The following is a 115,343-nucleotide window of genomic DNA, read 5'->3' as shown; positions in this document are numbered from 1 at the left end:
AATAGGCTGTTTTATTTTTAAACAATTTTGTGAAATGGGAAGGGTGTTCAAAGCCGAGATCGAAAGCTATTTCACTTATAGAATGACCGGTACTCCATAATAAGTGTTTTGCTTTATCGATCAGCTTTAAATGCATGTGTGTCTGGGTAGATTTTCCCGTATATTTTACCAATAAATCTGAGAGGTAGTTTGTTGACAGTCCTAACCTGTCGGCGAAATATTTCCCATCTGGCAGCCCCGGCTGGAACAATGAATCTTTCTTGAAATATTCTGTAAGTAGCCGGTCAAATCTTTCCAATAAATCGTTTGATGGTTTTATTCGGGTCATAAACTGGCGGCCGTAAAACCTCGCGGCGTAAGATAGTATAAGCTCCAAGTTCGCCAATATAAGATGGTGGGAATGATCGTCTAGGGTACCGGAGATCTCGGATGCTATGTTCTGGAGACTTACTTCAATCACTTTTGTTTCTGAATCAGAAACATGCAGCCCCTCATTAAAATCATATCCGAAAAAGGAATATTCGGTCAATTCCCTGCCTTTCGCCGTTGCGTTCAAAAGGTCCGGATGTATAAAAAGCCCCCATCCTTCTACTTTGTTACCAGGGTCAGAAAAAAGAATCTGATCAGGGGCTGTAAATAGGAGGGTGCCGTCAGCAAAATCTATGTTAGTGCGCCCGTATTTAAAATTGCCATCTACTTTTTTCAATGTTATACTGTAGAGGCCTAGCCTATAACCCACATCAGGTTTCCTGTGCGTTCGGTCAACAAGTCCCATATCAATAATAGTTATAAGCGGATGAAGGGGTTTCGTATACCTAAAGAAATTATGCAGCTCCGCAACTGAGTTAATATCAAAATATTCCATGCCTATGTTATGCTTCCATTTATAAAGATAAAAATAATGCACCAAAACTCCGGAGTTAATTGGTGCATTACTTACTAGATCATGATTCCTCCGCCTACTTCGATGCGCTGGGCATTGACAAACCTACTGTCATCCGAAAGCATTGAGGAAACAAAAAGCCCGATGTCATCCGCGTCTCCAAGACGGCCAAGTGCCGCTGCTGCTGCAATTTGTTTTCGTTGTTCCTCGTTGCCCTTTCCACCACCAAACTCTGTGTCGATTGCTCCTGGTGCAACGCTGTTCACACGGATTTTGCGACTGGCAAATTCTTTAGCGAAATATCTGGTCAGACCCTCTAAAGCTGCTTTCAAAGCACTATATACTGCCGAGCCAGGGAATGCGAAACGTGCAAGGCCTGATGAGATATTTATGATCTGTCCACCATCAATAATCACTGGTATCAGATTTTTGGTTAAAAAGAATACACCTTTGAGGTTGACATTTACCAGCTGGTCAAAAATTTCTTCTGTTGTATCCTGGATTAGAGACCTCTGCCCGATACCTGCATTGTTTACCAGGTAATCGAAATTTTCACGGTTCCATTCTTCACGTAACACCGCTGATACCTTTTGTACAAAACCATCGAAGGATGCAAAATCACCTGTATCTAGATGTAGTGCAATTGCCTTACCTCCTTTTCCATTAATATCATCTATAACCTCCTGTGCATTATGGGCCTGGGTATTATATGTTAATATAACTCCAAGTCCCCGTTTTGCTGCATTCAAAGCAATACTTCTACCGATTCCGCGGCTTCCCCCGGTTACCAATAAAATTTTTTTTGGTTGTTCATTCTCTGTAGTCATGTTATTATTATTTTAGTACATACAAAGATCTAACAACCCTGGCGGTATTATTTGCATTTTTTACGGAAATACTTATACATCTCACTTATTGATATCCGATGCTAAATTTTGGCACTGATCCTTTGATCATTTTAGCATATAAAATTATACTGAACCATTCGAATGTACGAAGGAAAGGGACGTGGAATACGTTTAGCCCTCAGGATCAAAAAAAATATCTCCCACCCTAGCATAGTCATATGTTAATGTAATTTCAGGATCATGGTTACAGAAGTATCCGTAGGCGATGATAATTTATTTGGAGTGCTATCATGGCCTCAGTTCCTCTTTGTGTTTCAATGCCCACTGAAGTATGGTAAAGGTTAAAGAGAAAGTATGATGAGATCTATGCCATTTCACTGAATTTTTATAGTTAATTCGCTGCAGGATAGGTAAGAAATGCCATCCCTGCAAGATTTAACTTACGCTTCAAGCATGAACTGAGAAGCGGTTGTCGAAAGGGCTAGCAGTAAATACTGCGGGACACTGATTTGATTTGTGCCCCACAGTAATCATTCAAATATTGACTTAACCCTTTCCATTGCCTCGAAAAAAATTTCTCCAATTGCGGCGCTAATTGCAAAAGCGCGGAATCAATTCATTTAAATCGACGGTCGTGGCTTTGCCATTTGTAAAGGTTTTACTTCTTAATTGATTATTTGAATAAGATCTGCTGTCACTTCATCTGGTTTAGTGAGCATCGGACAATGACCAGAATCCACTGTAAATACATTTTTGATCCCTGCTGTAGCCACCATTTTCTTTTGCAGATCAATTGTGATCGCATGGTCCTGTTTTGTAAAGATGTAATATTTTGGAATTTGGGCGAAATCAGGATTTTTTAAAAATACCTTATCTGCTTGTGGGGCTATTGGTTCAGGTCTATTGTTATCGATCAACAGCTTTTTAACCTGCTCATTGCCGTCCTGTGCAAAAACACCCATGATTTTATCATTAGCGATACTGGCCAAAACTCCATCGGCAGAAAGGGTCAGGGCGGGGCCGAACTGTGAGTTAGGATCCATCGAAGTCAAATCGAATATAGATTGCTTATCCGCGGGAACAAACCCTGCCAGGTATACCAGTTTTTCGATATGACTTGGTATTTCATCGGCGACTGCGGTTATGATCGCTCCACCAAGGCTATGGCCAACCAGCACTACTGGTCCGTTGATTGCCTTTATCGTTGAAATTACTTTGTCACGGTAAGTGTTAATACTGATGGATGCCGGTGGAGTTTGATCCTGACCATGACCCGGCAATTCAACGATAACTACTTTATGACCAGATGCCTCTAAACGGGCTTTTACAAACTGCCATGCATAAGGTGCCTGAAATGCTCCATGTACAAACACAAAGGTTTTAGGTTGAGGTAATGTTGTATCACCATCTTTTTTACAGCCGGTAAACGCTAAAAGGCACATAATACCGGCTAAAAATGAATAAACAAGCGGTCTGGCTATGTTTTTTCTTAATACTGTTTTCATATCTATCTTTATTATTTGATGCAAATCTGGGCAGTATTAAAAATCTATTTTTTCACTTAAGTTAATTTTCTGTAAGGATCATTTCTATATCTTGCACAAAAAACAGATAAGCACCGCATGCTGTCTTTGAAATTTATAGCCGCTCCTTTTCCTTGCTGACTAAGAATAGCTTCAGATTTACTAAGTTAGTTTTACATATTTCAATGAAATTTTATCTGACCATATTTTTGTTTTTAACCGTAGCAAGATGCGCTATTGCTCAACCTTTTTATTTTAAAAACTATCAAGTTGAAAATGGCTTATCGAACAACTCAGTTATTTGCAGTCTGCAGGATAAGAATGGTTTTCTGTGGCTAGGGACAAAAGATGGGCTTAATCGGTTCAACGGATATCAGTTCAAAATATTTAGGAACAATCCGAACGATATAAATAGTTTAGGAGGAAACTTTATCCACTCTCTGCATGAGGACCGAAATGGAAAGATCTGGGTCGGGACAGATAGGGGCTTATATATTTATGATCCAGTTGACGAAACCTTTAGAAAGCTGGCTGAGGCACCTATGGAAGAAATTAGGGAGATTAAGTCAGATCAGAACGACAATATTTGGTTTATCGCAGGCCTCACATTATATAGATATAATGTCCCAACTCGTCAATGCCAGGTATATTCCCATGAAAAATATTTTCATACCACCTCGATATGTATCGTTGGAAAGCAGATATGGATCGCAAATAGTTTAGGTGAGATTATTAATTATGAACTGATAGATAAGCCTAATGGGAGGAAATCAGTCTTCAGGATATCCAGGCCTGTAGCCTCCAAATTTATTGAGCGTATTTTTGCCGCCGGCAAAGATCAATTATTGGTAAGTACGGTAAAACAGGGCTTAAAACTTTTCAATACTAAAACGGGAAACTATCGGGATCTTTCTATAAAAAATGAAGATTCTTCTCCAGTATTTGCAAGGGATATTATCAATTATAAAAATGATGAATACTGGATTGCCGCCGAATCAGGGATTTTTATTTACCAGTTGGGCAAAGGCAGTTACGTTCATCTTAAAAAAAAATATGGCGATCCATTTTCCCTTTCTGATAACGCTATCTATACTTTATGCAAAGATAAAGAAGATGGGATATGGGTTGGAACCTACTTTGGAGGAGTTAACCGATATGCAACAGAATATGCTGCTTTCGAGAAATATTTCCCTAAGCCGGGAAGCAACGCAATCAGTGGAAACGCAGTTCGGGAAATCCAACAGGACAATAAAGGTAACCTTTGGATCGGCACTGAAGACGGAGGGCTTAATCGGTTAAATCCAAAAGGCACTTTTACCAGCTTTGGTGCCTCAAACAAACCAAGTGGGCTATCCAGCAGTAATATCCATGGACTGCTGGTTACCGGAGATACACTTTGGGTGGGGACTTTCGAAAACGGACTGGACCTCTTTCGTATATCGACGGGTAAAATTATCCGGCACTTTGATGCCGGAGAGAAATCATCTGGATTAAAAAGTAATTTTATTTACAGGATATTCCGCGCTAGTAATGGTCATATTTGGTTGGCAACCGGCCGGGGAATCCATATTTATGATTTGAAAACGCATAGTTTTCGCCCATTTAGTGGATTTCCAGATCTTTTTTACACTGAAATTTATGAAGATTCTTCGCACAATATGTGGGCTGGAACCTACAATAATGGAGTCTATAAATATAGTGCAACTACACGATCATCCGGAAGAATTTATGACCGGAAGATACGGAGAGAGGTACTGCTGGATGGAAGGATTAACTCTGTTTATGAAGATCGAGATCATGATCTATGGTTTGGTACAGAAAAAGGGCTTTACAGATTTCAAAAAAACAGGCAGCATTTAAGGAAATACGGTGTGGTAACTGGACTACCGAGCGATGTTATTTATGGAGTATTGCCCGATAAATATTACCGTTTATGGATCAGTACTTCAAAAGGCCTGGTTTGCCTTAATCCTAGTTCGGAAAACTTCGAGGTATTCACAACAGCAAACGGATTGTTAAGCGATCAGTTTAATTACCGCTCTTTTTTCAAAGATTTTTCCGGACGCCTTTATTTTGGAAGTGTAAAGGGGCTGATCAGCTTTTTCCCTTTCGTCGTTACCAAAAGGTATACTTCGCCAAACTATCTGACAGGCTTTCAAATTGATAATAAGGAGATCACACTCCATACTCCCGGTTCGCCTCTCAGAAAATCCATTTTATTAACCGATACCATTCATTTGAATTATTCGCAATCCTCATTTAGCATCGATTTTGCATCTCTGAGTTATACTTCTCCGCAAACAACGCACTACCGTTACCGGCTGGAGGGACTGGATAACCGATGGACTTTATTAAAAAGTAATAGAAGGGTTTATTTTACCAGGGTGGCACCAGGAAGTTACCAATTCAGTTTTAAATCTGCTAATTATACTGGAGCCTGGAGTCCTGAATCAAAAAATCTTACTATTATTATTTCTCCGCCTTTTTGGGCTGATAAATGGGCTTATAGTATTTATATTGCTATAGGTATCCTAATTGTCCTATTTTGGTTTCGAAGTTACAAAAGGAAGGTTGATAACCGCCATAAGCGAAAAATTGAGCTACTAAAATCAAAGCAGGAGAAAGAGGTTTACGAATCCAAAATCTCGTTCTTTACAAATGTAGCCCACGAGATACGTACCCCGCTCAGTCTCATAATCGCTCCTATGGAAAGGGTAATCAAAGAAGCAAAGAATGTCCCCTCGATACATTTCAACCTGACAATTATGGAAAAAAATGCAAACCGTCTTTTAGAGCTTACCAATCAATTGCTGGATTTTCGTAAAACAGAGATTAAGGGATATGACCTGAATTTTGTTTGTACAGATATAAATGTTCTGCTCGAAAGTATCTTTGTACGTTTCTTGGATGTGGCTGAGCAACGGGATATAGATTACCAAATTATTTTACCTTCACAAATTCTAGAGGCTTACATTGACAGGGAAGTTTTTGTGAAAATTATCAGTAATCTGATTGATAATGCAATCAAGTATTCCACAAGTAAAGTTTCAATCCATCTTCTTACTCCAGAAAAAAATGCAGAAGTATTTGGCGTGCAGGTAAAAAATGATGGACAATTAATTCCCCAGGAAAAGGCCGAAGAAATATTTGAAACATTTTATAGGCTCAATTCATCTCAAAAATCTATTGGCACCGGTCTTGGGCTTCCGCTTTCCCGGTCCTTGGCGATACTTCACAGGGGTAGCCTGTCATTACTGCCATCTGAAAAGAAAATCAATACTTTTCAACTTCTACTACCCATTCATCAAGAAATTGAATTTAACGTTAAAACAATAAACCATGAATAAACCGACTATACTTTTGGTTGACGATAATGAGGATATGCTATTGTTCATCCAAAACGACTTAAAGGCAGACTATAATATTTATACTGCTACAAATGGGAGGGAAGCATTAGGGATTGTCAAATTTAACGGTATTGAATTGATTATAAGTGATGTAATGATGCCTGAAATGGACGGATTTGGCTTCTGTAGGTTGGTAAAATCAGATGTTAATTTCAATCACATCCCCATTATACTGCTTACGGCCAAAAATACATTGAAGGCTAAAATCACCGGCCTGGAGCTTGGGGCAGATGCTTATATAGAAAAGCCCTTTTCACCAGAACACCTGCAAGTCCAGATCGCAAACCTGCTCTCTAACCGAAGTAAAATCAAACTGCATTTTGAAACAGCACCAGCAGGACTTGCCTCAGGAAAGCTTAGTGCAGAAGATGAAAAATTTTTATACAGGATCAATCTTACGATATCGGCCAACCTTGGCAATTTAGACCTTGATGTCGATCTTCTGGCTGAACTGCTGAATATGAGCCGCTCTTCACTTTACCGAAGGATTAACACTCTTTCCGCAATTACCCCTAACGAACTGATTAATACTATAAGATTAAAAAAGGCAGCAGAATTTCTTGAACAGGGAAACCTGAAAATTTATGAAATAGCTGAAAAGGTGGGCTTTTCGTCCCAGGCACATTTTGGGCAGAATTTTTTAAAACATTTTGGGAAAACACCTTCACAATATATTAGAGAAAAACCGGCTGATAAGGAATAGGCTAGATCGTTCCTTCTGACTTGCAAGTAATTTAAACAACAAACTTATTGATTTTGTCCCAATTTCGCTAAGTATTGTCCCAACCTGTCTTCCGGATATCCAAAGTTCGGGCATGCCAGCTATTTTAGTACCTCAAACCAAATAGAATGTTGCAACCCGCTTGCATCACGGCACTTTATGAGAAAGTTATTCCACTCCGTAATTTATTATTATAGCGTCAATCGTTTTCCCTAAAAATCTCTGAAAACCTGACACATAAGGCCTAATAATTCGTGCTTTAAATCTTAAATTAATTTTTACCTAACCAGATAATTAAAACCATTATGAAAACAAATGGAAACAATCCGATCAAGGCATTGATCCTCCTATCGGCAATGCTACCTTTCGCCCTTAGCTCGGCGTGTAAAAAATCAGACCGATTAGCTGCCTTCCCGGACCAGGTTAAGCTGCAAAAACCAGAGTCTTTCAGTAGCGTGGCAGCAGCCAATGCAACTACTTATTACCTTGCTGAAAACAGCAATAGCGCTGACTTTCAGTCGCTTATTAACGGAGCGGTTGCGGGTGATCTGATCATCTTAAGAACTGGTAGTCATTACGTAACAACTGGGATCAAGTTGCCTTCAGGGAAAAATTATATTGTCATCAGGGGGGAGGCTGGCGCGGTAATAAGAAAGGCACCAAACACATCACCGGTTGCTGCAATAACCATTACAGGTAATCATAATACTATTGATCAGGTTGAACTGGATGGTGGAAACTTACCCGAAGGTGGTATTTTGATTTATGGGCAAAGTAATACCATATCTAATAGTAAGATACATAATTGTGGAAATTCAACCTCGAAAGGTGCTGGAATTACACTTCATAATCTTGGTAGTCCTGTATGTGCATTGAATTCAGTTATTGGATGCTCCGTTTATTATAACTATATGGTAGGTGTATCCCAGCATGGTCATTCGGATGCTACCATAAGAAATAATAGGATATATGAGAATGGCGCTGAAGGCCTCACTATCGATATATTGAGTCATAACGGTTATGTATATCAAAACACAATTGATAAGAACAATAAATACAACCGTGGAGTTGGTGGGATTGGTATCGACGATTCTAATGGTAACCGGGTTGATGATAATACTGTTTCAAATACCTACTACAGAAGTGGCATTACCTTTCAGAATAACATTGGCGGTTGTGACGGGACTATTGTTTCCAACAACCATCTTACAAGTAATGCTGCATACGGCATTCTGCAAAGGTTTACCGATTATTCCAATACAAATACAGCAATTACGGGCAATATTTATTCTGGAAATGCATCAGGGAATACTTTTATCCAAAATTAATAAAGAATGAAAATCCGTTTTTGATCCCGGCGTTTGAGATCAAAAACGGTCATAAAATTCTTTTCTGCCTGTGATATGCTGCCTAGCATATCACAGGCAGTTGAATCTATAAACTAACAAACCTTTAATAAAATTTTATGATTGAAAATTTACCCCATCCAAAAAAGGGCTTAAGCCTGTTGGATGCCCTTACTGGTGATAATTTCAGCAAGGGCTTACCACTTTTTTTATTATTGTTAATTCTTTTACTGGGCCAGGGCAAATCCTATGCCCAGAACAACGCTGTGACCGGGGTTATCACCGATGACAAAAATGAGCCATTAGTAGGAGCAGTCGTAAAATTGAAGGGAACAAATACAGCCACTTCAACTAACGCAGCAGGAAGGTATACTATCAATGCAACCGCTGATGGCATTTTGGTTTTTTCTTATCTTGGACTTGAAGGACAGTCTTTGCCGGTTAATAAACGCAGCATTATAAATGTTCAGCTCAAAGATGCCAGTGCTGCTCTAAATGATGTAGTCGTCGTGGGATATGGTACGGTACGTAAGAGTGACCTAACAGGATCGGTTTCCAAATTACAAGTTAAGGATCTGGAAGAATATCCAGTCACTTCAATTGATCAGGCCATTCAGGGCAAAGTATCAGGCGTACAGATTGTACAAAGTTCAGGAAGTCCAGGTGCAGGCCTGAGCTTTGTTGTACGCGGTGGAAACTCACTGGGCTCGAATCAACCCCTCATAATTTTAGATGGATATCCGATCGATCTTGGTAGTGGCAATGTTTCTCTTGGGGCCAATGGGGAAGTAGCCAACCAGCCTGGACAAAATCCTTTGGCAACATTGAGCCCTAATGATGTTGAATCCATTGAAATCCTTAAAGATGCTTCATCCACCGCGATTTATGGATCCCGTGGAGCAAACGGAGTCGTTATTATCACAACAAAACGGGGCAAAAAAAATGCGGAGCAGGTTAGTTTCAGCTACCGTACTGATGCATCCACAGTAAGGAAAAAACTAAATGTACTAGGTACAAATGACTTTATCACGTTTGCAAATGAAGGTGCAAAGAATGATGGTCTGGATTCGATATACAAAGCTCCGGCGATCGCCCGTCTGCAAGGAATTGACAACAACTGGCAGGATCAGATTTTTCATACGGGGGTAACAAACAATTACCAACTTTCTGTTTCCGGAGGAGATGATAAGAATAAATATTACCTGGTAGGTGATTATACAGATATTAACGGTCCGGTTCACAATTCGGCACTTACCAGAGGAAATATCCGTTTAAATTATGACCGGACGGTCAATAAGGCTTTATCAGTTAAATTTAACATAACTGCCACCAAATCAACTGCAAAATTGGGCTTAAATTCTGCCCAGTCGGGCCTGCAGTCCGCAAACGTCATTAGTAGCGCACTCTTGGTCCGCCCATTTGTCAATGCAGTAGATGAAGCGGGGGAAATTGATCAGGCAGTGGCAGACAACCCGATTACCGTACTGAGGCTCCAAAAGGATATTACTGCCAATGACCTGGTGTCGGGAAACTTTACTGCTGATCTTAAACTGACAAAAGATTTGATATTAAAAGGAAATTTTGGAGCATATACAACAAATACACTTCGACAAACCTATAGTCCAAAGGGGACCTATATTGGAGACCAATTAGGTGGTTATGCATTCCGCGGGGAAAATACCAGATTTAATTATCTCAGTGAGCTTACCCTGAATTATCAAAAAGTAATCAAAAAGAATTCTATCAGTGCTGTAGCAGGTTACACCTATCAAAAGTGGGATCAAAAAGGACTTGGTACATCTGCTTCTGGTTTTCCCAATGACAACCTGACCTATGAAAGCTTTCAAAGCGCTAAATCACCGGGCACAACTACAACTACCCATCAACAATGGGCCCTAGCTTCCTTTTTAGGCCGGATCAATTATGCCTATGACGATAAGTACCTGCTAACGCTTACAGGAAGGGCCGATGGTTCCACGAAGCTCGCTGTTGGGCATAAATGGACTTTTTTCCCCTCAGCTGCCCTTGCCTGGAAGGTAAATAAAGAAGAGTTTTTCAAAAACATCACCTTCATCAGTTCCCTTAAACTAAGGGCCAGTTATGGTGTCTCAGGTAATCAGAATATTGCCGTTGGTGCGACGCAGACTACATTGGGTGTTGATGCATACGTCATCAATGGCCAGATTGTGAAAGGGTACGTTCAGAATAATATTGCAAACCCGGTACTTGGATGGGAAACAACAAAACAGGTCAATATAGGAGCTGACATCGCGTTTTTAAAAGACAGGCTACAGCTGGAGATAAATGCCTACCAAAAGCGTACGGATGATCTGCTGATCAATCTGCCTATCCCTGCAAATACGGGCTTCACCAATTACCTATCGAATGCAGGTAGCGTCGAAAACAGAGGCCTTGAATTTGATCTGACTGCCCAGATTTTGAAGTCGAAGCTAAAATGGAACGTAACAGGGAACATCTCTTTTAACCGGAACAAACTTGTTAGCCTTGGCCCACTGGGAGATAACGGCAAAATTTTTGGACCAAATTATCTGAGTGCTGGCAGTTTACTCAATCAGCCTATACATGTAGCGCAGTTGAATCAGCCGGTTGGCTCCTTTTTCGGATACCGTATAAACGGAATTTATCAGGATGCTGCTGAGGTCGCTGCAGGGCCAGAGGCTTCAGTTGCTAAACCAGGAGATTTTAAATACGTCGATATCAATGGTGATAATGCAATAACTGCCGATGACCGTCAGATCATTGGAAATCCAAATCCAGATTATATATACGGTCTAACCAATACTTTTAGCTATAAAAGATTTACCCTATCAATTTTTGTGCAGGGCAGTGTGGGAAATGATCTGATTAATCTCAACCGCTTCCGGCTGGACGCATTGACAGGTGCTACGACTAACGTAAGTCAGGCAGCATTTGATGGAAGATGGACAGGGCCTGGAACAAGCAATTACTATCCCAGGGCGAAATCCGGTGGTGGATATTTCAGTTCCCGTTTTTCAGACTTTATTATCGAAGATGGCACATACTTTAGGGTGAAGAATATAAATATCGGCTACAATGTGCCAGTGAAACACTTGAAATGGGTGAAGGATATAAAAATATTTCTGACAGCTACTAACTTATTTACCATAACTGACTACTCGGGTTATGATCCCGAAGTTAATGCAGATTACGGCACTGGCCTGACGCAAGGCGTGGACAACGGGTCTTATCCTCAATACAGAACATTTACAGCAGGTATAAATTTAAAATTCTAGGTTATGAAAAAAATTAATCTTCTATACATATTATTGATTTCTGCTTTTGCTTCCTGCAAAGTAGATGAAACCATTTACGATCAGGCAACCCCGGACAATGCAATTAAAAGGCCATCCGATATTACCAACCTGATGACCGGTGTATACAGTCATTTGAACACTCCCCCGGTGTTTGGCCGGGATATTTTATGGTCCCTGCATCCATATGCAGATGACATTTCTTCTACTGTAACGTTTGAACAGGGTATCTGGGGAAGAAAAATCACGATCAATTCTGGTACGCCATTCGTAAATACCATTTATGTTAATTTTTACCTCACCATCAGAGATGCAAACGGTGTGCTTGATGCGGTGGAAAAAATCACTTTGGATCCTGTTTTTAAAGCCAGGACAAGAGGTGATGCGCTGTTCGTAAGAGCATTTTCATATTTCAATCTCGTTCAGCTGTATGGCGGGGTTCCTTTGACTATTGCTTCTGTTAACGCGGGCTCAGACTTTTATCAACCCAGAAATACAGTCGATCAGGTTTACACTCAGATATTTTCTGATCTTCAGGAAGCAGTAAACAGCTTACCCACCCGAACAGACCAACCTGCTACTGAATTTTACCGGGCAACAAAAGGGGCAGCACAGGGATATTTGGCCAAAGCTTACCTTACCTATGCAAATTATCTTGACTTGCATAACCGATCTCAAGAATCGGCATCTTTTTATGAGAAGGCTAAACTTACTGCCGATGCTGTAATCAATTCCGGACAATATACGCTTGTAAGTGATTATGGTGCACTTTACGATGTGAATAAAGAAAAAGCCAATTACGTAGAAGTAATGTTTGCTATTCCGCATACACGTGATGGCTCAGACATATCTCTGTTCGGCGAAGGTACTTATCTGCCTGGCACATTTTTACCCTCTACCTATCCCAATTCGACAGGTACGAACACAAAATCGGGGAATGGGTTTATGAGGATACAGCCATGGTTTTTTGAGCGTTATACCAAAGGTGATTTTGTTAATGATTACCGGGTTGAAAGAACTTTTCTCTCCAAATGGAACGATGCAGCAAATAAGCGCCATGTATCCTATCCGCTAGCTTTTGTAGCCGCAGATATACGGGAAACGTCTTCATACTTATTTAAATATGTGGATGGCGCCGGGCTTTCAACAAATGGGCATGAAAATGACTTTTATCTGCTCCGCTATTCTGAAATTTATCTGATCAAAGCAGAAGCTGAAAATGAGCTTAATGGTCCATCAGCCGACGCATTAACTGCTTTCAACGCGATAAGAGCACGTGCAAGGCTTGCTAACGGGGTTGCCAGGACAACGCCTGCAAATGTGACTAATGGGGTGTCTAAGGAAGATTTCAGGATGAAAATCTTTGATGAGCGTGGACTTGAATTTGTCGGGGAATTTAACCGCTTTTTTGACTTGATCAGAATGAGATATAAAGACAATAAACGTTCTATGTACGAATACCAGTTCGGTACATTTTTACCTTCTCTTGTACCGGGTCTACCGAAGAACTCCGCCGGGATATGGCAGGGTGGTGGGGTGACAGAAGCGACAAACATTATACCTTTTGATGCTAAGTATCTTTTGCTACCAATGCCTGCAAATCAGATTGCTGTGAACACAAAACTAACGCAGAACCCCGGATGGTAACAACTGGTTTTTATTTGTTCCAATTTTTACTTCAGGTATATTGAACGGAATGTGATAATACGATCGGTCAGGATAAAAGATGAACCTGGCCGATCTAACCTCGTCTAGAATTGATTTGGTAGATATCAGTAACATTTTTGATGAAACAGCCCTTATGTTGACCTATCCGTATTAATTTTTGAATATTTAAAGTAAACCATTAAACGACACCAATGAACAAAATATTACTTTGTTTTATTTTTGCACTTGTCCTTGTTAAAGCAAAAGCCCAAACTAACTATACGAAAGAATCCGACATTCTTTATTACTTAAAAGATACAAGTGCAGTAGATCTTTATAAAGATTCAAAATGCCGTCTGGATATCTATTACCCCAATTCTGTCAAAGATTTCCCTTTGGTTGTTTGGTTTCATGGCGGCTCTCTTACCGGTGGTTCAAAGGAAATTCCTAAAGCGTTGTTGGACAAAGGCTTTGCTGTAGTCTCTGTGGATTACCGACTGTCACCTCATGTCAAGGCACCTGCCTATATTGAAGATGCAGCGGCAGCGCTAGCCTGGGTATTCAAGAATATCGAAAGATATGGCGGAAATCCTGATAAAATTATTCTCAGTGGCCATTCTGCAGGGGCTTATCTTGGTCTTATGATTACACTGGATAAATCCTATTTAGGGAAATATGGCATAGACCCAGACCGTATCGCTGAACTTGTGCCATTAAGTCCGCAGGCAATTACACATTTTACCGTCAGAGCTGAAAAGGGAATAAGTAATTTACAACCCACAATTGAGAAGTACGCACCGCTTTTTTTTGTTAGGGCGAACGCACCTAGAATGCTCTTGATTACCGGAGATAGGGAAATCGAATTATTGGGGCGCTATGAAGAAAATGCTTACTTACAGCGTATGTTCAAGTTGTCCGGTCACAAGAAGTGCCGCCTTCTGGAGCTTCAGGGATTTAATCATGGAACAATGGTCGAGCCTGGCTTGGCACTGCTTATCGAAGAGGTAAATAAAATGAAACAATCAAAAAAGTAGACCCGTAATGCAGTATTGCTTTTAATAGAATAATTGAGACGTATACTATATAATTACTGCATCTGATCAATCGTTTTTCCCATATGGGGCCGTGCATAATTTTCCCATATGGTTTTACGCAAAAATATAGTCAACAAAAAGAAAAAGGCATGGCAAACCTTTAAGATTATTAACTATCAACATTTTTTTATGAACAAAAAATTAAGCTTACAAAAGTGGCGTAGTGCCGCTTCTAAAAGATTCCCAATTAACAGATTAAGAAATTTTTATTTACTGGTATTCACTACAATTCTTATCCTTTTTGCAGAAGTGGCAAATCAAACGACTAATGCACAACAGATTTCGATAATATCTACAGGCAAAGAAGGAATTTGGTCAAAAGAAAAGGCCAATAATTGGTATAAAAAACAGCCATGGCTCGTGGGAGCGAACTTTATTCCAAGTAATGCTATCAATCAATTGGAAATGTGGCAGGCAGATACATTTGATCCTATTTTGATCGACAAAGAATTGGGTTTAGCGCAAGGATTAGGTATGAATACCATGCGCGTGTTCCTTCACGATTTGGCATTTCAGGAAGATCCGGATGGATTTTTGAAACGCCTGGATACTTTTCTTTCAATTGCAAAAAATCATCATATCAGGCCGTTAGTTGTTTTTTTTGATTCCTGCTGGGACCCATTCCCTAAATCGGGAAAGCAGCATGCGCCAAAGCCTTTCACACACAATTCAGGTTGGGTTCAAAGCCCTGGTCAGCAGGCCTTGAAAGATTCGAACCAATACAGCCGTTTGCAGAACTATATCCAGACAGTCGTGTCTAAGTTTAGAAAAGATGAGAGGATCCTGGGCTGGGATGTCTGGAATGAACCGGATAATATGACCGGACCGTCGTATGAAAAGGTTGAGATTGCAAATAAAGTTGATCTTATTGTTCCCCTTCTAAGAGAAACTTTCTCATGGGTACGCGCTGTTCACCCAATTCAACCTGTTACCTCTGGTATTTGGGTCGGCAACTGGTCGTCAGATGAAACTTTAAAACCAATCGAGAAATTACAGCTTGAGCAATCGGATGTAATCTCTTTTCACAACTATGACTCAGCCGCGGAATTCGAAAAACGGATTGTATTTCTTCAGCGCTACGGAAGGCCTATTATCTGTACCGAATATATGGCACGGCCAAACGGAAGTACTTTTCAGACTTTTTTGCCCGTAGCGAAAAAATACGGGGTCGGTATGATGAACTGGGGATTTGTTAATGGAAAGTCGCAGACTATTTACCCCTGGGACAGCTGGACAAAAGTTTATACCTCAGCACCAGAGTTGTGGTTTCATGATATTTTTAACACCGATGGCACACCTTATAAAAAAGAAGAAACAATGTTTATCCGCTCTATCCTCAAAACTCAGGACAGCAAGCATTTATAAATCGTCAAAAGTCATAAATGCCGCTAATTCTTTTTTTGAATCTAGCGGCATTTTTTTTTATTTAAGAGTGTTTTGCGAAAAAAATCGATTAAGCAGAAAACAAAGATAATAATAGAATCCGCTGATCATTTCAACTAAGAGGAAATGTCCTTCAAAACAATTTATCGTTTTTTTTGCATTTATGTATGAATCAAACCAAGCGTATTTATTTAACTTTCACCTAAAGAACAGGATTTTTATCTTAAACCAAGAGCAATGACCCCAGAAATACTTATCAAACAGATCAATTTTATCAAAGAAATTGACAAATTAAAATACATTCAGCGCAGGACCAAGCTGTTCAACAGTAATCGTTGTGAAAATGATGCTGAGCATAGCTGGCACCTGGCAATGATGACACTGGTTCTGGCGGGACATTCGGACAGGCCTATTGATATCCTTAAGGTATTGAAGATGGTATTAATCCATGATCTTGTTGAGATTGATGCAGGTGATACTTTTATTTACGATGCGGCAAAAAACCATACTAATACCGAGGAGGAACATTTGGCTGCATTACGGATTTTTGATCTATTGCCAAAGGAGCAGTCAGATGAATTTATTGCAATTTGGGAAGAATTCGAGGATGGTAATACCGATGAAGCAAAATTTGCAAAAGCTATGGATAGGTTTGAGCCGTTGCTGCAGAATGCTTCTAACAATGGAGGGACCTGGAGAGAGTTTGATGTGCCATACCACAAAGTGTATCAAAAGAAAGAAGCAATAAAAGAGGGGGCTATTTCTATCTGGGCATATGCTGAGGCCCTGCTCAACGAAAGTGTCAAAACGGGAATCCTTAAAAAATAGATTTTCCCTGATTTCGATCGTAGTGGAATATATTACCATGAGGCATTTGCAAAATCTTGAAATTCTGGTTGTACAAGCATCCACTTATTCGAGCGCTATCCTGACGGCCATTTCAGCATGTATTTTAGTGGTTTCGAATAGTTCAACATTTAGGTCTGTTGGTTTTATCAGTAGTTCAATCTCTGTACAGCCCGCAATTATACCTTCCGCTCCCTTTGAAATTAGATTTTCGATGATTTCCAAATAGCGTTGTTTGGAACTTTCGGAAATAATGCCTTTAATCAGCTCCCCATATATTATATCATGAACATCGCGCCTTTCATCCTCATCAGGAATAATCGTATCTATACCATATTTACTTTGAAAACGTTCCTTTAAAAAGTTGTCTTCCATTGAAAATCTAGTAGCTAATAACCCCAGTTTCTTTAGCTTTTTATTTTGAATTGCAGTAGCTGTTGCATCCACTATATGTAATAAGGGTATATCAATGTTTTGTTGGATTTCCCCGGCAACTTTATGCATAGTATTGGTGCATAGCAATATAAAATCAGCCCCTCCACGTTCAACGCGCTGAGCGGCACTGATCATTTTTTTTGCCAAAAGATCCCATTCGCCAGTATGCTGTAAACTTGCGATTTCAGCAAAGTCTACTGAATACATCAGGCATTGACATGAATGGATTCCACCAAGAGTTTGCTGTACTTTCCGGTTGATTACCTGATAATATAGATCCGAACTTTCCCAGGACATTCCGCCGATCAATCCAATAGTTTTCATAGACTTTTAAAGAAATTATAAACTTGAAGTTGGTATAGTCATGCGTGAAAAAATCTGCGCATCCCCAAATATCACCTGTAATCCTCAAACAGCTTTTAACTTAAGTTAATATGAACTATATTGTTACATTTATAGGGATTTATTGCTTGGAATGATCGTTACGACTGTTTGTGGTCTCAAATAGGCAAGTTGGTCTGCAAATACGCTGTTTAAGAAAGCAGAATTATTATTCATATGGTCTTATCGAAAATAACCCCGCGATTTTAAAAATATATGAAACTGAAATTAATTTTTTTCAGCCCAGTCATAAATGGTATGGATTATCGGATGACGGTGCCACTTGAAAATGCATGACACCAAAGCCAACTTTTGATCAATATTTACCATTGAATGTGCTACTGCTTTAAAACACGTTCAATGGTATAGTTATTTAATCCCCAAAGTCGGTCGAACTAGAAACATCTTTCCAATAATCCATCTGGCTACTGAGATCGGCCAGCTTTTTTTTCGCCCGGTTGAAGGAATCGCTCCCTAAAAATAAATTTACAGCAGGATTCTCATGGTTTACCAATTCAAGAAATACGTCGGCAATCTTATCGGGATCACCAAGTTGGGCACCATCCATACTGCTCATCTTTTGGTGATACTCACGCAGAAAGGCATAGTCTTCAATCTGATTTTTGTTATAAGCTATAGAATCAGCCTTTGCAAAATTTGTTCTGAACCAACCTGGTAGCACGTTTGTTACATTTATGCCCAGTGGTTTAAGATCGTTAGCTAGCGCCTCTGTGAGACCGCTAACAGCAAATTTTGCTGCACAGTACATCGACCAACCTAAGCCTGGCGCAAAACCTGCAATTGAGGAAATATTTATTATATGGCCTGAGCGTTGTTTACGAAGATAGGGAAGTGCCTGTTGGACTACCCGTACCACTGCAAAAAAGTTAACCTCGAAATTTTCGTAAATTTCTTCCTGAGTGAGTTCTTCTAGTGCGCCGCCAAGCCCGTAACCAGCATTATTCACTAAAACATCAATTCCTCCAAATTTATCAACTGTTGTTTTTAGTGATTCGGCAATTGAGCGTTCACTTTTTAGATCAACTTCCAATGGTAGGAAAAGATCGCCGAAGTTTTCAAGTTCATCAAATCCGGAAACGGATCTCGAAGTTGCAGCTACCCTATGTCCCTTTGATAACAGCTTTTTTGCAATTGCAAGTCCCATCCCTTTTGATGCCCCTGTTATATACCAATTTTTTGTATCGTTCATGATTTTTATGTTTAGACAAAGTTAGCTCAGGGTGCTTTATTTAGTTTGTTGTTATCAAACCGATTTTTGTCAAATTCAAACCTGGCGGTAAGTTGAAGGGGTCACTTTCGTCCGTTTTTTGAAAAACTTATTAAAATGGGCCTGATCTTCAAATCCTAGGACATAGCTGATTTCTGCAATGTTCCAGTCAGTATATTTTAGAAGTGCTTTAGCTTCAGCGGTTATACGTTCGGATATAAGTTGAGTTGTGGTACGGCCAGTTGTATTCCTGATTGCCCGGTTAAGATGGTTGACGTGTACCGATAGCCTGTCTGCAATAACTTTTGGCGAGCGGAACTCAAAGCGTTGGGAATTATTTTCAATCGGAAACTGGCGCTCCAGAAGCTCTAAAAATACAGAGGTTATCCTCTGTCCTGGCTTTGGATGTGCAGCAACTCCTTCAGATGGCTGTAACTTAATTGCAAAAAAGATTATCTCACTAATATAAGTTTTTATCAGTTCAAATTTATATTGATAATCTGTATCCAGCTCTTTAAGAATTTTTTCAAAAAGTTCTTCTATCTCTAAATTCTGATTTTCGGTCAAACTGAAAATGGGATATTTCATGGTAGAGAACAATGGTAGTTCATTTAGGTTAATGCGTAGGCTCTCCCTGAAAAATCCTTCTCTGAATACGCAGAAATACCCTTTTGTTCCCTCACGCATAGGATCATAAGTATAAGGCACGGTTGGATTAAAAAACAGTAGCGTATTGCCTTCTGTCCTAACACTGATGTCCCCATAATGAAATACGCTATTTCCCTGAAGCAACATGATCTTAAAAAAATCTCTTCGGATAAAGGTAGGCGAGGTTTGTGACGCTTTTAGTTGTTCCCTGATCCGGAAAACATTGAACTGACCGCTATACTTTGTCGAATTATCTGAGAGACCTGCAAACTTGTGTCTGTAAAATTCTTCGATCGATTCTATGGTTTTTGCCATATTGAGAAGTTTCTATGATTTCTTTAGCCGGTTCCAAAGTTCCGAAAAACATTAAATGGATTATTCAATTGAGCAGATTTTTTTCTTGTTTTGGCATGAACTCAAAATTAGTTGACTATAATCTACACTCGATCATTTACTTTGAGAAACCCGGGTTATCTTACCTGGAAAGCACGTGTCGATAATTAATTTCAAATGCGGCACCCCTCCGGATGCCGTTCATTTGATTAATCAAAAACTACCTATCAAACTAATTTTTTATGGAATATCACATTTTAGAGTTTTTTATACTCAGCTAGCGGATGTAACCGGTTCCGCTTCACTTGTGATAACTGAATAAACTTCAACAATATTTTGAAGCTTTAATTTTAATGTATTAAGATCGGTAAGTTTGATAAGCAACTCAACAACAATTTGAACAGTTCCATCCGCTTCTGGAGCGGTTAAACATAAACTTATTATTCTAATGAGCTTTTTCTCAATAACCCCCGATAGGTTATGTAATAATCCTGGGCGGGAATCAGCCCGTATATTCAATGTAATCCGTTCTGTCATATTCTGTTTTCCGGGATAGCGGTATGTATAGGTTTGGGCTTTCCCCAAACCTATTAATCAGTAATTGTATTCGTTTCATTTAAAGGAGTAATCAGTCTTTGGCTTTTAAAGCAGAATCAATTCTTTCTGTAAGATCCTCCAGATGATATTTCGTCTGCCCCTGGGCCTTTGTCGCTGCATTTTGAATGGCACTTCGAATAGCTTTTAACTCACCTTTTACCTCGGAACTCACGTCGGTTGACGAACCGGCTGCAGCGCCCGGACCATTAATAAGGGTGATTAACTGATTAACGTAATTTTTCTGAAGATTACGTCTGTAAATATCGATTTCTGTCCCAGTTTTCAGTTCAGAAAAAATAGAACGGCTCAGGTCGCCGAATAAGTCTGTAATTTTGTATGCATCCTTTCCCTCCAACGCTTCGGCAGTGATCAATTTTTTTAAAGTTGCATTGTCCAACAGCTTGGAAAGAACTGGAGATTGCAGCAAGGTAATCACATATACCGGATCGATACCTGTGACCGCAAGAATTTTCTTATCCAGTATCCAGGATGGGGTATTAAATAACTCCCTATCCAGAAAGGCCATAGCCTCCTTTTGTTTCGCCATAGGATTGCGCTGGTAGACTGGCCCAGTCTGTTCAACTGTTTTCGGTGTTTCCATCACTCCTCCAATATTCCTGGATACATGGCCCATAAATTTTACCATTTGACCAACCAACTGGCTATACATAGATTTTAGGTTACCATACCCTTCGTTATCGGCCCGTGTCCATTCAGGTAACTTGGTAAGTACCCTTTTGAGGTTTTTGATGCCATATTCACTGGATATCATGGCATTGTCCCCCAGGTCTTCACTTTGGGAGCGTGGATCATCAAGGTTCGCCTCACTTCCAAACCATAAACGGTTGTTTTTGAGCTTCTCAATCGTCAACTTATTTAATATGGGTACTTCAGCTGCAGCATTTTTATTGTCAAAAAATCTGTAGCCCCATTCAACAGCCCAGAAATCATAATCACCAATTCGCGGATAGATCCCTCTTGGACTTATATTATCTTCGGGTTGAGCAACATAATTGAAGCGCGCATAGTCCATAATGGATGGTGTATGGCCATTTGATTCAACAAAAGCCTTATCCCTTAGTTTTTCTGAAGGTACAGTTGAACTCGAACCAAAGTTGTGCCTAAGACCTAAAGTATGTCCTACTTCATGAGAAGATACAAACCTGATCAATTGCCCCATCAGTTCATCACTAAATTCCATTTTTCTTGCACGGGGATCTGTTGCAGCAGCTTGGATCATGTACCAGTCATGCACAAGTTTCATTACATTGTGATACCAGTTGATATGACTTTCTATGATTTCGCCACTGCGTGGATCAGCAACACTGGGACCTGTAGCATTTGGTAATTCAGATGGCTTATAAACAATTGCCGAATGCTGTGCATCTTCCAAACTCCAGGTAGAATCCTGCTTATTTGTAGGTGCAACTTTGGCAATAATTGCATTTTTAAATCCCGCCTTTTCAAAAGCTTTCTGCCAGTCGTTTACTCCTGCGATAAGGTATGGAACCCATTTTTTTGGTGTCGCAGGATCAATATAATATATAATAGGTTTTTTGGGTTCTACCAATATTCCCCTTTTGTAGGCGGCAAGGTCTTCGGTTTTAGGCTCGAGTCTCCAGCGTCTTATCATTTCCACCTCCTTTATGCCCTGTGGATTACCATCGAAATCAGTGTAGCCTACGGTGAAATAGCCTATTCTTGAGTCATAGTATCTTGCCTTCATCGGCACTCTGGGTAGCATAACCATTGAAACATTTAGTTCTATGGTAGCTGAACTTGAGGGTGAACTCATATCAATGTCTCCTGCAGTGCCGGGTTTCGGTGGAGCAGGGGTGAGCATGTATGTTTTTACAACATTGATTTCTACATTTGTTGGAAAACTTTTGATCCCGACTATATAGCTCTTGTCCGGCTGCGGTGCTGAAAAACGGAACCCTGCTTTACCTACAGCGGATCCAAAATAAAAAATATCGTTATCACTGTTGATATAGTCAGTCATGTCAATTACGCTGCCCTTCTTATCAGCCGAGTAAGCAGCAATTGGAAATGCCGAAGCAATTGGCTGAATATTGGAGCGCTGTAGATTTTGGTACATCGCGGTTGTGCTGTCTGTTCCATATGTTTTATATGAAACTTTGCGCATGAAAATTTTGTTTGACGGGCCTTTTTCAAAACGGATTACTGTACTCCCAAGCTGGTCTCCTGCATAACCAATTGTTGATCCGCCTTTTGAAATTCGGCTCACTACCAAAATATCCCTACCTAAAGTACTGTCGGCAATTTCAAAGAAATATTTGTCTTCAAGCCGATGGGTGGTGATCATTCCCTTGCGCGTAACCGCTTTCCCGGTGATGACCTGCTCGAAAGGTTTAGGTTGACCTTTGTTAACGACCATAGGTATGTTTGCTGCTTTCTTTACCGTATCTACGGGTAAGGTTTTCGGTGCTCCGGGTTTTGTTTGACCTTTGGCAACGAAGATTGATGTTATACCCAAAAAGGTAAACATTAAGAATTTTTTCATGAATGTTGATATTACTTTTTGTATTTTGTTTATAGATTTCCAGTGGAGCTGGTCAGCTTGTAGACACTCATTTCCTGGTCAAATTTGAGTTACAGAGCTGCTCTTCCCATTTTTTGCACCGAAATTTTTAATTGAACCGGAAAATTACGAAATGTAACCGTTTCCCGTAATTGGAGGGAAACGGTTAAAATAATGGCTATGCTATGCTGATTATATTTTCTTTAATAATCAAGTCGATCGCCAATTTACATTACTTCATCAACGCAGAGATTTTTTCTGTAAGGTCTTCTCCCCGAAGATTTCGGGCAACAATTATACCTTGAGGATTGATCAGCAGGTTTTGAGGCACTGAATTAATTCCAAACATGAGTGCTACCTCATTTTTGTAATATTTCAGGTCACTCACATGGATCCATGGCATTCCATCTTTTTCAATAGCCTGTTTCCATGATTCCTTATTTGCATCAAGAGATACACTCACAATTTCAAAGTCCTTGTTTTTAAGACTGTTATAGGCCTTTACCACATTTGGGTTTTCTGCCCTGCAGGGTGCACACCAACTTGCCCAGAAATCGACCAGCACATATTTCCCCCTCAATGAAGATAATGTAAAGGGCTTCCCGTTTAAATCGTTCTGAGTAAAATCGGCAACTTTTACACCGGCCTGACGTCTTCTTCCAATCTCCATCTTTTTAGCTACCTGATCTCCTAAGGCTGAAGTTTTTAATTCAGATGAAAATTTTTCAAAAAGGGGGTCAACCTTGGCTGATTCAAAACTTCCGCTCAGAATATCCTGGTTAAATATATAAAGCCCCATAAATGAATTGAGGTGTGACGCTACGAATTTCCAATTTCTTCTCTTAATTTCATCTACCATCCAATTAACGCTGTCGGTTGCTTTTTTCCAAGCCTCATCTTTGGGTTTTTTGTAAAATTTATTGTTTAAACTGATAATAGCATCGGTCAGTGGAGTTATCGATGTCATTAATTCGCTGTTTTCTTTTTCACTTATCGATCCGCTTACTTTCGCGTTTTTGATTGAATCGTTCCCAATAACAGAGATTTTGGCGTTTTCTACGAAAAAGGCCAACTGGTCGGTATTATACCTTTTCTCTTCGGACTTTAAGCGTTTAAGGGTGAGAATGATTTGTTTAGGCGCATCAACACTCCCCTTGAAAAAGAATTTTCCTCCTTTAACTTCCGCTGAATCAGTATTTACCCATCTGCCACCATTTATGGAAGAAAGAAAAACTTTCGAGGACTCTTTCAAGCCAGTGAGTTTTCCTGATATGGTATAATTTTTTTGTGCTGCTACCACAAATGGCAATAACATAAAAATTGAAATGATTGTTCTTTTCATTGTTTTTTATTCTAATAAGTTTTCAGCTTATGAAAGGCTTGCTATTTTGAGGTGAGCAGTTCTGCTAATTTCTTTTCAAGTTCCTCACCCCGAAGATTCTTGGCAACAATCTTTCCTTCTGGTGAAATTAGGAAATTAGCTGGAATAGCGGTTACCCCGTACGCTAATGCTGCCTGGCTATTTGCCCCCTTAAGTTCTGAAGTCTGTGTCCAAGGTAAACCATCGTCTTTCACGGCTTGCAGCCAGGCTTTTTTCATATCCGAGTCATCAATCGATACCCCAAGAATGTTAAAATTTTTGCTTTTGTATTTATTATATGCTTTAAGCAGATTTGGGTTTTCAGCTCTACATGGCTTGCACCATGATGCCCAAAAATCTACGAGTACATACTGTCCTCTGAAATCAGATAACCTGACTGGTTTTCCGTTAGGATCGTTCTGTGTAAAATCCGTTGCAGTGACCCCTACGTTGGTTTTTTTACCCACCTCAATCATGGCCTGCACTTTTTTCCCTGGCGCTGATTCGCGCAGACCGGGAGTGAATTTTGCGAATTTGGCTTGCGCGGTATCAGGATTGAAATCCTGTGCAAGCTCAAGGTTAATGAAAGTGACCAATGATACCACAGAATTAGGGTTTTTAGAGATAAATACCCTGCTCACGCTGTCATATCCGGCCTGTGAGGCAAGCATTGGTGCTCGCAGTGATCTGCGTAAAACCGAATCTTTCTTTTGAACCTCGCTCCAACTGCTGTAAACTTTCATAACAGAATCCGCAGTATTCTTGAAAGGTTTTTGCATTGCAAGCAACTGCTTGCGTTCATCGTTTGTTTTAGAACCTGTCACCGAGGCATCCGTAAGAGAATTCTTTGTTGTGATCGTAATGTTGGAATTTTCGAGATAAAATTCAATGCCATCATTTGGTTTTTGAGAAATACCGTTTACGATTGGCTTAAGATAAACATAGGCTCCCAACGGATTATTTACCTTACCCTTGAAAACAAACTGTCCGTTTTTAACAGACACCGAATCTAAAACTTTTTTCCCCTGGTTGCTGTAACTTAGGTATGCCATTGCCGGACCTGTTTTTTCAGTTATCTTACCAACTACGGTGAATTGGCTCTGTGCCTTCGCGCTGATAGTTAGAAGGCAGATGCATGTTACGATAAAATTTATTTTTCTCATTTCTGTTTATGTTGATATTGTAGTTTCTGGCTGTAACTGTTCTTATGTTACAGCCAGTTTAGTTGTTGTTGTACCTGTTTTGCTGATTAAGGGACAAGAGCGATACCACTAACGAACACAACCGGTAGATTCGAATATCTGGCAGCGGCCAATACGGTGAATCGCAGATATCTTGCTGTAGTTATTCCTAAATCAAGTGTCTGCTCATTGTTAACAAGATTGCCTGCGAAAATGCCTTTGTTAATCCAGGTTGTACCGTTCATACTTGTCTCAATCTGTATCGAAGTGGGATGTCCACCAGAGGTTGGATAGGGGAGTATGGTAGGATAGAAATACCTAACGCCAGTAAAGGTGTAATCATCGTTAAAATTGATCGTTACAAATTGGGGCATCTGCTGGGTGGTACTGCTGAGCCAATAGGTGGTCTTGTCATTTTCGTCCCTCACCTGAGCTGCTCCAACAGCTGTGCTGTTCTGCGAAGAAAAGGCAGCAATTGTCCAAGTGTCCCTCGGGATAAATTGTGCTTTTTGCGTTTTAAATACGTAGTAGATAACCCTTGTCGTGGCTGGTCCTTCTGTTTTACCGTCTACTGACTGGATCACAACTGGCAAAACATAGGTGGTTCGCCCTTTTAATTTTGTCTGCTGACCAACGTTGAGCTGTGCGGCCTCTGAAACCGAGGAACCGGCCCGTATCACCGTGTTCGCTTTATAGAACAGATAAGAGGTAGCAGGTAATAGTACCGCATTGCCATATTTTGCTCGGAAATCTGCTATTTTAGTAGTATCTACCCCAAAACTGATCTGGTGATCGCTGGAGGAAGTACTACCAGATAATGCAGCCTTAATGTCGAATACCATCGCCACGTTATCAATTATGGGTAATGATATTTCCACAGAGTCCTTTGCTGATGGGAAATCAAAAGAAACACTTGCATTAGGTAAAGAAACTGTTCCATCTTCTTTGCTGCAAGCCGCCAAAAACATTATTAGCGAGCAGATTATTAATATATTTAATTTACGCATGTCCTTATTTTTTTATGGATTTTGTGGCATATCTGGATTAAAACTGAGCACCTGAAAAGGAATCTGCAGTGTATAGCGGTTGCTATGTGGGGGTAAAGTCACTATCGCAGTATTCTGCGCATTATAACGGGTTACTGTTCCCATCCTGTTTTCCTTGTCCAACCGGCGCATATCAAACCAGCGCAATCCGTTAAACGGCATTTCATGACGCCTTTCTAGAAAAACTTGTTCAAGGACGGTGTTCTGGTCACTGGAGCTGTAATCTGTATAGTTCGAAAATCTGTTTTTCCGGATATCGTTCAACTGGCTTAGTGCTTCAGTAAGGTCGCCACTGCGTGCAGCACACTCTGCGATGGTTAATTTCATCTCCTGTACCGAGGTGCCCGGGTTAACAAATTGAAGTGTAGGAGATACAAAAAGGGGTGTATATGTAGTGGCTCCCCTTGTTGTAAATGCATATCCATCCGCACTGTTATACAGCTTGCGGACCCGAAGATCATTACTGACAAATGAACGCAAAAAATCTATTGTAGGAGTGGTCTGTGCCAGATAAATCCTCCCGTAAATGACATCGGGATGTACACTTAGGAAATTGGTTGCAGGAAGTGCTCCATTAAAATTTATCATTACCGCCTTGGTATTGGAAAGGGCAAGCTCTGCATATTTGCGGGCCTCAGGATAATTTCTCATGTAAAAGTATGTCCTTGCCAGCACACTATATCCGGCTGCTTTAGAACCGCGTAGCCGGTTTGCCGAGTTGTCACCTGGAAGGTCTGTAATTGCTGCGTTAATGTCATCTATAATGTGCTGATAAACCTCAGCAATCGAGCTTCTGGATGGAGCTTTCTGACTTACATCATTCGAAGTCACAAAAGGAACGCCTGGATCCTGTTGGGCCGTAGTGGCATCGTAAGGCTTACCATATTCATTGATCAGATAAAAATACTCCATCGCCCTGCCTAATAATGCCTCTGATTTTAAGCTCCTTTTCTTTGCAGCTGTTCCTCCTGTGGCATTGTCGATACCAACCAGAACAGTATTATAAAGGTTGATCCTTCCATAATGATCGCCCCAAATTGGAGGAGAGGTGTTAATGTCTGTCGAAAACTGAAGTGACCACGTGTATATAAGCTCAGAGGGATCAATTGCCGGGGTCTTAACGGTTACAAAATCATAATTGTCACCCAAGTAGTTTAAATAATTGTATGCGGATGGTGCCACTGCTCCCGAATAGAACTTATCGTCATTTAAAAACTGTTCATAATTGTCAACAGTGGAAAGTAGGGTCTTTCCCTTTGGGGTGATGTCGAGGTATTTATCACATCCTGTAAATACCAGACAGCATGCCAGTATACAGATAAAATTTATCTTTTGATTCTTCATTTCGTTACTGTTTAAAAGTTGGTTAATAAAGCTAAAGAGAATGTTGGGGTGATGTAGGACTTTTCATAACTTCCCGCACCAAGGCTGTAGTTATATCTGTTAAGGCCTACTGTATAGAGATTGGAAGCCTGCGCTTTTAATTCCAGGTGCCTTAAACCAACCTTTTTAACGAATTTCGACTGGTCAAAATTGTAGGATACTACTAGATCACCCAGGGTGATATAATCTCCATGTACAACGTATTTATCTGCGAAATTGTAGGCATCGCGTGCATTTTGGTTATTGAAAAAACCTGCTAGTCCCATTACATCGGTTTTTAATTCATCTCCGGGCATTCTCCAGTAGCTTCCCGCTCCTTCCAGCGGTCTGTTCTGACTGGGATTAGGTCTGGGAACTCGTACCTTGAAACCTCCATAATAATTTATGGTTGCCTGAAAATAAAAGCTGCCAACATCAACCCTGTTGGTCAGTCCAGCAAATATAGTCGGGATAGAAGACCCTGAATATCCAAGTACTCCGGAAGTGTCACTTCTTAAGGCGATCCCCGTTGGCGTATTGTCTCCAATGGTCTGAGTGTTATAAATCTTGCCGCCGTTACCTGATAAAAGAGGGTACCCCTTATCATCCAGGCCTACATAGTTGTAAGAGAACATGGCACCAACAGGATAGTTTTTTACATATCCAAGGGCGGCAAGTGTAGAGGGTCTGGAGTCTGATGCGCGATAGACGTCCAGTACTTTGCTGGTATTCCTGGAAATCGCAAAGGCAGTATTCCAATTCAACTTAGGGGTAGAAATCCAGTCTGCGTTCAGATTAAGTTCCAGGCCCTGGTTATTAATTGTAGCCTGATTGATAAGGGTAGGACTGACCCCTATAGTTGGATCAATCACGGCGTTACCTAATAGGTCGGTGCTTCTTTTGGTGTAATAATCTACCGATCCCCTAACGTTTTTGAAAATTGTATAGTCCAGTCCGATGTTAAGGTTTTTGGTCTGTTCCCAACGCAGGCTACTATTTGCATATGAAAGTAGTGTAAGTGCCTGACTTGTAGGGGTAACGTAATTGCTTAATACGCTCCGTGCAATTACCTCTGGCAGTGATGATTTCGCAACGTTACCATTGAAACCATAGGATGCACGTAGTTTAAGTGTATTGACCCAGTCTACATTTTCCATAAAACTTTCCTTATTAATATTCCATCCGGCACCTACAGACCATAGTGGTTTGTATTTATATTTCGGATTTGTTCCAAACAGGTTGGACTGATCTATGCGCGCACTTGCGGTAAGCGTATAAGTATTTTTAAAGGAATAAGTAAAGGTTGAATAACCTGATAAAAAGCGGTCTTCGGTATATTGCTGGTTAAAAAAGTTGTTGAAGTAACCCTGTCCCTGTATAGGGGAACCCAATTGAAAACTGCCCACTATAGCTCCAGTACTGATGGCGGAAAAATCAACTGGCTGAAGCAGTAAGGACTGATCATTGTATCCGAAATAAGATGCCGTATTTCCTTTGCTGACCAGGCTTCTTACCTCTCCACCAGCAATGACGCTAAAGGAGTGATCCTTTGCGAATGTTCTGTTGAAGTTCAGTTGCGTGCGAGCGGTATAACTTGTAGTTGTTGTTCCCTCCTGATTGAGATAACCACCGACCGGTATATTATATTTTAGGGTACCGTCAGGGTTTTTTACAGCATAACTATTGATATAGCTGATTGTTTCAGATGAGCGTTCAGAAGCACTGTGTTTAAAATCCGAGCGCGAGTTCTCATACACCCCGCCAAAGGTCAGGTCGAAACCACCTCCAATATTGTAATTAAAATCAGCTTTGAAGCGGTTATTTACAGTGTGGGTTTTATCTGAGATCTCGTTTACATCAAGCAGCGGATAGTATAAATTATCGGCAAGGCCCTGCGCCATTAGCGAACGGTTAAAATAAGGAGATATGCCTCCCCCGAGAATGTAGGTCGGATTTCCGTTTACATCGCGGTAGTGCTCGTAAGGTTCAAATGAAGATGCGCCAGGGACCGGAGCACTATTCATCCGCTGCTCCTGGTAATCGGTTGAAATATCCAGGGATAAGCGTTTAGTAAACTTTAGAAGACTTCTAGCGGTTATGGAAAACCTGTTGTCATCATTGTTTATGGAAGTCGCACGGTTACCTGTATAATTTGAGCTGATGTAATAAAGTGCATTAGCACTGCCCCCTGAAACATTAAGGTTATAGGTTTTTGTGAATGCGCTCCTTTGGAAAACATCGCTGTATTCATCTAGGTTATCATATCCTGCCAGCCCTGCGAAAGAATTTGCAGCCTGTGACGGCGTGATGATGTTTGCTGCAGCCTGGGCAAGTATATAGTATACTGGTGACCGGCGTGTCGTTCCCTCGCCGCCTCTTGCCAATCCAGCCCAGGTATTTGTATTTACACTTGAAGCAAAAACTGATCTTTTGTAGTCTACTGCGATAGCGGAAGCATCATCCGCCCACCTGTACCGGCTGTAATTTTCTTTTGGGGTTAGAGCCGTAGTTGCCCTGAATGTAAATTGAGCCTTACCTGCAAGCGGGGTTTTTCTTTCAACAACGATTACCCCGTTTGATGCCCTTACGCCGTAGACTGTGGCAGCTGCCGCATCTTTTAGGATCGTTACAGATTTAATTTCGTTAGGGTCTATAAGATCAAGGGTCAGTTCTGTCGGGTAGCCGTCCACAACGATAAGTGGAGTTTGGTTTGCCGACATCGTGGAAATACCACGGATATTGAACAAAGGTCTGCTGGAAGCGTTTCCCCCGGGAACAGTACTATTGAATAATACACTATTGTTGATCATAAGCCCCGGCAATTTATTGACTAGTCCATCGAGGAAGTTTGTACTAATCCTGGATTCATACATTTTGCTGCTCAACTGCGACACCGCACCCGTGCTCTGCTCAGGTTTGATACGCTGGTATCCCGTATTTACTGATACGGCCACCTCGTCTAAGTTTCTGCTGGTCATACTTAATGCGATTGTGCCCATGTCTTTTGCCGCGCGGACCTCTTTGTTTTGATAGCCGATAAAGCTGACAATAATTATTGCGTTCTCTTCTACATTGGGGAAAATAAAAAAGCCATTTGGAGCGGTTCTGATACCCTGTCCAGTACCCTTTATAATAACCGTTGCCCCAGAAAGCGGTTTGCCGGATGCTGAATCTATCACCTTTCCCGTAATTGTTATGGGAGAATTAGGTGTTGGAATGCTTGTCCTAAGTATCGGTTTCGTCCTTGGGGTAACGACAACTGATTTATCCCCTATGCTGAAGTCTAGAGGCTGATTAGAGAAAATTTCTTTAAGAACAATGTTCAGTTCTACGTTCTGGACATCAATTGTTACGGGTTTTGCACTTTTAAGCAAAGAAGTGGTATACAGAAAATCATAACCCGTTTGCGTACTGATCTTGTTAAAGACCTGGCCGAGTGTTATGTTTTTTTCTTTGAGTGTAACCTTTTGAGCAAGGGTAGTGGCGCTGACCTGTAAAATAATTGCTGTCAGAAGAAGTGCGGTTAACTTCATAGTCATTAGCATTTTTTTCATACAGCCTCTCGGCTGCACAAAACTTTTAGGGTAAAGTTTGTACATTTGTTTAGGATGGGTTTATACGTCGCGCCTATTCATTTTCAGATGGTTCAGGCGTTCCGCGTTCCTTAAATAGTTAGTTTGATTATTTGGAGATCCATGTTTAGGTCATTCCGGCTCGACCCCGGAATGGCTTTTTTTGGAGTATTGGTTTGTAGAGTTATTTCGTCACGCTAATCCTCCTTCCTTTGATTTCAAAATGAACAGCCCCTGTTTGTTCAAGCATTTTCAATGCTTGACTGATATTTTTATAGCGTGAGATTTTTCCGTTGAAACCCTCTGAAGACATCGGTCCCTGAAAAGAAACTTCAATATCATACCACCTAGAGAGCTTACGCATGATGCTTTCAATATTCTCATCATTGAAACGGAAGTAACCGTTTTTCCATGCAATTGATTCTTCAGTGTCAGCCTGGCCTATAGATATACCTTTACTGCTAAATTCAGCCTCTTCACCTGGTTTGATCGTTTTTGATTGATTTGCACCGCTTATACGCACCGACCCTTCAATTAATGTTGTCCTTACATTCTTTTCATCAGAATAGGCGTTGATATTGAAATGCGTTCCCAGCACCTCTACTACCTGACCTGAAGAAACAACCCGGAATGGCTTCGCTGCGTTATGGGCCACTTCAAAATAAACCTCGCCGGTAATTTCAACTTTCCGCTCCAAACCAGTGAAGCTGGTCGGATATTTAATACTTGAGCCGGCGTTCAGCCATGCGTTTGTCCCATCAGACAACGTTAAATGGTATTGACCGCCCAAAGGAGTATTTACTACATTGTAGCCCATAGATTGTGGGGATAATTGCCTGGATGGAATTTTTTGATAAGATATGTTCCCGTCAGAAGTTTTTACCACACTGACATCGGGAAGTTGTGCAAGACTTCCATTTTTTGCATCTGAAAGCGTGATTTTCCGTCCATCAGCCAGGGTCAGGATAGCGTTATTACCACCAGGGGCAATATCATTGGAAACGGTTTCAGAAACCCGCGCTTTAGGATTTTTCGTAATAAGATAAAGACCGCTTATCCCAAGAAGGATCGCGATTGACGCTACAGCTACAATTCTTGGCCACCGGTAACTTCGTTGGGGATGTATGTTCCCCTTTTTGGTAATGGACTGGTATAACCGGCGCTCCATTTCCTCTATAGATTCTTCCGTTTCCAGCTCCAGCGAATTTTCTAAACTGTTGTACCAGTGATTAAACTCTGACTGTTCAGCTTTTGATATAGTGCCATTCCGCCACTTTTCTGCAAGAAAATAGATTCTCTCTGTTGGATTTTGGTATTGCATATTGGCCCGTTTTAATATAAAGCCAAATAGAAGTTAAATAACCCTACCTTTTTTTAAAGAAATTATTAAATTATTGTAAATAAAATTGCTGACTGAGCTATTATCGTGAGGTATCACTTTTTTAATGTAGGTAAAATCAATAGAATGTATACAAAAAGAGGCCCAAAACGGGACTTCAATAATTTCAGTGCATGGGTTATATGTTTTTCTACTGCTTTTTCAGAGATATTCAGATTCTCGGCTATTTTTTTATTGGTAAAATCAGTTTCTCTACTCATCCTAAAAATCAACTGACATTTTGGAGGCAGTGAACTTATGGTGGTTTCTAACTGCCGCTGGAGGGTTTCGAGATCAAACGCTACATGAACCGGCTCCTGATATTTTGGATTTTCATGCGCAAAGGCATTGTTACGCAGCTGCTCCCGCGATCTTTTTGCCAACCGGTTGATTACCTCAAACTTGACAGCTACAGCAAAATAATTTTCAAATCCCACTTTTAACTCAAACCTCTCCCTACGTTTCCAAAGATTCAAGAATATTTCCTGAACAGCTTCTTCGGCATCATCGATGTCACCCAGTCGCTTTCCCGCAATAACCAACAACTTATCCCAATACTTTTGATAGATTGCCTTGAACGCACCCTCATCACCAGTCTGTAATAAGGCTGCAAGTTCCATATCGGTTTGAGTGGTATAAGTGATCATGTTGGGTTAACAAATATAATGATTTAAATTAACAGTATGTGCCTTTGTGGCAAGACATACCGCTCCATTTCTGCCTAAGGCAATGTCCCTAAACTGATCCTGGGGCTGTGATTCAAACATCAATTACAGTTCATTGTATCGTACAGATATCTAATACTTTTTTTTGCTATAAAAGTAGGGGTAGGGTAAATCGGCTTTTGATTGGCTATAGTTAGTAGCCCTAGTGATTTTGAAACTCCTATAAATGTTGGGATGTTTTTGAGGAGTAGTTTCCATTTAGTATTTAAGCATAGTCTGTATAGGCTCAACCTGTAATTACTGGCTTCTGCATTCCTGAAGGATTTAGTTTAGCTGGCTGCGGAATTAACCTTAAAAGTCTTTTAATTAAAATATTGGATGAAAATAAAACGTTCAGCTTTTCAGCCAAAGGAATGTTCGAATGGAATGAATGCACATTTTGATGTACTGAAAAAACATCTGATCAGCTTTGCAAATATGAATGCCAAGGATCTTGATGAAACCGAGCCATTCTGGAAGTCCAAAACAGTTGCCAAAGGTCATTGTTTTGATATGAAATTCATAGCTTGGAGCGATCTGGGATTTATTGTAAAAGGGATTTTTCGGGTGTATCTGGTTGACCCGGAAACAGGTGCGGAAAAAAACCTATATTTTTTTTCGGAAAATCAATTTCTGTTGTCCCTGCGTAATCACATCCGTCAGACGAGCTGCGATTATTATATCCAGGCGATGGAAGGGGCGGAGATTATATACATCGCACATGAGGATCTCGACTCCCTTTATCAGACACGCCCGAAATGGACAATTTTGGGGAAAACACTCGCCGAGCTTTTTTTTACCTATTCCCAGACCAGAACTGAAGAACTACTGTTTATAAAACATGAAAAACGTTTTGTAAGGCTTTTGGAAGAACATCCGAACATCATCAACCGCATCCGAGCCTATCACATATCTTCATATTTGGGTATAACCAACCCATCATTGAGCAGGATGCGCAAAAGGATTAACCGATGAGGACCTACCAGAACCGTTTGTTGTAATCTCAGATTTTTGTCCCTGTTGATCTGTGTATGATTATGCCTTTTCTTGGTAGGTAAAGGGTGTGCCCAAATTTTGCGGTTCTCAATGCTTTTAACTTAAGTGAAAAACATGTTCGTGGTAATGCGCGAACTTTGATAATGTGATAATTCATACGAGCTAATAGCGTAGTTTTTTACGGAACCTTTAATTGACCTACACAATGAAAAATATTGCCAATGATTTTTATAGCGCTCCCCCGGAGCATGTCTCTCTTCAAAAACTTTTGGATGATGATTGTTTGCGGCGTGCAGATGGATTGTTATGCCAGGAAACTGAAAACTACATAAATAAAAATGGTGGTTTCATGGAGGAAAAGGAACTTATTGTGTTCTTTTTGGATATTAGAAACTTTACCTGTCTGCTACAGGAAGGAAATGAATATCAGGCAGTGAACCTGCTCAATAAGCTCTTTGACCTCTTTGGAAGGGTGATCACAGGTTTTGGAGGCAGATTGCTTGAACGTTCAGGAGATAACCTCTATGCAGTTTTTGGTCTGCAGACCGATATTTCGAATGCCGCAAATGCGGCACACGAATCCGCTATTATGCTCTTCGATCTACTCTCCCATGTGAACAGAGAATATTACAACGTACGTTTTGGAAAAGATCTACAGGTAGGTGTAGGAATTCATGCAGGGCGTGTTATTGTCAATCATAGTGATCAGGGTTCAGGGCTTTTGGCAATGGGGCTTGCAGTCAATCTCGCTGCGCGGCTGCAGCTGGAAACCAAAATTGTTGATAATGACCTTATCCTCTCGGATGACTTTTACCGATTACTTGCTCCGGAAAAGTTAAAGGATAGTTGGGAGCGTTTGGATCACGTCCAGTTTAAGGGAATCGATCAGCCACAGAACATTTGGCTCGCCGGTAAGCCATATTCGGGCGTACCCAGAAAAAAAAATGGATCAGATGATTTTCTGTACTGGCTATCTATCGCGGGTTAGCTACACCAATAAATCCTTCCACCGGCTCCCTTAATGTCAAAAAAATAGCAGGAACAGGTGTTTCTTGCTATTTCCTTTTAGTCCTTCATTTATTTTTGTACTAAAAGGTTCTTTCACTTTATAAGGATTAAATCTCGTCCGATCCATTTCTTTAGGTTAGATTAACTTAAGTTAAAAAGTATCATGATTGTATTTCCGAAATTTACCTTACAAAAATGATAAATATGGAATATTATGATGCCATAGTGATCGGGTCGGGACAGGCCGGATCACCTTTAAGCAGAAAGCTTGCCAATGCCGGTAAAAAGACAGCTCTTATTGAAAGACGCTTCGTTGGGGGAACCTGCGTAAATGACGGTTGTACGCCGACGAAGGCAATGATAGGATCGGCAAAGGCTGCTTTTCTCGCTAAAAATTCAAGCAAACTAGGTGTATATGTTGAGAGTGCACGTGTCGATATGAAGGCGGTGCGGCAGCGAAAGGAAGAACTTGTTCTGAGCTGGAGAAACGGAAGCCAGAAAGCAATGGAGAAAACGGAAAATCTTGATCTTATCTTTGGCGAGGCGATCTTTACAGGACCTAAATCCATCAAGGTTAAACGCAATGACGGTAGCGAAATAGAAATTCATGCAGATCTGATTTTCATCAATACAGGTACCACACCATTTATTCCCCAAATAGAAGGCCTCGGAGAAGTTGGGTACTTTACGTCAACCACGTTATTGGATACTGAAATAGTACCTGAGCATTTACTTGTACTTGGAGGTAATTATGTAGGGCTGGAATTTGCACAGATGTTCCATCGCTTTGGTAGTAAAGTCTCGGTCTTAGAACGGGGCAAGAGATTCCTAGCCCGGGAAGATGAGGATATCTCTGAAGAACTGACCCGGATATTAACTGATGAGGGGCTTGATCTTTATTCTGATGCCCAGGCGGTAAAATTTGAGAATCATAATGGAGGGATCAAGGCAACGGTTATCATAGAAGGGACACAACAGGAAATCTACTGTTCTCATGTTCTGGTGGCAACTGGAAGAAAGCCTTCTACCGCGGGACTTGCTCCTGAACTGGCTGGAATTCAGCTGGACAGTAAGGGTTTTGTAATGGTAAATGAAAAACTGGAGACAAATGTGAAAGGAATTTATGCCCTTGGTGATGTCAACGGTGGACCTGCATTCACCCATATCGCCTACAATGATTTTGTGCTGGTCTACCAGAACCTTTTCGAGGGGACGGACCAAAATACCCTGGAGCGTCCATTACCATATTGTATGTACACAGATCCTCAGCTCGGACGGATCGGACTGACTGAAAAAGAGGCTTTGGATCGGGGCTATGATATAAAAGTGGCAAAAATGCCTATGGCACATGTTGCGCGGGCGGTAGAAACCGGCCAGTCTCTTGGTGTAATGAAAGCGGTTGTAGATGCCAACAGCAAGTTGATCCTTGGTGCAGCAATATTGGGAGAGGAGGGCGGCGAAATTATGACCGTAATTCAAATGGCAATGGCGGGAGGTATAACTTATGATAAACTCAAATATTTTATTTTCGCCCACCCAACTTTTTCCGAATCATTAAATAATTTATTTATGAAATTAGAGGATTAAGTTCAGAACACATATATCCTTTATTGCGGGATCAATAAGCATCTAAATGCTTTAAACTGATCATGAAGGTTTAGCTTTTTATGTTGGCTAAACCTTATAAACTGTTTAGCTCTACCCGATAATTTCCCAGATTTATTTACTGATAATAATCTTCACAATGGGTTTACATTTTTAACCTGAAATCCCTTTAATTATGAAAAAAACTTTTTGCTTTTTTACGATGATCATAAGCCTTACTGCATGCGGCTCAGCTGGAGCACAGGCAGTAACTGCCAGACCTGTTACAGTTCTAGAGATCAACAGAAAAATGATTGACTCCCTGGATAATAAAATTATTGAAACGATAGCCCTTAGGGAAAAACTAGTTAAGGAGATTGGAGAATACAAAGCCAAGAATAACATCCCGGCGCTACAGACTTCCCGCTTCCAGGAAGTACTGAGAAATGCAGTCAAAGGCGGGATGAAGCAGGGTTTATCTGAGGAATTTGTTGCCGAGCTCATGAATGCTATCCACCGTGAAAGTCTTAGGATCGAAAGCAAAGCCGCAAATAATTCAAATTAATTTTTAAATCAAAAAGCTGACAAGAAATGCCAGCTTTTTTTAATTTTTTTCAGCGCCCATAAGTATAGATGCCACTTTTCGCCCAATATGTATTACTGAATTTGCCCGACTGTTTTTTTAGACATATATCATTCTAAACAGAACTAAAATGTACAACTGGAAGATCAAAAATGAAGATGGCAAATTGTTTTTCATTAATATGACTTGTGAATAACACTTGCGACAAATAAATGCTTTGAAGAAAAAAGCCTATAAATCTTTTTACTACTGATTTGAGACTTATAGGCTTGGTCCGTTAAAATTAAACTACCGGCTTAGCACCACCATCAATAGCATAATTCTGACCGGTAATGTATGATGCTGCGGGCGATACCAAAAAAGCCACCAAGTTCGCAACCTCTTCGGTATCTCCCATTCTATTTAATGGGATTCCACCAATTTGGGCAATAAGCTGCTTTGTTATTTCCTCAACACTGGTTCCTGATTTTTCAGCTAAGTCCTTTAAAAATGCTTCCATCGATCCGGTACTTATTACCCCGGGCGAAACGGTGACTACCCGTACACCTTTTGCAGCTACTTCAGTAGAGAGTGCCTTGCTGTAATTGTTAAGTGCGGCTTTGGCGGCAGCATAAGGCATGGTGGTCTGCCAAAGTGGTAGCACCCCTACACCCGATGAGATATGAATAATTACACCGCTGTTTTGTTCCAGCATCTTTGGAAGAAAGGCCCTGTCGAACCTGATGGAGGTAAAAAGATTCATTTCAAGTGCATTGCTCCAATCCTGATCACTTAATACACTAAAACCTCCGGCTGGAGCTTTGTTTGCACCAGCGTTATTGATCAGGATATCAACCTTTCCAAACTTTGTGGTAATTTCTTCTGCCACACTGGCTACGCTTTCAGGCAAAGAAACATCTGCTGCTATAAAATAGTGTTCGGAATCTAAGTCGTCTGGTAGATTTCTTGCGGTTACGATCACTTTTGCCCCATTGCTCGACAATCTGTCGGCGATTGCTTTACCAATTCCTTTGGTGCCACCGGTTACCAGGGCGATTTTGCCCTGCAATTCCTGTTTTTGATTTTCTTTACTCATGTTTTTAAATAATAATTTTGAATTGATTGTTTCAGAATTTAAGCTGATGTGTTGGGTTATTTCTGAAGTGATTGTTTCAGAATGTTATAAAAAAAAGATTATTTCGTGATTTGTTTGATAAAATATTGAGCCATTTTTTTGATTTTAACCGGATCTCTATGAATCAAATAAGATTCGTACCAGCCCGTCCATACGCTGATAAAGAAATCTGCAAGTAGTTCTGGACTCTCATCATTGGATATATCCCCTACAGCCATCGCTTTGGCTATGGTATGGCTTATAAACCTATAATTATTATCGTTATCGTCTTTAATCATATTTTTGATCCTTGGATCGTCTGTTGCGCCCTCAAATGCGGTTTTAATCGCAAGACAGCCATTTTTTTCGATGATAACAATTTTTACAGAATCTTCAATGTATTTTGTGAGGATGGATAGTGCTGAAGCTTTACTTTTTTCCCTCTGGATTAAATCTTTTTCTCTTGTTTCGGTATAAAGCGCAATACACTTAACAAATAATTCTTTTTTATCACCAATCGTATTATACAAGCTACTGCTGTTTATCTTCATCGCATCGGTCAGATCACGGAGCGAGGTACCATTGTACCCCTTTTCCCAAAAAACCTCCATTGCTTTTTTTACGGCGTCCTTCTCATTAAACTCAACATTTCTTGCCATAGCTACATTGTTATCCCCAAACGTAGCACTAATTTGAAACAATTGTTTCAGATTAGTGTCATCATTGAATTTTTTTTAAAAAAAAAGTTACCCAAAAGCATCATAACAAATGACTTAGTGGCCTACATTATATCTTGCTATTAGAAATTTGAAACGTGATGATCAGTTTATCGCATTCTGATTGAAATTGGGAAAATACCTGAAGCCCCTGATGAACGGTTAATTTATGCAATAGAACAGGATTAATCCTGAAAATGTTGTTATTGGCAATTTCAATCAATTATCATGGGTTTATTATTATCTGTACCAATAAAAAAATGAATTTGCCTGAGGTTAATTTTTATCTTGAAGCAACGATCTGATTATTTCCGTGCGGTTCGACAATCCAAATTCAATTAAAGTATTTAAGACAATCCAAATTTCCTGGGCATGGCCGGTTAATCGATAGTAAGTTATATCCTGAGTTGGTGTATATTCGATACTTTTTTCGATCAGTTTATGGTTTTCCAAGATGGTAAGCTCAGAAGTTAGTACTTTTGGGGAGATGCCATCAGATACCTCAAGAAGATCTTTAAAGCGTAGCTTTTCATAATAATGCAAGTTTAAAAGTATAGCGAAACGCCATTTTCCACTTAATAAATCTAGGGTATCTCTTAATGCCAAAAATCTTTGTTTCAAAATTTTTTCATTTTCTATACACGGTTTTATCTTCTTTTCCATGATACTTTCCTCCAGGTTAGTAATTACAAAGTTATTGAATCAGGCAAGTAACTTTGATTAAAAACAATATTAAAATGAAAAAAATCTTAGTTACAGGTGCTACAGGGAAGCAAGGGAGTGCCACAGCCTATGAATTGCTAAAAAATAATTTTGAGGTGTATGCACTTACCAGAAATCCTCATTCTCCAGAAGCCCTCAATTTAGAAAAAGCCGGCGCATTTTTGGTGAAAGGCGATCTAGAAGATATTGAAGGATTAAGAGAAATATTTAAAAAGGTCGACGGACTTTATCTGGTCCTTCCCCCAGTATGGGTTTCCAGCAGAGAAACAGATGAGAAAGAAGCGGATGCCGGAATACAGGCAATAAATTTAGCAAAGGAACAAGGTGTTGAATTTGTCCTTTATTCATCTGTTCTTGGATCGGACAAACAGGAATTATTTAGGCCAAGATTTAAATTTACAATCGAAAAATATTTGTGGGAAAGCGGGTTGCAGGGAGCTGTGATAAGACCTGCCTCTTTTATGGAAAACCTTTTATTGCCAAGTTTTGGATTAGCAGAAGGTAACTTTATCAACCCGTTATCAGAAGAAAAAGCAGTGCCATGGGTTGCCACTAGTGATATTGGGGCTTTTGCACGGATAATATTTCAAAACTACAAGGAATTCGATGGCAAAACAGTTGATTTTGGCGGCGAGTCATTGACTCCCAAACAGGTTTTAAACTTATTGGAAGAGAAGTTGAGCCAGCGAATCAATTTCGTACAAGTACCATTAGAAGTACTTTATCAACAAAGTGAAACATTTGCGAAATTGGTTGAAATGATCGACAAAGAAGGTTATGATCCAATTGATCATAAATTTATATCTTCTTGGATACCAAAGCTAACAGGTTTTGCGCAGTGGATGGATGAAACAGGGATCAAAAAAATAAAAGAGCTGGGGAGTGAGGGCAATTAATGATAAATGAGTTGAGATTATCATTATTTAAACATGACCGGAACAGGTTTCCGGTCACGTTTATGTTTAAAAAGTTCATTTGTATTTGGATATTTGTTAAACTTTTCGACTTCATAATCTTTGTCAAAGATATCCTAGATTGGAATGAGGAACGTTGATAATTTGTTTATCAAAAGGATCTACTTTAACATTTATCCAATACAGCTTCTTCAAATTTATTTTATGACCTGTAAAAGTATAGCTGTTACTTTATCCGGCATGGATAGGAAAGGACAATGTCCCGAGTTCAGCGTGTAAACATTTTTGATACCTGCTGCTGCTGCCACTTTCTTTTGAAGATCCAGCGTTGCAACCCGGTCCAGAGTGGTATGCACATAATACTTAGGTATTACTGAGGTTGCCTGGCTGTTTTTAAGAACTATTTTCTCCAATTGCGGAATAGTCGGCTCCGGCCTGTTGTTCGCGATCAGTAATCTTCTTACTTCTTCAGTACCATCCTGACAAAAAAGCGAGAAAACCTTATCATCAGGTATGCTGCCAGTTATGCCATCTGCAGAAGGAACAATAGCAGCAGATAACTGTGAATTGGTATCCATGGAAGTAATATCGTATAACGACTGGCCGTTGGTGGGAATTGCCGCCGCTATGTATACCATTTTTTCTATGCGTTCAGGAACGCTGTCTGCAACTGCTGTAATCGCTGAACCACCTGCACTGTGAGCGACAAGAATAACCTTTCCATTCACACCTGATATAGCTGAAACTATTCTATCACGGTAAGATTTCAATGTGATGGTTGCCGGTGGCGTCTGATCTTTTCCATGTCCGGGCAAGTCTACCACAATTACTTTCTGACCTGAGGCTTCTAACTGCGCTTTTACAAACTGCCATGCATAGCCTCCTTGAAAAGCTCCGTGTACCAATACGAATGTTTTCGGCTGTTGGGATGGTGTAAGGTCATCTTTAGAACATCCGGTGAACAATAATACCATGCTAAAAGCAAGGGTCAATAAAGCCATCATAGGACGGGCAATTTTTCTTTTTTGTTGAGTTGTCATAATATGTGTTTTTTATATTCGACAAACATCGGCTGTTTTAAATTTCCGGTTTTTAACTTAAGTTAACACCATTGAAATAAAATTAAAAAAAATGTAACGATCGATAACAAGAGGCTAATTGGCGGGCATAAAACCGTCCTGCAGTCTGCAAATGAAGGTAAAAGGTAACCAAAAGGAAATTTGAAATTTAAGGGTAATCTCCTTGGGGTGAACATTTGATAACTTAGGCTGATAGAAAACCGTAAAGCATCTTGTTAAATTCTTCAGGTTTTTCCATCATTGCTGCATGACCGCATTCCTTGAAAAATACAAGGGTAGAGGAGGGCAATAAAAGTGAAAATTCTTTGGCAACCGATGGAGGGGTAACCCTGTCGTTTTCACCCCAGATCAACAAGACAGGTTTTTGGATAAGCGGTAGGAGATCAGAAACACTATTTCTCTGGGTAGCTTTTGCTGCTTTTATGATTCCTAAGCATTTGCGGTTATCTGAAAGCAAATTGAACACTGCCTCAATTAGCTCCGATGTGGCATTTTCTCTCTTGTAGAATACATTTTCTATGTGCGCCCTGATGTAATTACGGTCACTCCGCCTGGGAAAACTTCCAATCATGAGATTTTCATAAAGACCCGAACTACCGGTTAGGATGAGCTTGTCAACCCTATTTGGGTAACGATGGGCGTACAATATTGCGAGATGGCCACCCAGACTATTTCCCACAAGGAAAACCTTATCCGGTGCAAGGGATTCAATTTCCCCGTTCAAGCTTTCAACGAGATGTTCAAGGAGGTCATCTTCATGGTGATCGTATAAAGGCAATAGGGGTACGTAAATATTGTAATCGTTTTTAAAGAACTCAACCGAACTCTGCCAGTTACTTAGGCTACCGAACAGCCCGTGAAGAAAAATGATGCTCTGTTTCATATGTAAACAAAGCTAGATCATAGCCTATGCTTCTTTTGTGATCTCAATCACAAAAGTTTTGGGACTTGTTGAGTAAAAAAAGCCTTGCCCTGCTGATCGCTTCCCGGCTCACGTAAAGATAACGGGCAATATTTGTCAATGATATTTTTTTTATGATCAACGGACGGTTTTCCAAAAGGTATTTATAACGTTTGACCGGACTTTTAAGTGATAGCAGGTATTGGTGTTCAAATGTTTTTTCTGCAAGATCCTGATAGATGTCTAGATTAACTGATGCAATGCTCATATGGAGATCATATAATGGCTGAAGTTTTTTTATGCTAAACCTTCGAATCTCCGAATCTTCTATGGCGGTAATTCGGATAGCTGAAGGTGATTTGCTGTAAAAACTCTCACAGTTTGCTATAAAATCATCTTCAAATGCAAAACGGATAATTTTCTCGTTACCATCTTCATCATCTATCGTGAATTTAAACTGTCCTGAACAGACAAAAGCCGCATACCTGGCAACCCTGCCATGATGTAAAAAACTTTCCCCTTTTTTGATAACCTTTTTTTTGGTCATACTATCCAGAAGTTCCCATTCATGATCAGAAACTATAGGATATTTAACCGTTAATCTATTGTACCAGTTTGATAAAGATTGTTTCATTCTTAGTGTTTGAGGATTGATTTGAAATATGCCCAGCTGTACTTTTTGGGGTTAAATCTTTACGGCGTGTCCAGAAGTAAATGGCCACTATGACCGTCATTGCAGGCACGACTGCACCGAATTCATCTGAGTACCATGCGGTTACTTTAGTGTTCACAGTGATCGGGGTAAAAAACGCCTGAATAAATAAGTTGTGGCTGGCATGCAAAAGGACTGCTGGCCAAAAACTACCTGACTTCAGTGTAAACCAGGTGTAAATGTAGCTGGCGGCAACGACCGATACAGTAAAGCAAGTTAAACCGTACCAGGCAGGCGTTCCATTATTATAGTGGCCAAAGATCAGCAAAGGATAATGCCATGCCGCCCATATCAGGCCTGTGATCAGTGAAGTTGCCCCAAAGCTGAAGCGCCTGCTCAGCTGAGGAACCAAAAAACCACGCCAGCCGATCTCCTCACCCAATGCGGTTGCAATACTGCTGAAAATTCCGATCACCCCTTGTGCAACTAGGTATAAAAGAAGAAAAAGATAGGAAGGCAGCCTTTCCCAGCCAAGTTCATGTGCGAGGCCCGAAATGTAAGCCTTATTATAAAAACCGCCCCAGCCTGTACACCAGATAATCAGATAGGCCACAGATGAATAACCCAATGGTAAAAGGTAGGCGGCAGTAAGATATTTGGCGGGCTTCCAGCTCCAGGCCAGATCTGAAATCCTAAAATTGAAAACTCTGCAGGTAACCCAGGCCGAGAGCGCAGGGCACCACATAATACCATAACCGTAAATACGGGCAGCAACACGGCCTCCATCGGGCGCTCTAAGGGTTAATATCCATATGAACGAGCTGAAAAGCAGCGTAAAGATTAGAAAGACAGTTACAGGATTGTAGAATAGCCTCCTAAAGAAATTAGGTAAATATTTTATCATATATTAAATAAGGTAATTTCGCTAATGTCCCCGCTAACAGATGATTCTTTTTACATCCATTTTTTCATCATTTGCAAAACGCATGATATCCTTAACGGCCATATTATCCCCTAAGTATTGATTATAATAAGTATATTTTATGTAACCATCTTCCCCGATAAGGAATTCTCCACCCAGCACATTTGGCCTTCCTTCAGGACAGAACTGTTCCTTAAATCGTCTTTTTCCCTCTGCTGCTTTTGCAAATGCGCCCTTATACATTGAAAACAGGATCTTTACGCTACTCACCTCGATATCGTACAGTGTATAAAGATCATATTCCGGGTTTGCGATGATCTGGCCGTAAAATGATTCGTTATAAGTATAACGCTTCAGGTTCTCAATGCTGCTCTCATATATGGCAAGCATCACCAGTCCCTTATCCCTGAAAAAATCTTCCATTTCCTGTAGTTCAAGAAAGCGAAGGTTTGTGAACGGGCAGGCCACATGCCTGTAAAATGTAAGCAGGATTTTTTTTCCTTTCAATGCGCTGACACTGATATTGTTTCCCAAAATGTCTGTGGCCTGAAAATCAGGAGCCGGTTGGTTTTCGAATAATGGCATGGTAATCTTAGTTATTGCCGGTTTGCATTTGGCTAACGGCTGGATCAATAGTTTGCTAATTTGAAACAAAGTTCGAACGTTATAACCATATAATTTTTAACTTAAGTTAATCTGAGTTTTTTTGTTCACAGGATTGTGATTGTTTTAGATTTGTAACCTTTTTTTATCTTACTGCGCCTGAGCATGGATTGACGAATGTATTGTTAAAATAATTTTATAATTTTAACTTAAGTTAAATTTCCAGCATTTTTCAAATGCGAACTTTGATCTGATTTACTGTTATTGGGTAATAATGGTATACATCAATTGAACATATAAACATATGCCATGATCGAAAAAAATGAAATCCTCACGCAATATCTACGGAATTTTGCCGAATTAACAGATAAGGACATAGCAGAAAGCCTGCCGCTTTGGAAACCCAGAAAGATCACCAAAGGGGATTTTTTCAATATGCAAAGCATGGTCTGTAACGACCTTGGACTGGTAGTGAAAGGAATCTTCCGAATATATTACAGGGATCCAAATTCGGATGAAGAAAAAAATCTTTTCTTTTTTTCGGAAAACCAGTTCGTAGTTTCCTTCAGAAGTTTTATTTCACAGAATCCCTGCTGGTATTTTATTGAAGCAATGGAAGATTCAGAGGTCATATTTATATCCTATCAGGATTTAAACGGTCTTTATGAAACCAATCCCAACTGGGGCAAGTTCGGTAGACTCTTAGCTGAGACTTTCTTTGCCTATGCCCAATCACGGACGGAAGAATTTATGTTTTTCTCAAATGAAAAAAGATTCCAGAGGTTGTTAGAAGAGCATCCAAATATTGTTGAAAGGATTCCAGCTTATCATATCTCCTCATTTCTTGGTATAACAAACCCCTCACTGAGCCGAATAAGAAAAAGATTAAAAGATTCTCAGGTTTAAGTTCAATGATGAATGTCATGGTACTTTCTTTTGTCCGTACGGATAATCAGAAGCAGTAAATTTGCCGATTTATTTAACCTTGTTACAATGCTAGCGTATCTGACCGGCTGGGTATATAACAAGTATTCAAGGGAACCGTTCAACAGATGGTTCCCTTAATTTTTGATACATCGGATAATTCCGGCCCTTGCCGGAAAATTTTTAGATAATGCTATTGGCTTTCTTTTGCTTGATATATTGATAAATTGAACCTGCTACAAACAGAATCAGTATAACCAGCAATGTTTTACCGACCAAAGGATCACCAGGTCCTTTAGCTAAAGGAGCACTCAAAGGAACACGGGTAAGTGTTTCATTGACCGTAGGGATCATTGACAGAAAAAAACTAAAGGAAAGGAAAAAGTTTTCGAAATAACGCCCCCTTTTGCTTTCCGGCCTTTTTTTATGAAGGTAAAATGCCGCCGCCACTAGGACCAATACCAATAGGGATAAAATATGGCCCGGATTAAAACCGCCATGTTTACTCAGTCCCAACGCAGTTAAAGATGTAACAACCGTCCCGAAAAAATAAATATTTCCACTTTTTTTCGCAAGGCCGATTTTTCCATACTTTCCATATGATATTAAAGCTGCGATAATGGCAATGATACCGATTGCGGTATGAAAAATGCCTAAATTTGATAATCCCATTTTTTTAAATTTTGTTTCGGCAAAAATGGATGATAGTAAAATACTTTTTTTTCACTTAAGTTAAATTGATCATATATTTTGGAACAGCCTCTCCATAAAACTGTTAAGGCACTTGTTTTAGCAAATTAATCACCTTTTCTTCCGATCGGCCTAACAATTTTTATCGGTCAAAGCAGTGTAATTAAACCTGAATGATAATGTTGCAGTAAGCCCATTGAATGCGTGGATTCGTTTCCGCTGAATGTTTGATGCTATCAATATACAACTTAAAAAAAGTATTAATTTAAATTAGCTCAGTTTTTTTTCTGTAATTAACTTAAGTGAAAAAAACACGCTGTTACAAAATGGACTTTTGACCCAACAAAAGTTAAAATCATGAAAAGAACAGCAAAAGCTTTATGGCAAGGAGACCTTAAATCAGGTCATGGCCATTTAACCACCCAGAGCGGTGTACTAAACGAAACACCATATTCATTCAATACCCGTTTTGCTGACGGTATAGGTTCCAATCCCGAAGAATTACTAGCAGCGGCACATGCCGGCTGTTTCACCATGGCTATCGTCTATGCGTTGTCTCAGCAGGGACATGTACCCGGTGAGATGCATACCACAGCGGCAGTAACACTGGATATGATCCAAGGGGGCATAAGTCACATTGATCTTGAACTAAATGCGACAGCAATCCAAGGTCTCTCATCAGAGGAGTTTGAAAAGCAGGCATTTAGTGCAAAGGAGAACTGCGTGATTTCCAAAGCCCTTGCAGGCATAACTATCGGTCTTACCGTAAATTATCAAATCTAGTTATCAGATTTTGCGACGGTCCAGTACCGTCGCTTTTAAATTAATCTATCATGCAGTCAATAACAGAACAGATCAAATGTCTGATCATAGGATCAGGCCCCGCAGGCTACACAGCGGCAATATATACAGCGCGCGCAGGCATGGAGCCGGTAATGTATACAGGAATGAACCCGGGAGGACAACTTACCCAAACAACGGAGGTTGAAAATTTTCCCGGATATCCTGAAGGGATAACAGGTCCCAAAATGATGGATGACTTCCATAAACAGGCTCTCCGCTTCGGAACAGATATACGTTTCGGACATGTCAGTGCAGTCGACTTCAATTCCTATCCATATGAGGTGACTATCGATGATGAAAAAAAAATAAATGCCGAGACCATTATCATTTCAACGGGTGCATCCGCTAAATGGCTCGGGCTCGAATCGGAGGCCAGATATAATGGATTTGGAGTTTCGGGCTGTGCGGTCTGCGATGGCTTTTTCTTCAAAGGACAGGATGTAGCCCTTGTTGGTGCAGGTGATACAGCTGCAGAAGAAGCAACCTATCTTTCTAAACTGGTCAATAAGGTATACATGCTGGTCCGCAGGGATGAATTCCGTGCCTCAAAGCCTATGATCGAGCGCGTATTAAATACGCCTAATATCGAGGTGATATTCAATACCGAGACATTGGAGGTTCTTGGTGACGGCCTTAACGTTACCGGTATCAAAACATTAAACAATAAGACTGGGCAAGAGATGGATATCCCAGTGTCTGGATTATTCGTAGCCATTGGCCATCAGCCCAATACCGGAATTTTCAAAGGATCTTTGGAAATGGATGAAACAGGTTATATCAAAACTGTACCTGGATCGACCGCTACAGCTTTAGAAGGTGTGTTCTGTTGCGGGGATGCCCAGGATCCAAGATATAGGCAGGCCGTGACTGCTGCAGGAACCGGCTGCATGGCTGCCCTGGATGCAGAACGCTTCTTGGCATCCCGGGATTCATCTTTAATTCACCTGGCAGCCGCTTTCACAGCTTAGCCAAACCGTTCACTAAATATATCACTTCCGCGAAAGCTTTCAGGCAATGAAAGCTTTTTCGCATTTTTTAATATTTACCATGGAAACAATTACAGACTCACTTGTCGAATATGGAACACGGCGCATCATAATCACCATTACAGCGGTCGTATGTGCAATGCTCGAACTTATCGATACCACTATTGTAAATGTAGCGCTTAATGACCTGCGCGGAAATCTGGGTGCAACTGTCAATGAAATTGGCTGGGTAATTACCGCCTATTCACTTGCCAACGTAATCATAGTACCCATGACCAGTTGGCTTTCCCAGCAGTTTGGAAGACGTAACTATTTTGCCTTTTCAATTTTAATATTTACCATTTGTTCATTTCTTTGTGGCAACGCAACCAGTATATGGGAGCTTGTTGTTTTCCGGTTTATACAGGGCCTAGGTGGCGGAGCCTTACTGGTAACTTCCCAGACTATCATTGCAGAAAGCTGGCCAAGGGAAAAAAGGGCAATTGCGCAGGGGATATATACATTGGGCCTGATTATCGGTCCCACGATAGGCCCGACCCTTGGCGGATACCTTGTGGATAATTATTCCTGGCCACTGATTTTTTATATCAATGTACCGATCGGTATTGTAGCTGCGTTATTAACACTTCGATACATCAAAAGCCCGCGCTACGAGGAAAAGAGGCCTGCAAGCCAGGTTGACTGGTTAGGTATTATTTTACTTACTGCTGGGGTTGCATCACTTCAGTATGTGCTGGAGAAAGGACAGGAAGATGATTGGTTCAGCAGCAAAGTGATAATCGTGCTTACCGTTGTGGCGGTTTTCGGTATTATTTTATTTGTGTGGCGCCAGCTGGAATATAAATATCCGATTGTTGAACTTCGGGTACTGAGGGATACGAATCTGCGTGTTGGCTCAATACTTACTTTCCTTATCGGCTTTGGTCTTTTCGGTACAACATTCGTACTTCCACTATATACCCAGGGATTGTTGGGGTGGAGTGCATTTCAGTCAGGCCTGCTCTTGCTGCCGGGTACCTTGTTCGTTGCTGTAATTGTCTATCTGGTCTCGCAGTTGATCCAACGTGGAGTGCAGGCCAAATATCTCATCGTGCTGGGAATGGCTGTCTTTTTTATTTACGGTTATTGGTCTTACCACCTGCTGACCCTTCAGACCGGCGCGTCCAATCTTTATTGGGTACTGTTCGTACGTGGCCTGGGTTTGGGATTATTGTATGTGCCCGTTACTGCAATGTCAATATCGACTTTAGAGGGTAAAGAGATAGGACAGGGGGCAGCCCTAACCGGTATGTTGCGTCAGCTCGGAGGTGCTTTTGGTGTAGCATTGATAACTACTTTTGTTTCCCGTCAGTCCCAGCAGCACCGCGTTGCACTGATCAGTCACCTTTCCTCAACAGATCCCGCAGTGCAGGAACGGGTCAGCCTGTTAACCTTGCGTTTTCAGGCACAGGGAATGGACGTATGGCGTGCGCGTCAGGCTGCCTATACCGTGCTTGAAGGAACTGTCCAAAAACAATCAACTCTGCTTTCCTACATGGATGTTTTTTTATGGATAGCAGTGCTCTTTTTAATCTGTATCCCTTTTGTATTGATATTCGTTAAAAAGTCGGCCCGGAAAATTTCACTTGCAGATGCCGGAGCTCATTGATCCTTATTTTCTGCCGCACAATTTTGCGGCAGAACTACTTTGTTGATCAGGATCCTCTGCTACTGTGCATTATGCAGCTCTTCTTTATTGCGTAAGTAGATTTAATTTTGGCAGAATGGCCCTTGAAGAGAGTTTATTAATGGAAATCCCGTGAAAGTAAATTTTTTACGGGATTTGTTTTTTGCAAAATGTGAGCTGATCGATAAAATCAATCTATTTTGTAATTTGAGTCTGTAGGAGCAATTATACGATATGGGCTAAACCTATTTTGACTCCCGTACTAGTACTTCAGCTTCGGGGTTGTCGGCAGATTTGTTGTATAGAAAATTAAGGAAGTGCCGATTTTCATATTAATTTATATCTTTTAAAAAAACATTTTGACGAATCGGAATGGAATCCATTTTGTAGCTTTTCGGTTCTTTAAATCATGATATAAAAACGATGATCATCAGGATGGATTAGAAAATTTGTTGCAGTGTCAATTTATTCCTTTTGACCGTAAAGAACACTATGGGTTCGTATGGGCAAAAAAAAGCCAGAACAATAAAGTTCTGGCTACCTATCTAACCATGGGATGATCAGAAAGGCAAAAGAGAAATCCTGAACTCAGCGTATGGGGTGGATTTACCGGTTGTTTTAATCAATGCATCATTATAGCTACTGCCTTTTGCTATTGTTCTTGCAGAGACAACATTGTTGATTCCACCGTTTAACCCTAGGATAAGGTACTTGCCAAAAAGGTATTCAAACCCCGGTCCGCTTTTGATCTCAATGGTGTTATAGCTGAAGCGCTCTGGCAATGCCGGATCGCCGGAGTTGTAAAATGAGGCATAGGTATTTGCTGTGCTGCCTATATAAACCCAAGCGTTACGCGATAATGCCTGTTTTAAAGATGCACCCTGAGGGAAATCTACGATGAGTTGAAGTCCACTACTGTTCAGCCTACGGAAATAATTGACCGTTGGCAATACCGGTACAGGAGCAGACTGGTCAATCAATACCAGAGCCCCTACAGAAAGGTAGGTGTCCGGGGTACGTTTCAATGGAAAGGAAACGCTACCGTTAAAGTTAAATCTTCTTAATGTTTTCAAATTATCAGATAATCCGGTAAACACAGCAGAATAGATCACCGGGGTATGAAAAATAGCATCCGTTCTTGAAAAATTCAGCGAAAGCCCAAGCGTGCTTTTGGAAATATTGCCAAGAGTTACCTGCGGAGAGGTTAAGCGGTTTTCTGCTTCCTTAACATCGAAAAACTGTTCGGTATGATAAATAGTCGCACCGATCACGTTACCATTCCAGCTGGCTATAGGCAGCGAGAAAAAAGAGCTGATCCGTGCATTGCGGGTTTTTCCGCTAGATAAATCTTTGTCATTCATCTTGGATTCAAAGCCTCCCGTACCAAACAAGTCTGCAGACACAGAAACCTGACGGAGAGAAGGATAGCGGATCGCCTGTTCATGGGATTCGCTGGTTAACGTGTCCGCCGGATGCAAACTCGACATGCTGAACATGCTTTGGGCGTAAGTGCCCGCACTCCAGAAGAGTAAAACGAACAGCAGGATATTAATTTTCATAAATTTTGGTGGCGGTTTTATTATTGGATAAGAGAATTTTTAATCGGGGCATTATCCTGCAACTGGGCCGGATTTAATGGTTTTATTAAGTCTGATCGCAGCTAAGATGAAGTAAAATGCCCCGAAAGCAGCATAACCTACCAACGATGCAATACCCTGATCGGGTTTGTGCGCAGTTGCGATAAAAACCCCACCGGCAAGCATCGATTGACCTCCGCTCAAAATCATTGGCCACTGGCCACCTAGTTCTTTGCGTCTGCGCAATCCCAAAATTAATTGGATTAGCCCCGCCAATATTGCCCAGGCGCCGAAAACCATAATCGCCTGAGGGATGCCCTGCTGAAGGGCCAGTATCACTGCAATAGTGGTCAGGGTACTGATAGCTGCATTTACATATTGAGGTGTTTTATTTGAGTTTGCTGGATTTGCCTGGATATCAAAATACGTTGCGATAACGTCCCATGCCGGGTAGATGATAAAAAGGACCGTTGCAATGCTTGCATTTGTTTTTGCTAAGGCCGTTACCAGGATTACCCACAGGATGGAAAATCCTGCACGGGAAAAGTATAATTTCCTTAATGATCTTGCGGTTTCAACAGCCTGGCTGGAAACGCTCAAATTGGATTGATTTGTCATGAGTTGATCTTTTAATATTTTCTTTTGTTCAAAGGTGAACTTAATTTTTTGACCGGATTTTCACTTAAGTTAAAATCCGGTCAGAAAATGGAGTATTACTTACTTGACTTTTTACCGTCCGGTTCAAAATCAAGGGATACCGAATTCATGCAGAAACGTTTGTATGTAGGCGCCGGCCCATCATTAAAGATGTGACCAAGATGCGAGTCACAACGCCCACATAATACTTCTATTCTCTGCATCTGGTTGGAGCTGTCATTCTGATAGCGCACAGCAGTTTTTCTGCTGGGTTCGTAAAAGCTGGGCCAGCCACAGCTACTGGCAAACTTTGCGTCCGATCTGAACAGCAGGTTTCCGCAAACCGCACAATAATAAGTGCCCCTGGTCGAACTTTTCCAGTATTTACCTGTAAAGGGACGCTCCGTATCTTTTTCGCGTGCCACAGCATAAAGGTCAGCGGAAAGTGCTTTTTTCCATTCCGCATTGCTGACATTCAGTTTTGCTGTATCTGTATTTGAATACCATGGGTTGTTTCCGTGGCCACTTGAAGATTTTTCATTCTGTGCAAAACTGCTTAGGCTGGCAAGCATCAGAATGCTGCAATAGATTAGGATTTTTTTCATTTTTTTAGTTTTTCTTTAAAGATGTGTTTGAACTTTTCCAACTCGGGCTGGATCACGTAACGGCAATAGCCCTGTCCGGGATTATTTTTATAGTAATTCTGGTGATAAGTCTCAGCGTCGTAAAATATCCTGAACGGGGTTACCTCTGTTACTATTTTTTGCTGGTATATTTTCTGCTCTGTCAGCTGGCGGATATAGTAGTTTGCTTTTTGTGCCTGCGCCTGATTGTGAACGAAGATAGCCGATCGGTACTGCGTACCTACGTCGTTCCCCTGGCGGTTGAGCTGGGTTGGGTCATGGGACATAAAAAAGGCTTCAAGCAACTCATCGTAAGTGATAACAGAAGTATCAAAAATTACATTGAAAGCTTCAGCATGGCCCGTTGTTCCTGTGCACACCTGTTCATAGCTCGGGCGCGGAGTTCTTCCTCCAGTATAACCTGATGTAACTTTGAGCACACCCCTAAGGGCAGAGAATTTAGCTTCTCCGCACCAAAAGCAGCCCGAAGCGAAGGTTGCCGTGTCCAGGCGAACTGTTCCCATCTGGTTAATCTTACCCTCTGCTTTTGTGTAACCGATATTCAAAACCAGACTTAAGACAAAAAAAACAACAGATATGCCGATAAAAAGCCTGAACATTGATTTGCTGGATCGGGACCGTCTTGCGTTTACCGCATTGACCCCTTTAAGGTAAATTGGATTGTTTTTCATTTTAATGAATTTAAATATTGATCCGATCTCTTTTTGCTATTTTCCAGACACTTCTCCAGCAAACTCCATCAGGCCTTTTCCATCTACATAACCGGTATGGCTGGCCAGTACCTTTCCGTTTTTATCTAGGATAAGAAGTGTCGGAAGTCCTTCAACCTGCCATTTTTTTGCAAGGTCGATCCCTTCGCCTTTCTCCACATCTACGCTATAGCTGACAAAATTTTTGTTGAAATATTCAGCTGCTCTAGGATCCTTGAAAGTTGTTTTGCGGAGCTCTTTACATGGAGCGCACCAAGTTGCAAAGGCATCAATAAATATCATTTTTTGACCTGACTTTGCAGCGGCGAGTACCTGTTTATAGCTTTTTGTGCTAAACTTGATCTCTGGCCCTGAAGCCTGTTGTGCATTTGAATTAACAGCGCCTAATGTTGCCAAAAGCATTACCAAAAGTGCCAATAAGCGGATTTTAAAAGATTGATTTTTCATGTTATGATTATTTAATTTTGAACTGATTTGTTTCCGGCAGCGATAATTCCCTTATCAAGGAAGTCAGTATAGGCTTTGATGTCAAGATCAAATGCCCTTGGGGCAGCAGCCTGTTTTCCGTCGGGACCGAGTACCACGTAAAATGGCTGCGCATTGGTGTTGAATCGGGTTTCCTGTAAATCACTCCATTTTTGTCCGATGGTCTTTATGGCCTTGGCGGAAACCTTCGAAGTATATTTCTCTGAATCCTCGAGTGATGTGCGGTCATCTACATAAAGAGAGATCAGCACGTAATCATTTTTCAGGCGCCTAAGTACGTCAGCATCTGACCACACGGAAGCTTCCATTTTTCTGCAGTTTGTACAGCTCCAGCCGGTGAAATCCAATAGTACCGGCTTATTTACTTTTTTTGCATAGGCGAGACCCTCTTCATAGTCATAAAATGCATCGATATTGTCAGGTGCATGGAACAGACCGGCATATTTACGGTTTTTTGATTGCGTTGCGGAAGCAGGGGATCCGCCCGTAGATAGCGTAAACTGTTGTGTGCTCTGCGGAGGAAGCCAGCCACTGATACCTTTAAGTGGTGCGCCCAGAAGTCCAGGTACAAGGTATAGTGTAAAGCCCAGTGCAAACATCCCCAGAACCAGCCTTGGGATAGATAGGGAACTTACTTCGCTATCATGGTTTAACCTGATTTTTCCAAAGAGATAAAAGGCAAGTACCCCGAAAATAATGATCCATATCACCAGGAACATATCACGGCTCAGCAGATCCCAATGGTAGGCAAGATCAACATTAGTGAGGTATTTGAATGCCAGTGCCAACTCTAAAAGGCCTAAGCACACCTTAACCGAATTCAGCCAACCTCCTGATTTGGGAAGTCCTTTAAGCCACGAAGGGAATATTGCGAACATTGTGAACGGTAAAGCCAGCGCGAACGAAAAACCGAACATGCCTACTGCAGGTCCCAGATAACTTCCTTTGCTCACAGCCTCTACAAGCAACGTCCCGATCAAGGGGCCTGTGCATGAAAACGAAACCAGGGCCAGGGTAAAGGCCATAAAAAACAGCCCGATCCAGCCGCCGCCCTCTGATTTCTGATCGATTTTGTTGACCAGGAATGATGGGAGTGTGATTTCAAATGCCCCCAGGAATGAAAAGGCAAAGACCAACAGTATTACAAAGAACAAGAGATTGAACGCAGCACTACTTGCTGCCTCGTTCAATGCAGATGCTCCAAAAATCCCGGTGATCAGCAGGCCGAGCCCTACGTATATGGCGATAATGGATAATCCGTATATAACTGCAGAGCGGATACCTTTGGATTTGGAACCCGACATTTTTGTGAAAAAAGAAACTGTTAATGGAACCATAGGGTAGATGCATGGCAGGAAAAATGCTGCGAGCCCTCCTAGAAAACCTGCTAAGAATATTCCCAAAAGAGAATTGTCATGAACGTTTTTAGCATTGACAGGCAATTCTTTTAGTTTTTCGGGAGTGGTATTGCCCGTGCTTATTGTTTTGGCCTGTGCTGTTTGCAAAGTACCACCGTTTAATGGCACATCAAAATCGACATCACTTGGGGGAAGGCACTTCTGACCACTGCAGACCATGAAGGTGAGAGAGCCCGTCAGTTTTGCAGCAGGATCTTTTGTCTCGACAATCTGGGTGAAGACAACCTCTTTTTCATGATAAGTGATGGTCATTTCAAAGGATTTGTCAAATCCGCTTTTTGCAGCGGGCTTTTCGGTCACTTTATCAACCAGGCGAATCCCAGGAGTATTTTCGAATTTGAAAGAGGTAGGTATCGGTCCACCGCTTTTAAGGAACTGGGAATATACATGCCATCCTGAATCGATGGTGGCAGCAAAAGAAACAGCGAACCTGTTCTCGCCGATGCGGCTGGATGCAAACTTCCAGTGCACCGGTTTTTCAATTTGTGCGAACGCCTGCATTGTGAACAGGCATAGAAATAGGATAATAATTTTTTTCATTGTGTGTCGTATTTGTGGACGGGATCATCCGCCGCTACAAAGGTGGTCTGCGCAAAACTTTCAATTTTTAACTTAAGTTAACATTGAGAAAAAAAAGGAAAAAAAAAGCCGCTTCATGTGAGCGGCTCTTTCATCAAAGGAAAACTGGGTCTATTTGTTCAGGTAGGCCAGAACCTGTTTAGAATGTTCATCACCTTTCATGAAATCCCTAAAACTGTAAACTACTGTTCCGTCAAGGCCAACGATAAAGGTTTCGCGTCCGCTAACTTTCATATTGTTGCCGAAGTCCTGCTCTTTAACCTTAAAAGAGTTCAATACTTTGTTGTCCGGATCGCTTAATAGGGTAAATGGCAAGTGCTCTTTATCCGCAAAGGCTTTATGGCTTGCCACAGTACCGTTATTAATACCGATCACTAATGCATTTGCATCGCTGTATTTTGCATAAGCATCGCGGAATGCACAAGCCTCTTTTGTACATACCGGGCTCTCATCCTTAGGGTAGAAGAAGATAACAAGCTTCTTTTTGCCTTTGTATTTACTTAATTTGAACGCTTTTCCGTTCTGGTCCATCAGGGTGAAGTCCGGTACTTTTTCTCCCTGTTTCAATGTGGTCATTTCTGTTGGGGCATCTTGCGCCATTGCTGTGTTGCCAAGACCTACGCAAGTGCTTGCTGCGATCAGGCCGATCAATAAATTTTTCTTGAAGATTGCTTTCATAACGATTTTGAAAATTAATAATTAACTTATTTTCCAAATATCAGGGTATTCCAATAACGCGATTTTCACTTAAGTTAAAATTTATGTTTTTTTTCGAGCTGTAGCTGTTTCGGATAATACTAAAGGCTTTATTGTTTATAGTTTTTTTTACATAGACAATATTGTTGATCAGATTATGATTTGAAATGTATAATTTTGTGTATGATGCCAACCGCCCTTAAAAGTTCAAATGGACAGTTTAGGATTGCTGCTATCGGAGAAAACAGATGTACGCTTCAATCTTATCACCGGAGGGACTTTTACAAGATCGGCCTTGTGATCAGTGGTGAGCCTTGCCAGTTACGTTACGGTCCGATTGATTCCATTAGTATAGATAGGCCAGTCATAATCTTTCTAAACCCCATGGTGCCCTGTACTTGGTCGGTGCCTGAACTCACAATACCCAATAAGGGTTATTTCTGCGTGTTTGATGATGGTTTTATCACATCAGATTCGCGGTTGCGCGTTTTAGCAGGCCGCATATTTACTGAACAGGAATCGCCGGCGTATTTTCTAGAACAGGCGGAACTACAATTTTTAACCGGGTTGTTTGCTGATATGCATAAGGACAGTGAAACCGACTATTATGAAAAGGAAGATCTTTACAGGAGTCATTTGAGCCTGATCTTTCATAAGGCTATCCAGATGAGAGCGCCTAATATTTCTATAGATAGCGGCCATTCAAGAATTGTCACAGCTTTTAACGGTTTACTGAGACGGCAGTTCCCAGTAGATATGCCATTGCAGCCCATCAAATTAAAGAAGGCCTCAGACTATGCGGATAAATTAGCTGTGCATGTGAATCATTTGAATATGGCTGTTCAAAGTGCGACAGGAAAATCTACAACAAGACATATCAGCGAACTGATTTTTTCGGAAGCAAAATCGCTGTTAAGTTTCACTAGCTACAGCATTGCTGAGATTGCCTTTTGTCTTGGTTTCGAGTACCAGAGTTACTTTAATCGTTTCTTTAAAAAGTATTCTGGGGTAACGCCATCCAATTTTCGAAAAAACTTTGAAAAGTATAAATAGTGGTTTGAAAAGTCTTCAATTTAAGAAGTGATCTGAGGTAATTTTGTATTTATAAAATGAACTTATGAAAACTTCAACAAAATTTAGATCAACTTACCTATTGGGCGGCGATCTCGAGGTCAATCGTATGGGCTATGGTGCGATGCGCCTTACGGGACCGCACTTGTACGGCATGCCGGAAAGTCCTCAAAACGCAATTGGTGTTCTTCAAAGAGCTATAGAACTGGGTGTGAATTTTATTGATACCGCTGATTCTTATGGCCCTTTCGTTTCAGAACAATTGATCGCCGAGGCACTGCATCCTTATAGGAAAATCTTAACAATTGGGACCAAAGCTGGTTTGGTAAGACTTGGGCCATCTGTAGACTTTAACAACGATGCCAGTCCGCAACACCTGCACGAAGCGCTTGATGGGAGTTTGCGCCGTTTGAAATTGGAGCAGATAGACCTTTATCAACTTCACCGTATAGATCCAAAAGTTCCTGCGGAGATCAGCTTTGAATTTTTGGCTGCAGCACAGAAACAGGGTAAGATCAGGCATCTCGGTCTGTCTGAAGTTACAGTTGAGGAAATCAAGCATGCCCAACAGTTTTTTAAAGTAGTTTCCGTACAGAACCGCTATAGCGTGCTTGACCGCAAGTGGGAAAATGTTCTGGAATATTGTAGGTCTGAGGGTATAGCCTTCATACCCTGGTTTCCGATTGGTGGAGGAACGAACATCATTCCAGAAAAATTACAGCATATTGCAGATCGCAAAGGGGTTTCCATGCACCAGCTGGCTTTATCCTGGTTGCTTCATCATTCCGATAATATCCTGCTTATTCCTGGTACCTCAAGCATTGGCCATCTTGAAGAAAATGTTGGAGCTGCTGAAATTGAGTTGGATCAAAACGACCTACAGGTTCTTGATAACCTTTCTGTTTAATGGATAGTTTTGATTGTAATAATATTACTTAAATTGTAATGCCTTTATCCTAAAGGTAGATTTTTCGCGACCGCTCGGCTCACTATGCTCAGCGGTCGTTTGTTTTCAACAGGTTTACCGCAGTGGGCAATAGGCTAGCTGCGCGCCATTTAAAGCCGTCGATTTTGGCGATAATTTAATACCCAGTGGTGCCAGAACTATTTTTAACTCAACACAAGTCCTTCTTTTAATGCAAGATTGTACTTCTGTTTATTAAAACTGTATAAATATGGGGAACGATGGGCTCCGATATACCGCTTTTCATCAAGCTTTCTTAAAATGTTTAGGGCAATAAGCTTTTTAGGAAAATTACTGATATCCAGTTTTTTTCCGAGCAGGGTTTCATAAAGTGCATGGATCTCGCTCAATGTAAATTTTTCGGGCAGCATATTGATTCCGATGGGATAGTGAAAAAGATGAAGACGCATTGAATGCAATGCCTCCCTTACAATCTCGTCATGATCATATTCTAAAGCAGGAATGTCATCGATATCAAACCATGCGCATTCCTCCGTGCTTATATCAATTTGCAATTCAGACCTGGAAAAATCTGTAATTGCGTAATAGCCAATGGAAACTGTTGGATTGAAGAGCCAGTTTCCCTCCCAAGATTGTTGGCCGGTAATTTCCTGCCATTTTGCTTTGTCAAATTTATCGAATTGTATGCGGTCGGGCCCTCCAAAAGTTTTAAACTGGTGCAGGTATAGGTTTTCGATACCTGTGCGCTCCTTCACAGTTCGGTCCGCCGCTTCTATCAGCTTCTCTGACCTTTTGATATAACCGCCCGGTAATGCCCAGTTATTGATATTCCTGGGTTTTATAAGCAACAATTTGAGCTGTTGGTTGTAATATCCAAAAATAGCACAATCGATGGTGACATGTGGAATATATTGTTGGTGCCCGTTAAGTATGAAATCCCTAAACTCTTCTTCTGTTTTCATATTCAAAAATAATGTTTTTGCCAGACCAAACGAATGGAAAGTAAGTATTTAGTAAAATTCACTAAATGATAAAATATTCTTCCTATCTTCATTTTGTGAAATTTACTAAATGTAGGGCTATTGGCACCTGGTATTATGATTTATTTTTTTCGATTTCACCTTTATATAAAATGAGAAGGAGCAACTGCGGGCTTCAACAAGAGATTGCTTAAAATTCAAAACTATAACCAAATTAAAAAGACATGAAAAAATTTAAACTAGCCCTTGTGCTATTCTTCGGACTGTTTACTTCTCTGGGACTTAAGGCCCAAACAAAAGATTATTATGCAGGGAAATGGGATTTTATTATTTACAAAACACCTTATGGCGATGTTAAAAGAACCTTCGTTCTGGAAAGAAAAGAGGGAAAGTTAATTGGCGTAGTCCAGGATTCCACCGGCCAGGTGTTGACAAAAATAACAAATGTGACCGAGAAGGAAAAAACAGTGTCCATTGATTTTACCAGTCAGGGTTATGATGTAACGCTCACTATAGATCCTGTTGATAACGATCATTCCAAGGGTAATTTGGCAGGATTCGAGGCAAAAGGAGTACGAAGAAAAGAAGGCAGGTAGTCCCTGTTTTTATGGTTATCGATACCATCCGGTCGACAATATAATCATTCTTCAAAACGCAGACCAGCAAGAGGCGGCCTGTTTGCAGCCTCTTGTTTATTTTTTAATTTCAACTTGGGGGCGTAACTATTTTAGGCATTAAATCCACTGTCAGAAGTGATAAATGTTCCTGTAATATATTTGCTCTCCTCACCGGCGAGGAACGCTACCAATGCGCCTATGTTTTCTGCAGTTCCATATTCGCCCAATGCCATCCGTGAACGGAAGAAATCTGCTATCTCCGTATCACTAGGGTTCATATCTGTGTTGGTTGGACCGGGCTGTACCAGAGTTACTGAGATCCCTTTAGGGCCAAGGTCACGAGCCAAAGCTCTGGTAAGACCTTGCAGTGCGGTTTTGCTCATCGTGTACAACATATTATTGGGCATTATAGCATTGTCACCCATACAACTTCCGATAGTAATAATTCTTCCACCCTCCCCCAGATATTTGATGGCTTCCAATACCGCGACATATACGGCCTTTACATTCACATCCATAGTTTCATCGTAATCGCTGATTGTAAGTTCACTGATGTCTTTTGCATAAGATACCCCCGCGTTACTTACCAAGATGTCCAGCCCCCCAAATTCGGTTGCAGTTTTTGTTACGGCAGCGATTACTTCATCAGCTTGACGGCTATCAGCCTTGATGGCTAGCGCACGTCCACCTGATGCCTGTATATCAGAAACTATTGCGCTGGCTTTATCTAAAGAGCTTTCGCTGGTATACGTGAAGGCAACGCTGGCTCCTTCTGCAGCTAACCGCCTTACTATCGCCGCGCCTATACCACGGCTTCCGCCGGTTATAAGCGCAATTTTATTTTCTAATTTTTTCATGTGCATAAGTTATTGCTCAAAATTTTCACAAACTTAATCGCTAACCGCTACTTTTGGGTTTCACACATAAATTGTTAGTTACTAATTAAAAAGTAAGTATGAGAAAAGAAACATCAACCAATGCCCTAAATGAGCAGATAATAAATGATAGTTGCGGTATGGCGAACTTATTAAGTGTGATGGGAGGTCGGTGGAAGCCGGCGATTTTGTGTCGCTTGATCCACGGAACTATGCGATACAATGAGTTAAAAAAAACTATTGAAGGGATCTCTGAGCGTATGCTTGTCTCTCAGCTGCGGGAACTCGAACGTGATGGCATTATAACCCGAACCGTTCATCCGGAGGTCCCTCCAAAGGTTGAATACAAGATGACGGATATTGGTCTTTCTATGAGGGACGTGCTTGATGCCATGTCCAAATGGGGAAACACATATCGGATGGGGGCAGGGCAGAAACCTTGTAAAAATGGAGTTACTGCTTGATTTAATTTAGTGTATTCAGTTGAGGTTGCACATTCCGGTTCTTCTTCCAAAAAAAACACTAAAAAAATTACCTGATTTAATAATTTGAGACCCTAAAACATTATAAACTTAACCGAACAACCTTTTACTTCTTCTCCCTTGAAACGTTAATGAGAAAAGAAGAAATAATTTATTTGGAACGATAGGTTTTTTATTTATACCTTTGTGCCATGCCAAGGAACAAAGAGTTTGTTTATGAAGAAAAGCTAAAGGCAGCACGTGACCTGTTTTGGAAAAAGGGCTATCAGGCTACGACTATGAATGATCTGGTGGATACATTAGGTATAAACAGGAGTAGTATCTATGATAGCTTTGGTAATAAGCATAGTCTTTTTTTAAAATGTTTGCATGATTACATCGAGGAAAAAGAAAAAAGTTACCATGCTTCTGCCAGTAGGGGGAAATCGCCTCTCGATTCAGCAATAACCATTATCAAGGATGTTGTCAAAACTATTTTGATCGATACCAAAACCTGCTTGGCCATTAATTCAACGTTTGAACTTTCCCGCATCGATGACGAAGTGAACCAAATGCTCAGACAGCAAGCCAATAATTCTTTAAAGCTTTTTGAAGATTTATTCATAGCCGCACAGCAAAAAGGAGAATTAAATGCAGAAAAAGATCCCAAGATGCTCGCTTACTTTGTAGTAGTTAATTTTGCGTCGCTTTGGAATAATGATCTACTTTTTAATGATAAAAAGCGCTTGTATCAATTGACTGACTTTTTGATAGATGTTATAAAGGCTTAAATTTTTTTTTGTCTTATTTTGGAACGAGGGGTTGGTTATTTTTTGTAACTAATTTAAGAGTTTTCAATGTCACACCTTGGAACCGTTTACTAATGTTTAAAATATGAATGTGATATATAGATTAATTGAAAGATTTCATTATGAGATTTCTTCCATCCAATTACTCGCTTATAAAATTACTGACAGCAAAGCAAATTTTTTTAAAAAATAACAGAACGATAGGTAAAAAATAATTAGTTCATTTTGAATATTTTAAAAATTTATAATCTGAAATTCATTTATACCATACAACGTAAAAGGCATTCCGAACACACAGATTTTTGATATAGAGATGGTGCGCCGATCCGGAATATCGATCACACCCATTTTTTATGTCCATCATTTCAAAACGATAATACAAACAACAAATAATTAAGATATGGGAGTAAAAGATTCGAAACGCCTGGCGTACATTGGCTGCCTTGGCCTGGTTGGTATAATTTCAACCGAGTTTGGAATTATTGGTGTTCTGCCTCAGATAGCAGAATTTTATCACCTGACAATAGATGAGGCAGGTTATCTGTTGAGCGCATTTGCTTTGGTAATCGCATTGACAGGTCCTTTCATGATGTTGTATACATCCTCGATGAATGCGAAGAAAGTAATGATGGTTGCGACTGTCCTCTTTCTGATATCCAATGTGGTGTCATTTTTTGAACCGCCTTTTAACATTTTGCTGATTCTTAGGATAATACCAGCCTTTTTGCAGCCTGTTTTCATTTCTTTATCAATGGCGGCGGCAGCAAAGGATGCTGATGCGAAGACGCAAATCCGGAATACTGGGATTATAGTAGGGGGTATCCCAATAGCCCAGGTTACTACAATTCCCTTAGCAACGCTCAGCGCAAGTTGGTTAGGTTGGAATTCAGCGTATATTATTCAGGCAGTCCTGAATTTAGTCGTTTTGGGCCTCCTTTATTACCTGATGCCTTCAAATCCGGTCGCGAAAAGTATATCTGTAAGGCAACAGGTTGGGATATTGAAGAAAAAAGACTTCTTGTGGAGTGTGTCCTTCAATTTTTTCCTTATAGCAGCTTGGTTTAGTTCGTACAGTTATTTTGCCAAATACCTGCAATCGATATATTCTTTTGGTGAAGCTGAAACCGGTTCCCTGCTTTTCTTATTCGGAATAATGGGAATTATTGCAAATACCGTGGCAAGTAGATTTCTCACAAAAAGCATGTTAAAGACTGTGTTCCTGGTTGCATTGGGAACACTGGTTTTCCCTTTGATTATGGCTCTGGGTCCCGTAAACAAAATCTATGGCATTCTTGGTGTTGTGATTTGGGGCTTACTATACGGCCCCTGTTTTATCACGGCTATCACCCTCATGCAATCCGCTGCAACTGAAGCTAAGTCATTTTCCAACACATTACAGACGTCATTTGGCAATCTGGGTATCTCAGTGGGGACCTTTGCATCAGGCATCGCAATGTCAAAGTACGGTGTAATATCAAGCCCATGGGTTGGAGCTTTATTTGGGATCCTAGCGCTGGTAAGCCTATTCTTCAGGGTTAGAATAGACAAAAAATTATATCGAAAAACTCTGGCAATCAAAGCTGATTAGCATCGCAATAGCTGATAACAAAATCTTAAACAATTCAATAACAATAATTAATTCAAAATGAAAAATCTAGTAAAACAAAGCATTTTTATGTTCGTCTTCTTATTTGCATCAATTCCAGTTTTTGCACAAGAAGAGTTTCCAGTCCCCGCGGGCTTCAAAAGCGAATACCAGACGGTGGACGGAGTAAAATTACACTATGTCAAGGGAGGTAAAGGCTCTTTAGTCTACCTCGTTCATGGCTTTGGTCAGTCTTGGTATGAATGGCATCAGCTTATGTCCGAACTTGCAAAAAAACATACTGTGATAGCACCCGATCTTCCAGGGTTGGGGCAATCACAAGTTCCTTCTTCATTCAAAGGTCTTGATGTCGCTGCACTTCTTAACAAACTTGCCGATAGTCATAGGATGGGTAAAAAGTTTGATCTTGTTGCCCACGACATCGGCATTTGGAACACCTTTCCGATGCTTGTTCAGCATCAAGAAAATATACGAAGTGTAATTTATATGGAAGCGCCGATCCCTGATGAAAGTATGTATACTTTTCCTGCATTCACCCCTCATGGAGAGGCACTGGTTTGGCACTTTAGTTTTTTTGCGGCTGAAAACCGTTTGGCGGAAACATTAATTGCTGGTAAAGAGTATACCTTCTTTGAGCATTTTATTAAACAACATGCATCCAACAAAGATGCCTTTACACCAGAACTTTTAGGCATGTATGCAAAGTCATATTCGAAGCCTGAAAGTTTGAATGCGGCCTTCGAGTATTACCGGGTGTTAACGCAGAATATAATGGATAATAAAGAATTATCAAAAAAGAAGATTACAATTCCTGCATTGGCTATCGGAGGAGGAGGGAATGGCGGGCTTGGGGAATTCCAGCAAAACCAGATGCGTAAATATGCAACGAATGTTACCGGAAAGATCATTAAGTCTAGTGGACATTGGATACCGGAAGAAGCTCCTAATGAACTAAATAGCTTAGTGATAGAGTTTCTTGACAAACAGGGAAAATAAAAACCTTAAGGCCAAGGATCTGTAGCTATACTATCATGCCGTACTTTTAGACTGAAAAAAATGTTATTCAAATTGGCGGTTCTGCAGGAATGGTCGCTGGAGCTGCTTGGAGCTTATTGGCAAGTTTTTGGGTAGTTGGCACATAACTACTCAAAAACATGAGCCTTTTTAGGGTTTCATAACTACATATGGATAATAGGAATATGCCGTATTATTGACATCCAATAAATAAGGCTAAATGATTTAAGCTTTATTCAGGCCTTTTCTCGGTACAGAAGCCAATACCCTTTTATAGATTGATAACTATAAGATTCACTTATTCCGAAATTGTCTTACATATCAAAAGGCGCATAATCCTAGGATATGTACTTGATGATAAAAAATTCGATTTTTAATCTCAATTGAGTCAACCTATATTGACTTAATTAATGCGGTTTATTTTGTTCATGGGGATTATCAGAATTTGTTTTATCAAAATGAATTAAAAATGAAAACCTTAAAAATCGCATTCACAACAATGCTTTTAAGCAGTGTGTTTTTTGGAAAAGCACAAACTGTAGTTACAAATGAGCAGCCAGGATATTATTTTACAAAAGTTGGCAACGCTCAAGTTATAACACTTTTAGACGGCATGTATGCCCTTAATGTAAATGAACATTTGCATGGAGTGAGTCTTGCGAGTATAAAGAAAACGTTGTATGCAAATCACTTGGATTCAACTGTAGAATTAACATTTTCTGCATTTTTAGTTCACGTGAATAACGAGCTTATACTGGTGGATGCCGGTAGTGGTTCCTTCATGGGGCAGGACTTAGGTAAAATAACAAAAAACCTTAAGTTGGTAGGCTTCGACCCAAAGGATATTACGGCCGTATTGATTACTCATGGTCATGCCGACCACATTGGAGGCATTGTTAACGGAAATGAGCGGACATTTCCCAATGCAACAGTTTATATTAGCAAACCAGAATCTGTTTATTGGTTAAATCCGGAAAATAAGAAAAAATCGGGTAAAGGAGATGAACCTTATTTTGCAATTGCCGAATCAGCATTAAAGCCATATATAGATGCGGGAAAGGTGAAAACATTCAATACTGGGGAACAGCTTTTGGCAGGTATTTCGTCCGTAGATATCCATGGACATACACCAGGCCAAAGTGCATATCTGCTCAGCAATGCTGGTAAACAAGTATTATTCATGGCGATTTGGTCCATATCGCATCCATACAATTTGCAAATCCTAAAGCAACTGTTGATTATGATATTGACCAATCAACTGCCTCATTGACTAGGAGGAAAGAGTTCAAAGAAATTGTAAATAAAGGATATTTAATCGCTGCTCCACATATGTCTTTTCCTGGTTTAGGATACATTGTTGCTGATGGCGGTGCATACCGTTGGCTACCTTTGAATTTTAGTACTTTGGTTGGACAAAATTAAACTTTTGTAAACGTTAATGACAATATTGATCTCGACCAGGCAAAAATAATATTTGCATTTATTTGAAAATAATATTTTTTTATCTTATCACCACCAAAGTGGGAAAAAACAAATTTCAATGAAATGCGCAAATTGTTTCTATGGCCCTGTTAATGACTGCTTGATCGGTAAGGGAGAATTGATCAGTCTATTTGACGGCTGCAAAAAAAAAATGATTGTCGGGCGGACTGCAATATTAAATAGCATTTTCATAATGGGAAATCAATGGGCAGGGCCTTGTATCAATTTTATATGGATAATGATGATTTCGATAAAAAGGATGCAACACTAGATGCTGCATCCTTTTTATTTTAATACTTTTAATCTAGCATTAAAAAATAGCTAGGCATACGTTGTATCCCACCCAAAAAAATAGGTAATTCAACATTGCCAATAGTTGTTTTGCGTTTCGATTCCAATCTTATGGTCCAATACCTTGTGCGCATAACTCTGTATCATGAGAATTAACCGACGGCTCCTACATGGTATACATAAGCCTTGTTTACTAGGATGTGGAAACCTATAAATTTACTTGCAAAATTTCTCGGACAGCATATCGATTCCGATGGGATAGAAAAAAAGATGCAGACGCATTGAATCCAATGCTCCCTTTACAATCTCATCATCGTTCTATTCTAAAGCAGGAATGATAACAATTATTTAGCATTCTGGATATATTCGATTGCTTTTCGAGCAAGTATGGCCGACTCATTATCATTTTTCTCTTTTCGCACCTTCGCGATTTCCTCAAGTACCTTAATCAATCTAGGTGCCATGCCATATTTTTTGTAAGCCACCGCCAGGTCACAGATAGCATTGATACCCTGAACAACATTACTGCTATTGTTCAGTCGGCCAATTATTTTGGGCATTGTCTTCACCGCGTTATCAAACTTAGCCTGTACGGATGCTTCTTTGAAAGCATTTATGATAAAAGGCCATTCTGCATCGGTACTATTGCTAGCATAAACGCCAATAATAGCATTAGTAATAGGACCCTGAGCTTTCGACTGTAAAGATTTTGCAATTTTAAATGCTTCTTCTGGAGAGATATTGTTCAGTGCGGTAAGGGCAGCTGCTCGCAAACTGAGGGACGGGCTGGTTAACGCAGCTATATATAATTGCCTGAAATCTTGCGAGTTCGTTTTACCAAGATAGGTTATTGCAGCTGTCCGCACTGGATATTTGTCGTCATGAATTGCCAGCTCAGTCATAATAGGAAGTATCGATCCCTTTATTTCTTTATCATCAGCTATGGTAGAGTTAATTGCTTTTAAGCGAAGGCCATAATATTGATCTTTTAACGCACTTAATATAATCTGTTTATACTCTAGTGTGTTTGGCTGCTCTATAGCCACCTTATAAGACTCAAACCGGTCCATGTAGAGCGGAGCGTTTTGATACTGGAACAAATACTCCACCGGAGTTTTATGATCTGTTTTTTCTGCAAGCAATATTTTATCAGCATCAACATTGACCAGGCTCGGCCTGGCGGGTAATTTGAAAATTAGTGTATCTTTTGATTGGTTCAGCCAAACCTGATGCCTTTGCGTTGTATCCGCAACATATATATCTACAGCGATCGGCAACTTAAAGATTTGGCCTTTCTGATTTTGTGCTATAAAAACTTTTTCAATCTTTGTTTGATCATCCCAGCTGTAAGTGATATCCAATATTGGGTGACCCGATCCATAATACCACTGATTGAAAAACCAATTGAGGTCCTTACCGGAAATCTCTTCAAAAGCCAGACGCAAATCTTGAACTTCTGCACTTTTAAATTTCCGGCCTTTGAGATAGTGCCCGAGCCCTTTAAAAAAGGCTTCTTCACCCAAATAATTACGCAACATATTCAAAACAAGCCCACCCTTGTCATAAATGTTAGATCCGTTAATTCCCTCCTCATCAGAATAATAAAACGGCACAAGGTTTTGAAGGTCGGCTGTTTTGTTGTTTAGATATGCCTGTAGCTCATCATAACGCTTGGCATCGCCGTCATCTTTACCATACTTCTTCTCATTCCAGTACTTTTCACCAAATACCGCAAAAGATTCATTAAGGGTTTCATTGCTCCAGCTTTCGCAGGTAACAAGGTCACCAAACCACTGATGGAAAAGCTCGTGTGCAATGGTCGTGCCACCTGACCCATTTGGGTCATCTACCAGCTCCCAAGGACTTTTTTGCACATATTCGCCATGAAGTGTTGCCGAGGAATTTTCCATAGCACCAAGCGGGTAATCTCTTACGACCACTTGGGAATACTTTTCCCATGGGAAATCCACACCTAAAGCTTTGGAGAAAAATTCCATCATTTCAGGAGTTTGACCAAATATAGCTTTTGCATAAGGGAAATACTTTGGCTCCAGATAGTAATTAACTTCTTTATCGCGCCATTTATCCTTATATATTTTAAATTCGCCAATAGCCATCATGAACAGATACGGGGAATGTGGCAGTTTTTGTTTCCAGGTATCTGTCCTCGTACCATCGCTGTTATTCTTTTGAGCTATTAATAAGCCATTGGACAAGGTGGTGTACTTCGAAAGTACTGTCATGCTGAGTTGCTGAGTCGTTTTTTGATTCGGAACATCAATGGTAGGAAACCAGCAAGATGAGGCTTCTGCTTCGCCCTGTGTCCATATTTGCACAGGTTTATCAGCCTCGGTACCCATCGGATTTACAAAGTATAAACCTTTGCCATCTAATTTATGCCCAGGCTTATCATGTAACAGGTTTGGTTTGGAGGTGTAATCGATATAAACAACATACTGCTCCCCGCCACGATATTTTTTATCCAGTTTAATATTAAGCTTAAGGCTATCATCGTAAATATACTTTAGGGGTAATAGTTTACTCCCTTTAACGATTGCGATTTTATGAATATCCATTCCTTTGGCATCAAGACTCAGGGAATCTGTTGCATAAAAATGCGGCTTTAAAGTAACCCATTCCTTACCATGGAGATATGCTTTTTTATAATCAAATTTTACATCGAGTTTGGTATCAATAAGGTCATTGATCCGTTCTGGTGTTTCGCGATAGCCGTAGCCCTTTTTAACTCCTGAAGAAGGTTGAGCGTAACTGGCCTTCACAGTTAAAGCAATAAACAAAACGGAGTGGACAAAAAAAAGAATTATTTTCATTTGTGGTTTAAAATTCAATAGGGGCGCAATATATCTTGTTTTACTAGAATTATTTTAACACAGGAGGCTTCGTGTTCAAATATTACATAAACTTGGCATTTAATCCTGGCACCGGTCAACCTCTTACCTTTGCCAAAAGATCATGTGGATAACCTAATGAAATACTGCTTAATTCCTCTAACTTATCCTTGTGCTCTTGAGGCAGTTTGAGGCCTGAAGCTTTCAGGCTTTCTTCCAGGTGATCCAGTTTACGGGCGCCAACTAGTGGGAAATGATTTTTAGATAACACCCACGCAAAAGCAACCTGGCCCGGCGTGGCGTGAAGCTCTTCCGCAACAACTGAAAGATAGTCAATAATACTTTTCGTCTCTCCGTCCTCGTCAAATATCCCAGTTGCATCCTTCATTAAGCGACCGGTCTGTCCCTCCCTGTATTTTCCTGTTAATACCCCTCCAGCGAGCGGAGAGTACAGCATGGTCCCGAGGCCGTGAACGGAAGCCATAGGAATAAATTCTCTTTCCGCAGTACGCTGTAAGAGATTATATTCAATCTGGATGGCTGTAAGCGGAATAGTTGCAGCAATAGCAGACGCTTTCCAGGCAGGGAAGTTTGTTAATCCTGTATACAGTATTTTTCCGCTGCTCAATAGATCTTCAAGTCCTCTTGCAATTTCTTCCCAAGGAGTTATGCCATCGTCATAATGAGGCATATAAATATCAATATAATCAGTCCGCAGTCTTTTGAGGCTGGCCTCTATTCCCTGTCTCATAGCTTTGCGATGATTGCCGAAATTGCTGATTTTAGGAGCAGGATTGCTGCTTTGTGTATATTTTGAACAAATAATAAAATCACTTCGTTGACCTTCCGTGAATTTTCCTATAATTTCCTCAGATTCCCCCAATTGATACCTGTCTGAGGTGTCAATGAAGTTTCCACCTGCATCAGCGTAGGCCTTCAATATCTGCATTGCATCTTCTCTTGCGGCTCCGTAACCATTACGGATTCCTAAACTGGCTCCGCCAAGTAATATTTCACTGACGTGTAAACCTGTGTGTGCGCCGAACAATTTATATCTCATATATTTTTTTTTATTTTTACGGTTCAAAATTACCGTTAGTGACTTTTTTAAACAAGTACGGCTAAATTTGTCCCTATAAAACTGTTGTAGTCATGACAAATAATTATAAGAGAAAAATTCCCATTTCAGTAGATTGTGGCATACATCTTTTCATGGAGGTAATGAATGGTAAATGGAAGATAAGCCTTGTCTGGAGCATACATAATGGTATTAAACGTCCTGCTGAAATCCACAAAAAAATATCTGGTGCTTCTAGAAGGGTGCTCGATGCACAATTAAATCAACTTGTTGATCATGGATTGGTCTCAAAGAAAATCTATGATCAGCGACCGTTAAAAGTGGAATATTCCTTGACGGATATGGGGAAAACGCTTATTCCCGTTATAGAATCTACCGCAAGATGGGGAGAGGAACATAGGGATGCTCTAGAAACGAAGATACTACAATATGAGAGTTAACCTCTGTTTGTTCTGCCGGTATGTAATTTGTTTAAATAAATATGGTGAAAAGACAAATAAATTGGAGTTGAATTACAGATTAAACTAGTGAAGGCGGTTCAGTCATTTATCCGCCTTCCATTTCAATTCCGATATTATTTATGTTAAAAAATAAGTTCCTGAAAATAGTTGCTTATGTAATTTTATCGCTTTTAACTCCTGCACTAGGAAGTTCTTCCCACAGCAAAGATCACAGTGTAGTGAATCATTGTGCTTTTAATGACCTAAAAAATCATTAATATCAAGCATGTGAAAAAGTAATCTAATTCAAAACTTATCATCAAATTATTTACCTAGGCAATATCACCTGATTTGTTAATTGTCATTAAACGAACTTCAATGGCCTGCTCGCGTGCTTTCCGAAAGATTAGCTAGGTATTTAATCAATTGGATTTCGAATTGAGGATTACTCGGCCTCAAAAAATCATCAGCTACGATATTTCCATCATTGTCTATGATTACATACCGGGGAATCGATTGAAGATTTATCAATCGTGTCAAAGGGGACTTTCGGAAATCAGCCATTCTGTATTGAAAAGGTTTTTTAAAAATTAGATTTTTTTTTGCCGCCTCTATCCACTTTCCAACATGGTCATTTTCATCTATACTTACAGCCATAAATCTTATCGGCTTCCCTTGTAGCTCCTGCTCGACTTTTCTCATGTAAGGGATTTCTGCAATACAGGGAATACACCAGCTAGCCCAAAAGTCAATCACTGTCAGGCTAGCTTTTTTGTTTATGATGATGGACTTAAAATCAAACTTTTTTCCAGAAAAATCAGCCAGCTTAACTGCTGGTAAATTTTTAATGCTCTTTAATTCATGATTAGCAACCTTTTCATCGCTATCAATAATAAAACTGTATTTTCCATTAGCAAGTGATTTGAGTTTTGCTCTGGCAATTGTAAAGTTTTTAAAGGTTTCCTTTAAAATATTTGAAGCCTGATAAAGCGTGTCAAGTGCGGGAGATTCATTCTTAATACGACCAAGAGCCTGATTTAAATTATCCAGATCCGCTGGTAACTGCTTAAAAGTTTGTGCCATTAACCAGATTAGATATTTCCTGTAAAAGTCTGTTTGCTTAAGCTCAACATCCGCTTCAACAATCCATGTCCAGATATTACTTTTAATAAATTGCTGATTTCGGCGAATCGAGTTATAACGAATAACACTGCTGTTTATTTGAAGGTTATTAACGGTATTGATGGAATTGATTTCATCTATGTGATTGTATAAATCAGTATAAAGTGTATCTGTTGCACTTGAAATTACCAATTGTTTATCTGAAAGTAATTTTGAGATTGAATTGTATTTAATGTTTGTATTTAGATATCTGATTGCGGTTAAATGGGCTTGGTCATAGCTTGTATTTCTAATGGACGTCTCATTTTTTTCGAACCGGTCATCAATTTTTTCTATCATTTTATTCAGTCCTTCTGTCTGCAAAAGCCGTCCGTCTTGATCATATGACCAGTGATAACTTTTTGGGAAATAAACTATGCTATCAGCAAATTGTTTTAATCCTGTGCTGGATTGAATCTGGATTGCGCCATCCGTTCCTGTTTTTAGCATAACGGTATCTCCAGGAATCAATAGTACAGGATATGATCTCTCTATGGGGCCATCAGGGGCCATTAGCATGCTGTTATATTCTAAAAGTGTTGGATTTTGTAAATTGAGATTTTTGCTTATGACGCTATCTTTTTTACTTGGATTCCTGTATGAAATTTCCCTATAATATTGCTCAAAATATCTGAATGTTATTTTGCTGCTAGGTTTTAAAAAAACAGACAAAACAGTTGTTTCTACACTGTTTTCCTGTTGGGAACCTGAATCTAGCTGTGCGAACGATATGCTTGTCTGTAGAATTACGCTAAGCATGATTATAAATCTTTTCATAATTAAATTTTTATAAATATAACTATATAAAGATAAAAACTAAATAATTAGTTATAATTTGTTTGTGCTGTTTCAAACGACTGCTGGTTATTTATTCAGTAATTTTTTATTTCCTAATTGTTATGTGAGTCGAGAATTTAAGCTCAGGGTAAAATGTTGCCATGGTTAATTGGGATCCCTTAAAAATTTCTTCTCGTGTTTTATCAAGCTGCTTAAAAACAGATAGCACAACCAACAATTTGGAAATGGTATCCTTAGCGAAACCTTTTGGTCTACCACCCATTCTTCCCTTACAAACTTTAAACCGGCTTTTGTTTTTTATATTAATCCTCTCGCAAACTCAGCTAACAACGCCAAACGCCTGGGAGACCGAAATGCATCACGTCCGGCAAAGCGAAAAATCAAAAATCACTGTTGAGAATCCAGAATTCGCCGGTTATACCGATCATATGTCTTTGTATTTCAGCAAACTGGGTAGCTCTTTTCGGACCAAACTTTACCCAGATTTCATTGCCGGGAATTTAACTAAGTTATTCGTTTGACTCTGAATACCAAAGGATCACGAAAGTTGAATTTCTCTCCTTATGCAAAACCTGGCATCACCTCAGTCCAGCAAGTCCAGATGGATATCCATAGTATCTCCCCAGGAGCGCAACTAATGACCACGAAAACAGAGCTAAATTTTCCAAATGACACTCAAGTGTTTAAGTGCCATTTCATGCGCCAAACATCATATCAGAAACAATTTTGGCCTTAAGCCTGTGTTTTCCCCTATACTTAAAAAGTTGAGGAGAATTACCTGTAAGGAAAAATCTGATCCTTCAATGTGGGCATACTTTTTTGCCAAAGTGCCTATCCATATAATGATTCGTAAGATCTTTTGCACTGTTAAAATTTATCAAATCGTTGTTTTGGCTTTGATAACCTTTGTTTTGGCTACTTGTACTTTTGAGATTCCTTTCACCTTTGTGCTATAATATTTCACAAAATAAATTTAAAGTTATGAACAATAAAAAAGTATGGTTTGTGACAGGCGCATCCAAAGGGTTGGGATTAGCACTGGTTAAGAAGCTTTTAATTGACGGTTACCAAGTAGCTGCAACTTCCCGCTCGATTGATAAATTTGTTAAAGAAATCGGGTACTCTGATGATTTTCTCCCATTGGAAATGGACCTGGTTGATGAGTCAAGTGTGAGTAAATCGATTGCCCAGGCTGTGAAAACTTTTGGACGCATCGATGTAGTGGTGAACAATGCAGGTTACGGACAATTAGGGACAATTGAAGAACTGACTGATAGAGAAGCAAGAGAAAATTTTGATACGAATGTTTTTGGATTATTAAATGTGATGAGGAGTGTTTTGCCAAATTTACGTCGACAAAAATCCGGGCATATCATCAACATTTCATCTATTGTAGGTTTTATGGGGACATTTCCAGGATGGGGAATTTACAATGCCACTAAATTTGCTGTAGCGGGCCTAACCGAAGCGTTTTCAGCTGAAGCAGCATCTCTAGGAATTAAATCGAGTATAATTTATCCAGGCTATTTTAGAACGAATTTTCTGGAGCAAGATTCACTCCGCTTGGCGCAACAGCCTGTTGATGACTATAAAGAAGCTAGAGATCTGGAAAATGCACACCTAAATCAGATTAAAGGAACCCAGCCCGGGGACCCGGAAAAAGCAGCAGTTGCTATAATTCGCTTGGCAGAAAACGAAAACCCAGCGCTACATTTTTTTATGGGCAGCGATGCTTTTGGTTTGGCAGGAACTAAAATCCAGACCTTGCAAAAAGACCTGAGCGAAAATGAAGCATTGAGTAAATCTACAGATTATTAATTGATGCCACTCATATATATACATTGTGCTAAAGGCACATTCAACAGTGATGATAAAAATGCGATGGTAGATAAACTTACTGCCATCGCATTGAAAATCGAAGGCTTACCTGACAATGAATTTATAAGAAGTACTGCCTGGACTTATATTAATCAATATGAGCACGAGAATGTGTTCAAGGGAGGCAAGTCAAAAGATGCAAATGGAATTACCTTAGAAGTTAATGTTTTTAAGGGCGGTCTTGATGTGGAAAGCAAGGGAAAGGTCATAGAATCATTGACAGTCATTATCCAGCATTATGCAGATCAGACTGCGCCGGTATATGTTCTGATAAGAGAAATTGATGTGGATGATTGGGGAGTTCTAGGAAAAAGAATAACTTTGGATGCACTTTTTAATCCTGCGGTAGGCGCTCAACCTATTTAAATTTAGTTATTCATCATTATTGCCCATGAAAAACATTATGTATAATCTGGATACAATCGCTAAATTTCACGAAATTGGAGGCCTTCCCAAACCCGAGCATCCAATGGTAAGTCTGGTTGATTATGGAGCGGTGGAATATCAGACGACTGAAAAGGAAATCAGCTGGGTTCAGCATTTCTATACAATTGGTCTTAAAAGAAATATCCAAGGTAAGTTTGGTTATGGACAGCAGCCTTATGACTTTGATGGCGGATTAATTGCCTGCATATCGCCCAGGCAGGTTGTAAAACTTTCAACGCAAAAGCAAATCGAACCACCAAGTGGTTATCTGCTCTGCATTCACCCGGAATTCATCTGGAATACGCCTTTGGCAAAGACGATTCATCATTATCAGTTCTTTGACTATTCTGTGAATGAAGCACTGTTTTTATCTGAAAAAGAAGAACAGATTGTTTTGGATATCTTAAACAACATAAAGCGGGAATACCATAGTAATATTGATGCGTTTAGCCAGAATATTATCATCGCACAAATCGAATTACTATTAAATTATCTGGAGCGATTTTACCAGAGACAATTTATTACCAGGAAAAAAAATGGGCATCAGATTTTAGAAAAACTCGAAACACTTCTATCGGAATGTTTTTCAGAATCCTTATTAGATAAAAGTTTACCTACGGCGCAATACCTAGCTTCGAAATTAAATATTTCACCTAATTATTTGGGGAGCCTGCTCAAAAGTTTGACCGGACAAAGCACACAGCAGCATATTCATTATAAGCTTATAGAGAAAGCAAAAGAAAAGTTGTCGACAACCGATCTTTCAGTTAGTGAAATCGCATATGAACTGGGCTTTGAACATCCACAATCATTTAGTAAGCTTTTTAAGTCGAAAACCGATCAATCTCCCTTGGAATTTAAGCAGGCTTTTCGCTAGCCGAATCGCACGGTCTCTGGTATTTGATCGGTTATGCAGATTTGGTTTGTATTAAGTTCTTATTTGCGAGATAGTATAGGCTCTAGGTTTAAGCCTCACTAACAATGAAGCGCCTCTGTGAATCTAAGAGATGATGAAATAGAAAATGAAACTACTAACACGTGCTTAAAACCGAAATTTTTTAAAAAAAAATATGGCAGGATGTTATGCAATGGAAATGATGACCGCCATTTTATATAAAATAAACCATGGTAACAAACTATAAAAAAATCGACCTTTTAGGCAAAACGTTCATCCAAAAGGTGGTATTTGAACCTCATTTTGAATTCGTGTTTCCTGTTTCTGAGCAAGCCTGTTTTTTGTATATGCATCATGGCGGGATGGAATACTTCACAGATGGAGCATCTTTGGATATTCCCCGGCATTATTCCTTGTTCCTAAATTGTATTAATTCTGCAAGACAAACTCTTAACTCGGAAGTTAAGGGAGAAATTATAATTATCACTTTTCATGCAGATATATTAAGAAAAATATATAATAGAGAACTTCCTTCATTACTTCAGACGCGAGAAAATGTGATCTCCGAAAAGTCCGGTGTTAAGGTTGAAAATGACTTTCTGATACAAAATTATATTGAGAGCCTGCTGTTCTATTTTGAAAACCCATTATTGGCGGTCGATGATATCCTGATTTTGAAATTAAAGGAGATTTTCTTGTTACTCTTACAGACCAAGGATGCTGAATCAATTCAGGTAATATTGTCGCAGGTCTTTTCACCGTCCACTTATGCTTTTAAAATGTTTATAGAAACTAACCTCTTTACAAAAGCCGGAATCGGAGATCTTGCGCGTAAAATGAACTTGAGCGTTTCGTCATTCAAAAGAGAATTCCAAAGGTTGTATGATGATTCGCCTGCAAACTATATCAAAAACAAGCGCTTAGAAAAAGCTGCGGAACTCCTCTTAGCTTCTGACAACATGGTCACAGATATTGCTGCTGATTGCGGGTTTAACTCTCCTGCGACTTTTATTCAAAACTTTTATCTCAAGTATAACCTTACTCCGAAGAGTTACCGCCTAAAGCTTAATAACAAGTAGCCATTTCCGTATTTATACTATCCTTAAATTATAGGCATTACAAAGATTTTGCAGATGTCCGGTACCTTTAGCCAATTGTGCAGACAACTAAAATATGTTAGGCGGGCTTGCAAAAATTGCTTAAAAACTGAGAAGATAAGCGCAGGCGTTCGTTAAATTTTGCCCTTCAAATAAGTAGTTGTTGATAGCCTATTTAAACATGACTAAAAGAATCTTTGAACTTCATATAAACATCTTTGAATAAGCTATAAACATTTAATCCACTTTTTGGGAAATTTGTTTAAAAAACAAAGATGAAAATGTCTAAAATATGGTTGATCACCGGGGCATCCCAAGGTCTGGGACTCGCTATGGTCAAGTACCTTCTGGCTCAAGGACAAAAGGTTGTCGCTACCACAAGGGATAGGGATAAATTTGATAAAGTGCTTTTGGGCAACCATAACCTCGAGGTATTAACTCTGGATCTTCATAGTGAACATGAGGTACACGCTGCGGTGGCAGGAATTATCACTACCTATGGCACGATCGATGTGCTGATCAACAATGCCGGACATGGTTTGGTAGGCGCCATAGAAGAATTAAGCGAAACTGAAATATCCCAGGTATTCGCCATTAATGTCGAGGCTTCGCTCCGAATGATCCGTAACGTACTGCCTGTCATGAGGCATTCAGGGAAAGGACATATTATAAGTCTTTCCTCGACAGCGGGGTTGAGCGGTGCCGCCGGTTGGGGCATCTACAACGCATCTAAACATGCTGTTGAAGGCTTTTCAGAAGCCTTATTTTATGAACTAAAGGATCTTGGCATTAAAGTAACGATAATAGAACCCGGCTCTTTCCGTACAGGCTTTTTAGATGAGTCACTGGCTGTTGCAGCGAATGTCATTTCCGACTACGATGGGACAGTGCGTCTTTTCAAAAAAGCACTCTCTGAACGTAATGGCAAGCAGCCTGGCGATCCAGATAAGGCTGCAGCGGTCATTTGCGAGGTAACCGAAATGGAAGAGCCACCTCTGCGTTTACTGCTGGGAAGCGATGCGCTTGAAAGAGCGAAGCGAAAAATAGCGCTTCTGCAGACTGACTTTAACAGGATGGAGACCATCACAATTTCTACCGATTTCGAAATATAAAAAATAGCAATGGAAAAACTCACAAAAAACATTCATTCAGGGCTACCGGTTTGGGCAGATAAGCCTTTGAGAACATCAAGGAGAGGACATTTCTGGATAAATGGGGAACGTCTGAAGATTGACAATAAAACTTATCAGCACGGACCGATGTATGTATTCTGGGAAGTGCCGGAAAAGATCACAAAAATATATCCGGTAATTTTGGTACATGGTGGAACGTTGCAGGGAACAGAATGGATGGATACACCGGATGGGCGTCCTGGATGGGCACAACGTTTTTTAGAAAACGGTTACCCCGTATTTATTGTGGACCGTCCCGGGCATGGAAGGTCTCCATACCATAGTGACATCATCGGCCAGATGGGACCTGCTTTTTCCTACGAAAGGGGACAAGAGGTTTACTTTCCCTCAGATGATGCTGATATCCAGACACAATGGCCGTTCAGTCCGTTAGATCACGATGCATACGATTCATTTATCGCACCTTATGGTCCAATGCCAGCGGACCTTGCTAAGTCACAGGATATGGATGCTCGCCGGATAAGTCAGCTTTTGGACCGTATAGGACCGGCGATCCTGGTTACCCATTCCGCTTCAGGTCCCGATGGCTGGCTTGTCGCAGACCGTAGGCCAGGCCTTGTAAAAGCAATCGTTTCAGTGGAACCAATGGGACCTGTATTTGGCACCACCCCCGGAATAGGTTCTCTATCCTGGGGAATTACGTCTGCTCCCCTAACATATGACCCTCCAAGGTTATCTGTAGAAGATGTCAAGCTGGCATCGCCGGAATCACTTAGAATACCTGCATTTCTCGATGTCCCAATTGCATTGGTGACAGGGGAAACATCTGTTTTTGCAAATTATGCCCCAGAGATTGTAAAATTTCTAATAAATGCAGGCGCAAAGGCGGAAGAACTTCACCTACCTGATTTTGGTATACAGGGGAATGGCCATGGTCTGATCTATGAACTCAATTCCGACCAGACATTACAACCGGTCCTTGACTGGCTGGTTAAAAAAATCCCAGATCAAGAAATCACTGGCATTACAACAGACGCTGGTAATGAGGATCCAAGAAAGTGTACCATCCTTGTAATTTATGAGGGTACTCCAGGGGCCCGTTTTGACCGCAAGTATTACAGAAGTAAACATATACCTATGCTGGATGTGGCTTGGGCAAAATACGGTCTGGAGAAAGTTGAGGATCTGTATCCCCCTGAAGAAGGTGATATTATTGCCATGGCAGTATGTACATTCCGGAATAAAACAGCAGCTGAGACCGCTTTCAATTCACCTGAAAGCAAAGCTGTGATGTTGGATATTATTAATTATACCGATATAACCCCATTGAGGATAACGGTTTAAATTATAACTTTAGATGTAAAGGGAGATCGGTAGCTAGGCAGACTAGCTACCGATTTTTTTAGTATCCAGAACAGGCTTTAGATCTATAATGGAACAAGCACAGCTGTTGCAAACTGTTTAATTCTTATTAGCTTGGATTAGTCTATATAAATGAACTGCACCTTAAGTGCGACTTAACTTTCTGAAATACGCTATCTATCCCTAGCATCAGTAGGGGCTTTAGCCAATGGTTTATGCTGAATTTTCTGCGCGAAAGATACTCATAGTTTATGCTGATCTTGACATTATTTGTTTTTCGAAAACATGACAGCAACGGCCAGTTTTAGCATTGCCAAATAGGATTTTCCATTGAAGGTATCCAGTCCGATACTCAACCTTGAAATGCGGACCAGATCCTCTGCAGGATAGTCAGGTGATAGCTTTGCCATTAATTTCATTGCCTTGTCGCGGTTCACGGGTGCTTTAATATTGTCAGCACGTGCCAATAGCTTGGGTAACTCTAAAATTGTAGGATTGGTACAATAGGCCGGCTGTCCAGGCTGCCATCTCCGTGAACTTGATAAATTGCCAGCATCAAATCCTGTGAAGCCAAGTTCCTCCACTAATTTTAAAACAATCTTTAAGCTGAGAGGATCATCCCCGGCAACCGGCAATGCAATCCTATCTGTTGCCTGAGGTTCCCTATGGTTTGTCAATATATTACTAGCAATGATACTATTGAATGCTTTAACTACAGGATGGCCTAACTGTTCTGCAACCCATTTGGTTTCAGGCAGACCATTTTCGATCTCAGCAATCCGACCATCTCTTAAAGGGATATAATTTCCTGTATCTACAACCGCTACAGCCTTTGAAAGGTTTGCTTTTAAAGAAGGGGGGAGTTTTAATACGGATGATAAGGGGATCGCCAAAATGAGGACGTCTACATCAATTGCAATCACTTCTATATCAACAGCATTTGCGCCGGTTTCCTGTTCAAATTTTTTAAGTGAATCCCGCCCTCTAGAATTTGCAACTTTAACATTATGGCCTATTCGTCTCAAGCTTTTGGCAAGTGCAAACCCCACATTGCCAGCTCCAATAATTCCTATTTTCATGATATTTTTTTGATCAAAATTGGTGGTAATTCTTTATATATTTGCTATGCGTTACCTACAGGAAAGTGACTTTTTTATTATGGGAAATATTTGCGAAACGGATACCGATAGGTATAAAGAACGGTCATTGGCGCTTACCGATGCCTTGGAACTTTTGAAAGGAAAATGGAAATTTACCATACTGCTCAACCTCTATAATTATGGCACGATGCGCTTTAAGGATCTTCAGGAAAGCTCGCAGGGAATTTCACCAAAAGTGTTGTCCAAAGAGCTTCACGAGCTTGAAGAAAACCTCTTGGTTATGAGAACAGTGAATGATACCAAACCGATAACGGTATCCTATAGTATTACAGATCATGCTGTTGAGGCTGAACCGATTATCTATGCCCTTATAAATTTCGGACTTAAACATAGGACTAAGATCAAGAAAAAATAACGATAAGTTCTCCGGGGATGACATTATTGAAATAATCTGAAATGATAAATGTTCTGAATTAATGTAGCAATGACAGATCATACAAACCGAGCGGGTAAATAGCGTTGTAAAATCGCAAAACCTATCGCTTAGATTTACTCCAAAACCTTTACCGCAATGCCTATGATATCCTCAAAAAGCTGCCCATCATCAGTTGATCTGGCGGAAACCTGCAGGCCTTTGACGGTATTGTTGAAAAAAAGTGCAAGAGTTCGGGCATCCTTATCTTCACTGATCTCTCCATCTGCCTGCCCCTTTGATATCACCTTAAAAAACGCTTCTTCTACCTGCTTTTCCGTCTGATTGATCAGTTTAGATACCTCGATGTCATGGCTGGCCAGTTCAGTGCTGGCATTCACCATAAAGCAGCCCTTTGGCTGTTGCTGCTGTGGCAGGTTATTCGCCGCCGTAGCCAATAATTGAGCTATCGCAGACTTGGCCGAAATAGATTCTGTACTAATGTGGGATAGGGTATTGCCGTAAGTGTTTTTATATCTTTCCAAAGCTTTTAGGTATAATTGATACTTGTCCCCAAAAGTATCGTAAAGACTGGAACGGCTGATGCCCAGGCCATCTACCAGATCCTGCATAGATGTGCCATTATAACCTTTACTCCAAAAGAGATAAACCGCTTTTTGAAGTACCTCTTCCTCCTTAAAATCTTTCGTTCTGGCCATAACTTTAAATGCCCGCTTTAGGCGGGCAAATATAAGGTTTTTTAATAGTTAATTATCGTGATCCTCCGCTGGCGATAATGGTTTCGCCAGTGAGCCAGCCTGAATCATCCGATGCTAAAAATAGCGCAATTGGAGAGAGATCATCAGGAACTCCTATGCGGCCCAACGGTGCTAGGCTTGCCATTTCCTTGTGGAAATCGCTACCGATAACTCCTCCGGAATGCGTTCCCTCTGTTTCGATCAAGCCAGGGTTGATTGAATTTACCCGAATGTTACGCGGACCTAGCTCTTTTGATAGTACCTGTGTAATCCCATTGACCGCACCTTTGGTTGCAGTATACACCGCGCTGTTGATAGGAAGGGTACTCGTTACAAACGAACTTATATTAATGATACTGCCACCATTTTTATCAAAGTTTTTAACCGCATTCTGGGTAACCAACAATAGGCCAAGAACATTGATATTGAACTGACTATGGTAGTGTTCTTCGGTGAATTCCTCAATAGGGCTAAACTCATAGATGCCGGCATTGTTTACCAATATGCTGACCGCGCCGAAAGCTGCATTTGTCTCTTCAAATAAACGCTCAACATCTGCCTTCTTTGTTACATCACCCTGAACCGCTAGGGCTTTACCTCCTGCTGCTACAATTTCAGAAACAATTTTCTCGGCACCATCTTTGGATGTTGCATAGTTAACGATCACAGCAGCGCCTGCTGCTGCTAAGGTCTTAGCGATTCCGGCACCAATTCCTTTGGATGCACCTGTTACTACTGCTACTTTATTTTCTAATTTTTTCATAATTTTTTTTAAAACCCCTAATCGGAATGAATGTTCCAAATTTACAATTTTACCGGAACGTTTGTTCCGTTAAAGAAGAATCTTGCGCTTTCATGACAATTAGCGTTGCGCACTTATTTTGAGTTGTCAGGATAGAGCATGCTCAGCGTTCGACTTGTTTATCCCGATTGATAGAGATATTATGGAAGACGGGCAATTTATTTAAACCCGTTCATTAGTCTGGATCCGGAAACTTTTTAAAGGGATGATCCGGAACATCCAGGAAAATAACCAAGACTTCATTTAGGACAATAGAATATATACCTGTAATACTGAGAAATTATTAGATTTGTGTTCCCTTTTTCAGGGATATTGTTTAACACGGTTAAGACCGGTCAAAAGAAAAAAATGGATAAATTCAAAAAAGTACAGGAAGTAATCGCATCAGTAGAGGCCGATGTAGCAAAATTCTATGATGGAGGAAACGGTGCAGCAGGCACACGTGTCCGTAAGGCAATGCAGGACTTGAAAACGCTGGCCCAGGAAATCAGAGCAGAAGTTACCGAGAAAAAAAACGCAGATAAATAAACTATTGGTGTTTTGGGGAACATCCACCGGACATTCCAGTGGATGTTTGCATGATAGCGACATTCATTGACTACACCTGATCAATGGCATGAAAGTTAGATCCATTTTGCTATAAACTAATCATACTTTGCCTTCTTTTTCGGTTTGTCATTGCTTCTCTGATCAAGAAACAAATTATCGCTGAGCCACCAAAAAGTAACATGACTAATGGCGCGCTGTGTATACCGAACTTAGCGATTGATAGACCACTTATAGCAGTACCTGCGGAAATACCAAGGTTGATAAAAGATATGGAGAGACTGTTGGCAAATTCTGGCGCTTCCGGCGCAGTTTCAATCATATATACCTGACCGGTCAGAAAACACGGAGTATGGAAAAAACCCCAGACTGCGATCAGGATAAATAGCCAAGGTGAGCTTGCCCCTGAAAAATATATCGGTATTGAAACTATGGTCAACCCGGCAACAAAGCCAACCGTAGTAGTAGATACGTTTTTACTTAATAGCCTTCCAGCTACAAAGTTTCCAAGTACTCCTGTACCTCCGAATACCAAAAGCATCAGACTGATCATTTTAGGATCCATATTGTTTATTTTACCCAAATAGTCTGCAAAATAACTATAGGTGGTAAACATAGCAGCATTCATTAAAAAAACAAATACCGAACTTGCTATAAATAATGGTTTTTTCAGGATTTTAAACTGGGTGCCATAACCTTTATGCGCAGTGATAGGCATAGAAGGCAAAAACAGCCATATTGCAGCAACGGCAATGATACTTATGACTGTTTGAATCATGAACGACGCCTGCCAGCTGTTAAATAAGTCGGCCACAAATGTCGCAAATGGCACTGTGGTAATGGTGGCCAGCCCAACGCCGCCGATTACTATAGCCATCATTTTGTGTGCATCTGCTTTCTCACTTGATGCCGTTGCGGCCCCAATCGCTGCCGAAACAAGTGCCGGATGAAGAAAAGCTGGTAAAAGCCGAACCAACATCAGCAACCAGAATGGTGGGGAAAGGGAGGAAACCAGACCGGTAACCATAAATATCATCATGCTGACCCCCATTAGTTTTTTCCTGTTTACTCCTGAAGTTAGAACAGTTAAAAATGGGCCGGCAATAGCGACTACCATCGCAAAAGCACTTAATAATATGCCTGCACTGTTAATAGTGAGTTTGTAGTTGTTTGCGATCTGCGGCAGGATACCAATAATTCCAAATTCAGTGGTTACAATTCCAATAAGGCTCAAACAGCCAATGTAGGCTATTCTTTTTTTTATGATTTATTGTGATTCTCAATTATTCTTTAAATTAGTCTTCACTAGGTTTATAGGGTCAGGGAAGCCCTACCATTAGCAATTTCTACATGTTATAGCAAATTCCAAAAGCATGCATTTGTTCCGGATAGGATCTATTGTCCTTACTTTTGTTCAACCTTCCGCAGTACGATTTTTTTAAAGGTCGAGTGTTCACTTATCTCTTCTGCTGCTTTGGTGAGTAAGGTGTCGCCGGCAAGCAGAGGGCCATAGACCTCCAGCTCATTGCCTAACTGCCTTCCTTTTTCTACAGTAATAAAGTTGGTCAGACCATTGTGAAGTTTTATCACATAGATTCCTCTTGAGGAATTTACCAATGCGGTTTCCGGGATAATAAAAGTACTGTCCTTTGCAGGTAGGGGAATGGTGATTTCGGCTATCATTCCAGGTAATAAATCCTGAGTACCATTGGTCACGTCCATCTCCATGCGCTGAGAGTGCAAGTGGCTATCCAGTGCACCCGCCAAACGGCTGATCCTGGCGCTAAAGGTCTTACCGGGGATTGAGCGTATCTTAAATTCAACCGTACCGCTGGTTTTGAGGTAAGTTGCGTAAGCATCCGGCACAGCGGCAACTAGTCGAAGATGGTGCTGTTCTGCCAATGAAAAAATTGGTAACTCTGAACCTTTTCCTGCCGGTCCGGCATAAGCTCCCGCACTGACATTTCGTGCGGTAATGATCCCCTCAAACGGAGCCCTGATTTCAAGGTAGCTTTGGCTTACCTTCACTTCGCGGTATGCTGCCCTTGCGGATTGAAAAAGCGCGAAGTCGGACAATTGACGGGCTTTGGCGAGATCAATATCGTTTGGGGATATAATTCCGGGTGTCGCACTCGCCTTCTGAAGACGATCATAATTTGCTTTGCTAGCGCTGTAAACAGCCTCTGCTGAGCGTAAGCGGGATTCTGCGCCCGCTAACTGGGTACCAATTTCTGGAGCGTCCATCACCGCAAGTAGTTGTCCGGTATGCACTTGGGTGCCTACATCCGCGTGTAGCTTTTTTACAAAACTACTTATTTTGGCATACAGATCCACTCTTTGGTAAGCTTGCAGCTCTCCGGGCAGGGTCAGGCTTGTTGACAGTTTTCCTTTTGCTACTGCAAATGCGGCAACTGAGGGCACAGGTTTGGAAACTTCTGTCTTGTGTTCAGGTGACTTACAGCCTGCACTGGCCAAGGCTGCCAGCGACAATAGACTAAAAATTTTATGGTATTTTTTCATCGTTTTTAATTTATATTATTCTTGTATCGCTGGCTGGTCATAGTACTGGCTTTCTGCGTCATCCGGGTCAAGAGAAACCGAAATGATACTCGTCTTACCTTGAAACCATGTGAAAACCATAGGCAGAATAATAAGTACTACTAATGTCGAGGCGATTAATCCTCCGATAACAGCCCTGCCTAAAGGCGAAACCTGTTCACCTCCTTCCCCTTCACCGATTGCCATGGGCAGCATACCGGCAATCATGGCCAGGCTCGTCATAATGATCGGCCTAAGCCGGAGTGAGGCTGCTTCCATCGCTGAAGCCATAGCATTACCGTTGTTCTTTCGCAGCTGCTCCGCATTTGTAATCATCAGTACTGCATTTGCAATCGAAACGCCTACAGACATGATGATACCCATATAAGACTGCAGGTTAAGGGTTGAGCCTGTGGCCATGAGCATCAGAAGGGAGCCAAGAACCACTGCCGGAACTGTTGTCAGGATTACCAGCGGCACACGGAAGGATTGAAAATTGGCTGAGAGCATCAAAAAGATTACAATGATCGCAACCACTAGTCCGGTTTGTAAGCTCTCGAAAGTATCAGTCAATACGCTGCTCAGACCTATCGGCTCTACAAACAGGCCACGGGGTAATTTTCCGAGTGCTGCGATAGCCTTGTTAATGTCCTTACTTGCAGTACCCAAGTCGGTATGGTCTAAATTGGCGGTAACGGAAACATAGGGCGTTGCTCCAAGATTGTCATTTTCGCCATATGTCGTATCACGGGTGATCGTTGCAACATCTCCCAGTACAGGACGGTTTGTATTACGCAATAGCGGTATCTGTTCCATGTCACTCTGACTTAACATTTGGTTCTGCGGTACCTGGACCTGAACATTGTAGGACAGTCCGACATTTTCATCTATCCAAATATTCTTCTCGGTAAAACGGGAAGATGAGGTCGAGGCAATCAGCGAACGGGATACATCATTCATGTCTACGCCCATCTGTGCAGCGCGTGTGCGGTCAACATTGATATCCAGCGCGGGATAATCAAAGGACTGTGGGATCTGAATGTCCCGCAGGTAGCTGAGCTTTTGCAGTTCAGCGATGAATTTACGCGCATAGGCGATATTGCGTTTTTTGTCCTTTCCTGCAAAACGAACCTCAAGCGGGGTGGGCGATCCCTGGCTCAATACTTTTTCAGTAAGTTCTATGGGCTCAAAAGAAAGTTTAACATCCGGAAGCAGCACTTTTGCATGATTACGCACGGAATCACGAAAGGCATCCATATCCATGTCAACATCCTTTAAACCTACCTGAAATACTGCTTCATGTGGCCCCGCAGTGAATAAATACACGGGGTTGATGGAATATAGGGAAGGATGCTGACCGATATAAACAGAACTTATGGCAAGCTGATCATTACCAACCATTTTTTTCATTTCGCCAAGCAGCAATTGCGCTTTTTGCTCTGTTTCCTCAATGCGTGTACCGTCAGGTGCCCGCAGTCTGAGCTGGAACTGACTGGAGTTCACTTTTGGAAGCACATCACGTCCAATCGTTCCCAATAGCAATAATGCAAGCAGGACCGATCCGACAAGATAGCATGCCACAACAGTTCTTCGGTAATTCATCAAACTGCCCAGCACTTTTAAAAAACGCTTACGAAATCTGTCGAAACGGCTCGGCTTTACAGCTACCTTTGGAGCGTGGGGCTTCATTAACCAGTTTGCCATTATCGGTACAAAGGTCTGAGATAAAATAAAGGATATTATCATGGAAAAGCCGATTGCTAATGCCAGCGGAAGAAACAGTGCTCCCGGAATGCCAGTCATTGTTAACGCCGGCGCAAATACCGATAAAATACACAAAAGAATCAGCAGCTTCGGGAATGCGATTTCTTTACAAGCATCCCAGATCGCCCGCGCCTTTGTTTTACCCATATCGAAATGCTGATGAATATTTTCAATCGTAACTGTGCTTTCGTCCACAAGTATACCAATAGCCAGCGCCAGCCCGCTCAGTGACATAATATTGATGGTCTGGCCGAATAGTTTGAGGAACAATACGCCGGATATGATCGAGGTCGGAATGGTCAGAATAACGATTAGCGCCGCACGTTTATCGCCTAGGAACAGTAGCACCATCAAACCTGTCAGTAATGCACCTATAACGCCCTCTTTAATAAGACTTTTGACTGCGTTAATCACATAAACAGACTGATCGAATTCGTATGAGAGCGTAACGTCGTCGGGAAGTGTGCTTTGTATTTTCGGAAGGTTTTTCTTTAATGAACTGACAATGTCCCAGGTCGATGCATCACCGGCCTTTGCAATACTGATATAAACAGACCGCTTGCCATTGATCAATGCATAACCTGAGGTGACATCTGCACCGTCTTTAACTTTGGCCACGTCCTTAAGATATAAATTTTCTACATTTCCCTTAAAAAGGGGAATATTTTCGAAATCTTTCAGCGCTCTGATCGTATTGTTTGTGGGGGTCAGGTAATTGGTGTTGCCTATCCTGACGTTGCCCGAAGGAGCGGTCTGATTGTTTATCCTTATTGCATCAACAATCTGGTCCGGCGTAAGGTTATGCGCACGTAATGCATCCGGGTCTACGTTGATCTCGATTGTTCTTGGACTGCCTCCAAACGGAGACGGAGCGAGCAGGCCCGGTATGGACGTAAATGAAGCCCGCACATACACATTGGCCAGATCCTGTAATTCATTGTTGCTCCGGGTAGGGCTGCTCAGAACAAGCTGGCCGACAGGAAGGGAGGAGGCATCAAAGCGTATCACGAACGGAGGCTGCGAACCGGGGGGGAATACAGCCTGGACACGGTTTGTAAAGGCACTGATCTCCGCTGCTGCCTGGGCCATATTGGTGCCTTCGTAATAGGTTAATTTAATGAGTGTTAGACCCTGGATATTTTTAGTCTCTATGGATTTTATACCATTGGCGAAAAGCAGGACATTCACATATTGTTTAGCGAAATAAGCTTCCATTTGCGAAGGCGTGTAACCGCCAAATGGGTGCGCAATATATATAACGGGCAGATTCATCTTCGGCAGGATGTCAACCTTGATGCTGCGCATGGAACTTACCCCGAAAAAGACAAGGCCAGCTACAAATACAAGGACGGATATTGGCTTTCGAAGGGCGGATTTGATGAAGTTCATGTTTAGAATTCGTTAGTCAGTAAATTAATTTCTCCGCTGGCAGCAGCTTTTAGCAACAATGCCTGCCAGACATTGGTATAGATAATATCCCGGTCCGTTTCTGCCCGGTTTAGCGTATACTGAGCCTGGGTTACTTCGATAAGTGTGGTGAGGCCTAACTTATAAAGAACTGTTTTCTGTTGAAAGGCATCTGTAGCCGCTTTGATCTGTGAAGGCACCTGTCGATAGCTATCAACAGCATAGCGGATTTTATCATCAGATAGCTTCAGCTGCGCGGTGATCTGTTGATTGACCAGCTCATATTCCTGCTCTAGACCTTGAGATATAAACTGCTGCGAACGCAGCTGTTGTTTTATTCGGAAAAGGGAGGCCAGGTTCCAGGTGACCCCCAGCCCTAGCAGATAATTGGTGCGGACAGGGGTAATCCCGTCAAAATAGTTCCCCGAAAACTCCGTATTTCCAGCATTATAGGCTGAGGAAAAACCTGAACCCCTGCTTTGAAAAATGCCGAAAAGGGAAAATACCGGATAGCGAAGTGTGTTGAGGTATTTCTCCTGTTGCTGGCTTACCCTGACCCGATTTCTATAATAGGAAAGTACAGGATGTTCGTTCCCTGAGCTGTCAGGGATTATTCCAGTAATCGTTTTGGGCAAGCGGCTTATAAATGCGGTATCTAAAGTTAAGGGGTCATCAGGTATACCCATTAGTACCGCCAACTTGTTTGATTCTTCCCGCTCATGCTCCATGGCGCGTATATATTCGATCTTAGCGGAGGCTACCGATGCATTTGCCAGCGAAGAATCTACACCGGCAATCAGTCCATTCTTAGCGCGGTTCAAAACGACTGTTAAAAAAGTTTGTGACCGCTCTAGATTCCTGAGCTGCGCGCGGGTTATAAAGTGCGCGCCAAGAAGTGAAAAATAAGAGCCGGCAACCCTGATCTGCTGCTGGAACCGTTCCTGGATTTCATCACTGGAATCCCGGACTGCAGTGGCCCTGGCTACGCGGATTCTTTCCCTTGCCCGCCCGAACGCAAAAACATCCCAATTGATGTTCGTCAAATAAAGCGCACCAAAGGCTGCGTTCCAGCTTTGGTCCGCCGCCACTGGACCTGAAGATGCTGTTCCCAGGCCGCCGAAACCATTTAATGGTCCGGTCTGTCCGTTAACTGTGCCATAATCATGCTGGGCAGAGAATAAAAAATTAGGCAATGCTTCTGACTGTACCGCTTTTATCTGAGCTTTGGCGGCTTGGGAATAAGCCTGTTTTGCTTTAATGGATGGATAATTCAAGACTGCAGTTTGCAGCGCTTCCTTTATCGTAAGCACCTGGGCCTGCATGGTAAAACCGGCAAGTATTAATCCTGGCAGTAACCATATAAATTTATTTTTCATTGGTCTGGTATTATTTGACAATTTTGATTAGCCTGGAACATATTACAGCGATCACAACGCCATTGTATAAAACCCATGGATTACCCTGGAGTGGAGGGATAATGGGTACATATAATCTGTTTACTAAGTAGATATGGTAAACGTATTGTTTCACCGGGAAACGTCGCCATTGAGCAACAATAGCTTTTTTTCCAATTGTACCTTGGTTATCCCCGTTTGGAATAGCAAGGCTCGACTTCTCTTATTATCTTTTTTTTTAAAATGAATTTGAATTAATCTGTTTCTAGTTGACATATTGTTATTATGGCTTTCTCAGGACTGTTTGGGCAAGAATAGCCGCGATCACGAATTCGCGTAATCATTCGTATCACTCTCAAGTGTCGACAGAGAGCACTGATGAGCCACAGGGATACAAGGTCAATAAGAGGTAATGACTTTTATTGTTGTGTTACGGATGATCCAGAGTACTAGAAGCCTGTTGACAATGTGACTTCTTTCATCGCCTCAAAATCAGCTTTGCGTTTCTCCAAATCCTGTAAAGCACGGTCATAAGCATCTTTGCCCAATAGCAAGCGTAGCGGGGGAGAATCCATCTGGGTGATATTAAATATTGCGGCAACAACCTTCTCCGGATCATTAGGCTGTTTTCCATTATTTCCAGAGAGGGTCGTCCTACGCTTCCCTACTGTATCGGCATAGGCCTCAATGACAAGCTCGGACGATTTTAGGGAACTAGCCAAAAAGTTGGTTCTGACTGCGCCCGGCTCTATCATGGTGACTTTGATGCCCAGATCAACTACTTCGCAATAAAGAGCCTCTGAGAGCCCCTCTATTGCGAATTTTGACGCGTTGTATATGCCCCAACCGGGAGAACCTATCAGGCCTGCAATGGAAGATAGGTTAATGACATGGCCACTTTTTCTTTTTCGCATATAAGGTAAGACCAGCCTGGTCATGCGAAGCGTTGCATGAACATTTACAGCGATAGCCTGTTCCGCTTCCTTTGCAGAAGTTTCTTCAATACCGCCAACGAAACCATAACCTGCGTTATTGATCAGCACATCGATGTGCTTGTTTTTAACAATTACATCCACGATTGTATTTTTGACACCTTCTTCGTTGGTCAGATCTAATTCATAAACTTCCAGATTCGGGTTTTCTGCCAGCGTAAGTTCAAACCGGCTTTTATCACGCGTGGTAACGATTACTTTCTGGCCTTTACCCAAAAGGTATTTAACCATCGCAAGTCCTAATCCTTGAGAGGCGCCTGTAATTAACCAAACTTTAATTTCCATATCTTTAAATTTGATTGTCAAAATTATTACTGTTTGTAATTCTTTTTTATAACCAAATCAAAGATGTTTATATGAATATCAAAGACTATAACTTTTTCTGAACTCTGCAGGGGTAATACCTATGTTTTTCTTAAAGAAATGGCTAAAGTTGGGCTGCTCTGCAAATCCTATGGCGTGGCCGATATTTTGGAGGGTCCAATCAGTCTGGAGAAGAAGTATCTTGCTCTCTTCCAAAAGACGGTTTTTTATGTGCGTGCTAACGTTCTGGCCGGTCTGTTTTTTTAGAAGGGCATTGAGATGATTCGGGTGTACATTCAACTGATCGGCAAACTCTGCGGCAGTTTTTATTTTTATTGACTTTTCAAAATTCAGATCTGCGGTCTCCTGCTCGAGCAACTCGAAGAAGTCATACACCTTCTGGTATTCCGAGGTAATGGCTGTGGTAGTTGGGTGCTTGGCTATTTTACTAGACTCTACCATTAAAAGTTGTACGTATGCCTGCAAAGCATCCTCGGTAAAGCTATTGGCGTTGTTTCCTTCGTTGTACATGAGTGAAAAGATGCCGTTGATAATGTTGCTTGCCTCATCCGTTAAGCTGATTACACTTTTAATGTTATCTTTAAACAGACCGTACCTGTCGATCAGGGTTTTCAACATGGCGTTTTTTTCAATAAAACCTCTCTTGAAAACACAGAAGTAACCCTTGGATACCATGCTTAAAGTCAGGTTTTTCCAAGACACAATTTCATTTGGGTGAAGAAATAATATGGTTGGCTCTTCAATACAATAGGTATTCAAGCCGATCGTAAATAACCCCCTGCCCGCGTTAAGAAAAACAATTTTGTAAAACTCGCGCCTGCTAGGGGAAATGTAACTTTTACATCCAGTATGTTCACGGTTATAAACCTTGATGTTCCAATTCTCGAAATAGTCCCTTCTTACAGGTAATATCTCGTGGATATCCTTTTGTACTTCTATTGTTTTGAGATCCGTGTGAATAGCCGACATGCGATATAAGATTGATGTTAGTTGTCAGCCTCATATGGATAAGGTGCTCGGGGTTAACCAAAATGCCATTACGATTGATAAATGGTACTTAGGTGCCTCTGGAAGATCAACAAATTAGATAATCCTGTGTTATCCGAATAATAGTTGCCCCCCAAAAAAAATCCTTAGTGGCTGCTGGCTCAAAGGTACCGGAATAAGTGCGTAAAGCAAAATGAATTTCTATCCGTAAAGGTCATATCTTAAAGGCAAGGTTTATTAACACTATCATACCCAAAGGCATTCAAGCTATCACGTAGCTCAATTTCTTTGATTTCAACTGTTTTTTGACATAAAAGTGGCCTTTGATGTCGCCAAGCGATTACTCACAGGTTTTTTGTCCGCAACGATTTATATCGAGCCTAAAAGGATATCTTATTTCACCCTTCATACATATCGATTATGTGCTGAGTATCGCTGATTACTGTTATCCGCTGAGACTGATGCTTAACGCGAATATTGCGCGTTAAGCATTAAAACCATGTGGAATTTTTTCCTGAAGCAAACTTTTAAATACATCTTAACAGCATAGGTGTTGAGCATACGATAACATCGGCAACCTCATTTTGAGATCGACATAAAAAATTGCGCATGATCTGACCGGCGTAGCTAATATCCCAATCCGATTTAATATTTGGGTTTCATATGTTGCTAAATGGCTCGATTTTAAATTGGTTTCCAGTAGGTTGGGGGATAATGACTATTATTGTCTTTTCCAGCATAGCATTGCGGCAAATCCTATAGCAGCTCCGATCGCACCTGTGGATATGGCAAAACTGAACCCGATTTCGCCGACGCTCGCACCTTCTGGAGCAAGTGTAAAAAATAGGCCGCCTATTAGCGCTACAGAGACTGAGGCACTAATCTGTAGCGTGGCATTCACCAGACCTGCAGCCAGTCCTGAAAAACGTGGATCAACCTGGTCAACATTCAAGCGAACCAGTGCCGGAATCGCAATTCCCTGACCCGCGCCGATTATAAACAGCGGAATGGGAAACCAGGCCGGATGTCCCGTTGAAACCAGTACTGCAGCCAGGATAAGGCCGGTAACTTCCATTAACATGCCAAATGCAGCTGTACGTGTACCAAACCATCGGGAAATGGCCGGACTGCACCATGGACCTAGAAAAAAGCCTAATCCCAAAGGTAATATCGCCAGCCCTGTTTCAAGGCTATCGCGGCCCAACGCACTCTGTTCGTATATAGCAAAGATCAAAAAGAAAGAGGCAAGTGCATAAAAGAAGAATGCTGCTGCCAAATTTCGAAGAAGGCCGCTTTTTCGTAATAATGAGGGATATATCAGTGGCGAACCTCCTAAATTTTCTTTTCTGTTTTCATAACGCCAGAATGAATAAAGTAAAGGTAAACTCAAAATGAGAAGAGCTATACACCAGCCCGGCCAGCCGTTTTCGCGACCCTCGATAAGCGGGAGAACAAGCGCCAACAGGCCAGATGCCAATAGCAACGCACCGGGAATATCAAGTTTGTCAGATGTTTCTGCACGGTTTTCACGCAAGAAAATAAATGCAGATGGTATGGCAAAAAGGATAATGGGCAGGTTGATCAGGAATACACTCCGCCATCCAATCCCGAAAAGGTCAGCTGATACCAGTACGCCGCCAAGCAGTTGGCCGGCCGCAGAGGCCAGGCCGAAAGTTGCACCATAAAAGCTAAGTGCACGGTTTTTTTCCGCTGCAGGAAAAAGGGCGTGGATAGATGCCAGCGATTGTGGAGCCATAACTGCTGCGGTAACTCCCTGAATTAAGCGTCCTGCAATCAGTACCGCGGGCGATTGTGCCAGGCCACAGAGCGCCGAGGCCGCACCGAAGCCGAGCATGCCAACAATGAACACCTTTTTTCTGCCGTAAATGTCACCCAGGCGGCCTCCCAATATCAATGTTACAGCATATGCTGCGGCATAAACAGATATAACAAGCTGCGAATCTCCGGGCGTGGCATGCAGGTTTGTACGGATTGCCGGCAGCGCAACATTAACGATGAAAAAATCAAGTGGCGGTAGCAAAGTTCCCGTTAGCAGTACGGCAAGGGCCAGCCAACGGCGTGGATCGGTATTGTTCTCTTTCATGTCATTACAGTATTTGTATCTCGAAAAGCGTACACTACAAGCTCCTTATCTGGTTTCGATAGGTACCGTACCATTTGGCATTGTATTATACGTTTTATTTCAGACACAAATATCCCCGCAAACTTTTTTCCTTCCTATGTTCATATCGAAGTGATTTATATGATTTTCAATGAAGGCTATATTATGGCGAAGCCTGATAGTGCAGTTTGCTTTTGCTTAATAAAAAAAGCAATTTCTGTAATGACTGACGGATATAAAATACTGTAGGTTAGAATATAAGTTTGTAGCCTGCGCCGCGGATACTCATCAACTGTATATCAGGATCATCTTTTAGCATTTTTCTTAAATGAGACATAAAAACATCCATGCTCCTTGCATTATAAAAACTATCATCACCCCATATCTTAAGTAAAGGTACCTGCCTTTCAAGAAGTACATTACGATGTGATAACAAAAGTATAAGCAATTCAGTTTCTTTGTAAGACAGGGTATAAGAGTCTTTAGGTGTCTTCAACTGTTGTTTTACAGTGTCCAGTTTGCATCCGCCAAATTTTCTGTGGCTTAAGACGGTTTCGGTTTTGTCCGCTGAGCTACCCAAACGGGCAAGCAATGCTTCCATCCGGATCAATAGCTCCCCCATATCAAATGGTTTTCTCATGTAGTCATTACCACCGCTTTTGAAGCCCGTGATCACATCTTGGGACATTGATTTTGCGCTTAAAAAAAGGATGGGAATGTTGCTTTTCAGCCTACGGATATCCTCGGCAAGAGCATACCCATCTTTAAGCGGCATCATTATATCAAGCACGCAGATATCTGGTGGATTTCTTTTAAATTCTTCTAAAGCATGTTGCCCATCCTTTGCCAGGAAAACATCATACCCACTGCTGCGCAGCCCCTCACTGATGATCTGCGCCAGGGTAGGCTCGTCTTCTGCGTATAAAACTTTATAACTCATAATATGCAGGTAATTCAACAACAAAGTTACTACCTTTCCCCGGGAAACTCCGAAGATGTATTCCACCCCCATGCTGCTCCACAATCTGTTTTACATAATGTAGGCCTAGTCCCGAGCCTTTAACGTTATGGATGTCCGGGTTGTCTGTTATACGGAAAAATCGTTCGAAAATCTGTTTCTGGTAAATGTTGCCGATTCCCGGTCCATTATCCTGAAAGCTGATTTCAATCTTTTCATTTTTGGGCTTTACGGTTATGGTAACGACCGCGTCTTTACCGGAGTATTTCAAAGCATTGTCGGTCAGGTTGTAAAATACGTTGCCCAGATGTACAGGATCACCTTTAACAAAGCAGGGTTCTTCTGCAGGTTCATATATAATGGCGGTACCTTTGGGATTACGGAGCTGCATTGAGGCTACCACACTTTCAAGTCCCTGTTGAATATCGTACAGTTCCATCCTTAGCTTAATGCCGCCATTATCCAGCTCATCGAGATGGAGCACTTTATCGATCATCAGCGTTAGCCTGCGGAGTTCGGATTTACTTACAGCCAGATAATTATTTAATTTTTCAGGTTCCTGGTAAAGCTGATATCGGGTAATCGCGTCAATAGCTGCCTCTACAACGGAAACTGGTGTTTTTAATTCATGGGTCATATTTCCCGCAAAGGAAATCCTCGCCTGTGAATACATTTTTTGTGTTCTTATTACCCTGAACAGAAAAATAAATGCCACTGCCGTGAGTATTAGCATCAGTAAAGACGAAAGTAGATAGTAACGCATCCGGTAATAGACTGCCGGGTTTAGAGAGGGGACAACGAGCTGATAAGTATGGAGGAAAAAATTAAGGTTATAGCCATAGAGCTGACTTCTGTAATCTGCTTTTTTCGATTTTTCCCAATCGGTTTTTGACTCCGGTTTACCACTCTCATAATCATATAGGATATGATAGCCATTTAAACCCAGGTGCAATTTTGAGCACTCTTTACCAACAAGGCTGTCCATTCTCTTAAGGTCACGTTTGTCGGCTGCTCTTATTGATTCCCAAGTTTCACCCTCATCGAAAATATGCCGGGTACGCTGCTTTTTCGTCGAAACCTTGTTATTGGCCATATTGATCCCAATTTTAAGAAAGGTACTGTCCTTGGTAATCTGAGAACTGAAACTACCTCCCAAATGCCTGCCACGAAGCCTGGCGAAGGATTGTTTGATCAGCATCCATTCCGTAGAGAGAAAAAAAATCCGGAAGTTTTCGCTTCTCTCATGGCCTGGCGCTACACTCAGATAATCGCTCATCCGTGCCGCGTTGCCGACTGCCTGGTCAAGATCCCGCCTTACCTGGACCTGTTGGGCATGGAATAGCTGAATAAGCCAGGCGATCTGCAGGGCTACGCAAAATAACATGGCCATAAGCGCAAGTAAATAAGCGTGTCTGTTTGTGAACCATTTCATCATGCTAATTTGAAAAAAAATAAACACCTTTTGCGCTGTGCCAGTAAAGATTTAACCTTGTTTAACATTGATTAACCAGCTATAACATTGAACAGGGGTAGTTTTGCGGCATGAAAAAATATATCGTATTTCTTACTTTATTTGTTCCTTTCTTTCTTCATGCACAACTTGTGGTGAAAGGTAAACTCATTGACCTGAGCGGCCGACCTCTTGAGGCCGCAAGTATTACTTTAACGAAAAATGAAAATAAAATTTCCACTGCTCTGGTGATCATGGGTGAATTTAAACTGGCATTTCCCGAGCCTGGGACCTATAGGGTTTCAGCTACCCTTACAGGTTATGTTCCACTTTCGATAACACTGGAACTGCCAAAAGACAGCATTATCCTGACTATGTCACCCGATAACAAACAATTACAGGATGTGGTGGTATCCTTTCACAAGCCCCTGGTTGAACGAAAAATAGACCGTTTGGTCTTTAATGTTGAAAACAGTATCGTAGCCTCGGGCGGCAGTGTGTGGGAGGCCCTGGCCAAGACCCCTGGTATTCAGATTGGTGGAGACAACGGGTTAACCGCCAACCGTAAAAAAGTACAGGTTTACCTTGACGGAAGGGCACTCAAACTCTCCGGAGATGATCTTTCGGCATATCTCCAGGGGATGCCATCTGACCTCATTGCACAGGTTGAGGTTTTTTCCAACCCCCCTGCAAAATTTGAAGCGGAAGGAGCATCTGTTATAAATATCATAACCAAAAAGTCAAAGAAACAGGGCTTCAATGTTACGCTGAACAGCGGCTTCATCCAGGGGATGTACAGCAGCTACAATGGTAATGGAAATTTCAATTTCAGAAAAGACAAACTTAATATTTATGGAAATTATGGACTTACAAAAAGGCATAATTTTCAGGACAACGATAATAATATCGATTTTGGTGGTTCCTTCTGGAGCAGCCCTAACCGGAATGTTTCACAATCTACTAACCACAGTTACAGGCTGGGAGCCGACTATCAATTAACAAATAACCAGATTTTGGGTATATTGATTACAGGCTCCAACCGTTTAGGGGAAGGTAGGGCAAACTCCATAACTTCCGTCACCGCCCGGGATATGTCGCCGGATTCTACATTGGTGACTGATAATTCTTCAATGAGTAATGGGGACCAATATGCTTATAACTTTAACTACAATTTGAAACTCGATTCGGGGGAAACAAATCTCAACGTTGATTTTGATTATACACCATACAAAAGTAGGATTGATGGTTCGACAGACAATATTTCATTTTTGCCAAATGGAAAGCAGACGATCAACCAGTTTCATATCTACACTCCGAGTTTACAGAAAATAGATATTTTTTCCGGAAAAGCTGATATCGCTTACCGGTTATTCAGCAAATGGGAGGCAAGTTCCGGTTTAAAATACAGCGGCACGCAGAGTTATAGTGATTTTGATTACTTCAACCGGAAAGGGACTTCACTCGAAGCGGTTGCCGCGAATTCCAACCATTTTATTTACAGGGAAAAAACCTCAGCTGCTTACACAAGCGTATCTGGTAGCCTGGGAAAATGGACCCTACAGGCAGGTCTGCGTGGTGAATATACAAGAGCAAGCGGTTATTCGCTAACCCTTGATTCACTGAATACCAGAAGCTATTTCAAGCTTTTTCCAACCCTTTTTGTACAATATGCGGACAATGATGATAATCAGTTTCAGCTCAACTATGCTTACCGTATTGAGCGCCCCGAATATAACCGTTTAAACCCTGCCAAACATTTCAGCTCGCCAAATAACATTTATGTTGGAAACCCGGCCCTGCAGCCTTCGTTCACTCATAGCGTAGAACTAAACTATACATTCAAGCAGAAATACGGCCTCACCGGATATTATACCAACACACGGGATGTTTTCTCAAACATCAATATCCAGGATAACGCAAATAATATTTATTACGGCACACATGCCAACCTTGGATTAAGTGTGAGTACCGGGATCCGCCTGAATGCTTCCATCCGCGCGGCCAACTGGTGGGATATGGATTTTGTTGCGGAAGGGTATAGGCAACAGGAAAAGTCTGCCTATCTTTCCGGCAGTTACAACTACCATATTTATTCTTACAGCACCAGTCTCAAACAGTCATTTACTATCGATAAAAAAGCGGCGATCAAAGCGGAAATAAGTGGATCACTTACAGGTCCGGGCATTCAGGGCATTTACCGTATCAATCACAATTCGCAAGTGGATGCCGGGCTAAAAACAAATATTTTAAAGGGCAAAGGGACTTTTAAAATAGCGGCAAATGATATTTTTAACAACAATTATTATTTCATCCGTATAGATTATCTTGACCAGCATAGCAGTTCTCTGCACCATGTTGAAAGCCGGAATCTTTCTTTTAGCCTTTCTTACCGGTTCGGTAAAGATGTCGCTGCATCAAGAAAACGGTCAACCGCCAGCGAGGAAGAGAAAAAACGCGCTCAGTAGTAATCGGGTCTTCATAACATAACTGGCCAGGTTGATCAAAAGCCCTGGCACGGTAGTGTGGAACTATTTAAATGATAACTAACATTGGCCTTAGCTATATCCATGGAGCTTTCCATTGGTATACTTAGGCCATTTTGGAAAATTTCACTCCACACCGACCTAGATCAATTTTCTGCCGGTATGATTGTGGGAATGCTGTAATAGCGTCAACACGTTTTTATACAAACCTTTCCCCTGTCACTAAAACTATAAGAAACAGCAATAGTTTAGCTGATGCGATCATTCAGCATTCTTATTGTCCTGCCTCAATTTTTCCCTGTGCATTTTACCCCATTTTGTTAATGAGGCAACTACCTCGGATAAGGAATGGCTATAGCTGGTAAGTTCATATTCTACAGTCACTGGTGTTGAGTCAGCTTTAACTGTGCGTTTTAAGAAGGCGTTCGCTTCCAGCTCCTTCAGTTCAATTGATAAAGCACGCGGAGAAATACCAGGAATTTTACGCTGGATATCATTGAATCTCCGAAAACCGTTTGCAAGTGCGATTATCACCCTTAATTTCCATTTTCCCCCAATAGCATATAAGGCATCTCCTACGGCCAACAACCTTTCGGCACAATCCATTTCAGAAATACCTTCACCTTTTTCTGTTACTTCCATATTTTTCTCCAATAAACTATAACAGAGTATACTACTATACTTTGTTATACTACTATATTTTGTTTAGCTAAGGTAGCTATCTTTGATGCCAATATGAAAAACAAAAAAAGAAAAATCATGACAATTATTTTTTCAATAGCAGGGGGACTGATTTTAATTGGGATTATTGCCTTCACGTATTTATTCTATGCTCCCAGTCCTAGAAAACCGGTACTCGGTTCGGAGGTTCAGGCCAGTAAAATTAGGGTAGGGGAAAGGGAAAGGACATTCCTGAGCTACGTCCCAAAATCGCTTAGTAAAGAGAGCAAGCCGGGTCTGATCATTGTTTTACATGGAACGGGTATAGATGGGGCTAAGATACGTGAATGGACCGGCTATGAATTTGATCGCATGGCGGATGACAACAGCTTTATTGTATTATACCCTGATGGCTATAAAAACGGTTGGAATGAGAGTCGGAAAACAGGTTCTTATCCGGCAAAAAAAGAAAATATGGATGATGTTGGCTTTATCACTGCCCTCATTGAAAAATACAGGTCCAAGTATGGAGTAGACCCGCTTAAGATATACGTTTTTGGATACTCCAACGGTGGGGAAATGGCATTCAGGCTTGCCATCGAAAAACCAGATCTTTTAAGGGCTATTACTACCATTAGCGCCAATCTTCCGGCTCAAGAAAACTTTAACGCCCACATTGGCGAAATCTCAACCAAAATTATGATGGTAAATGGCACAAAAGATCCAATAACTCCATATGAAGGGGGAAAAATATCTTTATTCGGAAAAGATTTTGGGAAAGTTATTTCCGCTCCTTCAACTGCTGAAACCTTTGCTAGGGCCGCTCATGCAGTTAAGGAAAGAAAATCCAGCCGTGCTGCACATCAGGTTGAAAAACATAATAGTTCTGTCGAAAAGACGGTTTGGATGAAGGACGGCCAGCCTATGATTGAATTATACACAGTCACGGGGGGTGGTCACGTTATCCCTCAGCAAATTGCAAAAATGCCGCGTTTTCTTGGGGAGATTACCAGTGATTTAGACGCGCCGAAAGAAGCTGTTAGATTTTTTAACCTACTGAAAAAGTAAAGTTTTACCCTGTATTCATAACATGGATAATAAATTAAGAGCATTAATTACCGGTGCGCGCACAGGCATAGGTTTAGAACTCACCAAAAAACTATTAATTGAGGGCTGGCAAGTAGTTGCGCTCAATAGGACCCCATTTAATGAGAACGATGAGCTGATACAAGGATCCTTAAAAACTGGTCGTTTGATCGTCTATCTAACCGATCTTGCTGATTTTAAAGTTTTAAAAGGCACTCTGAAAAAGATCCGTGACCAGGAGCCTTATTTAGATGTTATTTTTAATAACGCCGGATCTATGTCCGGTTCACTTTCTTATTCGGTTCAGGGGCGTGAAATTGACTTTGAAATCAATACGGTAGTTCCCTATATTGTCTCCAAAGAATTGGAGGAACTGTTGCTAAAAGGCAGCCTAAAAACCATTATCAATACTTCTTCGGAAGCGGCACTTATGGCAAGGGATTTTAATCCCGACCAGTTGGGAAAACCTACGGCATTCAAAAAACTGTTTGGCGTGTATGCCTCATCAAAGTTAGCCCTTTCCCTATGGATCAATCAATTTGCTCGAAATGAAAAGAACGGTATAAAGATGAGAAGTGTCGATCCCGGCCCGGCAAAGACCCAGATGAGTAAGGGCAGCGGGATGCCCTGGTTTATCCTATTGTTACGTCCTTTATTATTCCCACATCCAAGAGAAGGAGCCAAAAATGTATATGATGCGGCATTTGGAGAGTTTAAAAACGAAAATGGCGTATTTATATCCAGGGGCAGGATAAAACCGTTGAAGTATGTAGGTTGTGGTTCGATTATCTTGTCTAAAGTTGACAGCATATATCAAAAGGAAATTTTGCGAAATTAATCATGATTGTTGATGCTGCGGAATTACAGGTAGCTGCTACTCCAATGGAGGGATTTGGTCATCAACAGTTTGATAATGTTCTGGGATTTACAGAAAAGGGGTTGCACACCGCTGTTGCACCTTCCATTGGTTATAAACGAAATTTTAAGAAGCAAAAGAGGCCACATCTGGCCTCTTTTTAATTAAGCGTTTAGTTATTCAGCAATGCCTACTGCTTTTTTCATGATTGCCTAACCGTCAACTTGATTGCCGGAGCAAATTATTGCCTGATCAGCTGAATATCAAGCTGAATTTTAATTTCCTCACCAACAATCATACCTCCGGTTTCGGTAAACATATTAAAGGTGAGTCCAAAATCTTTCCTGTTGATTTTCCCTTCCACTTCAAATCCGGCCCTGATATCCCCGTTTCTTCCTTTCCCCAGTCCGGTGGCTTCTGCATCAAACCTCAATTGTTTCTCAGTGCCTTTAACCATTAATTTTCCGCTAATGGCATGCACGCTCGAGGTTTTAAGCAACTGGCCCCTAAAAATGATTTTCGGATAGCGTTCTGTATCCAGAAATTCTTCACCCTTTAAATGGCCATCGCGGATCTTATGATTGGTATCAATGCTATTAGGGTCTATCTCAACATAAACCTCCGAATTGTCAAACTGCTGGGTTAAATCATAAACTTCTCCCTTAAATGATCGGAATGTTCCGGAGATAGTGGAAATGGCTAAATGTTTTACTTTAAACTGTATTACCGAATGATCCGGATCAATGCGCCAGGTTGGCTGTGTGTGTTGCGTTTCCATGTTATTATTTGTTTACACAAATTTACCAATGCCCACCTGGCGTAAAGATGAACTGGCTTAATAAGCATTGAATGGAAAATTGATCCAGGTCAATTTACTTTGAGAGTATTTTTTTTCGTGTCCGGCTCAGAAATTCGGGAGTCATACCCAAATATGAGGCGATGTATTTCTGAGCAATATAACGGTCAATAGTTGGGAATTTTTCCTGAAACTTGATATAACGCTCTTCAGCGGTAAGGGTATAACCTTCTATCAAGCGCATCTGCTGCCTGATTAGCGAGTTTTGAAATGAAATACGGAAGTATCTTTCAAATTTGGGGAATCTCGAAAAAAGTTCTTCCTGGGCCGATCTGGGTAGCAGGAGTAATTCGCCCTCAGTCAAGCCTTTTGTTGAGTAAATGGTCCGTGGATGATCACTCAGGCTAAACAGATCCCCACTCCACCAGTTCTGTGCAGCAAACTGAACAACATGGTCGTTGCCATCGGCATCGGTATAAAAACTCATGATGTAGCCGGCATTTACAAACATGACGTAACGGGCGATGTCGCCACTGTTAATGATCAGTTCGTCCTGCCTAAATGGCCTCGAAATTAAAATAGATTCGAGAAAATATGCCTCAGCGTTATTGATCTGGACCAATTGATTGATGTTGGCAAGAATAATTTCGCTGTTCATAATGGCTATAATTTGGCTGCAAATTAAATAATTTACACCATACTTGACGCTATAAGCTATTGTTGTAAGATCTCCATTGTTAAGTTAAGCAAACAAATTTAATATAATCATAACTTTATAATAATCCATTGTTTAGTGCCAGTCCTTATTTTTGGCATTGTTTCCTATGGTTCTTTTTCGTGTTTTTTTGTATGCGGTTTTACTGTTAACTACTCAAATAGGGTATTCCCAATCAGTTAAGCCAGATCATCATATTAGCGATTTTGATAAATTCAGTGGCTTCGCAACCAAAACCTACAGTATAAATGACGGGCTTCCATCAAAAGGCACAACCTGTTCTATCAAAGATAAGAAGGGTTTTTTATGGGTAGGAACCCAAAATGGCCTTTGTCGTTTTGATGGCTATCAGTTTAGCACATTTGCAAATATCCCGGGTGATAGTACCAGTATAACCAATAATTATATCACCGTCATCACTGAAGATAAAAAGGGTAGGATATGGGTGGGTACACAGGATGGTCTTAACTTATTTGATCCCCTCACAGAAAAATTCAGACGGTTTTACCATAATGAACACAACCCTTCATCAATCAGCAACAATAAAATATGGTCCCTTTTAGCCGATCGGGAAAATAACATCTGGATCGGTACCGATGAGGGTTTTAACCGCTTTCTCGAAAAAAGCAAAAGTTTTGAAATTTTTCTGCCCAATCCTTCTAATCCCAACACGATGAAAGGGAAATCGGTTAATGCCATCGTTGAAGACCGTTTTAATAATCTTTGGCTTGGTAACTGGTCGGGAGGGCTTAACCGTTTCGATAAAAGAACAAAATGCTTTGTTAGTTTTCCACAGGCGCATTTCTCTACCGATAAGAACCCAAACGATGTGTGGAGTCTGTGTATGGCAGAAGATGGTAACATTTGGGTAGGTACGTATTGGAAGGGATTGTTCAGGTTTGATGTTAATAGTAAAAAGTTTACATCTTATAGTTCACCAGACAAGGAAAGTTATAGCATTTTTAGGATTCTGGAACTGGACAAACATTTAATGGCAGTTGCCTGTAAAGACAGTTTTTACTGGTTTGATGCCGCTGATAAAAAATGGAGACAGATTGGTAAGTTAAACAGTTTTGGCCATGCCGGGCTGCTCAAGGATGGGAATGGTATCATCTGGATCGGCTCAATGGACGGGTTAACCAAAATTGACGCAGGGCAGTACAAGTTTAAATTTATCCCTTTTAGCGAAGAAAAGCGTTGGGTTAAGAGTGTTGTATATAAAGACCATAAAGCCTGGATAGGTACAAACAATGGTGTAATGACGGTTAACCTGGACCAAGGCACGGCACGTACCCTCCCATTCAGAAACAGTACCCAAAACATAGGCAACAATGATGTTAACAAATTATATTTGGATACTAAGGGCAAAATCTGGGTACTTACCGAAAATGGGTTTAGCGAATATGAAGATAAATCTGATGCATTTATTCCTCATGCCCATCACTCGGAGCTGGGAAACTTTTTTAATGAGGATGTTTTTCGCGACATTTCGGAGGGTGGGGCAGGTGAATACTGGTTGGCAACCGATGCAGGTTTAAAGAGATACCATCAGGCCAACGGTACCTTTGTCCATTATTTCAACCAAAAAGGCAATCCATATTCCCTCAGCAACAATCACCTTTATTGTGTGTTGAGGGACAATAAAAATAATGTTTGGGTTAGCACCGGAGGAAGCGGGCTAAATAGGCTCGATCCACAGGGACAAAGATTTTATAAATACCTTGCCAATGATAAGACAACAGGCAGCATCAGCAGTGATAACATTCACCAGATTTTTATGGATAGCCGTAAAAATATATGGATATGTACCCAGGATGGTCTGAATCAATACATCAGCAATTCAGATACATTCAGAATATATTCAAAGAGAGATGGTTTTGCAAGTAATGTATTCAAGCAGATGGTGGAGGATTCGAAGGGTAATATCTGGGTCGTTACTGAGGCAGGTGTTTCATCTTTCAATCCAGCTACGATGAAAGTTTCCAATTTTGATGAGGGAGACGGGGTATTTGCCAATTCGGTGATATGCAGGTCAAATGATAATCAGATATTGCTCGCCGGTAACAGAGGGCTTGTTTCTTTCGATCCACAATCCCTAATTTACAATACTGTAATCCCTCCGGTATACTTTTCGGACTTCCAGGTATTTAATAAGCAGATTAAACCCGGACCAAATAGCCCTATTAAGGTACCTATTCAAAATGCAGAGAAAATTATACTTAATTATAGTCAGAGCGTTTTTTCTATAGAATATGTTGCATTAAACTATAGCCATACCCAGCGTAACAGTTACGCTTATAAGTTAGAAGGATTTGATGATGATTGGAATTATGTTGGCGAACAGCGTAAGGCTACTTATACCAACCTTAGCCCCGGCACTTATACTTTCCGAGTTAAAGCAGCCAATAATGATGGATTATGGAATGAAAACGGAAAATCGATAACAATTGTGATCAGGCCACCCTGGTATTTGAGCTGGTGGGCCTACCTGATTTATTTTTCGGTAGTAATGGGGGTAATTTATGGTTACCTCATTTACAAAAGCTGGCGGAATAAGCTACAGTTTGAGATTAGACTCACCAAGATAGAAGCGGAGAAGGAAAAAGAGCTCCATGAAAAGAAACTAAGCTACTTTACGCATATTTCTCATGAATTTAGGACGCCATTAACGCTCATTATCAGTCCGTTGCAGGAGTTGATGCAAAGTGTTACAGGCCATAAGGATCAACATAATCTGAACACCATTAACCGGAATGCCCGTAGATTACTGAGCTTGGTAGATCAGTTGTTGCTCTTCAGGAAATCTGAAGCAGGGGGTGATGAACTGAAACTGGAAAAGATCAATATTGTGGAGCTCAGCCGCGAGGTGTTTTTATGTTTCAGAAACCAGGCGGAACGAAACCATATCAATTTTGACTACTTATGTGCAGCACAGGAGATAAACATCAATGGCGACAGGGAAAAACTCGAGATTGTCCTGTTCAATCTACTTTCTAATGCATTCAAGTTTACTCAGCCGGGCGGACGCATAGGCCTATCTGTAAGCGGTGTGGCTCATAGGGCTATTATTGAAGTGAGTGATAATGGTTGTGGTATTCCCCCTGCTGTGGGCGATAAACTCTACCAAAAATACTATCAGGGGTATCAACCTGAGATTTCTTCAAAAGGTGGTTTGGGAATAGGCTTATATCTGGTTAAAAGCTATACCGAACAGCACGGGGGGCAGGTAACTTACGAAAGCGGGATAGGAAATGGCACAACTTTCAAACTTGATTTACCTGTGGGAATCACTGCCTTTAGGGATGAAACATCTTTGCATGCAGTTCCCCGGCACTCCGTTTTTTTTGATGAATTAATGGGGGATGCCGGGCAAAAAGGGGCAGACTCGCCGGCGGAAGTTGCGGGGCCATATGGTAATGATGTAACAGGTAATTTCAAATCAATACTTATTGTTGAAGATAATATAGAGATCAGCGATTATTTAAAGCAGGTTTTCGTTGCAGAGTACCTGGTTTATCAGGCGTATGATGGTGATATAGGCTTCGAAATGGTAAAAGATCTGCTGCCCGATATCGTTATAAGTGATGTAATGATGCCTGGGATGAGCGGTATTGAACTGTGTAACATTATAAAAGAAGATCAGACATTGTGCCACATTCCGATTATATTATTAACCGCCATTTCATCGCCCGAAATTAAGCTGAAAGGGCTTGAGGGTGGGGCCGATGATTACATCAGCAAACCTTTCGAGAAGGAGATATTGATTGCAAGAGTAAAAGGCCTTCTTCAGGCACGGAGCAATCTGCAGCAATATTTCTTTAATGAAATTACCCTAAGGCCCAATAAACTTAAAATTTCTCAGGAGTATAAAGCCTTCCTGGAAAGTTGTATCACCATTGTAGAAGCGAATCTGGGTAACCGCGATTTCACCATAAAGGTGCTAACCAACGAAATGGGGATGAGCCACTCAAAGGTTTACCGCAAAATTAAATCCATTTCCGGACAAACGGCAAACAGCTTTATCCGGTTTATCCGGCTCAGAAAAGCGGCCGAATTACTTTTAAGTACCGATAGTACGGTTGCCGAGGCAGCCTATCAGGTAGGTCTTAACGACCTTAAACATTTCCGTGAGCAGTTCAATAAACTTTTCGGATTAAACCCATCTGAGTACATCCGGCAATACCGGAAAACTTTTCATGATAACCAAACGGTTAATGCAAATGCACTAAAAAAAAAGAAAAGTGTTGTTGTTGGGTGAAAATGGCCTGAATCGTGTTAGATTGAGCTTTTTTGCCTGATTTCCCCTGTTCAGTTGCAGAGTTTACCCCTCACGTATCTCTTTAAATTACCCCAATTTCGTGTCGCTGATTAACAGGTTAACACCAGCCAAAAGCCTTGGGATATGTAGTAAGGTTGCTTAATAAACCGGAAATCCTTTTCACATTTTCCCCGGGTAAATGCATGGTTTTGGCCGTCAGCAGTAAGCCAAAAAAACAAATTTATTTACAAGTCATGGAATCTAATTTAATTAAAATTTACGCTCCGCACCGAGGAAGACCCAGTTCTCGTTTAGCCTTGCTCGCCGGTGCGGCAATCTGTTTAATTACCATTGCACAGCCTGTTCAGTTGCATGCGGCAATTAAAGTCCCAATGGAATTAGCCACCGTGCGGGTAAGCGGTAGCATAACCGACGAAAAAGGAGCTCCGCTTCCGGGCGTAACCGTCCTACTAAAAGGAACAGCCATCGGCACAGTTTCAGATAAAGACGGTAATTTTTCGCTTAACCTGTCAGATGCTTCTTCCGGGATCCTGGTTTTTGCCTTTGTAGGTTATCAGAGCCATGAAATTGGCCTAACCGGGCAAACTTCCCTCAAGGTAAGCTTACAGCCTGATTCCAGGTCATTAAATGATCTGGTTGTAGTGGGTTATGGCTCGCAAAAGAAAGCAACCCTTACCGGTTCAATCTCGATTGTAAAGGGAAGTGATTTGGTTAAAAGCCCTCAACCCAATGTTTCGGGCTCATTTGCTGGCCGTATTTCCGGTGTGGTTGCCAATAATGTGTCCGGCGAGCCGGGGGCAGATGCGTCAAATCTTTTGATCAGGGGCTTAGCTACAAGTGGCAGCAATGCGGTACTGATTGTTGTTGATGGCATTCCCGGTCAGATTGGCGGCTTAGAACGTCTGGATCCAAACGATATCGAAAGCGTTTCTGTTCTCAAAGACGCATCGGCCGCGGTTTACGGTAATAGAGCTGCAAATGGTGTTATCCTTATTACCACCAAGCACGGTAAAGCAGGTAAAGCTTCTGTTTCGTATAGCTTCAACCAGGGCTTTAGCTCGCCTACGCGCCTGCCCAAACTGGCAGATGCGCGAACCTATGCCAGGATCGTTAACGACATCAGCTACTACAACAATCCCACCGGCGGAATGAACCAGGTGTACAGTGCGGCTCAGCTCCAGAAATTCGGTGACGGTACAGATCCGCTCAACTTTCCTAATACCGATTGGGAAAAAACAGTGCTAAAAGGCCACAGCCTTCAGGATCAGCACAACCTCATAGTGAGCGGTGGATCCGAAGATGTTAAATATTTCATTTCTGCAGGAACACTTTACCAGGACGGTATATACAGGAACGGTGCGGCTAAATATAATCAGTATAATATAAGATCAAATATCGATGCAACTATCACGCCGGCACTAAAAGTGGCCTTGTCGCTATCAGCACGTGAGGAAAAACGTCAGATGCCCACCACAGCGTCCGCTGATATATTCCGTTCAATTTACCGCTCGTATCCGACAGCTGCAGCATTTTATCCCAATGGAATGCCCACAACCGGTATCGATCAATCAAATCCTGCACTTACCCCCACAGATATCGGTGGGATCAACAGAAATCCAACACAGACTTTTAACGGTATCCTTAAAGCAAGTTACGATATTCCACACCTCAAGGGACTTTCATTAGATGGATTTTTCTCAGTTGATAAATCAAACGCTTTCTCAAAAGCATTTTATACTCCTTATACTGTTTACAATTATAATAAAACAACAGGAGCTTATCTTCCAAGCGTACAGGGAGGTCTTAGCGGTATGGCATACCTGTACGAGTCTCAGTTAAATCAATCGTTGGTTACCTCCAATATCAAACTGAATTTTGTAAGGCAGTTCGATAAACACAACATCAATGCCTTTGTGGGCTATGAGCAGAGCCGCAGTAATTACGATTTCTTCTGGGCCCAGCGCACCGGCTTTTTAACCAGCAGTACACCAGAGCTTTCACAAGGAGGGACTGCAGCTAACAATGCGACCAATGGTGGCAGTAGCAGTAATAATGCCGCCAACCCAGCTTATAATTACAACCGCCAAAGTGTGATCAGTAGGCTAGCCTATAATTATGATGAAAAATATCTTTTGGAAGCACAGTTGCGTGCAGATGGCTCATCACTTTTTGCACCCGGCCATCAATGGGGTTACTTTCCTTCGGTATCTGCCGGTTACCGTATTTCTAAGGAAGACTGGTTCCGAAACAGCATTGGTTTTATAGACGATCTGAAAATAAGAGCATCATATGGTGTGCTGGGGGATGATATTATCGGTGCCTACCAATACGTGGATAACTACTCTTTCAATAATATGGTCGTGTTTGATAACGGTTCTGGACCGTCTGTGCAGCCTGGGCTGGCACTTACCAAACTGGCAAACCCTGCAATTACCTGGGAAACGGCAAAGAAAACCGATATCGGCATTAATGCTGTATTCCTGAAAAACTTTACGCTCGAGGCTATTTATTTCCGCCAGGTAAGGTCTGATATCCTAGCTTACCGTAATGGATCACTGCCGGCTACATCCGGTATTGTTAACCCTTTTGGAGGCAATCCACTGGTGCCTGCCGAAAATATCGGAAAGATAAACAATAACGGATTCGAGGCTACATTGGGATATAACCACTCTGGAAGTTTCTCTTGGGGAGCTTCGGGCAACTTTACCTATGCCAAAAGTAAAATCATCTACATTGATGAGGCTGCAGGAACCTTATCACATCAGAGTCAAACAGGTAGACCTCTAAATACAAGTTTATTGTACCGGTCAACAGGCATTTACCGCAGCCAGGCAGAGATTGACAATTCGCCCCATGTTCCCGGAGCAATAGTCGGTGACTTGATATACGAAGATTATAACCAGGACGGAAAAATTACTGCTGCTGATAGGGTAAGGACCAAATATGGCAATATTCCCCAGATCGTTTACGGATTAAACTTAAATGCTGCATACAGCAATTTCGATATATCAGTGCTTTTTGCAGGCCAGTCCCAGGTAAGCCAGTATGTACTGCCTGAATCGGGTACCATCGGAAATTTTTACAGCTCCTGGGCAAACAATGCAACAAGCCCATCCAACCCGAACGGAACATATCCAAGGGTATCCGATAGGGCATCGAGCGCAGTAAGCGGAGGACAGTACAATAGTACTTTCTGGAATAACGATGCTTCTTTTTTAAGGCTAAAAAATGTTCAGCTCGGTTATTCACTCCCTTCCGGGGCGTTATCACGTTTGCGCATTGCCGGCCTTAGGGTATATGCCAGCGCATTCAATCTCTTTACCATTACCAGGATTAAAGATTATGATCCAGAGGGTATCAGTACGACAGGACAATTCTATCCAGAGCAAAAAATTATCAACGTAGGTGCCAATATCAAATTCTAAAAACAATGAAAAATTTCAAATATGTAATAGGCTGGGCAATGCTTTTAATGGCATCGGTCACATCCTGTAAAAAAGACTTTTTAACTTTATCGCCTACCGACAGGGCTACAGGTAATTCGATTGTAAGCGATACAACTCTTTTTGAAGCGTTTGTAACCAACAGATACCTTGGCGCTATATTACAGGAAAAGGAAGGAAGCTATTCGCCTCCAGGGTTCGGGCGTGGGTTTGAATATGCGATGTGGAGTTCGGTGAGTGATGAATCTATCTATACCAATAATGATGGTTCGTGGGTTTTGCAGCAGGGCCAGCTGTCGGCAGATAATACCGGTATGGCCGGAACTTTGTGGGCTCGAAGTTATCGAAGTATACGCGAATGCAATTATGCACTGAGTGTAATCGACGGGCTGCCGCTAAACACGGCACATAAGAACAGGCTCGTTGGTGAAATCCGGTTTATCCGGGCTTTTAGGTATCACGATATTATACGGAACTATGGCGGAGCTGTGTTAATTGCAGATAGGGTTACCGACCTGAACAGCAACTTACAGGATCCTGCTCTTTTCAAACGCGCCAGCTTAGCAGAATCTATAAATTATGTAGCTACAGAACTTGATGATGCCGCTTCGAGGTTACCTTTAAACAATAGCGCTACCTGGGCATTGGGTAGGGCGACCAAAGGCGCCGCACTAGCTTTAAAATCGAGGTTGTTATTGTATGCAGCGAGCCCTTTATATAGTGCTGCTACTTGGACAGCGGCAGCTGCAGCCGCCAAAGCAGTAATCGACCTTGGAAAGTATAATATAGATCAGGGTGGGTATTCAAAACTGTTTTTAAATCCAAATAGCAGTGAGATTATATTTGAACGCCTTTATTTCTCCAGTACCGCGATACATCTGCCCATAGAACGTGCCAACGGACCTAACGGGTACGATGCCTGGGGTGGTAACACCCCTCTTCAAAATCTGGTAGATGCTTATCCGATGGCCAATGGCAAAGCCATAACTGACCCGGGATCCGGTTATGATCCACAAAATCCATATGTGAACCGCGATCCAAGGTTTTATGCCACAATTCTACACAATAAGTCTCCATATAGGGGCAGTACGGTAGATGTTTACCTGCCCGGAGGAAAGGATAGCAATCAGGGGCCATCAAATTGGAACACCAGTTCAACCGGATATTATCTCCGTAAGTTTATGAATGATAGCTATCCAATCGTTAACCCGGCAGGTGTGGCCGGAGCACAGCCATGGATTTATTTCAGATATGCCGAAATATTGCTGAACTATGCCGAAGCCCAGAATGAAGCTATAGGCCCTGATCAAAGTGTTTATGATGCGATCAATGCGGTAAGGTCCCGTTCTTCTGTTGCAATGCCTGCTCTGTTAGGTTTATCCCAGGCTACGATGCGTGAGGCCATTAAAAATGAAAGGCAGATCGAACTTGCGTTTGAAGAGCACCGTTATTATGATGTAAGGCGCTGGAAAATAGCCCCGCAGACCGAAAATGTGCCTGCGTATGGTATATCTGCCACGGTAAGCGGTGCTAATCCATCCGGGTACAGCTATGTTAGGAAGGTGGCATTAACTGGCCGTACCTTTAAAGATGCCCAGTATTGGCTGCCTATCCCATTGACCGAAATCCAGGCTTCAAATGGTCAGCTGAAACAAAATGCAGGATATTAAATAATATTTGTACTCTATATAATCATAACAGCCGGATATTTTCCGGCTGTTATGATATTCTTAAACTATGAAACCATTCTTGATTACACTATTTTTCCTTGCTGTACCATACTATTTCCAGCAGCCTGTCAGCGGGCTTACACCCATTAATAAAATCCAGGTGATAGGATCACACAATAGTTATAAAATGGCGATTGAACCGGATCTGTTCCGCTATTTGGCAAAAAAGGATTCGTCAGGACTTAAATGGCTTGAGTATAGCCATATTGTTTTGACTGATCAATTGGATATGGGACTCTGTAACCTGGAAATCGATGTGTACGCTGATTCTAAAGGACGTAGGTTTGCCCATCCAAAGGGTTTGGACTGGGTTAAGGGCCAATCTGAATATGATCCTAAGGGAGAAATGATGGCGCCTGGTTTTAAGGTTTTCCATATGATCGATATGGATTTCCGTAGCCAATGTCTCACTTTGAAAAATGGTCTTCAGCAGTTAAAGGTATGGTCCGACGCTCATCCCGATCACAATCCAATATTTATTACGGTTGAACCTAAAGATGATGTATCTGAAAATAAAGAATTGACCAGGCCGGAGCCTTTTTCGGCCGAGACCTTTGATGCCCTGGACAGAGAATTCTTAGCATACCTGGGTGATAAAAAAATCATAACACCCGATGAGGTAAGAGGTAAATATGCCACCCTTGAAGAGGCTGTGCAGCATAACAGTTGGCCAACGCTTAGGCAAGCTAGAGGTAAATTTTTGTTCTTGCTCGATAACCGGGACATAAAACGTTCGCTGTATATAAAAGGCCATCCGTCTTTAAAACATAGGATACTATTTACCAACGCCGATCCGGGAACTCCAGAAGCGGCGATGATGATCATTAATAACCCTAAAGATCCGCAGATACCGAACTTGGTCAAAAAAGGCTACATCATCCGTACGCGTGCGGATGCAGACACCAAACAGGCTCGCATGAATGATTATGGTAATTTTATTGCTTCACAGAATTCTGGTGCGCAGATTATAACAACAGATTATTACCAAAAAAGCAGACATTTTAATTCGGATTATGTGGTTGCCTTCGAAGGCGCAAATAAGTATTTCAGGGCCAATCCAGTAATTAAATAAGTCATATTATTTTTCATTCGACTACTTATCCATT

General features: G+C 41.1%; 93 protein-coding genes (1 of these 93 only partly in view). 42 read left to right on the top strand and 51 right to left on the bottom strand.

Features of this window, described 5'->3' with window-relative positions:
- The 3 genes from ACTJKN_RS15650 to ACTJKN_RS15640 form a co-directional block, all read right to left on the bottom strand.
- A protein-coding gene (locus tag ACTJKN_RS15650) for a helix-turn-helix domain-containing protein (protein WP_440826430.1) crosses the window boundary here: on the bottom strand, nt 1-865 show its 5' portion. It extends 29 nt beyond the left edge of the window; only the first 865 of its 894 coding nucleotides appear in the window; its start codon is at nt 863-865; its stop codon lies beyond the left edge, outside the window.
- A gap of 74 nt (nt 866-939) precedes the next feature.
- Nucleotides 940-1,710 (bottom strand): SDR family NAD(P)-dependent oxidoreductase, encoded by a 771-nt coding sequence (locus ACTJKN_RS15645; RefSeq protein ID WP_440826428.1) that lies wholly within the window; start codon nt 1,708-1,710, stop codon nt 940-942.
- 686 nt (nt 1,711-2,396) lie between these two features.
- Nucleotides 2,397-3,236 carry an alpha/beta fold hydrolase gene (locus tag ACTJKN_RS15640; RefSeq protein ID WP_440826426.1) on the bottom strand — a complete coding sequence of 280 codons (840 nt, stop codon included), beginning with the start codon at nt 3,234-3,236 and terminating at the stop codon, nt 2,397-2,399.
- A gap of 203 nt (nt 3,237-3,439) precedes the next feature.
- Between ACTJKN_RS15640 and ACTJKN_RS15635 the strand changes: the two genes are divergently transcribed.
- From ACTJKN_RS15635 to ACTJKN_RS15600, 8 genes are all read left to right on the top strand, one after another.
- Entirely contained in the window at nt 3,440-6,601 is a 3,162-nt protein-coding gene (locus ACTJKN_RS15635; RefSeq protein WP_440826424.1) for a ligand-binding sensor domain-containing protein, read from the top strand.
- A complete protein-coding gene (locus ACTJKN_RS15630; protein ID WP_440826422.1) occupies nt 6,594-7,364 on the top strand; it encodes a response regulator in 771 nt (256 codons plus the stop codon). The genes ACTJKN_RS15635 and ACTJKN_RS15630 overlap by 8 nt, the downstream gene beginning before the upstream one ends.
- 323 nt (nt 7,365-7,687) lie before the next feature.
- On the top strand, nt 7,688-8,710 hold the full coding sequence (locus tag ACTJKN_RS15625) for a right-handed parallel beta-helix repeat-containing protein (RefSeq protein WP_440826420.1): 1,023 nt from the start codon (nt 7,688-7,690) through the stop codon (nt 8,708-8,710).
- A 137-nt stretch (nt 8,711-8,847) separates the two neighbouring features.
- Nucleotides 8,848-12,003 carry a SusC/RagA family TonB-linked outer membrane protein gene (locus ACTJKN_RS15620; RefSeq protein ID WP_440826418.1) on the top strand — a complete coding sequence of 1,052 codons (3,156 nt, stop codon included), beginning with the start codon at nt 8,848-8,850 and terminating at the stop codon, nt 12,001-12,003.
- A 3-nt stretch (nt 12,004-12,006) separates the two neighbouring features.
- On the top strand, nt 12,007-13,668 hold the full coding sequence (locus ACTJKN_RS15615) for a RagB/SusD family nutrient uptake outer membrane protein (RefSeq protein ID WP_440826416.1): 1,662 nt from the start codon (nt 12,007-12,009) through the stop codon (nt 13,666-13,668).
- Between the two features lie 212 nt (nt 13,669-13,880).
- On the top strand, nt 13,881-14,702 hold the full coding sequence (locus ACTJKN_RS15610) for an alpha/beta hydrolase (protein ID WP_440826414.1): 822 nt from the start codon (nt 13,881-13,883) through the stop codon (nt 14,700-14,702).
- A 189-nt stretch (nt 14,703-14,891) separates the two neighbouring features.
- Nucleotides 14,892-16,127, top strand: a complete 1,236-nt coding sequence (locus tag ACTJKN_RS15605) for a glycoside hydrolase 5 family protein (protein ID WP_440826412.1) — start codon at nt 14,892-14,894, stop codon at nt 16,125-16,127.
- Nucleotides 16,128-16,382: 255 nt separating this feature from the next.
- Nucleotides 16,383-16,973, top strand: coding sequence for an HD domain-containing protein (locus ACTJKN_RS15600; RefSeq protein ID WP_440826410.1), 591 nt, complete (start codon nt 16,383-16,385; stop codon nt 16,971-16,973).
- An 84-nt stretch (nt 16,974-17,057) separates the two neighbouring features.
- Here the strand turns inward: ACTJKN_RS15600 and ACTJKN_RS15595 are convergent, their stop codons facing one another.
- The 12 genes from ACTJKN_RS15595 to ACTJKN_RS15540 all read right to left on the bottom strand — a co-directional run bounded on the left by ACTJKN_RS15595 (nt 17,058) and on the right by ACTJKN_RS15540 (nt 33,701).
- Nucleotides 17,058-17,750 carry an aspartate/glutamate racemase family protein gene (locus ACTJKN_RS15595; protein WP_440826408.1) on the bottom strand — a complete coding sequence of 231 codons (693 nt, stop codon included), beginning with the start codon at nt 17,748-17,750 and terminating at the stop codon, nt 17,058-17,060.
- Between the two features lie 430 nt (nt 17,751-18,180).
- A complete protein-coding gene (locus ACTJKN_RS15590; protein WP_440826406.1) occupies nt 18,181-19,017 on the bottom strand; it encodes an SDR family NAD(P)-dependent oxidoreductase in 837 nt (278 codons plus the stop codon).
- Nucleotides 19,018-19,092: 75 nt separating this feature from the next.
- On the bottom strand, nt 19,093-19,998 hold the full coding sequence (locus tag ACTJKN_RS15585; protein WP_440826404.1) for a helix-turn-helix domain-containing protein: 906 nt from the start codon (nt 19,996-19,998) through the stop codon (nt 19,093-19,095).
- A gap of 291 nt (nt 19,999-20,289) precedes the next feature.
- On the bottom strand, nt 20,290-20,553 hold the full coding sequence (locus ACTJKN_RS15580) for an ACT domain-containing protein (RefSeq protein ID WP_440826402.1): 264 nt from the start codon (nt 20,551-20,553) through the stop codon (nt 20,290-20,292).
- Between the two features lie 91 nt (nt 20,554-20,644).
- Nucleotides 20,645-23,137 carry a zinc-dependent metalloprotease gene (locus ACTJKN_RS15575; RefSeq protein ID WP_440826400.1) on the bottom strand — a complete coding sequence of 831 codons (2,493 nt, stop codon included), beginning with the start codon at nt 23,135-23,137 and terminating at the stop codon, nt 20,645-20,647.
- A gap of 250 nt (nt 23,138-23,387) precedes the next feature.
- Nucleotides 23,388-24,497 carry a thioredoxin-like domain-containing protein gene (locus tag ACTJKN_RS15570; protein ID WP_440826398.1) on the bottom strand — a complete coding sequence of 370 codons (1,110 nt, stop codon included), beginning with the start codon at nt 24,495-24,497 and terminating at the stop codon, nt 23,388-23,390.
- Nucleotides 24,498-24,538: 41 nt separating this feature from the next.
- On the bottom strand, nt 24,539-25,678 hold the full coding sequence (locus ACTJKN_RS15565; protein ID WP_440826397.1) for a redoxin domain-containing protein: 1,140 nt from the start codon (nt 25,676-25,678) through the stop codon (nt 24,539-24,541).
- 86 nt (nt 25,679-25,764) lie between these two features.
- The gene (locus tag ACTJKN_RS15560) at nt 25,765-26,664 is read right to left on the bottom strand and encodes a BT_3987 domain-containing protein (RefSeq protein WP_440826396.1); all 900 of its coding nucleotides are present in this window, start codon (nt 26,662-26,664) and stop codon (nt 25,765-25,767) included.
- 51 nt (nt 26,665-26,715) lie between these two features.
- Nucleotides 26,716-28,086: a RagB/SusD family nutrient uptake outer membrane protein gene (locus ACTJKN_RS15555; protein WP_440826394.1), complete on the bottom strand. Its 1,371-nt coding sequence runs from the start codon at nt 28,084-28,086 to the stop codon at nt 26,716-26,718.
- Between the two features lie 11 nt (nt 28,087-28,097).
- On the bottom strand, nt 28,098-31,637 hold the full coding sequence (locus tag ACTJKN_RS15550; RefSeq protein ID WP_440826392.1) for a SusC/RagA family TonB-linked outer membrane protein: 3,540 nt from the start codon (nt 31,635-31,637) through the stop codon (nt 28,098-28,100).
- A gap of 223 nt (nt 31,638-31,860) precedes the next feature.
- Nucleotides 31,861-32,997 (bottom strand): FecR family protein, encoded by a 1,137-nt coding sequence (locus ACTJKN_RS15545; RefSeq protein ID WP_440826390.1) that lies wholly within the window; start codon nt 32,995-32,997, stop codon nt 31,861-31,863.
- Between the two features lie 113 nt (nt 32,998-33,110).
- On the bottom strand, nt 33,111-33,701 hold the full coding sequence (locus ACTJKN_RS15540) for an RNA polymerase sigma-70 factor (RefSeq protein ID WP_440826389.1): 591 nt from the start codon (nt 33,699-33,701) through the stop codon (nt 33,111-33,113).
- A 396-nt stretch (nt 33,702-34,097) separates the two neighbouring features.
- On the opposite strand from ACTJKN_RS15540, the gene ACTJKN_RS15535 reads away from it, so the two are divergent.
- The 4 genes from ACTJKN_RS15535 to ACTJKN_RS15520 all read left to right on the top strand — a co-directional run bounded on the left by ACTJKN_RS15535 (nt 34,098) and on the right by ACTJKN_RS15520 (nt 37,911).
- The gene (locus ACTJKN_RS15535) at nt 34,098-34,733 is read left to right on the top strand and encodes a Crp/Fnr family transcriptional regulator (RefSeq protein WP_440826386.1); all 636 of its coding nucleotides are present in this window, start codon (nt 34,098-34,100) and stop codon (nt 34,731-34,733) included.
- 226 nt (nt 34,734-34,959) lie between these two features.
- On the top strand, nt 34,960-35,742 hold the full coding sequence (locus ACTJKN_RS15530) for an adenylate/guanylate cyclase domain-containing protein (protein WP_440826384.1): 783 nt from the start codon (nt 34,960-34,962) through the stop codon (nt 35,740-35,742).
- A 224-nt stretch (nt 35,743-35,966) separates the two neighbouring features.
- Nucleotides 35,967-37,349: a mercuric reductase gene (locus ACTJKN_RS15525; protein ID WP_440826382.1), complete on the top strand. Its 1,383-nt coding sequence runs from the start codon at nt 35,967-35,969 to the stop codon at nt 37,347-37,349.
- 193 nt (nt 37,350-37,542) lie between these two features.
- Nucleotides 37,543-37,911, top strand: coding sequence for a chorismate mutase (locus ACTJKN_RS15520; protein ID WP_440826381.1), 369 nt, complete (start codon nt 37,543-37,545; stop codon nt 37,909-37,911).
- Nucleotides 37,912-38,212: 301 nt separating this feature from the next.
- Here the strand turns inward: ACTJKN_RS15520 and ACTJKN_RS15515 are convergent, their stop codons facing one another.
- The 3 genes from ACTJKN_RS15515 to ACTJKN_RS15505 form a co-directional block, all read right to left on the bottom strand.
- Nucleotides 38,213-39,004: an SDR family oxidoreductase gene (locus tag ACTJKN_RS15515; RefSeq protein ID WP_440826380.1), complete on the bottom strand. Its 792-nt coding sequence runs from the start codon at nt 39,002-39,004 to the stop codon at nt 38,213-38,215.
- Between the two features lie 98 nt (nt 39,005-39,102).
- On the bottom strand, nt 39,103-39,681 hold the full coding sequence (locus ACTJKN_RS15510) for a TetR/AcrR family transcriptional regulator (RefSeq protein ID WP_440826378.1): 579 nt from the start codon (nt 39,679-39,681) through the stop codon (nt 39,103-39,105).
- Between the two features lie 333 nt (nt 39,682-40,014).
- The gene (locus tag ACTJKN_RS15505) at nt 40,015-40,401 is read right to left on the bottom strand and encodes a winged helix-turn-helix transcriptional regulator (protein ID WP_440826376.1); all 387 of its coding nucleotides are present in this window, start codon (nt 40,399-40,401) and stop codon (nt 40,015-40,017) included.
- A gap of 74 nt (nt 40,402-40,475) precedes the next feature.
- On the opposite strand from ACTJKN_RS15505, the gene ACTJKN_RS15500 reads away from it, so the two are divergent.
- Nucleotides 40,476-41,357 (top strand): NmrA family NAD(P)-binding protein, encoded by an 882-nt coding sequence (locus ACTJKN_RS15500; protein WP_440826374.1) that lies wholly within the window; start codon nt 40,476-40,478, stop codon nt 41,355-41,357.
- 215 nt (nt 41,358-41,572) lie between these two features.
- Here ACTJKN_RS15500 and ACTJKN_RS15495 read toward each other — a convergent pair whose 3' ends face one another.
- From ACTJKN_RS15495 to ACTJKN_RS15475, 5 genes are all read right to left on the bottom strand, one after another.
- Complete coding sequence (locus tag ACTJKN_RS15495) at nt 41,573-42,415, bottom strand: alpha/beta fold hydrolase (RefSeq protein WP_440826372.1); 843 nt, start codon at nt 42,413-42,415, stop codon at nt 41,573-41,575.
- Nucleotides 42,416-42,638: 223 nt separating this feature from the next.
- Entirely contained in the window at nt 42,639-43,337 is a 699-nt protein-coding gene (locus tag ACTJKN_RS15490; RefSeq protein ID WP_440826370.1) for an alpha/beta fold hydrolase, read from the bottom strand.
- 43 nt (nt 43,338-43,380) lie between these two features.
- On the bottom strand, nt 43,381-43,989 hold the full coding sequence (locus ACTJKN_RS15485) for a Crp/Fnr family transcriptional regulator (RefSeq protein ID WP_440826368.1): 609 nt from the start codon (nt 43,987-43,989) through the stop codon (nt 43,381-43,383).
- Nucleotides 43,958-44,911: a CPBP family intramembrane glutamic endopeptidase gene (locus ACTJKN_RS15480; RefSeq protein WP_440826366.1), complete on the bottom strand. Its 954-nt coding sequence runs from the start codon at nt 44,909-44,911 to the stop codon at nt 43,958-43,960. The genes ACTJKN_RS15485 and ACTJKN_RS15480 overlap by 32 nt, the downstream gene beginning before the upstream one ends.
- 33 nt (nt 44,912-44,944) lie before the next feature.
- Nucleotides 44,945-45,514: a redoxin domain-containing protein gene (locus tag ACTJKN_RS15475; protein WP_440826364.1), complete on the bottom strand. Its 570-nt coding sequence runs from the start codon at nt 45,512-45,514 to the stop codon at nt 44,945-44,947.
- Between the two features lie 327 nt (nt 45,515-45,841).
- Here ACTJKN_RS15475 and ACTJKN_RS15470 point away from each other — a divergent pair, with 327 nt between their 5' ends.
- Complete coding sequence (locus tag ACTJKN_RS15470; RefSeq protein WP_440826362.1) at nt 45,842-46,438, top strand: Crp/Fnr family transcriptional regulator; 597 nt, start codon at nt 45,842-45,844, stop codon at nt 46,436-46,438.
- A gap of 201 nt (nt 46,439-46,639) precedes the next feature.
- On the opposite strand, the gene ACTJKN_RS15465 is transcribed toward ACTJKN_RS15470, so the two are convergent.
- A complete protein-coding gene (locus ACTJKN_RS15465; RefSeq protein WP_440826360.1) occupies nt 46,640-47,128 on the bottom strand; it encodes a hypothetical protein in 489 nt (162 codons plus the stop codon).
- A gap of 375 nt (nt 47,129-47,503) precedes the next feature.
- Here ACTJKN_RS15465 and ACTJKN_RS15460 point away from each other — a divergent pair, with 375 nt between their 5' ends.
- The 3 genes from ACTJKN_RS15460 to ACTJKN_RS15450 all read left to right on the top strand — a co-directional run bounded on the left by ACTJKN_RS15460 (nt 47,504) and on the right by ACTJKN_RS15450 (nt 50,623).
- A complete protein-coding gene (locus ACTJKN_RS15460; protein WP_440826358.1) occupies nt 47,504-47,929 on the top strand; it encodes an OsmC family protein in 426 nt (141 codons plus the stop codon).
- A 50-nt stretch (nt 47,930-47,979) separates the two neighbouring features.
- Nucleotides 47,980-48,957, top strand: a complete 978-nt coding sequence (gene trxB, locus ACTJKN_RS15455; RefSeq protein ID WP_440826355.1) for a thioredoxin-disulfide reductase — start codon at nt 47,980-47,982, stop codon at nt 48,955-48,957.
- A 79-nt stretch (nt 48,958-49,036) separates the two neighbouring features.
- Nucleotides 49,037-50,623 (top strand): DHA2 family efflux MFS transporter permease subunit, encoded by a 1,587-nt coding sequence (locus ACTJKN_RS15450; protein WP_440826353.1) that lies wholly within the window; start codon nt 49,037-49,039, stop codon nt 50,621-50,623.
- 578 nt (nt 50,624-51,201) lie between these two features.
- On the opposite strand, the gene ACTJKN_RS15445 is transcribed toward ACTJKN_RS15450, so the two are convergent.
- The 7 genes from ACTJKN_RS15445 to ACTJKN_RS15415 all read right to left on the bottom strand — a co-directional run bounded on the left by ACTJKN_RS15445 (nt 51,202) and on the right by ACTJKN_RS15415 (nt 57,369).
- Nucleotides 51,202-52,200, bottom strand: a complete 999-nt coding sequence (locus tag ACTJKN_RS15445; protein ID WP_440826351.1) for a hypothetical protein — start codon at nt 52,198-52,200, stop codon at nt 51,202-51,204.
- 51 nt (nt 52,201-52,251) lie between these two features.
- A complete protein-coding gene (locus ACTJKN_RS15440) occupies nt 52,252-52,836 on the bottom strand; it encodes a DUF308 domain-containing protein (RefSeq protein ID WP_440826349.1) in 585 nt (194 codons plus the stop codon).
- Between the two features lie 95 nt (nt 52,837-52,931).
- On the bottom strand, nt 52,932-53,459 hold the full coding sequence (msrB, locus tag ACTJKN_RS15435; RefSeq protein ID WP_440826347.1) for a peptide-methionine (R)-S-oxide reductase MsrB: 528 nt from the start codon (nt 53,457-53,459) through the stop codon (nt 52,932-52,934).
- Entirely contained in the window at nt 53,456-54,169 is a 714-nt protein-coding gene (gene msrA / locus ACTJKN_RS15430) for a peptide-methionine (S)-S-oxide reductase MsrA (RefSeq protein WP_440826345.1), read from the bottom strand. Before msrA ends, msrB begins: the two co-directional genes overlap by 4 nt.
- 36 nt (nt 54,170-54,205) lie before the next feature.
- Entirely contained in the window at nt 54,206-54,655 is a 450-nt protein-coding gene (locus ACTJKN_RS15425; protein ID WP_440826343.1) for a thioredoxin family protein, read from the bottom strand.
- An 11-nt stretch (nt 54,656-54,666) separates the two neighbouring features.
- The gene (locus tag ACTJKN_RS15420) at nt 54,667-56,652 is read right to left on the bottom strand and encodes a cytochrome c biogenesis protein CcdA (RefSeq protein ID WP_440826341.1); all 1,986 of its coding nucleotides are present in this window, start codon (nt 56,650-56,652) and stop codon (nt 54,667-54,669) included.
- A gap of 150 nt (nt 56,653-56,802) precedes the next feature.
- On the bottom strand, nt 56,803-57,369 hold the full coding sequence (locus ACTJKN_RS15415) for a peroxiredoxin (protein ID WP_440826339.1): 567 nt from the start codon (nt 57,367-57,369) through the stop codon (nt 56,803-56,805).
- Between the two features lie 201 nt (nt 57,370-57,570).
- Here ACTJKN_RS15415 and ACTJKN_RS15410 point away from each other — a divergent pair, with 201 nt between their 5' ends.
- Entirely contained in the window at nt 57,571-58,440 is an 870-nt protein-coding gene (locus ACTJKN_RS15410; protein ID WP_440826338.1) for a helix-turn-helix domain-containing protein, read from the top strand.
- A 64-nt stretch (nt 58,441-58,504) separates the two neighbouring features.
- Complete coding sequence (locus ACTJKN_RS15405; protein ID WP_440826336.1) at nt 58,505-59,365, top strand: aldo/keto reductase; 861 nt, start codon at nt 58,505-58,507, stop codon at nt 59,363-59,365.
- Nucleotides 59,366-59,568: 203 nt separating this feature from the next.
- Here the strand turns inward: ACTJKN_RS15405 and ACTJKN_RS15400 are convergent, their stop codons facing one another.
- On the bottom strand, nt 59,569-60,345 hold the full coding sequence (locus tag ACTJKN_RS15400; protein WP_440826334.1) for an NUDIX hydrolase: 777 nt from the start codon (nt 60,343-60,345) through the stop codon (nt 59,569-59,571).
- Nucleotides 60,346-60,587: 242 nt separating this feature from the next.
- Between ACTJKN_RS15400 and ACTJKN_RS15395 the strand changes: the two genes are divergently transcribed.
- A complete protein-coding gene (locus ACTJKN_RS15395) occupies nt 60,588-60,959 on the top strand; it encodes a hypothetical protein (protein WP_440826332.1) in 372 nt (123 codons plus the stop codon).
- A gap of 131 nt (nt 60,960-61,090) precedes the next feature.
- Here ACTJKN_RS15395 and ACTJKN_RS15390 read toward each other — a convergent pair whose 3' ends face one another.
- Nucleotides 61,091-61,837, bottom strand: coding sequence for an SDR family NAD(P)-dependent oxidoreductase (locus tag ACTJKN_RS15390; RefSeq protein ID WP_440826330.1), 747 nt, complete (start codon nt 61,835-61,837; stop codon nt 61,091-61,093).
- A 98-nt stretch (nt 61,838-61,935) separates the two neighbouring features.
- Between ACTJKN_RS15390 and ACTJKN_RS15385 the strand changes: the two genes are divergently transcribed.
- The 5 genes from ACTJKN_RS15385 (at nt 61,936) to ACTJKN_RS15365 (ending at nt 67,015) form a co-directional block, all read left to right on the top strand.
- Complete coding sequence (locus ACTJKN_RS15385) at nt 61,936-62,319, top strand: winged helix-turn-helix transcriptional regulator (RefSeq protein ID WP_440826328.1); 384 nt, start codon at nt 61,936-61,938, stop codon at nt 62,317-62,319.
- Between the two features lie 209 nt (nt 62,320-62,528).
- Nucleotides 62,529-63,107, top strand: a complete 579-nt coding sequence (locus ACTJKN_RS15380) for a TetR/AcrR family transcriptional regulator (RefSeq protein WP_440826326.1) — start codon at nt 62,529-62,531, stop codon at nt 63,105-63,107.
- Between the two features lie 418 nt (nt 63,108-63,525).
- Nucleotides 63,526-64,713 carry an MFS transporter gene (locus ACTJKN_RS15375; RefSeq protein ID WP_440826324.1) on the top strand — a complete coding sequence of 396 codons (1,188 nt, stop codon included), beginning with the start codon at nt 63,526-63,528 and terminating at the stop codon, nt 64,711-64,713.
- A 57-nt stretch (nt 64,714-64,770) separates the two neighbouring features.
- Nucleotides 64,771-65,727, top strand: a complete 957-nt coding sequence (locus tag ACTJKN_RS15370; protein WP_440826322.1) for an alpha/beta fold hydrolase — start codon at nt 64,771-64,773, stop codon at nt 65,725-65,727.
- 487 nt (nt 65,728-66,214) lie between these two features.
- A complete protein-coding gene (locus ACTJKN_RS15365; RefSeq protein WP_440826320.1) occupies nt 66,215-67,015 on the top strand; it encodes an MBL fold metallo-hydrolase in 801 nt (266 codons plus the stop codon).
- Nucleotides 67,016-67,862: 847 nt separating this feature from the next.
- Here ACTJKN_RS15365 and ACTJKN_RS15360 read toward each other — a convergent pair.
- Together ACTJKN_RS15360 and ACTJKN_RS15355 are read right to left on the bottom strand one after the other, a co-directional pair.
- The gene (locus ACTJKN_RS15360) at nt 67,863-70,349 is read right to left on the bottom strand and encodes a M1 family aminopeptidase (protein ID WP_440826318.1); all 2,487 of its coding nucleotides are present in this window, start codon (nt 70,347-70,349) and stop codon (nt 67,863-67,865) included.
- A 115-nt stretch (nt 70,350-70,464) separates the two neighbouring features.
- A complete protein-coding gene (locus tag ACTJKN_RS15355) occupies nt 70,465-71,454 on the bottom strand; it encodes an aldo/keto reductase (protein WP_440826316.1) in 990 nt (329 codons plus the stop codon).
- A gap of 65 nt (nt 71,455-71,519) precedes the next feature.
- Between ACTJKN_RS15355 and ACTJKN_RS15350 the strand changes: the two genes are divergently transcribed.
- Nucleotides 71,520-71,885, top strand: coding sequence for a winged helix-turn-helix transcriptional regulator (locus tag ACTJKN_RS15350; RefSeq protein WP_440826314.1), 366 nt, complete (start codon nt 71,520-71,522; stop codon nt 71,883-71,885).
- 375 nt (nt 71,886-72,260) lie between these two features.
- Here ACTJKN_RS15350 and ACTJKN_RS15345 read toward each other — a convergent pair whose 3' ends face one another.
- The gene (locus tag ACTJKN_RS15345) at nt 72,261-73,823 is read right to left on the bottom strand and encodes a TlpA family protein disulfide reductase (RefSeq protein WP_440826312.1); all 1,563 of its coding nucleotides are present in this window, start codon (nt 73,821-73,823) and stop codon (nt 72,261-72,263) included.
- Nucleotides 73,824-74,825: 1,002 nt separating this feature from the next.
- On the opposite strand from ACTJKN_RS15345, the gene ACTJKN_RS15340 reads away from it, so the two are divergent.
- From ACTJKN_RS15340 to ACTJKN_RS15315, 6 genes are all read left to right on the top strand, one after another.
- Entirely contained in the window at nt 74,826-75,662 is an 837-nt protein-coding gene (locus tag ACTJKN_RS15340; protein WP_440826310.1) for an SDR family NAD(P)-dependent oxidoreductase, read from the top strand.
- Nucleotides 75,663-75,725: 63 nt separating this feature from the next.
- Nucleotides 75,726-76,088 carry a tautomerase family protein gene (locus tag ACTJKN_RS15335; protein WP_440826308.1) on the top strand — a complete coding sequence of 121 codons (363 nt, stop codon included), beginning with the start codon at nt 75,726-75,728 and terminating at the stop codon, nt 76,086-76,088.
- A 37-nt stretch (nt 76,089-76,125) separates the two neighbouring features.
- A complete protein-coding gene (locus ACTJKN_RS15330) occupies nt 76,126-77,025 on the top strand; it encodes a helix-turn-helix domain-containing protein (RefSeq protein WP_440826306.1) in 900 nt (299 codons plus the stop codon).
- Between the two features lie 248 nt (nt 77,026-77,273).
- Nucleotides 77,274-78,122 (top strand): helix-turn-helix transcriptional regulator, encoded by an 849-nt coding sequence (locus tag ACTJKN_RS15325; RefSeq protein WP_440826304.1) that lies wholly within the window; start codon nt 77,274-77,276, stop codon nt 78,120-78,122.
- Between the two features lie 293 nt (nt 78,123-78,415).
- Complete coding sequence (locus ACTJKN_RS15320) at nt 78,416-79,252, top strand: SDR family NAD(P)-dependent oxidoreductase (protein WP_440826302.1); 837 nt, start codon at nt 78,416-78,418, stop codon at nt 79,250-79,252.
- 9 nt (nt 79,253-79,261) lie between these two features.
- On the top strand, nt 79,262-80,617 hold the full coding sequence (locus tag ACTJKN_RS15315) for an EthD family reductase (RefSeq protein ID WP_440826300.1): 1,356 nt from the start codon (nt 79,262-79,264) through the stop codon (nt 80,615-80,617).
- A gap of 284 nt (nt 80,618-80,901) precedes the next feature.
- Here ACTJKN_RS15315 and ACTJKN_RS15310 read toward each other — a convergent pair whose 3' ends face one another.
- A complete protein-coding gene (locus ACTJKN_RS15310) occupies nt 80,902-81,714 on the bottom strand; it encodes an NADPH-dependent F420 reductase (RefSeq protein WP_440826298.1) in 813 nt (270 codons plus the stop codon).
- 46 nt (nt 81,715-81,760) lie between these two features.
- Here ACTJKN_RS15310 and ACTJKN_RS15305 point away from each other — a divergent pair, with 46 nt between their 5' ends.
- Nucleotides 81,761-82,150 (top strand): winged helix-turn-helix transcriptional regulator, encoded by a 390-nt coding sequence (locus ACTJKN_RS15305; protein ID WP_440826297.1) that lies wholly within the window; start codon nt 81,761-81,763, stop codon nt 82,148-82,150.
- 134 nt (nt 82,151-82,284) lie between these two features.
- Here the strand turns inward: ACTJKN_RS15305 and ACTJKN_RS15300 are convergent, their stop codons facing one another.
- Complete coding sequence (locus ACTJKN_RS15300) at nt 82,285-82,866, bottom strand: TetR/AcrR family transcriptional regulator (RefSeq protein WP_440826295.1); 582 nt, start codon at nt 82,864-82,866, stop codon at nt 82,285-82,287.
- A 52-nt stretch (nt 82,867-82,918) separates the two neighbouring features.
- On the bottom strand, nt 82,919-83,668 hold the full coding sequence (locus ACTJKN_RS15295) for an SDR family NAD(P)-dependent oxidoreductase (protein WP_440826293.1): 750 nt from the start codon (nt 83,666-83,668) through the stop codon (nt 82,919-82,921).
- A gap of 387 nt (nt 83,669-84,055) precedes the next feature.
- Between ACTJKN_RS15295 and ACTJKN_RS15290 the strand changes: the two genes are divergently transcribed.
- Nucleotides 84,056-84,235: a histone H1 gene (locus tag ACTJKN_RS15290; protein ID WP_440826290.1), complete on the top strand. Its 180-nt coding sequence runs from the start codon at nt 84,056-84,058 to the stop codon at nt 84,233-84,235.
- Between the two features lie 109 nt (nt 84,236-84,344).
- Here ACTJKN_RS15290 and ACTJKN_RS15285 read toward each other — a convergent pair whose 3' ends face one another.
- The 9 genes from ACTJKN_RS15285 to ACTJKN_RS15245 all read right to left on the bottom strand — a co-directional run bounded on the left by ACTJKN_RS15285 (nt 84,345) and on the right by ACTJKN_RS15245 (nt 98,129).
- On the bottom strand, nt 84,345-85,487 hold the full coding sequence (locus ACTJKN_RS15285; protein ID WP_440826288.1) for an MFS transporter: 1,143 nt from the start codon (nt 85,485-85,487) through the stop codon (nt 84,345-84,347).
- Nucleotides 85,488-85,657: 170 nt separating this feature from the next.
- The gene (locus ACTJKN_RS15280; RefSeq protein WP_440826286.1) at nt 85,658-86,773 is read right to left on the bottom strand and encodes an efflux RND transporter periplasmic adaptor subunit; all 1,116 of its coding nucleotides are present in this window, start codon (nt 86,771-86,773) and stop codon (nt 85,658-85,660) included.
- A 15-nt stretch (nt 86,774-86,788) separates the two neighbouring features.
- The gene (locus ACTJKN_RS15275; protein WP_440826284.1) at nt 86,789-89,944 is read right to left on the bottom strand and encodes an efflux RND transporter permease subunit; all 3,156 of its coding nucleotides are present in this window, start codon (nt 89,942-89,944) and stop codon (nt 86,789-86,791) included.
- Nucleotides 89,945-89,946: 2 nt separating this feature from the next.
- The gene (locus ACTJKN_RS15270) at nt 89,947-91,338 is read right to left on the bottom strand and encodes a TolC family protein (RefSeq protein WP_440826282.1); all 1,392 of its coding nucleotides are present in this window, start codon (nt 91,336-91,338) and stop codon (nt 89,947-89,949) included.
- A 467-nt stretch (nt 91,339-91,805) separates the two neighbouring features.
- Nucleotides 91,806-92,633 (bottom strand): SDR family NAD(P)-dependent oxidoreductase, encoded by an 828-nt coding sequence (locus tag ACTJKN_RS15265; RefSeq protein WP_440826280.1) that lies wholly within the window; start codon nt 92,631-92,633, stop codon nt 91,806-91,808.
- Between the two features lie 78 nt (nt 92,634-92,711).
- Nucleotides 92,712-93,641, bottom strand: a complete 930-nt coding sequence (locus tag ACTJKN_RS15260; protein ID WP_440826278.1) for a helix-turn-helix domain-containing protein — start codon at nt 93,639-93,641, stop codon at nt 92,712-92,714.
- 739 nt (nt 93,642-94,380) lie between these two features.
- The gene (locus ACTJKN_RS15255) at nt 94,381-95,763 is read right to left on the bottom strand and encodes an MFS transporter (protein ID WP_440826276.1); all 1,383 of its coding nucleotides are present in this window, start codon (nt 95,761-95,763) and stop codon (nt 94,381-94,383) included.
- Between the two features lie 268 nt (nt 95,764-96,031).
- Nucleotides 96,032-96,721, bottom strand: a complete 690-nt coding sequence (locus tag ACTJKN_RS15250; RefSeq protein WP_440826274.1) for a response regulator transcription factor — start codon at nt 96,719-96,721, stop codon at nt 96,032-96,034.
- Nucleotides 96,711-98,129: a sensor histidine kinase gene (locus ACTJKN_RS15245; protein ID WP_440826273.1), complete on the bottom strand. Its 1,419-nt coding sequence runs from the start codon at nt 98,127-98,129 to the stop codon at nt 96,711-96,713. Before ACTJKN_RS15245 ends, ACTJKN_RS15250 begins: the two co-directional genes overlap by 11 nt.
- A 152-nt stretch (nt 98,130-98,281) precedes the next feature.
- Between ACTJKN_RS15245 and ACTJKN_RS15240 the strand changes: the two genes are divergently transcribed.
- The gene (locus ACTJKN_RS15240) at nt 98,282-100,654 is read left to right on the top strand and encodes a TonB-dependent receptor domain-containing protein (RefSeq protein WP_440826271.1); all 2,373 of its coding nucleotides are present in this window, start codon (nt 98,282-98,284) and stop codon (nt 100,652-100,654) included.
- A 279-nt stretch (nt 100,655-100,933) separates the two neighbouring features.
- Here the strand turns inward: ACTJKN_RS15240 and ACTJKN_RS15235 are convergent, their stop codons facing one another.
- Nucleotides 100,934-101,314 (bottom strand): winged helix-turn-helix transcriptional regulator, encoded by a 381-nt coding sequence (locus ACTJKN_RS15235; RefSeq protein WP_440826269.1) that lies wholly within the window; start codon nt 101,312-101,314, stop codon nt 100,934-100,936.
- A 93-nt stretch (nt 101,315-101,407) separates the two neighbouring features.
- Between ACTJKN_RS15235 and ACTJKN_RS15230 the strand changes: the two genes are divergently transcribed.
- The 3 genes from ACTJKN_RS15230 to ACTJKN_RS15220 are packed head-to-tail and all read left to right on the top strand — an operon-like array spanning nt 101,408 to nt 103,438.
- Nucleotides 101,408-102,400 (top strand): alpha/beta hydrolase family esterase, encoded by a 993-nt coding sequence (locus ACTJKN_RS15230; protein ID WP_440826267.1) that lies wholly within the window; start codon nt 101,408-101,410, stop codon nt 102,398-102,400.
- 22 nt (nt 102,401-102,422) lie between these two features.
- Entirely contained in the window at nt 102,423-103,256 is an 834-nt protein-coding gene (locus ACTJKN_RS15225) for an SDR family NAD(P)-dependent oxidoreductase (protein ID WP_440826265.1), read from the top strand.
- A gap of 2 nt (nt 103,257-103,258) precedes the next feature.
- Complete coding sequence (locus ACTJKN_RS15220; RefSeq protein WP_440826263.1) at nt 103,259-103,438, top strand: hypothetical protein; 180 nt, start codon at nt 103,259-103,261, stop codon at nt 103,436-103,438.
- A 77-nt stretch (nt 103,439-103,515) separates the two neighbouring features.
- Here ACTJKN_RS15220 and ACTJKN_RS15215 read toward each other — a convergent pair whose 3' ends face one another.
- Both ACTJKN_RS15215 and ACTJKN_RS15210 read right to left on the bottom strand, forming a co-directional pair.
- Entirely contained in the window at nt 103,516-104,052 is a 537-nt protein-coding gene (locus ACTJKN_RS15215) for a YceI family protein (protein WP_440826261.1), read from the bottom strand.
- Nucleotides 104,053-104,146: 94 nt separating this feature from the next.
- Entirely contained in the window at nt 104,147-104,728 is a 582-nt protein-coding gene (locus ACTJKN_RS15210; RefSeq protein ID WP_440826259.1) for a Crp/Fnr family transcriptional regulator, read from the bottom strand.
- A 166-nt stretch (nt 104,729-104,894) separates the two neighbouring features.
- Here ACTJKN_RS15210 and ACTJKN_RS15205 point away from each other — a divergent pair, with 166 nt between their 5' ends.
- The 4 genes from ACTJKN_RS15205 (at nt 104,895) to ACTJKN_RS15190 (ending at nt 115,309) form a co-directional block, all read left to right on the top strand.
- Nucleotides 104,895-109,043 (top strand): hybrid sensor histidine kinase/response regulator transcription factor, encoded by a 4,149-nt coding sequence (locus ACTJKN_RS15205; RefSeq protein ID WP_440826257.1) that lies wholly within the window; start codon nt 104,895-104,897, stop codon nt 109,041-109,043.
- Nucleotides 109,044-109,297: 254 nt separating this feature from the next.
- Entirely contained in the window at nt 109,298-112,489 is a 3,192-nt protein-coding gene (locus ACTJKN_RS15200) for a SusC/RagA family TonB-linked outer membrane protein (RefSeq protein WP_440826255.1), read from the top strand.
- A gap of 5 nt (nt 112,490-112,494) precedes the next feature.
- On the top strand, nt 112,495-114,177 hold the full coding sequence (locus ACTJKN_RS15195) for a RagB/SusD family nutrient uptake outer membrane protein (protein ID WP_440826253.1): 1,683 nt from the start codon (nt 112,495-112,497) through the stop codon (nt 114,175-114,177).
- A 67-nt stretch (nt 114,178-114,244) separates the two neighbouring features.
- Nucleotides 114,245-115,309 (top strand): phosphatidylinositol-specific phospholipase C1-like protein, encoded by a 1,065-nt coding sequence (locus ACTJKN_RS15190; protein WP_440826252.1) that lies wholly within the window; start codon nt 114,245-114,247, stop codon nt 115,307-115,309.
- The last annotated feature ends 34 nt before the right edge of the window (nt 115,310-115,343 follow it).

This window comes from Pedobacter sp. 22163 (assembly GCF_052045595.1).
In the GTDB taxonomy this organism is placed as follows: domain Bacteria; phylum Bacteroidota; class Bacteroidia; order Sphingobacteriales; family Sphingobacteriaceae; genus Pedobacter.
The sequence above is the reverse complement of the archived record's forward strand: the minus strand, read 5'-3'. Positions and strand labels throughout refer to the sequence as shown.

Coding starts and splice junctions, on each gene's coding strand:
- ACTJKN_RS15645 (WP_440826428.1), bottom strand. CDS start 1,710: ATGACTACAGAGAATGAACAACCAAAAAAAATTTTATTGGTAACCGGG.
- ACTJKN_RS15640 (WP_440826426.1), bottom strand. CDS start 3,236: ATGAAAACAGTATTAAGAAAAAACATAGCCAGACCGCTTGTTTATTCA.
- ACTJKN_RS15635 (WP_440826424.1), top strand. CDS start 3,440: ATGAAATTTTATCTGACCATATTTTTGTTTTTAACCGTAGCAAGATGC.
- ACTJKN_RS15630 (WP_440826422.1), top strand. CDS start 6,594: ATGAATAAACCGACTATACTTTTGGTTGACGATAATGAGGATATGCTA.
- ACTJKN_RS15625 (WP_440826420.1), top strand. CDS start 7,688: ATGAAAACAAATGGAAACAATCCGATCAAGGCATTGATCCTCCTATCG.
- ACTJKN_RS15620 (WP_440826418.1), top strand. CDS start 8,848: ATGATTGAAAATTTACCCCATCCAAAAAAGGGCTTAAGCCTGTTGGAT.
- ACTJKN_RS15615 (WP_440826416.1), top strand. CDS start 12,007: ATGAAAAAAATTAATCTTCTATACATATTATTGATTTCTGCTTTTGCT.
- ACTJKN_RS15610 (WP_440826414.1), top strand. CDS start 13,881: ATGAACAAAATATTACTTTGTTTTATTTTTGCACTTGTCCTTGTTAAA.
- ACTJKN_RS15605 (WP_440826412.1), top strand. CDS start 14,892: ATGAACAAAAAATTAAGCTTACAAAAGTGGCGTAGTGCCGCTTCTAAA.
- ACTJKN_RS15600 (WP_440826410.1), top strand. CDS start 16,383: ATGACCCCAGAAATACTTATCAAACAGATCAATTTTATCAAAGAAATT.
- ACTJKN_RS15595 (WP_440826408.1), bottom strand. CDS start 17,750: ATGAAAACTATTGGATTGATCGGCGGAATGTCCTGGGAAAGTTCGGAT.
- ACTJKN_RS15590 (WP_440826406.1), bottom strand. CDS start 19,017: ATGAACGATACAAAAAATTGGTATATAACAGGGGCATCAAAAGGGATG.
- ACTJKN_RS15585 (WP_440826404.1), bottom strand. CDS start 19,998: ATGGCAAAAACCATAGAATCGATCGAAGAATTTTACAGACACAAGTTT.
- ACTJKN_RS15580 (WP_440826402.1), bottom strand. CDS start 20,553: ATGACAGAACGGATTACATTGAATATACGGGCTGATTCCCGCCCAGGA.
- ACTJKN_RS15575 (WP_440826400.1), bottom strand. CDS start 23,137: ATGAAAAAATTCTTAATGTTTACCTTTTTGGGTATAACATCAATCTTC.
- ACTJKN_RS15570 (WP_440826398.1), bottom strand. CDS start 24,497: ATGAAAAGAACAATCATTTCAATTTTTATGTTATTGCCATTTGTGGTA.
- ACTJKN_RS15565 (WP_440826397.1), bottom strand. CDS start 25,678: ATGAGAAAAATAAATTTTATCGTAACATGCATCTGCCTTCTAACTATC.
- ACTJKN_RS15560 (WP_440826396.1), bottom strand. CDS start 26,664: ATGTTTTTGGCGGCTTGCAGCAAAGAAGATGGAACAGTTTCTTTACCT.
- ACTJKN_RS15555 (WP_440826394.1), bottom strand. CDS start 28,086: ATGAAGAATCAAAAGATAAATTTTATCTGTATACTGGCATGCTGTCTG.
- ACTJKN_RS15550 (WP_440826392.1), bottom strand. CDS start 31,637: ATGAAGTTAACCGCACTTCTTCTGACAGCAATTATTTTACAGGTCAGC.
- ACTJKN_RS15545 (WP_440826390.1), bottom strand. CDS start 32,997: ATGCAATACCAAAATCCAACAGAGAGAATCTATTTTCTTGCAGAAAAG.
- ACTJKN_RS15540 (WP_440826389.1), bottom strand. CDS start 33,701: ATGATCACTTATACCACTCAAACCGATATGGAACTTGCAGCCTTATTA.
- ACTJKN_RS15535 (WP_440826386.1), top strand. CDS start 34,098: ATGAAAATAAAACGTTCAGCTTTTCAGCCAAAGGAATGTTCGAATGGA.
- ACTJKN_RS15530 (WP_440826384.1), top strand. CDS start 34,960: ATGAAAAATATTGCCAATGATTTTTATAGCGCTCCCCCGGAGCATGTC.
- ACTJKN_RS15525 (WP_440826382.1), top strand. CDS start 35,967: ATGGAATATTATGATGCCATAGTGATCGGGTCGGGACAGGCCGGATCA.
- ACTJKN_RS15520 (WP_440826381.1), top strand. CDS start 37,543: ATGAAAAAAACTTTTTGCTTTTTTACGATGATCATAAGCCTTACTGCA.
- ACTJKN_RS15515 (WP_440826380.1), bottom strand. CDS start 39,004: ATGAGTAAAGAAAATCAAAAACAGGAATTGCAGGGCAAAATCGCCCTG.
- ACTJKN_RS15510 (WP_440826378.1), bottom strand. CDS start 39,681: ATGGCAAGAAATGTTGAGTTTAATGAGAAGGACGCCGTAAAAAAAGCA.
- ACTJKN_RS15505 (WP_440826376.1), bottom strand. CDS start 40,401: ATGGAAAAGAAGATAAAACCGTGTATAGAAAATGAAAAAATTTTGAAA.
- ACTJKN_RS15500 (WP_440826374.1), top strand. CDS start 40,476: ATGAAAAAAATCTTAGTTACAGGTGCTACAGGGAAGCAAGGGAGTGCC.
- ACTJKN_RS15495 (WP_440826372.1), bottom strand. CDS start 42,415: ATGACAACTCAACAAAAAAGAAAAATTGCCCGTCCTATGATGGCTTTA.
- ACTJKN_RS15490 (WP_440826370.1), bottom strand. CDS start 43,337: ATGAAACAGAGCATCATTTTTCTTCACGGGCTGTTCGGTAGCCTAAGT.
- ACTJKN_RS15485 (WP_440826368.1), bottom strand. CDS start 43,989: ATGAAACAATCTTTATCAAACTGGTACAATAGATTAACGGTTAAATAT.
- ACTJKN_RS15480 (WP_440826366.1), bottom strand. CDS start 44,911: ATGATAAAATATTTACCTAATTTCTTTAGGAGGCTATTCTACAATCCT.
- ACTJKN_RS15475 (WP_440826364.1), bottom strand. CDS start 45,514: ATGCCATTATTCGAAAACCAACCGGCTCCTGATTTTCAGGCCACAGAC.
- ACTJKN_RS15470 (WP_440826362.1), top strand. CDS start 45,842: ATGATCGAAAAAAATGAAATCCTCACGCAATATCTACGGAATTTTGCC.
- ACTJKN_RS15465 (WP_440826360.1), bottom strand. CDS start 47,128: ATGGGATTATCAAATTTAGGCATTTTTCATACCGCAATCGGTATCATT.
- ACTJKN_RS15460 (WP_440826358.1), top strand. CDS start 47,504: ATGAAAAGAACAGCAAAAGCTTTATGGCAAGGAGACCTTAAATCAGGT.
- trxB (WP_440826355.1), top strand. CDS start 47,980: ATGCAGTCAATAACAGAACAGATCAAATGTCTGATCATAGGATCAGGC.
- ACTJKN_RS15450 (WP_440826353.1), top strand. CDS start 49,037: ATGGAAACAATTACAGACTCACTTGTCGAATATGGAACACGGCGCATC.
- ACTJKN_RS15445 (WP_440826351.1), bottom strand. CDS start 52,200: ATGAAAATTAATATCCTGCTGTTCGTTTTACTCTTCTGGAGTGCGGGC.
- ACTJKN_RS15440 (WP_440826349.1), bottom strand. CDS start 52,836: ATGACAAATCAATCCAATTTGAGCGTTTCCAGCCAGGCTGTTGAAACC.
- msrB (WP_440826347.1), bottom strand. CDS start 53,459: ATGAAAAAAATCCTAATCTATTGCAGCATTCTGATGCTTGCCAGCCTA.
- msrA (WP_440826345.1), bottom strand. CDS start 54,169: ATGAAAAACAATCCAATTTACCTTAAAGGGGTCAATGCGGTAAACGCA.
- ACTJKN_RS15425 (WP_440826343.1), bottom strand. CDS start 54,655: ATGAAAAATCAATCTTTTAAAATCCGCTTATTGGCACTTTTGGTAATG.
- ACTJKN_RS15420 (WP_440826341.1), bottom strand. CDS start 56,652: ATGAAAAAAATTATTATCCTATTTCTATGCCTGTTCACAATGCAGGCG.
- ACTJKN_RS15415 (WP_440826339.1), bottom strand. CDS start 57,369: ATGAAAGCAATCTTCAAGAAAAATTTATTGATCGGCCTGATCGCAGCA.
- ACTJKN_RS15410 (WP_440826338.1), top strand. CDS start 57,571: ATGATGCCAACCGCCCTTAAAAGTTCAAATGGACAGTTTAGGATTGCT.
- ACTJKN_RS15405 (WP_440826336.1), top strand. CDS start 58,505: ATGAAAACTTCAACAAAATTTAGATCAACTTACCTATTGGGCGGCGAT.
- ACTJKN_RS15400 (WP_440826334.1), bottom strand. CDS start 60,345: ATGAAAACAGAAGAAGAGTTTAGGGATTTCATACTTAACGGGCACCAA.
- ACTJKN_RS15395 (WP_440826332.1), top strand. CDS start 60,588: ATGAAAAAATTTAAACTAGCCCTTGTGCTATTCTTCGGACTGTTTACT.
- ACTJKN_RS15390 (WP_440826330.1), bottom strand. CDS start 61,837: ATGAAAAAATTAGAAAATAAAATTGCGCTTATAACCGGCGGAAGCCGT.
- ACTJKN_RS15385 (WP_440826328.1), top strand. CDS start 61,936: ATGAGAAAAGAAACATCAACCAATGCCCTAAATGAGCAGATAATAAAT.
- ACTJKN_RS15380 (WP_440826326.1), top strand. CDS start 62,529: ATGCCAAGGAACAAAGAGTTTGTTTATGAAGAAAAGCTAAAGGCAGCA.
- ACTJKN_RS15375 (WP_440826324.1), top strand. CDS start 63,526: ATGGGAGTAAAAGATTCGAAACGCCTGGCGTACATTGGCTGCCTTGGC.
- ACTJKN_RS15370 (WP_440826322.1), top strand. CDS start 64,771: ATGAAAAATCTAGTAAAACAAAGCATTTTTATGTTCGTCTTCTTATTT.
- ACTJKN_RS15365 (WP_440826320.1), top strand. CDS start 66,215: ATGAAAACCTTAAAAATCGCATTCACAACAATGCTTTTAAGCAGTGTG.
- ACTJKN_RS15360 (WP_440826318.1), bottom strand. CDS start 70,349: ATGAAAATAATTCTTTTTTTTGTCCACTCCGTTTTGTTTATTGCTTTA.
- ACTJKN_RS15350 (WP_440826314.1), top strand. CDS start 71,520: ATGACAAATAATTATAAGAGAAAAATTCCCATTTCAGTAGATTGTGGC.
- ACTJKN_RS15345 (WP_440826312.1), bottom strand. CDS start 73,823: ATGAAAAGATTTATAATCATGCTTAGCGTAATTCTACAGACAAGCATA.
- ACTJKN_RS15340 (WP_440826310.1), top strand. CDS start 74,826: ATGAACAATAAAAAAGTATGGTTTGTGACAGGCGCATCCAAAGGGTTG.
- ACTJKN_RS15335 (WP_440826308.1), top strand. CDS start 75,726: ATGGTAGATAAACTTACTGCCATCGCATTGAAAATCGAAGGCTTACCT.
- ACTJKN_RS15330 (WP_440826306.1), top strand. CDS start 76,126: ATGTATAATCTGGATACAATCGCTAAATTTCACGAAATTGGAGGCCTT.
- ACTJKN_RS15325 (WP_440826304.1), top strand. CDS start 77,274: ATGGTAACAAACTATAAAAAAATCGACCTTTTAGGCAAAACGTTCATC.
- ACTJKN_RS15320 (WP_440826302.1), top strand. CDS start 78,416: ATGAAAATGTCTAAAATATGGTTGATCACCGGGGCATCCCAAGGTCTG.
- ACTJKN_RS15315 (WP_440826300.1), top strand. CDS start 79,262: ATGGAAAAACTCACAAAAAACATTCATTCAGGGCTACCGGTTTGGGCA.
- ACTJKN_RS15310 (WP_440826298.1), bottom strand. CDS start 81,714: ATGAAAATAGGAATTATTGGAGCTGGCAATGTGGGGTTTGCACTTGCC.
- ACTJKN_RS15305 (WP_440826297.1), top strand. CDS start 81,761: ATGCGTTACCTACAGGAAAGTGACTTTTTTATTATGGGAAATATTTGC.
- ACTJKN_RS15300 (WP_440826295.1), bottom strand. CDS start 82,866: ATGGCCAGAACGAAAGATTTTAAGGAGGAAGAGGTACTTCAAAAAGCG.
- ACTJKN_RS15295 (WP_440826293.1), bottom strand. CDS start 83,668: ATGAAAAAATTAGAAAATAAAGTAGCAGTAGTAACAGGTGCATCCAAA.
- ACTJKN_RS15290 (WP_440826290.1), top strand. CDS start 84,056: ATGGATAAATTCAAAAAAGTACAGGAAGTAATCGCATCAGTAGAGGCC.
- ACTJKN_RS15280 (WP_440826286.1), bottom strand. CDS start 86,773: ATGAAAAAATACCATAAAATTTTTAGTCTATTGTCGCTGGCAGCCTTG.
- ACTJKN_RS15275 (WP_440826284.1), bottom strand. CDS start 89,944: ATGAACTTCATCAAATCCGCCCTTCGAAAGCCAATATCCGTCCTTGTA.
- ACTJKN_RS15270 (WP_440826282.1), bottom strand. CDS start 91,338: ATGAAAAATAAATTTATATGGTTACTGCCAGGATTAATACTTGCCGGT.
- ACTJKN_RS15265 (WP_440826280.1), bottom strand. CDS start 92,633: ATGGAAATTAAAGTTTGGTTAATTACAGGCGCCTCTCAAGGATTAGGA.
- ACTJKN_RS15260 (WP_440826278.1), bottom strand. CDS start 93,641: ATGTCGGCTATTCACACGGATCTCAAAACAATAGAAGTACAAAAGGAT.
- ACTJKN_RS15255 (WP_440826276.1), bottom strand. CDS start 95,763: ATGAAAGAGAACAATACCGATCCACGCCGTTGGCTGGCCCTTGCCGTA.
- ACTJKN_RS15250 (WP_440826274.1), bottom strand. CDS start 96,721: ATGAGTTATAAAGTTTTATACGCAGAAGACGAGCCTACCCTGGCGCAG.
- ACTJKN_RS15245 (WP_440826273.1), bottom strand. CDS start 98,129: ATGGCCATGTTATTTTGCGTAGCCCTGCAGATCGCCTGGCTTATTCAG.
- ACTJKN_RS15240 (WP_440826271.1), top strand. CDS start 98,282: ATGAAAAAATATATCGTATTTCTTACTTTATTTGTTCCTTTCTTTCTT.
- ACTJKN_RS15235 (WP_440826269.1), bottom strand. CDS start 101,314: ATGGAAGTAACAGAAAAAGGTGAAGGTATTTCTGAAATGGATTGTGCC.
- ACTJKN_RS15230 (WP_440826267.1), top strand. CDS start 101,408: ATGAAAAACAAAAAAAGAAAAATCATGACAATTATTTTTTCAATAGCA.
- ACTJKN_RS15225 (WP_440826265.1), top strand. CDS start 102,423: ATGGATAATAAATTAAGAGCATTAATTACCGGTGCGCGCACAGGCATA.
- ACTJKN_RS15220 (WP_440826263.1), top strand. CDS start 103,259: ATGATTGTTGATGCTGCGGAATTACAGGTAGCTGCTACTCCAATGGAG.
- ACTJKN_RS15215 (WP_440826261.1), bottom strand. CDS start 104,052: ATGGAAACGCAACACACACAGCCAACCTGGCGCATTGATCCGGATCAT.
- ACTJKN_RS15210 (WP_440826259.1), bottom strand. CDS start 104,728: ATGAACAGCGAAATTATTCTTGCCAACATCAATCAATTGGTCCAGATC.
- ACTJKN_RS15205 (WP_440826257.1), top strand. CDS start 104,895: ATGGTTCTTTTTCGTGTTTTTTTGTATGCGGTTTTACTGTTAACTACT.
- ACTJKN_RS15200 (WP_440826255.1), top strand. CDS start 109,298: ATGGAATCTAATTTAATTAAAATTTACGCTCCGCACCGAGGAAGACCC.
- ACTJKN_RS15195 (WP_440826253.1), top strand. CDS start 112,495: ATGAAAAATTTCAAATATGTAATAGGCTGGGCAATGCTTTTAATGGCA.
- ACTJKN_RS15190 (WP_440826252.1), top strand. CDS start 114,245: ATGAAACCATTCTTGATTACACTATTTTTCCTTGCTGTACCATACTAT.